This window comes from Janthinobacterium sp. GW821-FHT03C10 (genome assembly GCF_059420865.1).
In genome coordinates this window covers 227191-340811 of record NZ_JBWKUN010000005.1, presented here as the reverse complement: position 1 = coordinate 340811, position 113621 = coordinate 227191, and the positions used below count along the sequence as shown (strand labels likewise).

Sequence of the window (113621 nt, the reverse complement as noted above, 5' to 3'; positions counted from 1 at the left end):
ACAACAACATATTGACTATTTAAAAAGCAACGTTTTATAGCCGACCACTTTTAGCAACTGTTCAGCGTGGCATCGACAATGCCAGACAAACAAGGACTGAAAGCCACAGCGGGTACTCACTTTGACAAATGTCTGGCCAGGTTTGGCATGCCGCTTCGGCACGCCAAAGCGCGCACGATAAAATTATCAAGAAAACATAATTCACTGGAACTGTGCGAGAATTTGTCCTACTCTTGACTCAGGTAAAGATTACCAGCAGTCATGTCGCGCCCCCCGGCTGCATTCGTCCACTGCCGCGCACGCCTGGGCATACTTTCAAAGGTGAACAATGTGGTATCGCTAACGTCCGTCAACAATCTGCAGGCCTCGCTGGCCACGGCACAGCGCCGGGTCGAGCAAGGCCAGAACCAGGTACGGCGCGACAGCGAACAGCTGGCGCAAAGCCGCCAGTCGCTGGCGCGGGAACAGGAAACCTTGAACCAGACGCAACGCAGCAGCCAGCAAGCGCAGGCCGATGCCCCCACCGCCATCAAGGCGCCGCAGCTGGACCAGGCGATCAAGGTGGCCGTGCCGCAGCAAGCCATCCCGGCCGCGCCGAAGAGCACGCCCCAGCTGAACGGCTATGGCCAGACCCTGGGACGCCTGATCGACGTGACGGCGTAAATTACCGAAGCATTTCCTCTTCCAGCATCGCCAGCCACCATTTATCTCCCTGCTTCGGCTGCGTCAGGTCGACCGCCTCGCCCATCTGCGGCGTGGCCAGGTGCACGCCCCGCTTCGCCGCCAGCCCCGTGATGCGGTCGAACGGTTCGTGCCAGGCGTGTAAACCCAGATCGAAGGTGCCGTTGTGCACGGGCATCAGCCACTTGCCGCGCAAGTCCAGGTGCGCTTGCAGGGTTTCTTCCGGCTGCATGTGCACGTCGGGCCACAGCTTGTCGTAGGCGCCCGTCTCGATCATGGTCACGTCGAACGGGCCGTACTTGTCGCCGATCTGCCTGAAACCGTCGAAATAACCGGAGTCGCCGCTGAAAAACACGCGCACTTCGGGCGCGTCGATGACCCACGAGGCCCACAGGGTTTGATTGCCATCAAACAAGCCCCGTCCCGAGAAGTGCTGCGACGGCGTGGCGACGAGTTTCACGCCGGCAATCGTCGTGCCCTGCCACCAGTCGAACTGCTGCACCTTGTCCTTGGGCACGCCCCATTCGACCAGGGTATCGCCCACGCCCAGCGGCGTCACAAAATGTTCGGTCTTGGCGGCCAGTTGCAGCACGGCGGCATGGTCGAGGTGGTCGTAATGGTCATGCGACAGGATGATGGCCTTGATCGGCGGCAAGTCGGCGATGCTGATGGGCGGCTGGTGAAAGCGCTTCGGTCCCGCCCACTGCACCGGCGAGGCGCGCTCGGAAAACACGGGGTCCGTCAGGAAAAACTCATTGTTCAGTTTCAACAACAGGGTCGAGTGGCCGAGGCGAAACAGGCTGTTGTCGGGCGCGGCCAGCAGCTGCGCCCGGGTCAAGGCTTGCACGGGCACGGCAGCGCCCGGCACCGTGCTGTCGGGCTTGTCAAAGACAAATGTCCACAGCAGCTTGAGCGTTGCTGCCGTGCCCAGCTTGTGCATCTGCACGGGATTGCGGAACTTGCCGTCGTGGCGTTGTAAGGATTCAACCGGCGCGGCAGGCGCGGCGCGCAAGGTGCAAGAACTCATGATGATCAGGACTCCCAAGAATAAGATGCGGTACATATGCAGCCCGGTGAATAAAATACAAGGATTAAATTACACTACACAGTGTAGTTCCTATTTCTGGCAAAGTAAACCAGGAGGTGTAAAATATTGTTTTCAAAGGAGATTTTCAGCCATGGCCGCACCGCAACGCCTCACCGACCGCAAGCGCGTCGCCATCGTCGATGCCGCCATCGCCGAGTTCCGCGAGCACGGTTTCGATGCGACCAGCATGGACAAGATCGCCGCCACGGCCGCCGTGTCCAAGCGCACCGTGTACAACCATTTCCCCAGCAAGGACGAACTGTTCGCGGAAATCCTGCAGCGCATGTGGGAGAGCAGCATGGCCCAGCCCGCCGTGCCCTATGTGGCCGACCAGCCGCTGCGCCCGCAAGTGCTGGCCCTGGTCGAGCAGAAAATGGCCTTGCTGTGCGACCCGGCCTTCATCGACCTGGCGCGCGTGATCTTTGGCGAAACCATCCACTCGCCCGAGCGCGCGCAAGCGATGGTGGCGCGCCTGAATGAAAAGGAAACGGGCCTGAATATCTGGATCCGCGCGGCGCAGCAGGACGGACGCATCAAGGCGGGCGAGACGCTGGAAGTGGCGCACCTCTTGATGTCGCCTTTAAAAACCTTTGCCTTCTGGCCGCAGATCACCCTCGGTGAACCCCTGCTGAGCCCGGCACGCCAGCGCGAAGTGACGGCACTGGCCGTCGATATCTTCCTGTGCTACTACGGCGTGGCAAAACAGACGGCATAGACGGGCGGCAAATGGGCAGACAACGTCTGCCAGTGCTCGCCCTCGTCGCCCGAATACCAGGCGCCGCCCGTGGTCGACGCCATCAATAAACTGCGCCCGTCGTCGGCCAGCGCCAGCCCGTGGCGGTAGATGAGGTCGTAGCAATGCTGCTGCGGCAATCCCGCGCGCAACACCTCAAAGGTTTTGCCGCCGTCGCGCGTGCGCGTCACGGCCAGCGCGCCATCAATGGGTATGCGCAGCACGTCCGCCTGCGCGGGCACGAACCAGGCCGTGTCGCCATCGCGCGGATGCACGGCCACGGCAAAGCCGAAATGCGACAGCGGCGCCGTCGTCACTTCCTGCCAGTGCCAGCCGGCGTCAAGCGAGCGCCAGATGCCGTTATGGTGCTGGCACCACAGCGCGTCCGGCGTGCCGGCGCTGCGCACGATGCGGTGCGGGTCTTGCACGGCTTCGTTTTCATCGAGTTCGGGCGGCATGTAGTCGGCGCGCATGCCCGTCGCGCTCAGGGTCCAGCTGGCGCCGCCATCGCGCGTTTGCCACACGCCGCCGCAGGACACGCCGACCAGCACGGTATTGCTGTCGCGCGGGTCGACGCAGATGCTGTGGATGCCAGGCACGTCGTAGCCGCCGCCAAACCACTGCGCCCGCTGCGGCACGTTCCACAACGCTTCCACCAGCTGCCAGCTGTCGCCGCGGTCGCCGGAACGAAACAGGCCGCCAGGTAGCGTCCCTGCCCACAGCACGCCGGGCTGGTCCGCGCCGCCGGCCGCCAGCGACCAGATTTGCCGCAAGGTCCAGTCCAGCGTATCGCTGCTGCCCTCGGGCTTGGCGGGATAGGCGGGCACGGCGACTTCCTGCCACGCGCTACTGCCCCTGTCGAGGCGGTGCAGCTTGGCGCCGAAGTGGCCCAGGTTCAGCGCCGCGTACACGGTGCCGTCGCGGCCATCGTGCAGCAGCATGGAGACGGGGTCGCCGGCGAATTGCACCAGCGCCAGCTGCCAGGCGCCGGCCGCATCGACATCGAACTGGAACAGCCCCTTGCGGGTGCCGAGATACGCGCGCTGCGCCATGCCTGGTCCCATGATTAACCTCCGGAAAGTGCCTGCAAGATATACACCTGGCTGTCGGGCCGCAAGGCGTCGTCCAGTTCGCGCCGCTCGCGGCAACGCACGCCGTCGATGAAGACCACGACGTTCGGACGCAGCGCGCCCTGCTCGTCGAGCACGTAACCGCGCAGGCGCGGCTGCTGGGCAAAGACGCTATCCAAGGCGGCACGCAGGCGTGGCGCCGCCACCTCCACCGTGGGGACGTTCAGGAAACGCGCCAGTTGTTGGGTAAAATGCAAGTGCGCCATGCTGCCTTCGACGTCATCGGCCTGCACCCATTCTAGTCCCCTTTGCCGCCAATACAATTAAAATAGGGGCAAGCACACAAGGAGGCCAGGCATGACGATTACCCCGGAAGAACTAGCGGTGCTGATGCAGGAAGTGGAAGTGGCCGATCCCATCGATTTTGCCGACCTGCCCTTCAACGAGCAGGAATTGCGCGGCCTGATCGCCAACCACCTGTGCGAGATGGCCGACGCCATGGAAAGTTTCAGCCCGGAAGACCGCAACCTGGCCCTGCTGGCCGTGGCGGCCAAGCTGGTGCTGGAAAACCTGGTGCTGCACGTGCAGCTGCTGCGCCGCCACGGCTTGCCCGTCAGCGACGGCGTGGAAGCGCTGCTGCAGCGTTTAAAGAACCCGGGCAAGCCCTAACTACGGCGCGGCAAGCCGCTATTGCAGGTTGATGGCGGTCAACACCATGCTGCTGCCAGGTAAATCCGTGCCTTGGCGGATGTACAGCACGCCATGCCGCGACAACGCCAGGCTGCCGCCCATGCGGTAGGTCCAGACGGTCTTGCGGCTGGCCAGGTCGATCGCGTAAGTATTGTTACGCCCGCCAACAAACAGCAGATTGCCGGTGACGATCAGGTCGCCGCCAAAATACCCATCAAGGGCCGTATCCAGGGGCCAGCGCCATAGGAGCGCACCGTCAGCGAGCTGGCGCGCTTCGAGCGCCTGGCCGGCCTGGTTGCCCACGTACACGACGCCCCGCGCCACCACTGGCTGCGTGCTGAACTGCCCCTGCACCGTCCAGCGCACGGCGCGGCTATCCACGTCAACCAGGCTCAAGCTGTTATCCGCCGCCTCGCCGGCCAGCGGCCGCTGATTGAGCACCAGCACGCTGCCCGCCTCAGCCAGCACGGGCGCCTGGCGCAGGCTGCTCTTGTTCAAGCCGCCCAGCACCTGGCCCGGCACCGCCACGCTGAAGCGCGTCGTGCCATCGGCGATATTGAACGCCGTCAATGTCCCTGCCGCATGGCTGTACACCGTGCTCGCATTGACGGCGGGTGTCCACTCATCGACATTGCCCAGCTTGGACAAGCCCAGGCTGGCAGACCAGCGTGTCTGGCCCGTCGCCGCACCGATGGCGCTCACGTCGTTATTCCCGCCCAGGTAGACATTGCCGTCCAAAAAGGTAGGCGCCGTCGCCAGGGAAACGCCCAGCAGTGCGCCATTCGTATTCGGCGGACGCACGCCGAGCGGCGCGCCACCAGCGAGCGCGTCAAAGACATACGCGGTATCGCTGCCCGCCATGGCCAGCTTGCCGCCCGAAACGGCCGGCGCGCCCAGGTAACCGTCCGACGTGAGCGACTGCGTCCAGCGCGCCTGGCTGTCGCTCTCGCTCAGCGCCGTCACCGTCGACGTGGTCACATATTTGCTGCTGCCTTCCACCGGCGCGGTGGACTGCTGGCTGACATACACGAGGCCGTTGGCCGTCACCACGGGACTGCCGACGACCGCGCGCGGAGAGCTGGCGCCCAGCCAGGTCCAGCGGCGCGTGAAGCGGCGGCTGTCGAAGGTGGCCGGCACCAGGCCCGTATGCGCGGCATTGCCATTCACGCCTTCCCAGTCGCCCACGCCGGGCAGGGCTTGCAAGGCGCCCATGCTGCCGGCGAGCGGCGCGACAGTGACCTTGTAATCCATGCTTTCCGTCTTGTACAGGCCTGCCGTGGCGGGCAAGGACAGCTCGATCTTGCCCGAGTACTCGCCTGGCAGCAGGCCAGGCACCGTTTTGAACGTCAGCCGCCAGCTGCCATCGGCCTGCTTCTGGCGGTCGGCCGCCTGCAGCACGAGCGCCGTGCCGCTGGCGGGTTTTTCCTGCAGCTGGGGACGCGCATCGCTCACGCCATCGGCCAGGCGCACTGTCACGCGAATATCATCGCAGGTGGCGCCAGGCTGGGCCGTGCAGCTGCCGCTCACCTCCGCCAGCGTCATGCCGGGTTTTTCCTGCAAGCCAGGCGGCACGCCAACGGCACTGCCGGAACCGCCGCCACAGGCGGACAAGGTAGTCATGATGGCGAGCGGCAATGCGGCGGCCTGCCACAAGGAAGGGAATAATGTGCGCATGCAATGTCCATGTTGAGGTTTCATTTCCTCCCCAATGGAGGTGTGCTGGAAACCTGGACTGAATGTTATAACATGGGAAACATTGTCAAAATCTAACAGATACTCACAGCAACGCTTTACTTGCGCACGGCCCGCGCCTGCACGGTGAGGTCGCTCTCGGCCACGGCCACGCAGGGAAGAATATAGCCGTCGAGCCGTTCATCGGGGCTGATGCCGGGCCAGTCCACCGTGTAGCGTATCGTTCCTTCGGGCATATGGCACAGGCAGGTGCGGCAAGTGCCGTTGCGGCAGGAACTGAGCAGGCGGATGCCGGCCAGCTCGGCGGCGGCCAGCACGGTGGTGCCCGCTTCGGCCGGGAATTGCCAGCCTTGCGGGACGATGGTGACGGTAAAGGTGGTCAGGGGCGCGCTCATGCGCCCAGTTTAACAGTCCGCCAGGGTGGTCCAGGTACCGCCCTGCGCATGGCTGCGCAGCACGGCCTCGGCAAAGGCCAGGCCCGCCACGCCATCGGCCACCGTCGGCAGCCAGCTGGCTTCCTTGGGCACGGCAGCTCCCGCCTGCAGGGCACGAATGGCCAGGGCAGCATCGAGGTACAGCTGGGCGAACGCTTCCAGGTACCCTTCCGGATGGCCGGCCGGCACGCGCGTGGCGTGGCGCGCGGCCGCGCTGTCGACCCGGCCCGGGCGCAGCAGCTGGCGGTTGCCGCCCTGCGGCGTGAACCACAGCTCATTAGGTTGTTCTTGGTCAAAGTCCAGCTGCGCCTTGCTGCCGAACAGGCGCAAACGCACCGTGTTTTCGCAACCGGTCGCCACCTGGCTGGCCCACAGGGTGCCCTTGGCACCGTTGGCATAGCGCAGCATCACCTGCACGTGGTCGTCCAGGGTGCGATGTGGAACGAATGTCGACAGTTCCGCCAGCACGGCGTGCGGCGTCAGGCCGCTGACGAATTGCGCCAGGTGATACGCGTGCAGCCCCACGTCGAGCAGGGTACCGCCCGGTCCCGCCTTGTGCGGGTCGTTATGCCAGTTGCCCTCGTTCATGCCGCCCGCCGCGATGGCGTCCGCCAGCCAGTCCTGCGAATACTCGACTTGCACGAGGCGCAGTTCGCCGATATCGCCCGCCTCGACCATCGCTTTCGCGTGGCGCAGCAGCGGATAACCGCTGTAGGTATGCGTGAGCGCAAACAGCAGATTTTTCCGCTTGGCCAGCGCGGCCAGCGCCTGACCTTCCGCCAGAGAAATCCCCAGCGGCTTGTCGCAGATCACGTGGATGCCCGCTTCCATGAACGCCGTGGCGACGGGCGCATGCAAATGATTCGGCGTGACGATGGCCACCGCCTCGATGCCATCGGCGCGCGCGCTTTCCGCCTGCGCCATGGCGCGGTAATCGCTGTAGCAACGCTCCGGAGAAAGATGCAGCGCGGCGCCGCTGTCGCGCGCGCGCTGCGGGTCGGACGACAGGGCGCCCGCCACCAGTGCATACTGGTCGTCGATGCGCGCCGCGATGCGGTGCACGGCGCCGATGAATGCGCCCTGCCCGCCCCCTACCATGCCCAGCCGTAAGCGTCGCTGCATGTCGTTTCCTTATTTCAAGCCCAACAAATGGTTGATCTGCCCCTGGTCAACCGCGCTGCCCGCGAAATCGTCGAACGCGCGTTCGGCCACGTGGATGATGTGTTCGCGAATAAAACGCGCCCCCTCGGCCGCCCCATCCTCCGGGTGTTTCAGGCAGCACTCCCATTCCAGGACGGCCCAGCCAGGAAAGTCGTACTGCGCCATCTTCGAGAAAATCGCCTTGAAATCGATCTGCCCGTCGCCGAGCGAACGGAAGCGTCCGGCCCGGTCTTGCCAGTCGCCATAGCCGCCATACACGCCCTGGCGCCCGTTCGGCCGGAATTCCGCATCTTTCACGTGGAAGGCCTTGATGCGCGCATGATAAATGTCAATGAACGCCAGGTAATCGAGCTGCTGCAGCACGAAGTGGCTGGGATCGTACAAGATGGACGCGCGCGGGTGATCGTGGACGGCGGCCAGGAAGCGCTCGAAGGTCACGCCATCGTGCAAATCCTCGCCCGGATGCAGTTCATAGCAGAGGTCCACGCCGGCCGCGTCAAACGCGTCGAGGATGGGCAGCCAGCGTTTCGCCAGTTCGGCGAACGCCGTTTCCACCAGCCCGGCGGGGCGCTGCGGCCACGGGTACAGATACGGCCAGGCCAGGGCGCCGGAAAACGTCACGTGCGCCTGCAAACCCAGGCGCTGCGAGGCGGTGGCCGCCCACAGCAGCTGCTGCGTGGCCCAGGCCGTGCGCGCGGCAGGATCACCGCGGACTTGTTCTGGCGCAAAGCCGTCGAACAGCGCGTCGTACGCGGGATGCACGGCGATCAGCTGGCCCTGCAAATGCGTCGACAATTCCGTCACCTGCAAGCCGTGGCGCGCCAGCAGGGCGACCACGTCGTCGCAGTACTGCTGGCTGTTGGCCGCCTGTTCCAGATCGAACAGGCGCGGCGCCGTCGGCAGCTGCAAGCCCTTGTAGCCCAGGCCGGCCGCCCATTGCGCCAGGTGCTCGAGCGAGTCGAACGGCGGCTCGTCGCCGAGAAACTGGGCCAGGAAAATGGCCGGGCCCTGGATGGTTTTCATGGGTATCCTTTAGCCCCCAGGACTCTGGCCCTGGGGGAGGTTCAATTAAAAAGGCGAGTTCGGAAAGTAAAATTGCTTGGCGTTCTCGCGCGTGATCAGCACCGAGGGGATGATCGTGTTGGCCGGCAATTTATCACCTTTCAGGCGCGCTTCCGTCGTCAGCTTGATGGCGTCGTACATGAACTTCGGCGAGTACGACACGTCGGCCACGATCAGCGGGTCGGAACCGTCCATGATCTTTTTCACCGCGCCCTTGGCACCCGCGCCGCCGAACACCTGCTTGATGTCCGTGCGCTTGGCTTGCGCGATGGCCTTCTGCACGCCGATGGCCATGTCGTCATCGGCGGCCCAGACGGCGTCGATCTGTTTGAACCGGGTCAGATAATCCTGCATGACCTTGAAGGCATCGTCGCGGTTCCAGTTGCCGTACTTGGCGTCGAGCACCTTGATGTCGGGATGGCCCTTCATCACGGCGGAAAATGCGTCAAAGCGCTCGTTGTCGAGGGTGGTCGGCATGCCGCGCAGCACGACGATATTGCCCTTGCCATGTAAACTTTTCGCCAGGTATTCGGCCGGCAGCTTGCCGAAGGCCGTGTTGTCGCCCGCGATGTACGCATCCTGCGACTGCGTGTTCGTCAAGCCGCGATCGACCACGGTCACGTACACGCCCTTGTTTTTGACTTGCGCCACGGGCTGCGTCAGCGAGGCCGATTCGATGGGGAAGATCACCAGGGTGTTGATCTTGTTCACCGTCAACATATCCTGCAGCTGGTTCGCCTGCTCGGGCGCCGTGGCGGCCGTCTTGACGATGATTTTCACGCCCGGATGCGCCTTTTCCAGTTCCGCCTTGGCCTGGTTCGCCCACCACACGATGCCGGACGTGAAACTGTGCGTGGCCGTGGGAATGGCCACGCCGACGACCAGCTTGTCAGCCGCTTGCGCACTCGGCAAGGCCCACGCCTGTATCACCAGCACTGCCATCCCTGCGACCCGTATAAAGCTCTTCATGCTGCTCTCCTCCAAGGTTGTGGGCGCCCGTTGGCCGCCCTTTCAGAACGCCGCTCTTGTTTTATTTGCGGCCTCGCTGCAGGAAGGCGACGGCGATGATCACCACGCCTTGCACTGCGGCATTCAGGTAGACACTGATGATGCTGGTCAAATTCAGGATATTGCTGATCACGGAGAGCAGGATGGCGCCGATGACGGTGCCGACGATGCGCCCTTCTCCCCCTTTCAGGGCCGTGCCGCCCACGACGACGGCGGCGATGGCTTCGAGTTCCCACAGCAAGCCCGTGGTCGGCGTGGCCGAGCCCAGGCGCGGCACGTACAGCACCGTGGCGATGCCCACGCACACGCCCAGCAGCATGTAGGTGGCGATTTTGACTCTGTCGACGTTGATGGCCGCATAGCGCGCCACTTGCTCGTTGGAACCAATCGCCTGCACGTGGCGGCCGAACGTGGTGCGGTTCAATATGACGGCGCCGGCCGCCGCAACGAACAGAAAGATCCAGATCGGGATCGGCGCGCCCAGCACGCTCGTGTAGTAGACGGGGCTGTACAGCTCGGACAGGGTGGCGTCCAGGGTCAGCGCGCCGCCGTCGGCCAGGTACGTCAGCACGGCGCGGAAGATGCCCAGGGTGCCCAGAGTGACGATGAACGGTTCGATATTGCCCTTGCTGATCAACAAGCCATGCATCAGGCCGAAGCCGGCGCCCAGCACCAGCGCCATGGCGATGCCCAGCACCAGCATGGTGATCGGTGCCAGGTCGCCGCCCGCGCCTTGCGCCAGCGCATTCATGAAATAAATCATGCAGCCGGCGATCAGCGCCGCCATGGAGCCCACCGATAAATCGATGCCGCCCGAGATGATGACGAAAGTCATGCCGACGGCGATGATGCCGATGAAGGCCGTGCGTGTGAGCACGTTCATCAGATTGTCCACGGTGGCGAAGTCGCCGTTGAGCAAGGTGCCCGCGATGCACAGAGATAACAGGCCCAGCACGGGGCCAAAGCCCTTGATGCGCGCGCCAAAGCGGGCAACGGCGTTGGCAAGCGGGGATACGGTGGTGTCAGTGCGTGCCGGTTGCATGGGCAATCAACTCCTCTTCAGTCAGGTGGTCAGCAGACAGGGTGGCTTGCAAGGTGCCGGCGCGCATCACGGCGACCCGGTGGCACAGGCCGATCAATTCGATCAATTCCGATGAAATCACGATCACGGCGCGCCCTTCGGCGGCCAGGCGGTGAATCAAAAAGTAAATGTCGCGCTTGGCGCCCACGTCCACGCCACGGCTCGGTTCATCGAGCACGACGACGCGGGGGTCCGAATGCAGGTATTTGGCCAGCGCCAGCTTTTGCTGGTTGCCACCGGACAACATGCGCGCGCGGCTGTCGAGGTCGCCCGTGCGGATATTGAAGTCCAGCACGGCCCTGGCCAGCGCCGCTTTCTCGCCTGCCACATCGAGCCACGGCCGCGCATAGCGCTCCATGGTCATCATCGTGAGGTTTTCGCGCAAGCCCAGGTTCACGTGCAAGCCCTTGCCCTTGCGGTCTTCGCTCAGGTAGGTCATGCCGTGCAGCATGGCTTGCTTGGGGTTACGGATGTCCACGGGCTGGCCATTCAGATGGATCGTGCCCGCGCTGCGCGGGCGCAGACCCAGCAGCGCCTCGAACGATTCCGTGCGCCCCGCGCCCACCAGGCCCGCAAAGCCCAGCACTTCGCCCGCGCGCACCTCGAACGACAGCGCTTTTGCCCAGCCGGGCACGCTCAAGCCATCGACCTTCAGCAGGATCGGAGCATCCGGCGCCAGCGGCACTTTCGCGGGGAACATATCGGACAATTCGCGCCCCACCATCAGGTTCGCCATCTGCTGGCGCGTGAGGCTGGCCGTCGGCTCGCGCGTGACGAAACGCCCGTCGCGCATGACGATGACTTCGTCCGTGTTGCGTTCCACTTCGTCGAGCTTGTGCGAGATATACAAGATGGTGACACCATCGCTTTTGAGCTGCGCCATCACGGCGAACAAACGCTGGGTTTCCGACGACGTCAGGGTGGCCGTCGGCTCGTCCATGATCAGGAAGCGGGCGCGGCGCGACAGGGCCTTGGCGATTTCCACCAGCTGTTTCTCGGCGACGATCAGGTCGCGTATTTTGGTGTCGGGCGAGACGTCCAGGCCCACCTGCTTCAGGTAGCGCGACGCTTCCTCGCGCATGGCGGCCTCGTCGAGCAGCCAGCCGCGCGTCTTTTCGTGGCCTAAAAACATGTTTTGTGCCACCGTCAGGTGCTCGGCCAGGTTGAATTCCTGGTGGATCAGCACGATGCCGGCGGACTCCGCCGCGCGCGAACTGGCAAAGCGCCGGGGCTGGCCATCGATCAGCAGCTGGCCTTCGCTCACGCCCTCGTAGCCGGCGAGAATTTTCATCAGGGTCGACTTGCCGGCGCCATTTTCGCCCAGCAAACCATACACGCGCCCGGGCGACAGGGTAAAACTGACGCCATGCAAGACGCGCACGGGGCCGAAATCCTTGCACACCCCTTCAAAACCAACGGCAACGCTCACTATGCACTCCCTCGCAAGACCAAGTTATGTTCCAGCAGCACGCCCGGCACGCTGGCCGCAGGGTTGGCCAGCCGCTGCAGCAGCAAGCGCGCCGCCGTCTCTCCCAGCTCGCGCATCGGCTGCGCGATGGTGGTCAATCCCGGGTCGATCTGCGCGGCGATGGCGATATCGTCGAAGCCGATGACGGCCACGTCCTCGGGCACGCGCTTGTTCAGCTGGCGCAGCGCGCTCAGCACGCCGATGGCCAGGGTGTCGGAGACGGCAAAGATGGCCGTCGGCGCATCGGGCCCCGCCATCATTCGCAAGGTGGCGGCCGTGCCCGCTTCATAGTCGAGGCTTTGCACCGTGTGCACCCACTGCGGCCGCACGGGCAGGCCGGCCCCCGCCAGTGTGTCCAGATAGCCTTGCTGGCGTTGCCGCGCATACAGATAGCGTTCGTCAGAATTGATCAGGCCGATGCGCGTATGGCCGCGCGACAGCAGGTGCGCGACGGCGTCCGACGCGGCCCGGTGGTTGTCGATGCCGACATAGGGCACGGCCACGGCGGGGTCGAATTCGCAGCACGCCACCCACGGCAGGGTGACGGACTCATGCGACAGGGCATGTTGCACCGTGTCCGGGTCCAGGCAGATGGCGCCGTCGGCGCGGTGCATGCGCAGCAGGTCGAAGTAGGAACGCTCGCGGCCCGCATCGGCGCCCGTGTCGCACAGCAAGACGAAGTAGCCGTGCTCGCGCGCCACCGTATCGATGCCGCGCACGATCTGCGCATAGAAGGGGTTGCCCACGTCGGGCACCATGGTGAGCAGCATGCGGCTCTCGGCCGTGCGCAGGCTGCGCGCCAGGTGGTTCATGCGGTAGCCGAGCGCGGCCACGGACGCCAGCACCTTGTCGCGCGTGGGCGCCCGCACGCCTGCCTGCTCGTTCATCACGCGCGAGACGGTGGCCACCGACACGCCCGCATGCGCGGCGACGGCGCTGATGGAGACGGTTTCTGTCGGCAAGGAAGATGGGACGGCTGGCGGCATGGGGTTTTCACATAAAATGTAATCGATTACATTTATAGGCCAGTCGGGCGTGCGATGCAAACATTATCGATGCTGCGATGCGCAAAAGATGTGCAAAAAACGGCCCTGCACGGTCCGTTGGACGCTGCGATTTCTGGGGTGGCAAGGCGCTCTGCTGCACGGCAAAACCGGCGCCTCGCAAAGCAGCGACAACTTATTTCATCATCGCGCAAAACGTCTCGGGATTGCCGTCAAGAATGACGCCGCTGGGCAGGCGGTGGCTGCGCTGCTGGGCGCGCAGCAGCGAGGCGGCCAGGGCCGAGTCGCCATCGACGGCGTAGACGAAGACGGGCATGCTCAGACCAGCCGCATCGTCCAGCAGCCTGGGATTGGCGTCCAGGCTGCGCGCGTCCACGTGCACGCCGACGGGCATGCCGATCTGCTGCTGCACGCGCTGCAGCCAGGGCTTGTCCAGCTTGGGCGGGCGGGCATTTTTCGCGATATAGCGGCTGACCCGGTTGGTGCCGGCCGCCTGCGCATTGCGCGCGTCAAACACGAGCAGGCCCAGGTAGCCCTGCGGATCGGCGCGGCGCGCACAGGCGAGGTTGTTCGGCACGCCCGAGGTCAAAAACCAGTTGCCATGCTTGATGTTGGCGCGCAACTGCCCCACCAGGGTGGCGATGGGCGCGCACGAGGCCACGACATCCTTGATTTCCGCATTCAGGGTTTTCGCCGGAAAAGCCGTCGCCAGGTCGGCTACATCGCTGACGAAGGGCGGCGTTTCCGGCGTGGCCGCGCCGCGGTTCTTCATGCTGGCGGCGCGCCAGTCGTCGGCCGTCAACTGTTTCACGGTGCGGGGCGATCCCGTGTTGACGACCCGGCCCGTCAGCAGGTCATGGTGCACCACCCAGCTGCCGTCGCCCAGCAGCTGCAAATCCGTCTCGACGCCGTCCCAGGTGCCGAAATACGTGTTGCGCAGCGCGCTCAGCGAGTTTTCCGGCGCATTGCCGGCGCCACGGTGGGCATGCACCTTCATGCCCAGGCAGTCGGCCTGGACGGCCGTGCTGGCCATGCACAGTAGCAAGGCCAGGGCGGCCGCCTTATTTTTTTTCCGGGTGATAACCATATTCGAGTCCCTGCAAAATATTGATGCGGATCGCTTCGTTGACGGGGTAGCTGTAGCCCTGCCCCACCGCCACGACGTGCGTGATATTGGCCAGCAAGCCCTTGCCGGCGATTTGCCAGCGCGTGCTGTCGCCGTCGGCCTGGCGGTTCCAGTCCAGCATCTGGCGGAACAGTTCGCTCTTCGTGACATTGTTGTCCGACAGGCTGAAGATACCCCAGGTGCCCAGGAAGGCGCCGGCCAGCACGCCCGTGGCGATCCAGGCGGAACGCCGGCTCAGCTGGCCATCGGCGCCCGCCTGCTCGCCCCGGCGCGCCGCCAGCACCAGCAAGCCCACGGTGGCGATCAGGTACAGCAGTTTCGAAAAGTGGCCGATGGCGCCCAGCAGGGAGAAAAACAGGGCGACGGGCGGCACGATGGCCGCGCGCGCCGCTTCCTTGCCCTCCGCATAATACTTGCCATGCACTTCGAAGTCGCTGCGGCTGGCGCGGTATTCCACCAGCTTTTCCGCCGTCTGGCGCGCGGCGAACTGGTCGAACAGGCGGCTGAACTCGGCCGGGCTCGCATACGCGTCCTGCACCACGGCGCCCTTCGGCAGCCGCAAGCCCTTGCTCGCTTCGCTGCCGTCGCCGCCGTCCGGCCCGTCGCGCAGCACGGCCTGGATGCCGGGGCGCGCCACGAAGGCGGGGAAGGACAGGCCGGGCGGAATGCGGTCGCCCTTGATAGTCAACCCCTTGCCGGCCGCTTCCGACGCATAGCGGCGCTTGACGGCCAGGCGGAACGAAATCTGGTCGGCCGGATGCCAGTTGGCCGACACGGGCACCTTCTTGCGCACATTGTTGACCACGGCCGCCTTGCGCCGCGCCGGCACGGAATGCGGCTGCCAGCCGTGGCGCGACAGGCTTTGCCGGTAATCGTTCCACGCCGATTCCTGCTGCTGGCGCAAGCCCGCATCGTCGTCGGGAATGATACCCGAATACAATTTCCACTTGTCATGCACTTCGCCGATCGCCTGCTGGTACTTGTCATAGTAGCCGGCCGCGCCGCCGGCGATCTTGCGGACATTAAAATTGATCAACTGCTCCTTGGCCGGCTCCATGCGCTCGTCGAGGTGGCCCACCGATACGGCCAGAAACGGAAACAGGGCCAGGAAAGCCTTGCCTTCGGGCTTGGCAAACAGGGTGGCATCATCGACCAGGCCCTGCAATTGCAGGCTGCCGCCCACCAGCGAGCGCTGCATCAGGGTGGTGTTGAAGGCCAGGCGGCGAAATTGCGCATCGCGCGTTTCCACCAGCACCGTGACCGTCGTCTTCAGAATGCCGAACACGACCGCGGCCGTGGCGATGCAACAGAAGACGATCTTTTTCCAGCCGGGGCCGCTGCCATTGTTCTTCAGCCGACGGCGCCACATCAGTTGCAGCACCACCAGCGCGGCGGCGATGCCCGACAGGCTGCGGCCATAGAATTCCACACCCTCCACGTCGTGCGGCTTGACGTCGCCGCCCACCACATCGAGCAAACGGGCATTGAAGCCCAGCTCGCAGCACAAATAAATGATCGTCAGGACGATCAGGATCAAGGTCTGCCGGATTTGCAGACTGCGCAGACTCGCGGCCATCTTATTTCCTCAGATCGATGACGACGGGCTTGATCTCTTCAGCCTGGAAGATCATCGGCGCGGCAGGGGAAGCCGCCGCGCTGCGCGGGGCCGGCAGGCTGATGGCGGGTGCCGCCGCCCTGGCCGGGGTCTCCTGGCGGCGCGGCTTGGCGCTGGCGCGGCTGCCCGTTTTCGGCGCGGCGGCCGGGGCCGGAGCGGCGGCCGGCGGGGCGGGAATCACGCGGCCGCTGCCGTCGCCAGCCGGGAAAGTCGTAATGACGGGGCCGGTACCGCGCAAGGCGTCGTCGGCAAACGGCTGGGCGCGCGTATCGACGCCGGGCGGCACGGCCACGCTGGCGTTGAGCAGGCGGTTGTCCGTGTAGATCATGCGCGACAGGCGGTTGTAGTTGGGAAAGTCGATATTCAGCGATTTGGCGTCCGCCGCCAGTTCCACGCGGGGGCGGTCCTTGCAATTGCCCACCGTCCACTGCAACACGTCCGTGCCCTGGAACGCCAGCACTTCATAGCGGTAGGCGCAGCCGCGCTCCTGCGTTTCCACGATCACCACCGTGCGCTCGCCCACGTTCTCCACGCGCGCCACGCGGGCCGTGATCGCGTTGGCCAGCGGCACGACGCGAAACGCCTGCGACAGCTTGATCGAATACTTGCCTTGCGGATCCTTGCGCAAGGTGCCTTCCGTGCCGTCGCGCAGCACGAAAGTGGAGATTGGCGTGCCGAACAGCTCTGCCGTATCCAGGCCGACCATGACGCCGCCACGGCCGTTCGGCGTCATGGCGCAGCCCGTCAACAGCATGCCGGCGGCCACGCTCATGGCCAGTGTGCGCCAGTGCGCGGATGCAAAATTCTTATACGTTGTCATGCTCGATAACTTTCTCTTATTTCAGGATTCAGGGATTGATGACGGCCAGCGGATTGCCCGGGCCTGGCGGCGGCAAGACTTTCTGGCGGTCGCGCGACAGCACGGAGAAGGCGCCGAGCGTATCGGGACCGGCGACGATTTCCAGTTGCTCGCGCTGCAGCCAGGTGCGGATCTCCGCCTCCGTGGCGTCGGCACGGAACAGCACGCGGAAGCGCACGCCCGTCTCGACGCCGCTGCGCTGTGGAGCACCGTTGCGGAATTCCGCATTGCCGACGACAGCCTGATCTTTCGGCAGGAACAGCCACGCCGATTGCACCACCATCACGCTGGCGGCCACGGCGGTGACGATCTTCAGCCAGCGATTCGCATTGGCCGCCTTGATTGGCGTCATCTGTGGCGCGGCGGCATCGGCCGAAGCGATCTGTAACTGCTGCAAGCCCTGGCGCAGCAATTGCCGGTAGGCCACGCGGCCATCCTTGCCCAGCTCGCTCGACAGCGGCGTGCCCGTCAAGGCGTAATCGTCGCCGGGCAAGGCCACGCGGGCGATCACGCCGGGCGCCGCCGTGGCCCCATTGGCGCGGCCATGCGTTTCCAGCCAGCGCGCCGCCTGCAGGCGCTCCTGGCTGAACACGCCCAGGCAGGCGCCCAGGTCCGCCACGGCCAGGGTCACGGGCATGTCGCACAGCACCAGGCCCGCGCGGGGATCGGCGGGCGCGTCGCGCTCCTCGACCACGAGGCCGCAGGCATCCGCATACGACGCATCTGGCGTGACGAGCCAGCCGCGCCAACGCTGTTGCGCGCCGTCCCAGGCGTCGAGCAGCACGGCGCCAAAGCCGGGGCGACGCGCCAGCAGGTGGATCTGTCCGCCCGCGATGGGCCGCGCGGCCAGGGGTACCGCGTCGCTGCGGCGCGCAAAGCCTTGCATCACATGTTCCGGTACGGCGATGCCGCGCCAGTCGGGGGTGTCGCCCGCCACGTCCGCGTCCAGCAGCTCGGCGGACGACGGGGGCGATGGCAGGCGCGCGGCAACGATGGCCAGCGAGGGCGTCAATGCAGTCATGCCGGTGGCCTTTCATCAGGGTTCGGGTGGGTGGACACGGGGTCCATGTGCAGGGATAACGCGGCCACGCACAGAATATCCAAAACTATTTGCGCCGCCTGCATATCGCGCGCACCCAGGGCATCGCCCACGCGCAGCTTGAGCAGGTTCAAGACCCAGCTGCCCAGCAAGGTGGCGCGGTGGGCCGGCTCGACGATCTGCCGTCCCGCGCTGGCGGGATCGCCCTTCTGGCGGTGCACGAGACCTAATTTTCCGCCGTGGTAATGCGCGGATGCGATCTGCTCGGCCAGTTCCTTGACGGGCATGCCGCCACAGCCGCAATGGCGCAGCAGCAAGATCAAATCGCGGGGCAGGGTGGCGATGAACACGTCGGCCGCTGCGCGCACCGATGCCGGAGTCAGCTGGTAGTCGCGCAGCGGCGCCGCATAAGAGTCGGGCGCTTGCAAGTCGCAGCCCTCTTGCGCATCGGCATCCTCGTCGTCGCGCTGCTTGCGCAACTGGTCGATGATGAAGCGCTTGAAGTACAGGAACAAGGCGCCGACGTGGTGGGGCGCGGCGTCGCTGTCGCCATGCAGGACTTTTTCAATGAAGAACTGGTGGCGCAAGTCGGCCAGCGAATCGCCCAGCGACGCCGCTTCGCGCGGGCGGCACGGCGTCAGCGCGGCGATGACGCGCTGGTAAAACTCGCCCAGTTCGGCTTGTGTCAGCCGCTGGCGGCGCGTCCAGAAATCATGAATCCGTTCAAATTGTTCCGATTGCAAAGCCGGTCCGATCGTGTGTTGGGCGGCACGCGCCACTGGCCGGCGGCGATGCGCACAGGCAAACAAGCAATGCGCTGGCCAGACAAGAGAAACTTGTCAGTAAGGTAAAATGCATTTAGGCAATTTTCTCATATCACAGTAAAAATCGCTAACTTTTGTTACTTTCACGACAATCCCCGAGACCCCGATGCAACGCCTGATTCCCCTGTTTTTCAGCCTGTTCTTTTTACTGCTCAGCAACGTCGCGCACGCCGCCGCGCCGGCGGCTCCCGGCAAGCGCATCGCGCTGGTGATCGGCAACGCGGCCTATCCGCAGCCGCTATTGAATCCCGTGAACGATGCGCGCGCCATGGCCGAGCGCCTGCGCCGCCTGGGCTTTGAAGTGCTGCTGCGCACGGACATCAATGCGCAACAGCTGCAAAAGGCGTCGGCCGAGTTTTCCACGCAGGCGCGCGGTGCCGATATCGCCCTCGTGTTTTACGCGGGCCACGGCGCCCAGGCGGGCGAAGCCAATTACGTGCTGCCGCTGGGCGCCAACATGCATGCGCTGAATGCGGCGGCGATTGCCGCGCAGGGCGTGTCCGTGTCCAGCCTGGCGGGCGACCTGCAGCGCACGGGCGCGCGCGGCGCCGTGCTGATCCTCGACGCTTGCCGGCAGGAATATACGCGCGGCGGCGCCGTGATGGTGCCCGGCGGCGGCAACGCGGCCAGCCACGGCTTTGCCGACACGCAAGCGCCACGCGGCGTGGTGATCGCCTATTCGGCGGGACCGGGCGCCCTGGCGCGCGATTTCTGGTCGCCCGATTCGCGCAACAGCCCGTATACCAGCGCCCTGCTCGACGCACTCGATGCGCCGGGCTTGCCGATGAGCGACGTGTTCTCGCAAGTGGCGGCCAGGGTCGCCGCCATGACGCACGACGTGCAAAAGCCGCGCGTCTCGTTTGGCGAAACGTCGGCCCGCCTGGTGCTGAACATGGGCAGAGGCAAGGGCGTCAGTCAGGCAACACCGGGCGTGCTGGCCGGCGCGCAAGGACAGGGCGGCGTGCGCGCACCTGCGCCAGCGGTGGAAAAGCCGGCCGCACTCGGTGCCAAGGTGTGGCCAGGCAATGTGCTGCAAGACATCAACTATGAAATCCGCATGCAGATCGCGGCCCGGCCGTTTCCCCGCCAGCAGCTGGAAAAGCGCGCGCGCGGCGGCGATCTGGTGGCGCTGACGGCCCTCGGCTACGGCATCGGCGGCGGCGATGCGGGAATCAAACAGCCGAAAGCGGGCATGCAGTGGCTGGAAAAGGCGGCCGCCAAGGATTTTCCGATTGCCCAGACCTACCTGGCCGAATTGCTGATGGTCAAGGGTGACCCGGCCTCGCTGAAACGGGCGGGTATGCTGCTGGACGCCGCCTCGCAGGCCGGCTACAGCCCCGCCCACGCCTACAAATTCGACCTGGCACGGCGCACGGGCGCGCCGCCGCAGGATGCGGCCCGCCATCTGCAGGATGCCTTCATGGGCTTGATGAAGGATTACCAGGGCGCCGCCAAGGACGTATTACAGCCGCCGAAAAAATAACTCAAAATAATTTTGGATTTCCCTGAACTGCCCCCGTTATCCGTGGGTACATGCAATACAGCATGACAGTGACCAGGGAAATCTTATGCACACATCCAGCCCGGCAGCAACCATTACCACCGGCCAACGGGGCCGCATCCTCGCCTACCAAGCAAGCGGACAAGGTTCCGTCAGCGTGGCCGGCATCCAGCATGCCTTCGACGTGGCCACCCACTGGCGCTCGGACGTGGCGCCCGCCATCAACGCCGTCGTCGACGTGCGCTTCGATGATGCCGGCGACCTCGCCACCGTCACGGCCATTCCCGCCCAGCAACTGGCGCAGGAAGACATGGCCGGTGCCGCCAAGCTGGCGCGCGACAAGGGCCAGCAACTGTGGGGCCGGGCCGTCTCGGCGCTCGGCATCCAGGTGCTGGCCAGCCTTGGCGTGCTGATCGCCGGCGCCTTCATCTTCAACACCATCGGCATCCGTTTGTTCGCCTCCGTCTCGCGCACCTATTGGCAGCTGCTGGGCCTGTCCGCCGACAGCCTGGAGAGCTTTGCCCGCGATGGCGGCAGCGGTTTTACCTCCGCCCAATTTTTCTTCCTGCTGGCCATCGCCGCCTGCTGCGCCACCATGGCCAGCAGCCACCCGAAAGCGGCGCTGGGCAAGTGCGCGCCGCTGCTGTTCATCGTCCTCCACAGCAGCTTGCTGTTCATCAAGATCAAGGGCGCCGTGAGCGACGCGGGCAACGCCATGGGCGGCATCATGGGCAGCCGCGCGGCCCGCATGGCCGAACAGATGGCCAGCGAAATGCTGGGGCAAGTGTGGCAGGGACTCTCGTTCGGCATCGGCTTTTACCTGGTGCTGGCCGCTTCCATCGTCCTCGCGGCCTATGGCGTAGGCGAATACAAACGCTTGGGAGGCAAGCACTGAAAACCTACTGCGCAGCCCACTTCCGGGTCGGCGTTGCTCACCGTACATAAAGTACGGTTCCGCTACTCAACCCGGCATTGGGCTTGCTCGCTACGGTTTTCAGCGCTGCCGTGACTTTCACAACCCTAAAAATTAAAACCGTCACTACCTTTTAACTGATCTTAAAGGAAATATCATGCAACGTACCCTGCCCGCCCTGCTCGCCATCGCCATCCTGCTGTCCGCCTGCGGCAAGCCCTCCGAGAATGCAACGCCGGCGGCTTCGGCGTCCGCCACCAGCGTGGCCGACATGGCGGCCAAAGCCCAGGTAAAAGCGGCGGCCGCCAGCCTGCCGCAAGCGGACCCGGCCACCCCAAGCGCCAGCTATGTCGACATCATCAGCGGCAACCAGTTGATGTACAGCTACATCGCCCTGTCCGGCGTGCCGCCCGACTATGCGGCCGTGGCGCAGCGCATCTCGCGCGAATATGCGGGCAGCAACGACGCCTTCCGCAAGCAGGAAGTGCTGGACGCGCTGAAACCGCAGATCGACGCCAAGGTCAATGAGGCGAAGACGAAACGCTACCTGCGCTACCAGATCAACGGCCAGGGCGCGCTGTCGCCGTACGCCATGGACAAGGCCGCCTTCCCCGCCAAGTTCGCCGAAGCGGGCACGTATTACTACATGTACGACAACGGCGACTACAAGCTGGCATTTACCAACGGCGACGGCTACTCGCTGCTGAAGGTGGACCAGGACGCGGCGCGCAAGATCGAGGCGGCCCGCAGCGGCTACAAGGATTTCGCCATCATCGTGTACGCCTATGCCCAGGAAGCGGACATGGCCAGCAACCAGGTCAAGGCGCAGATCGTCAAGGTGGCGATCAAGCTGAACGGACAGGAAATTCCCGTCAGCCAGGCGCTGTAGAACGAGCTCGGTTACACTGTTCGCCACATTGCATCGGGATACTGACATGGGCGAACAGACACTGGCGGAACAACAGCTGGCCAAGGGCCGGCAACTGCAGCAGCAAGGCAAGCTGATCGAAGCGATCAACGCCTATCAGGCGGCTTTTAAACAGGACCCGGCCCTGGCCGAAGCCCAGCATTTCCAGGGCCTGGCGATGCTGGAACTGGGCCAGGGCACCATCGGCCTGGGCCTGTTGAAACTGTCGCTCAAGCAACAGCCCGACAACGCCCTGTTCCACTACAACTTCGGCAACGTGCTGCGCGGCACGGACAGCGAGGCGGCGCTGGCCAGCTACGCCACGGCGGCGCGGCTGGCGCCGCACGAGCACGATTTCGCCATCAGCCATGCGGAATTGCTGATGGGAAAACAGCGGCTGATGGAGACCATCGCCGAACTGGAACGGGCCCACGCCCTGCGCCCGCAGCGCTGGCAAACCCTGCAAGGCCTGGCCGAGCTGTATTACCGCACGGCACAGCAGGAACTGGCCTTGGCCCGCTATGCGCAAGCCCTGGCGCTGCATCCGGCGCTGGCGCAAACCTGCCGCATCGGCTTTGCCAGCCCGCAAGCGGAATACGCCGAAACTTTGACACCGATCAACGTCGCGCCATCGCTGGAGGAATTCCTGCGTGAAACGGACTTGCACATCCTCGACGATTTCCTGCCCGATCCGGCCGCCTGGCGCGCCCAGGCACTGGCGCTGCCGTTCGAGCAGCAGCGCTATGCGGGACAAAACTATCCGGGCAGCCAGACGGCGGGCCAGCCCAGCCAGGCCATCATGGAGCGCATCGCCACGGCGCTGGGCCGCCCCATCCGTTTCATCTCGCCCGACAATGGCTCGTATCGCCTCAGCTATGCGGAAGCGATGGCGCGCACGGATATCCACGTGGATAACGAGACGGGCAATAACTTCAATTTCTATGCGGGCGTGCTGTATCTGAACCCGCCCGAGCAATGCCAGGGCGGCACCACGTTCTGGCGCCACCAGCCCAGCGGCTGGTACCGGCGCTTGCCCGAGGCGGACGTGAAAGCGGGCGGCTATGCCAGCTTCAAGGATTTCCAGAAGCGCTGGCTGCCGAACAGTAAAGTGCAGAAATTCAACGACTTGCAGGAACAGCGCGACAGTTGGCAAGCCCTGCTGGAAGTGCCGATGCGCCACAACCGCCTGATCGTGTACAAGGGGCACTACTTTCACTCGATCAGCAATGTGTTTGGCGACACGCCGGAAAATGGCCGGCTGGTGCAGCTGTTTTTCTTTGAGGTGCCGGATTAGGCGTAACGGGCAATTGTCGGATTACGCCCTGCGGGCTAATCCGACCTACCTGTCACCGGACCATGCGTAGGTCGGATTAGCGGAACGCGTAATCCGACACAACCACCGCCTCGGATCAATACATGTCGGCGGCCGTGGCGCGTACCGCTTTCAACAACATATCCGCCCCCGGCGACAACAGATGATCCTGCTGGCGGATGATGCCGAAGGCATCCATCTTGCACGGCAGTTCGATGGGCAAAATGCTCAGCACGTTCAGCGATTCATAGTAATGGGCCACTTCCGTCGGCATCACGTGCAGCGAATCCGTCTGCTGCAGCAAGGACGTGATCAAGAGCAAGGCGGTCGTGTCGACCACGTCAACGGGCGGCTCCAGACTGGCGCGGCGGAACATCATGTCGAAGCGGTGGCGCAGGATGCTGCCTTGCGGCGGCAAGATCCACGGCTGGCCCGCCAGGTCCTTCAATTGCAGATTCTTGCGCGACAGCAGCGGGTGGCCATTGCGCGCCACGGCGCTGGCCGGCTCTTCCGTCAATTCCTCGTAGATGAGTCCGGCGCTGCTTTCCTTTTCCAGGATGCGCCCGATCATGAAATCCAGGGTGCCGTGCTGCAGCATGTCCATCAGCGTATTGCTGTGCTCCAGGTGCACGCCGATGCGCATCAGCGGCGCCTGCTGCTTGATGCGGGCAATCGCGCGCGGCAGCAAGGCCATGGCCGGCGTCATGATGACGCCCACTTCCACCTGGCCCGTCAGGCCTGATTTGAGCGCCACGATGTCGTCATGCGCCAGCGACAGGCTCGTCAGGGCCATGCGCGCGTGGCGTATCATGGTCTCGCCGTAGATGGTCGGCTCCATGCCGCGCGGCAACCTGTCGAACAGGCGCACGTCCAGCATCTCTTCCAGGTCCTTGATTTGCTTGGACGCGGCCGGCTGCGTCATGTGCAATTCTTCCGCCGCGCGGTGGATGTTGCGCTGCTCGTCAAGGGCGATCAACAGCAGCAATTGCCGCGTCTTCAGGCGGGCTCGCAAGAACCAGTTGGGGTTGAGGGTATCCATGAATAAATCATATCATGATCGATATCAGTTTTAACTCAATATCGATATTCCAGATATCGGTTTGTCTCCTTTTTGAGCGTCGTCAAGCAGCGATCACGATGCCTTGCATGCGGCGCTGGGATTAGGTGCCGGGCCAGCCGTTTGCTGGATGAATTCGATCGTGCCGTCCGGCTTGTATTTCAGCTCTTCCACGGCCACGGAACGCCGGTATTCTCCGCCGCCGGGCAACTTGTCGTTGTGATAGAAGATGTAGGACTTGCCGTTAAACTCGATGATGGCCTGGTGGATGGTTTTCACGACGGCATTCTTGTCCATGATGGTGCCGCGGAAATGCCACGGCCCCGTGGGCGTGGGTCCCGTCGAGTACGCCGTTTCTTCCGGGAAGTTACGCGAGTACGACAGGTAATACGTGCCCGCATGCTTGTGCATGTAAGCCGCTTCCGTGAACGCATCCATGCCGAAGGTCAGAATCGGGCCATCGAGTTCCGTCATATTGGCCTTGAGCTTGGCGTATTTCAAGACCGTGTTGCCCCAGTAAAGATAGGCCTGGCCATCCGTGTCGATGAAGACGGCCGGGTCGATGTCGTCCCACGGGATCGCCGTCTGCTTCGTCATGTCATTCGTGATCAGGGCGCTGCCGCGCGCGTCGACGAAGGGTCCCATCGGGCTGTCCGACACGGCCACGCCGATGGCCTTGCCGGGGATGGTTTTATGGTCGACGGTCGAGTAAAAATAATACTTGCTGCCGCGCTTGACGATGTCGCCCGCCCACGCATCCTTGCCGGCCCAGGCGAAGGTCGAGTAACGCACGGGCGAGCCGTGGTCGGTCCAGTTGGCCATGTCGCACGAGGAATACACGCGCCACTCGTGCATGCGGTAATCCGTATCCGTGGCGCTCGCTTCATCGTGACCCACGTACAGATACACCCGGCCATTGTCGACCAGCGCGGCCGGGTCGCCCGTGTAGATATTTTTCACGATGGGGTTGGCCGCCTGCGCGCCGCATGCCGCGCAGGCGAGCACCGCCGCCATGCCGATGGCGGCACGTGTGTGTTGCTGGAACATCAGATTAACTCCCGTTGGTATTTTTCTGGCCCATGGCCATCAGTCTTTGCACGACGCAAAAGACGAACAGCAGGCCGCCGATGACGATCTTGGTCCACCACGAACTGAGCGTGCCGTCGAAGGCGATCAGGGTCTGGATGGTGCCCAGCACGAGCACGCCGGACAGCGCGCCCGCCACGTAGCCATAGCCGCCGCTGAGCAGGGTGCCGCCGATGACGACGGCGGCAATCGCGTCCAGTTCCGTGCCTTGCGCATGCAAGCCATAGCCGGACAGCATGTAGAACGAAAACAGCACGCCGCCCAGCGACGCGCAAAAGCCGCTGAACGCATAGATCAGGACCTTGGTACGGCCGACAGGCAGCCCCATCATCAGGGCCGACTGCTCATTGCCGCCGATCGCATACACGGCGCGGCCGAACGGCGTGGCGTGCGCCAGCCAGATGGCCAAAAGTAACGTCAGCACGGCGATCACGACGCCGGGCGAGACGAAGCCGCCGAGAAAGCCCAGTTGCGTCTGCGACATGGCGACGAACAGCGGATCATCGATGGTGATGGAATTGATGCTGATCAAATAGCACAGGCCCCGCGCCAGAAACATGCCGGCCAGCGTGACGATGAAGGGCTGCAATTTGAAATAATGGATCAGCGCGCCCATGCCGGCGCCAAACACGGCGCCCAGCGCCAGCACGGTAGCGATCACCAGGAGCGGCGGCCAGTGCGCCACGTTCAGCAGCCAGGCGGCGATCATGGTCGACAGGGCCAGCACGGAACCGACGGACAAGTCGATGCCGCCGGAGACGATGACGAAGGTCATGCCGACGGCGATCACCAGCAAAAAGGCGTTATCGATCAACAGGTTAAAGATCACTTGCGTGGACAGCAGGCCCGGGTAGGCGGCGCCGCCCAGGCCCAGCATCACCAGCAGCAGCAAGACCGTGACGAGCGAAGTGAAATACGGGGTGTGCAGCAAGCCCTTCATGCTTTTCTCCGATGCAGCAATTGCTTGAATTCCGACGATTGCGACAGGCAGACGAGGAAGACGACGACGGACTTGACGACCATGTTGACTTCGGGCGGCACACCGAGCGAATAGATCGTGTAGGTCAGGGTCTGGATGATGAGGGCGCCGATCATGCTGCCGACCAAGCTGAACTTGCCGCCGGCCAAGGACGTCCCGCCCAGGGTGACGGCCAGGATGGCGTCCAGTTCCAGCATCAGGCCCGCATTGTTCGCGTCCGCGCTCTTGATGTTCGAGCTGATCATCAAGCCCGACAAGCCCGCGCAGGCGGCGCAAAAGACGTAGACGAAAAAGATCAATGTCGCCGTCCGGATGCCGGCCAGGCGCGCGGCGACGGGGTTGATGCCGACGGCCTGGATGAACAGGCCCAAAGCGGTTTTCCGCATCAGCAAGGCCGTGATGATAAACACGGCCGCCACGAGGAACAGCGAGAACGGCAAGCCGAACAGGTAGCCGCTGCCGATGAAAAAGAAGGGCTGATAGTAGACGGTGACGATCTGTCCATCCGTCAGCAATTGCGCCAGGCCGCGCCCCGCCACCATCAGGATCAGGGTGGCGACGATGGGCTGCAAACCGAGACCGGCCACCAGCACGCCATTCCAGGCGCCGCACAGCAGGGCCGCGCCCAGGGCCGCCGCCAGGGCCCAGCCCATGGGGATGTTGCTCACGTAGGTGGGCACGCCGTTCTCCATCACCATGGTGCCGCCGATCAGCATGGCCGCCACAGTGCCGGACAGGGCCACGACGGCGCCCACGGAAATGTCGATGCCGCGCGTGGCGATGACGAGGGTCATGCCCAGGGCCGCCAGCATCAGGGGCGCGGCGCGGTTGACGATGTCGATCACGCTGCCGTACAAATGGCCGTCGCGAATTTCCAGATGGAAAAAGCCGGGGATGGCGCAGAAGGCCACCAGCAACAGCAGCAACAGCGCGGCCAGGGGCCGGCTCAGGGGGTGGTGTAAAACGGTATGCACAATGGAAGAATCCGTGGTGGCAGCCGCCCGCGCCGCAGGGGCGGCGGGCGACGAAGTGGTCATGCTCATGCGGTCTCTCCGGCAATCACTTGCAGCACGGAACTGTCATCGAGCTCGCCGCGCGCATAGTCGCCGCACGCCTTGCGGTCGCGCATGACGACGATACGGTCGCTGCAGCGCAGCACTTCCGGCAGTTCGGACGAGATGAACAGGATGGCCATGCCCTTGCGGCACAGTTTGGCCACATAGCTCATGATTTCCTGCTTGGCGCGCACGTCGATGCCGCGCGTCGGTTCGTCGAGAATCAGCATGGCGGGCGAGATCACCAGCCAGCGCGCCAGCAAGGCCTTTTGCTGGTTGCCGCCCGACAGGCTGCCGATCGGCGTTTCGATGCTGGCCGTCTTGATGCCGAGCGCTTTCACGTATTCGTCGGCCAGCGCCTGCTGGCGTTTAAACGGGATGGCGCGCAGCAAGCCGGTGCGGGCTTGCAAGGCCAATATGATGTTTTCGCGCACGGAGAGCGACAAAATCGCCCCCTCGTGCTTGCGGTCTTCCGAGCAGAAACCGATGTCGCGGGCAATCGCGTCGCGCGGCACGGCGAACTGGCGCGGCTGGCCCTGCATGGTGATCGTGCCGGAGTCGGCCTTGTCGGCGCCGAACAGCAATCGCGCCAGTTCCGTGCGGCCCGAACCGAGCAAGCCGGCCAGGCCCAGCAATTCACCCTGGCGGATGTGGAAATCCATGGGCAGCAAGGCGCCCTTGCGGCCGAGGCCTGTTGCTTCCAGCACAGTCGGTCCGAAGCTGGCCGCGCCCGCTTCTTGCGCCAGGTCAAGCTCTTGCGCTTGGGTATCCGCCGCCACGCCAATCATTTTATTGACCAGCGCCAGGCGCGACAGTTCACTGCACGCGTATTCGCCCTCGCGCTCGCCATTGCGCATGACCGTGATGCGGTCGGAAATGGCGTAGGTCTGGTCGAGAAAGTGCGTCACGAACAGGATCGCCATGCCCTGCTCGCGCAGGCGGCGCAGCACGGAAAACAGCAGATGGACTTCCGCCTCGTCCAGGCTGGACGTGGGTTCGTCGAGGATCAGCACGCGGGCCGAAATATTCAGCGCGCGCGAAATGGCCACCATTTGCTGGATGGCCAAGGGAAAACTGGACAATTGCGCCGTGACATCGATATCGATCTGCAACTGTTGCAGCAAGGCACGCGCCTGTTGCTGCATGGCACGCCAGTCGATGACTCCAAAGCGGCGCGGGTAGCGGCCGATAAAGATGTTCTCCGCCACCGACAGGTTCGGACATAGATTGACTTCCTGATACACGGTGCTGATGCCGAGCGCCTGCGCGTCCGAGGTGGACGCGGGGGCGATGGGCTTGCCGTCGAGTAAAATCTGGCCGCTGTCGGGCGTATAGACGCCCGTCAGCACCTTGATCAGGGTCGATTTCCCGGCGCCGTTTTGCCCCATCAGCGTGTGCACTTCGCCCGGATACAGGCGCAGGGCAACATCGCTGAGGGCTTTGACGCCGGGAAAGGATTTGCTGATGCCGCGCAACTCCAGCAAGGGAGCTGGCGCGGCCGTGTGATGCGCTTGCGTATTCATCATGCGGCAAGCTTAGTACTTACGGTTCGGAAATTCCTTGGCGGCCACCTCGGCAGGGAACACGCCTTCCACCGTCGTGATGCGCGCCGGCACGGGCTTGCCGGCCACCACATCGCGGGCGATGGACATCAATTGCGGACCCAGCAGCGGGCTGCACTCGACGGTGACGTTCAGCTTGCCGGCGATCATGGCTTCGAACGCGCCTTTGACGCCATCGATCGAGATGATGATGATGTCCTTGCCCGGTTTCATGCCCGCTTCTTCGATGGCCTGGATGGCGCCGATGGCCATGTCGTCATTGTGTGCGTACAGCACGTTGATCTTCTTGCCTTCCGCCTTCAGGAACGCTTCCATCACTTCCTTGCCCTTGGCGCGCGTAAAGTCGCCCGTTTGCGAACGGATGATCTTCATCTTCGGATTCTTGCCCACCACTTCCAGGAAGCCGGCCTTGCGGTCGATGGCGGGCGCGGAACCGACCGTGCCCTGCAGCTCGACGATATTCAGCGTGGCATCCGGGGTTTTCTTGGCGTGCTCGAGCAGCCACTGGCCGGCGCGGCGGCCCTCTTCCACGAAGTCGGAACCGATGAAGGTCACGTACAGCGATTTATCGGCCACGTTGACGGCGCGGTCCGTCAGGATGACGGGGATCTTGGCGGCCTTGGCTTCGCGCAACACCGTATCCCAGCCCGATTCCACGACGGGCGAAAAGGCGATCACGTCGACCTTTTGCGCGATGAAGGAGCGCAGCGCCTTGACCTGGTTTTCCTGCTTTTGCTGCGCATCGGCAAATTTCAGGGTGACGCCATCTTTCTTGGCCGCCTCCTTGATGGAGACGGTATTGGCGGTGCGCCATTCGCTCTCGGCGCCCACCTGCGAAAAGCCCATGACGAGGGGCTTGGCGGCAAACGCGGAAGGCGTGGCGAAGGTGGTGGCGGAAGCGGCCAGCAGCATGGCGCTGGCGAGGAGGGTGCGGCGGCTCAAGGTCATTCTTGTCTCCAGTTTTTTTATTGGAATACCATCACAGCCGGATGCCGGATGGGCGGTTTTTTATGAACCCATGGTAGGAGAAAGCAACATAGCCATCCAATCAATTCTTTTTCGCTTGCGATACCGATTTGCGTATCGGTAGAGGGAGGCCATCCTCCCCTCCCCGTCAGCGCAGCAGACGCAGCCCGTACAGGCCGCCCGCCACGGAGTCCTTGCCGGCGACAAATTTCACGACCAGCTTGCCCTTGGCGGCCGCTACCAAAGCCGCAGGCACGGCGATATCCACCGTATGCAGCTCCTGCGGCGCATCGGCCGCCACGGCTACCGTCTGCAGCTTGACGCCGTTGAGCAGCACGTCGAACACGCGGCCCGCATCGAGGGTGGACAGGGTCAGGCGCAGGGTTGCCGCTTCGCTCTTCGGGTCGCTGAGGTCATAGCTGAACCAGCCCGTCGCATGGCGCCAGTGCCGGCCCTTGTTGATGCCGTTCTCGCCCCCTTCGGCCTGGAAAAAATGGTCGGATTCCGGCTGCTGCTGTCCCGGCGCCACCTGGTCGATGGTGAGCGCGTCGAGCGCCAGTCGCTGCGCTTCCGCCTGGCGCGTGGCGTCCTGCAGCTGCGCCAGTTTCGCGGGCGTGGAGACAGGCCAGTACAGCATGTAGCGCGAGTCGTGCAGGCGGAAGAACGGGATCAGTTTTATCGCCGCCGCATCCTTGCCCTGGATCAGCCCGGGCGCAGTAAACGTCAGCGGCTGGCCTTTCACGGGGCGGATTCTCCGCATGAAATCCTTCTGATCGCTGACGAACAGCGGCGACGATTCCAGCGGACACACTTGCCCCTGAGCGATATGGCCCATGCGCGAGTCATCGGCAAAATAGTTCAGTTGTTCATACGCGAACGGCTGCGTCCTGGCGGCCAGCACGATGGGGCCGTGCAGCACGGCATAGTAATTCGACTGGTCCGGCATCTGCTCCAGGCGCGTCGTCATCGGCAGTGTGACGTCAACCGTGTCGCCCGTTTTCCAGGCGCGCGCAATGGTCACATATTCACCGGGCGTGCCGGCCACGCGCAGGGCCTTGCCATTGAGCTTGACGCGCAGCTTGCCCTTGGCTACCCACTGCGGGTAGCGGATCTTCAGGCTGAAGGTTTTATTGCCCGTGAATTGGCCAAGCGTGATGCGCGTCGTGTCGCGGTCAGGGAACTGCGTGCTCTGGATAATCTTGACGCCCTGCTCCTGCCAGTCCAGGGTGGACGCCATGAACAGGTTCACGTACAGGACGTCGGCGTCGTGAGCGTAGATGAATTCGCCATATTTGGCCTGGCTTTCGATGCCGGAACCCACGCAGCACCACATGCCCTTGTCCACCTGCGAATACACGCGGTAGTGGTTCGGGCGCATGGGCGTGAAATACACGAAGCCGCCCGTGCCGGGCCGCTGCGACGACAGGATATGGTTGTACAGGGCGCGCTCGTAGTAATCCGCGTATTGGACCTGCTCGTCTCGGCGGAACAGCTGCTGCGTGAGCTTGAGCATATTGTAGGTATTGCAGGTTTCCGGCCCTTCCACCTCTTCCACCATCGAAGAAAAGTCGTGTTCGTCGTGGAAATGTTCCTTGACGCTGTTGCCGCCGATGGCCACCGTGCGCTTGTCGTGCACGGTTTGCCAAAAGAATTGCGCCGCCTGCTGCCAGTCGCGCCGGCCCGTCAAGGCGCCGATGCGCTCGAAGCCGATGACTTTCGGGATTTGCGTATTCGCATGCAGGCCCGTCAGCTTGTCCTGTTGCGCCGCCAAAGGTTGCAAGACCGCCTGATGCGAGAAGCGCACGGCCAGGTCCAGATATTTTTGCTCGCCCGTCATCGCATAGACGTCGGCCAGCACCTCGTTCATGCCGCCGTGCTCGGCGCGCAGCATGGCCTGCATCTGCGCGTCGGACAAGGAGGCCGAGAGTTTCACGGCCCAGTCCGACAAGGCGATCAGCATGGCCTTCGCCTCGACATTGCCGGCGTACTGGTAGGCGTCGCGCAAGCCGGCGAATACCTTGTGCAGGTTGTACCACGGCACCCATTTACCGTTGACGGAGAAGGTGTCGGCCTGCATCTCGCCCCGGGCCACGGCTTGCCAGGCGGCATCGCCGTCCGGGATGCCGCCCAGGTAGCCGTTGCCATTGGCGTCCTGGCATTGCTTCAGCTGCGCCAGCATGTAATCGAGGCGTGCGCGCGCCTGGGCGTCGCCCGTGGACGCCACCATCAAGGCCAGCGCGGACAGATAATGCCCGCCCATGTGACCGTCGAGGCCCGTCGATTCCCAGTTGCCATAGCTGGGCTGGATCTGCGGCAAGCCCGCCTCGCGGCGAAATGGCGCCAGCAGTTTGTCTGGCTCGAAGGCCAGCAGATACTGCAAGTCCGTCGTCTGCGCATCGAGAAACGGCCCCGCTCCCAGGCGCACGGACGCGAGGGGAAACAGCTGGGCCGCCTGCAAGCCAGGCGTGAGCAGTCCGCCGGCGGCCAGCGCCAGCATCAGCAAGGTTGTTTTCATGGCAGGCCCTTACGGTTTGGCAGCGGGCAATTCGCGGCTCTGATAGCGATTCAAGTCGCGCGGATCCACCTGCGGCCAGCCGTCCTTGTCCCACGTCATGGGCAATATCTTGAGCTTCTGCAAATAGTTGTCCGCCGTCTCGTAGGCGTGCAGCACCAGGTAATCCTTGCCGTCAAAGGTGTAGGCACTGTTGTGGCCCAGTCCCCGCCAATCCTTGTCGCCTTTCAAGACCACCGTGCCGCCGCCCTGCGCCATGTCGCGGCCATCCTTGTCCAGGTACGGGCCCGTCACGCTCCTGGCACGGCCCACGGCCAGGTGATACGTGCTTTTTTCCTTCTGGCAACACAAACCCCAGGAAACGAACAGGAAGTAATCGTTGCCACGCTGGAAGATGAACGGCGCCTCGATTTCCTCGGGCGCGGGCTTGAATTCGCCCGTCCGTGGCGGCAGCGGCGCGCGGCGCGCCAGCGAATGCCACTCTTGCGGTTCCGCAACGGTTTTCCAGTCGGCATTGAGCTTCACCAGCTTGATGCCGTTCCAGAACGAGCCGAAGGCCATCCACGGCGTGCCCTTGGCATCGGTGACGATGTTCGAATCGATGGCGTTCCACTCGTCGCGCTCGGGCACCGATTGCAGCAGCATGCCCTGGTCGACCCAGCGGTAATCGGGCGAGCGGGGGTTCAGGGTGGTGTTGACGGTCACGCCGATGCCGGAGGTGTTCTTGCCGAAACCGGACACCGAGTAGTACAGGTAATATTTGCCGTCATGGAATTGCACGTCGGGTGCCCAGATATGGTCGTCAAACGACGGTGCGGCCGTCTTGGCCCAGGTCGGCTGGCCCGCGAAGACGCGCCCTTCCGGCCGCCAGTCGACCATGTTTTTCGAGCTGTAGAAGGTAATGCCGGGGCCCGTGCTGTACAAATAATACGTGTCGCCTTCCCTGGCCATCACGGGGTCGTGCACGCTGACCTGGGCCGCCTGGACGGGGCTGAAGGCAAGTATGGCCGCCAAGGCCATCATTGTCGAAAATTGCATCGTGTTCTCCACATGGCCAGCCGGCCCGTCATGCGGGCCGGCTGGATACCTCAAAATCGGCAGGTTTATTCGACCGCCACCACCACGACGGCCTTGGCGGGCACCGACACGGTCAGCTTGCCGCCCTGCGCCTGGGCATTGAACGCCACCGGCTGCACGGCTTGCGGTTGCGCAAAGCTGTTGACGGCATCCATCTTGCCTGCGGTCAGCACGCGGCCGTTCACGCTGGCCACTTGCTTGCCCGCCAGTGCTACGTTGACGTCGACGGCCTTATGCGGGTTCGTGTTGACCAGGGACAAGTACACCTTGCCATCCTTGCCACGGGCGGCCGAGGCGCTCACTTCAGGAATGCTGACCTTGCCCAGGCTGTACTTGCCATTGCCCTGAATGGCGACCGGCAGCGAAGTGGCGTCCTGGAACGGCACGTACATTTCAAACGCGTGATACGTCGGCGTGAGGAAATATTTGTCCTTGTCCGTGATGATCATCGCCTGCAGCACGTTGACCATTTGCGCGATATTCGTCATGCGCACGCGGTCCGCATGGGCGTGGAAGATATTGAAGTTCAGGGCGGCGACGAGCGCGTCGCGCAAGCTGTTTTGCTGGAACAGGAAGCCCGTGTTGGTGCCCGGTTCCACGTCGTACCAGGTGCCCCATTCATCGACGTACAGGCCCGTCTTTTTCGACGGGTCGTTCTTGTCGATGGCGGCGAGATTGTTCTTGATCAAGCTATCGATGCGCAGGGTGCGGCTCAGGGTGGATATCCATTGATCTTCGCCAAAGCCCGTGGCGGCGCCCTTCTTTTCCCAGACACCGGTCGGCACCGTGTAGTAGTGGAAACTGATGGCATCCATCATGTTCGGCTTGATTTCGCGGCTCAGGGTGCTGGACCAGCTGATGTCGTCGTCATTGCCGCCGCTGGCGATGAATTTCGGGCGCGCGCGTTCCGGCGTCTTCATGAAGGTGTGATAGTGCTTGTACAGGTCGGCATAGTACTGCGGGCGCATATTGCCGCCGCAACCCCAGGCTTCATTGCCGATGCCAAAGTAATCGACTTTGTATGGCTGGGCGCGGCCATTCTTGCGACGCAGCTCGGCCAGGGTGGATTTACTGTCCGACGTCATGTATTCGAGCCATTCGGACATTTCCTGCGGCGTGCCCGAACCGAGGTTGCCGTTGATATAGGTCTGTGCGCCCAAGAGCTCGGCCAGGTCGAAGAATTCGTGCGTGCCGACGGCGTTCGACTCTTCCACGCCGCCCCAGTTGGTATTGACCTTGGTCGGGCGCTTCTCGCGCGGGCCGATGCCATCCTTCCAGTGGTATTCATCGGCAAAACAGCCGCCCGGCCAGCGCACCAGCGGCACGTGCAACTGTTTCAGCGCGCCCAGCACGTCATTGCGCCAGCCCTTGGTGTTCGGAATGCTGGACTCCGGCCCCACCCACATGCCTTCGTAGATGCCGGTGCCCAGGTGTTCGGCGAACTGGCCATACACGTTCTTGTTGATCACGGGACCGGGCTTGGCTACATCGATGGTGACCTTGACGGGCGCGGCAAAGGCGCCGCCGACGGCCATGGCCAGGCTGAGGGCCACGATGCTGGTATGGATGAATTTCATGCTGTCTCCTGTTTTTTAGTGAAAAGCAAGGGCCGGGTCAACCCCGGCAAAATCTGGATGTGGCGATGCCTCTCCTGCCGCGGGGTTGGGGCGGCAAGAGCGGTGTTGCAAAAGGGAAAGGGGTAGCTGCGGAAAAACCCGCGCCCGACAAAACGCCCAGGGCTAGGCGCAGCGTCGAAGACAGTACGCTAGTACATCAGTACGATGACTTCCGACGCTGCAACAACGCCCTGGACGTTTTGTCAAACCCAGCCGGCATCGACGATGAATTCCTGACTGGAGCACATCGCGCCATCGTCGGAGGCAAGGAACAGCACCATGGCGGCGATGTCCTGCGGCATCAGTTTATTCGGCAGGCACTGGCTTTTCTTGATTTCCGCTTCCGCCGCCTCGTCGACCCACAGCTCGATCTGGCGCTGCGTCATGACCCAGCCGGGCGTGACCGTGTTGACGCGGATATTGTGGGCGCCATAGTCGCGCGCCAGGCCCCGCGTGAGGCCCACGACGGCCGCCTTGGTGGTGGCGTACACAGGGTAGCCGCCCGACTTCATGTGCCAGGAAATCGAGCTGACGTTGATGATGGAACCGCCGCCCTTGCGCTTCATGCCTTCGAAGACGGCCTGGCAGGTGAAGAACATGGGACGTTGATTGATCGCAATGCGCTCGTTCCAGTATTCCAGGGTCACGTCCTGCGCCTGGTGGCGCTGGTCGTTGGCGGCATTGTTGACGAGGATATCGAAGTCGCCCAGCTTCTGCGCCAGTTCCGCCATGACGGCTTGCAGGGAAGCAATATCCGTGATGTCGCAATGGCGGAACAGTGGCGCCGTCAGGCCCGCTTCAGCCAGGCGGCGGCACAGGGCCTCGCTCGCTTCCACGGCGATGTCGACAAACGCCACCAGCGCGCCCTGGGCGGCAAATTCCGCCACCAGGGATTCGCCGATGCCGCTGCCGCCGCCCGTGATGAACACGCGCTTGCCCTGCAAGCTGCCATATTTCGCCAATTGCTTCATCTTGTCTCCACCTGTGTATTTTTATTTTTTATGATTAAAGTTTGCCCAGCACGCCATCGTGACGACGCCAGATACTGAGCGGATTATCATCGCGCAGCGACTCCGGCAGCAAGTCCTGCAGCAGGTTCTGGTAGGACACAGGGCGCAGGAAGCGGTTGATGGCCGCCGTGCCCACGGAGGTGCTGCGGCCGTCCGACGTGGCCGGGAACGGGCCGCCGTGCACCATCGCCGTCGACACTTCCACACCCGTCGGGAAACCGTTGGCCAGGATGCGGCCCACGCGGCGTTCCAGCACGGGCAGCAAACGGCGCGCGTCTTCCAGGTCGCCCGCATCCATCTGCAGGGTGGCCGTCAGCTGGCCTTCCAGGCTTTCCGTGATCGCCAGCAATTGCTCGATGTCGCGGCACGCCACCAGCAAGGAAGCCGGGCCGAACACTTCATCACGCAAATCGTGCTTGGCCAGGAAGGCCTCGCCCGAGGTGACGAACAGGGCGGCGGCGCCCTTGCCTTCCTCGCCCGTGTTTTGCACCAGCGGCGTCACGTCGGCGTGCTGCGCCAGCGCGGCGACGCCCTTGGCATAGCTGCTGGCGATACCGGCCGTCAACATGGTGGCGGCCGGGGCCGGCGCCAGCGCTTCGGCGGCAGCGGCGGCAAACGCCGTGAAGTCAGGGCCTTCCAGGCCCAGCACGAGGCCGGGATTGGTGCAGAACTGGCCCACGCCCATCGTCAGCGAGGCGGCAAAACCACTGGCGATCGCCGCGCCACGGGCAGCCAGGGCTTGCGGCAGCACGAACACGGGGTTGATGCTGCTCATTTCCGCATACACGGGGATCGGCTGCGGACGTTCCGCCGCCACCTTCATCAGGGCGATACCGCCCGAACGCGAACCCGTAAAACCGACAGCCTGGATGGCCGGATGCGCGACCAGCGCCTGGCCGATACCGTTGCCCGTGCCCGTCAGCAGGGCGAACACGCCCGCCGGCAGCTGGCAGAGGGCAATCGCCTTGACGATGGCGCGCGCCACCAGCTCGGACGTGCCCGGATGGGCCGAGTGGGCTTTCAGCACGACGGGGCAGCCGGCAGCCAGGGCCGAGGCCGTATCGCCGCCGGCGACGGAGAAGGCCAGCGGGAAGTTACTGGCCGCAAACACGGCGACGGGGCCCAGGCCGATCATGCGCAAACGCAAGTCAGGACGCGGCGGCACGCGGTCGGGCAAGGCCGAATCGATGCGCGCATCGGTCCACGATCCTTCGCGCAGCAAGCCGGCGAACAGTTTTAATTGACCGACGGTGCGGCCGCGTTCACCTTCCAGGCGCGCGCGCGGCAAGCCGCTTTCCGTCATGGCGCGCACGATCAAGTCATCGCCCAGTTCGCCGATTTGCGCGGCGATGGTGTCGAGGAAATCGGCGCGCTCGGCATCGCTGGTGGCGCGAAACGGGTCGAAGGCGGCTTGCGCCAGACGGCAAGCCTCGTCGATTTGCGCCACGTCAACCATGTGGAAGGCGGGCGCGATGTGCGCGCGCGCGGCCGGATCCCACGCTTCGAAGGAGCCGCCATTGCCCTTGACGGCGACGCCGCCGATCAATGCCTCACCGGTGATATTGAAACTCATAATGTGCTCACTTTCGCAAATTCGGTTGGGAAGAGGTCGAGGCGGTTGCGCAGGGCGGGGCCAAAGGCCGGCGCCTCGATTTCAAAGGTGTCGCCCGGCGCCACGCTCACGCCATCGGCAAAGCTCAAGGTGGCCGTGCCGAAGAAATGCACGTGCACGTCGCCAGGGCGCTTGAACAGCGGATACTTGAAGTGATGGTGTTCCAGGTTGGCAATCGTGTGCGACATATTGTCTTCGCCGCTGACGAACGCCTTTTCCCAGCGCACCTTGCCGGCCGCGTCGAGCACGCGCGAGGCGCCGGCTATATGCGCGGGCAATTCGCCCACCAGCAGGGCCGGGCCCACGCTGCAGACGCGCAGCTTCGAGTGGGCCAAGTACAGATAGTTCTGGCGTTCCGTCACGTGATCCGAGAATTCATTGCCGATGGCGTAGCCGACCCGGTAAGGCTGGCCGTCGTCGCCGATCACGTACAGGCCGGCGATTTCCGGCTCTTCGCCGCCGTCGAGGGCAAAGTCCGGCATGCGCAGGGGCTGGCCGCCAGCGCGCACGATGGAGCCGTCGCCTTTATAGAACCACTCGGGCTGGGCGCCAGCCGTGCCGTCAGCGGGCTTGCCGCCTTCCACGCCCAGGCGGAACATTTTCATGGAGTCGCTCAAGGAATCAGCGTCGCCGCCGATCTTCTTGTGCATGGCGTCGCGCGCGCCGGCGCTGCCCAGATGGGTCAGGCCCGTGCCCGTCACGTAGCAGTGCGCCTCGTCCGCATGGTCGAGCGGCGCCAGCAGGCGGCCGCTGGCGGCCACGTCCGCATACGCATGCGTGGTATTGCCGACGCTGGCATTGACCAGTTCCGCCAGATTGATACGCTTGCGGATGGCGTCTTGCGCCAGCGCATACGTCGTGTTGTAGCCTTCGATGACGCGGATGACGTCGTCTTGCAGCAGGCCGACGAGGCGGCCGCCGTTTTCATTCGTAAATTGCAGCAACAGCATAATGGTCTCCGCTTAATGTGAGTGGCGCGGCACGGCGGAACCGCGATTGCCGACCAGGAAGTCGAAATCGCAGCCTTCGTCGGCCTGCAACACGTGTTCGATGTACAGCTGCTGGTAGCCGCTCTTCGGTCCGGGCGCACTGCCCAGTTCGCGCTTCGCCAGGCGCTCGGCGATTTCCGCGTCGCTGATGTCGATGTTCAGGCTGCCGGCGTGGCAATCGAGGGCGATCATGTCGCCATCGCGCACAATGCCCAGCGGGCCGCCGGCCATGGCTTCCGGCGCCACGTGCAGCACGACGGTGCCGTAGGCGGTGCCGCTCATGCGCGCGTCCGAGATGCGCACCATGTCGGTAATGCCTTGCGCCAGCAGTTTCGGCGGCAAGCCCATGTTGCCCACTTCGGCCATGCCCGGATAGCCTTTCGGGCCGCAATTTTTCATCACCAGCACGGAATTAGCATCGACATCGAGATCCGGATCAAGGATGCGCGCTTTGTAATGTTCGAAATCCTCGAAGACAACGGCCTTGCCCCGGTGCTGCATCAGATGCGGCGAGGCGGCCGACGGTTTCAGCACGGCGCCGCGTGGCGCCAGGTTGCCGCGCAGCACGCAGATGCCGCCATCGGCCAGCAGCGGGTTGTCCAGGGTGCGCACCACTTCATCGTTGTAGATCGGCGCTTCGACGCAGTTGTCCCAGATCGACTTGCCGTTGACGGTCAAGGCATTCTTGTGCGGCAGCAAATCGCCCTCGCCCAGGCGGCGTATCACGGCCGGCAAGCCGCCCGCGTAGTAAAACTCTTCCATCAGGAACCGGCCCGACGGCAGCAGGTCGACGATGGTCGGCGTGCCGCGGCCCGTCTTGGTCCAGTCTTCCAGCTCCAAAGGCACGCCGATGCGCCCGGCAATCGCTTTCAAATGGATCACGGCATTGGTCGAGCCGCCGATGGCCGCGTTGACCTTGATGGCGTTTTCAAACGCCTCGCGCGTCAGCACTTTCGACAGGCGCAGGTCTTCGTGCACCATTTCAACGATGCGGATGCCCGACATGTGGGCCAGCACGTAGCGGCGCGAATCGACGGCGGGGATGGCCGCGTTGTGCGGCAGGGACGTGCCCAGCGCTTCGGCCATGCTGGCCATCGTCGAGGCCGTACCCATGGTGTTGCAGGTACCGGCCGAGCGCGACATGCCCGATTCGGCCGACATGAACTGGTGCAGGGTGATCGATCCCGCCTTCATCTGCTCGTGCAACTGCCATACGGCCGTGCCGGAACCGATGTCCTTGCCATTGAGCTTGCCGTTCAGCATGGGGCCGCCGCTGACGACGATGGTGGGGATGTCGACGCTGGCCGCGCCCATCAGCAGCGCCGGTGTCGTCTTGTCGCAGCCGACCAGCAGCACGACGGCGTCCATCGGATTGCCGCGGATCGACTCTTCCACGTCCATCGAGGCCAGGTTGCGCGTCAGCATGGCCGTCGGGCGCAGATTCGATTCGCCGTTCGAGAAGACAGGGAATTCCACGGGGAAACCACCCGCTTCCAAGATGCCGCGCTTGACGTGTTCGGCCAGCTGGCGGAAATGCGCGTTGCAGGGGGTCAGTTCGGACCAGGTATTGCAGATGCCGATGATGGGCTTGCCGTGAAATTCGTGGTCAGGTATGCCCTGGTTTTTCATCCAGCTGCGGTACATGAAGCCGTTCTTGTCCTGCGAGCCGAACCACTCGGCCGAGCGCAGGGCCACCTTCTTTTTTGTCTCAGACATGCCATTCTCCTGGTTGTGCCATGCCGGATCTAAGGTCGTCGGCCCGGGCAGCGATGTTGGAATACTAAAGAATCCTGCCATGCCTTTCCAATCAATTTTTAATGCGTTCCGATATCGAAAACGATATCGGCATGCACCAATGAAAACGCCCTGCGGGCGCGTGGCGGCAGGGCGTGGAGGTATTGGGGTTAGACGATTACTCTACGGAAAACCGGTAGACGGTTTCCGTCCGGTATTCCTCGCCCGGGCGCAAGATGGTGTTCGGGAAATGCGCCTGGTTCGGCGCATCGGGGAAATGCTGGGTTTCCAGGCACAGCGCGCTGCGGTAGCTGATGGCGCGCAGCTTGCCGTACTGGCTGCTGTCGAGGAAATTGCCGGAATAAAACTGGATGCCCGGTTCCTGCGTGTACACCTGCATCACCCGGCCCGATTGCGGATCGCGCACGGTGGCCGCCAGGTTCAGCAGCTGACCGGGTTGTTGATTCAGCACAAAGTTATGGTCGTAGCCGCGGCCGATGCGGATTTGCTCGTGCGGCAAGTCAATGCTGCTGCCGATGACCGTGCTCTGGCGCAAGTCGAATGGCGTGCCGGTGACGTCCGCCAGCTCGCCCGTGGGAATCGAACCCGCATCGACGGGCAGATAGCGGTCCGCATTGATGGACACTTCGTGGCCAAGGATATGGCCCTGCCCTGCCAGGTTGAAATAGCTGTGGTTGGTCAGGTTGACGGGCGTGGCCAGGTCCGTGATGGCATGGTAGCGCAGGCTCAGCGCATTATCGTTGTCCAGCTCATAGGTCAGCGTGACGTCGAGCTTGCCCGGGTAGCCGTCTTCGCCGTGCGGGCTGCTGCGCGTGAACGTGACGCCCACGGCGTCTTCCTTCGTGAACGGTTCGGCCTGCCACATCACCTGGTGATAGCCTTGGTTTCCGCCATGCAAGTGATTCGGTGCGTTGTTGACGGCCAGCTGGTAATCCTTGCCGTCGAGGCTGAAACGTCCCCCGGCGATGCGGTTGCCGAAACGGCCGATGACGGCGCCCAGGAAAGCGCTGTTGTGCAGATACGGCTCGATGCGCTCGAATCCGAGCACCACGTCGGCAAAGGCACCAGTGCGGTCCGGCACGTGGATTTCGCTGATGATGGCGCCAAAGTCGAGCACTTTCACCTGCATGCCCTGGCGGTTCGTCAGGGTAAACACAGTGACGTGGTCGCCGCCGGGCAGGACGCCGAACGGCGCTTGCGTCACTGAAACAGAATCAACTGGGGTCATGGCGTCGGGTCCAGGGTTTACAGGGTCGATGAGCGGCCAAACACGGGCATGCCCTGCGCATCCCAGCGCAGCGGTTTGACAAACGTGTGGCGGTCCGGGTTCCACAGCGGGTCGCCGACGATTTCCGTGTAGGTACGGGCATGGTACACCAGCAATACGCCGTCGCCATCGGCGGCCGTGGTAAAGCTGTTGTGGCCGGGGCCGTAGATACCGTGCTCGTAGCAGGTGGCAAACACGGGCGCGGGCGACTTCGTCCACGAGAACGGGTCGAGCAAGTCGGCGGACTCGTCAGCCCACAGCAGGCCCATCGCATAGTTTTCATCGGTGGCGCTGGCCGAATAGCTGATGAAGATCTTGCCATTGCGTTTCAGCACGGAGGGTCCCTCGTTGACCCAGAAGCCGCGGATTTCCCAGTCGAATTCCGGCTTGCTCAGCATCACGGGCGGGCCGGCCAGCTGCCACGGCGTAGCCATCGGCGCGATATACAGGTTCGAATTGCCTTCGATGGCGACATCCTTCTGCGCCCACAGGTAGTACAGCACGCCGTCGTGCGTAAAAGTGGTGGCATCCAGGCAGAAGGTGTCGATGCCCGTGTCGATCTGTCCCATGAATTCCCATTCGCCTTCGAGCGGGTTGGCGTTCGTGTTACGGATCGCATACATGCGGTGCTGGAACAGCTTATGCTTGATTTCGCGGCTCGGCGCGGCGGCGAAATACACATACCAGGCGCCCTGGTTGAAGTGCAGCTCGGGCGCCCACACCAGCTCGCTGTACGGCCCCGTATCCGGCTTGTGCCACACGTCGACCGTTTGCGCGTCGGCCAGGCCGGCGATGCTGGCGGCACGGCGCAGTTCGATGCGGTCGTACTGGGGCACGGACGCCGTAAAGTAATAATAGCCGTCGCTGTGGCGGTAGATATGCGGGTCGGCGCGCTGTTCGATCAGCGGTTTCAAGACGTCTGCCATGTTGCTTACTCCATTCAATTATTCTTACGCAGCCACGTAGCCGCGCTTGTGCATTTCGGTTTTCACTCCCGTGTAATAGCTGTCGCTGATGCGGTACTTGAACATCAGCAAGCCCATCAGCAAGTGGAAGAAGCCGGGGATGACCGACAGCATCAGGGCGATGCCGTTCAGGGCGAATTGCGTTTGTTCATGGTTGGGCTGGTAGTCGAAATACGCGAGCAGCACGCCCACCAGGCCGCCCGCCACCGCCATGCCCGCCTTCTGGCAGACGGAAATGCCGCCAAAGGCGAAGCCGGAGACGCGCTTGCCCGTCTTGACTTGACCATAATCGATGGTTTCCGCGATGGCCGACCAGAACACGGGCGCATGCAAGTCCACGACAAAGGAGAGCAGGAAATACAGGGCGAAAGCCAGCACGGTGTCGCTCGGCTTGACGAAGAAATAGATGGCCAGGCTGATCAGCGCGACGCCGATCTGCGTGTAGCGGAACAGTTTTACCTTGCAGTAGAACTTGGTGATCCAGGTCGAGGCGATCATGGCCAGGATGGCGGCCACCACGCCCGTGGTCAAAAAGGCGGCCACGGTTTCCGTGCTGCCGCCCAGATAGTATTTCGCGTAATAAATGGCGACGGAGCCGCGCACCACGTAGCCGATGGTGCCCGTGACGCACACGCCGCACAGCACCAGCCACTGGTCGTTCCGCAGCAGCACTTTCAATTGGTCGAGTAGCGATTGCTTTTCCACCACGTGCACGACACGCTCGGTGGTGGAAAAATAGCAGAACAGGAACAGGGCCACGCCCATGACGGCCATCACGGCCATGGCCGCCTGGTAGCCGACGGCCGGGTTGCCGCCGCCCCAGCGTTGCGACAGAATCGGCACGACGATGGTCACCATGAAGGCGCCGATCTTGGCGAAGAACAAACGGTAGCCGTTGGCCGACAGGCGGTCCTGCGGGTCGCTGGTCAAGCCGCTGATCAGGGAAATATACGGGATGCCGACACCCGCCGTCATGATGGTCATCAGGATATACGTCGAATATGCCCAGATCAGCTTGGCGTCATAGCCCCACTCCGGCGTGGTGAACACAAAAAACACGCTGACGCCGTACGGCACGGCCAGCCACAGCAGATACGGGCGGTAGCGGCCCGAGGCAAAGCTGTAGCGGTCAGTGATCTGGCCCATGACCAGGTCGGCGATGGCGCCGATGACTTTCACGGCCACGAACAGCAGGGCAAGATCCGTGGTTTTCAAGCCATAGATATCGGTATAGAAAAAGGTGATGATCAGCATCATCGACGAGATGACGACATTGAGCGCCATGTCGCCGGCGCCGAAGCCGACCTTTTCAACGGTGGATAATTTTTGCGTCTCCATGCTTTCCGTCCATTCTTTTGATGATGAATCGTGCGTGACTGCCCAACTGAAACGGGCGCTGCCGGCCGAAACCATGGCAACGCCCTTGATTTTTTACTGTGCGATCAACTTACATTTTCCAGCGTAAAGACAGGCCGACGGTGCGGTCATAACGCCGCGTATCGCGCGCATACACGCCCGGCTCGTTCCAGTAATCCTTGAACTTGGTGTCGAGCAAGTTATTGCCATCGAGGGTCACCGTGAACTGCTCGTTGATCTTGTACGACAGCGAACCGTCGAGCTGGGCCGTCGGCGCCACTTTCAAGTCCAGGCCGGGGCCGCCCTGGTTGTAGCTGTCGATGAATTTCGAGCGCCAGTTGTAGGCCAGGCGGCCCGACCACGCATCTTTTTCGTACAGCAGCACCAGGTTGTAGGCATAGCGCGACACGCCCGTGATGGCATGGCTGCCCGTCACGTCGTCGGTGGTGCCGCTCATGTAGGTGCCGTTCGCCTGCAGGCCCAGGCCATTCAGGATGCCGGGCAAGCCGTCATAAAACTGCTGGTAGCCGATTTCCAGGCCTTGCAGCTTGCCGGCGGCCGTGTTGTACGGACGGTCCACGTCGTAGGTCTTGCCACCGATGGTTTCGCTGGCAATGCGTTGCTGGATATAGCCGTCGAACTTGTGGTGGAACACGGTAGCCGTGACGGACCCGGCTGGCGCGAAATACCATTCCAGCGCGGCATCGACATTGTCGCCCGTCACCGGCTTCAAGTTCGGATTGCCGCCCGCGCCCGTCGCCTTCACCGTTTCCGTCGAGTTGACGAGGGCCACGCCCGGGTTCAGCTGGGAAAAGCCGGGGCGGCTGATGGTGCGGCCCGCGGCGAAGCGGCCGACCAGGTCGGAACGCAGCTTGATTTTCAGGGCCACGCTCGGCAGCACGTCGGTGCTGGCCGTGTCGCTGACGACGGGCGTGTACACGCCATCCTCGGAAGTATTGCCCTGCAGGCTTTGCTCCGTGCGCACGACGCGCACGCCCACGGTGCCGTCGACGGGGTAGGCGCCCAGCTTGAAGGCGACCTTCGCCTTGGTATAGATCGAATACGTCTTTTCCGTATCCTTGAAGAACGAACCCGGATCCATGGCGCGCGCCGCGCTGCTGCCCGTGACGGCCTGGCGCACGGTGCCCGTGTTATTGAGCAGGAAGCTGGCGCACGGCGTGTACCACTGCTTCAAGCCATAGTCGGGGCCGCCGCCGGACATCGATTCCGACAGGCAATTGAGGCCCGGAATCGACGTCACGCTCTGGCGGCTGAACGGAAACGCGGCGCCGGACACGTCCGGTGCTTCCGCATTGCCCTCGAAACTCTTGATCGATTCGGCTTCGCGCTTGACGCCGCGCACGCCGACGCTGATTTCCTTGAAGATGCCGCCGGCGCTCGGCGTGTACGCCAGGTCAGCGCGCAGGTCGTTCGAGCTGCCCTGGTCCTTGCCGTAACGGTCGAAAAAGCCCTTCAAATAATAATTCGACGGGTCTTGCAAATCGATGCCCGTGTAGTCGACGTGCAGGGTACCGTTCTGGTTGGTATTGATGGTGGCATTCGGCACCTGCGTGATGGCATCGAGGATGGGGTTGCGCCATGTGAACGTGCTTTTGGTGCTGGCCACTTCCGACGTGAAACGCCATTCCGGGTTGATATCCCACAAGCCGCCCACGGCAAACTGGTGCGTCTTCGTCTGGTTCTTGTTCGCCTGCGTCGACATGATGGTGTTGACGTTGGTCGAGGTCAGGGTTTGCAGTTGGTTGCTGCCGGGAATCCTGGTCGCCGACACGGGCGTGCCCCACCATGGCAAGCCGACGAAGTAATCGGACTCGGCATCGAGCAGGAAGCGCGTGGCCATGCCCTCGGCGTACAGTTCGACGTCGGCGTTCGGACGCCATTGCAGCACGGCATTGGCGGTCGTGCGGCGGCGGTCGCCCTTGATCGGCAACAAGCCCACCTGGTCCGGCGCCGTCAGGCCGGGCGAAAAATAACTCTTGTCCACGGGCGCCGTATTGAACGCGCGTTCCTCGTGGTAACGGTGTTGCTGCTGCGACAGGCCCAGCAGCGCGCCCACCTCGCCGATGCCCGTCTTCCAGCGGTTCGCCACCATGCCGCTGACGTTCGGGTCCGTGGCTTTCGATTTGTCGCTGTAGACGGCACGCGTATTCACGCTGGCCGTGAACTCCTTGAAGTCGAACGGACGGTTGGTGCGCACGTCGATGATGCCGGCCACACCGCCTTCGACCTGGTCGGCGCCCTGCGACTTGTACACGTCCACGCGCTGCAGCATGGTGGCGGGAATGTCGGCCAAGTTGACATAGCGGCCCGTGGTGGTGAACAGCTCGCGGCCGTTGAGCAGGGTCGTGACATCGCGCAAGCCGCGGATCATGACGGCGCTGGCTTCGCCCGAATCGCGGCGGATCTGGATGCCGGAAATGCGCGCCAGGGTCTCGGCCACGTTGTTATCGGGGAATTTGCCGATGTCGTCGGCGACGATGGAATCGATGACCTGGTCCGAGCGCATCTTAATCTGCTGCGAATTTTGCGCCGAGCGGCGCACGCCGCTGACGGTCACGACCGACACTTCCGCCGCAGGCTCGGCACTGGCATCGGCCGCCACCGCCTCCTGCGCCCACACCGAAGCCGTGCTCAGCAAGCCGATACCGGCCAATGCCGCAACGGCTGCCTTCAACATGAATGGACGAGGGAAAGTGGCCGCGAGCGGGCCGGTGGCGTTGCGCATCATGAATCTCCAGATATTGTATTGATATTTTTTGTGCTGCTTGCATGTCGTGCGCATGCTCGGCGTTTATCTTAGGGGCTGGGCGATAATCTCTCCAATCAATTTTTCCACTGTTTCGATATCAATTTTGATATCGATGGCTGGGTGACTTTGGAGGTTGCAAACCGACAACGGCAGGGGCGTCAGGGACATTTCAGGCGTGATCATGCCTAAAAAAACGGCAGTACACGCTCCAGGACGCGGAGGCATGTATTTAAAGGGGAGGTGGAGCGGTGGAGCGGCTATTGCCGGGTTGCTGAAGCAGACGCTAAAGCAAGGCGACCGCGGAACGCAGCAACGTGCCCAGCTGCGGCAAACCTTGCGCTTCGTAAGTGGCAATCAATTCGGTAGCGGATATGAGGGATTCAATAGATCGCGCAAGGGGGCCGGATACAACACACAGGCATCGAGGACGGCAGTGTAACGGTAGTATCCAGCCATCAGTATCCCAGTTCAAGCTCCTGCGCCTGATCTGCCAAGGCCTGCAAGGCCTGTTGCGAACGCCGTTTGCGCTCATCCTTGTACTGCACCACATCCTCAAAGCGCAGCCGCCTGTGCGTACCCACCTTATGATGAGGAATCTTCCCTGCCTCAAGCAGGCGCACCAGGTAGGGACGTGACATATTCAGGTACATGGCCGCTTCCTGTGTCGTCACGTCATGTTCCTTCGGCATGACCGTCACGGCCTTACCTTGGGCCAAGGTACCTAAGACATCGGCAAACAGGCGCAACACATTCGGCGGCAAACGCAGCAAGGGTGCATCGCCCAAGTCCTGCGCGCCCTCTTCCAGAACAGCAATCTGCACGGCACGAGAATGATCAAGCGCACTCACCAAGCAGCGCTGCGCCGCCTTCGCCAGTTCCAGGTCTTCTTTATTGTCCAGACGATCAAGCACATTCGACATGGCATCCTCCCTACTTTCCATGGAAGCTTACGAACCAAACGCAATAAACGCAACCAAAATAGTATAACAATTTGTGCAGGGACAAGCACGGCACGACGTTTTAATGGCAAGGCGAACAGATACAGGCCGACAGAAAGCCAGCGCCATCAACTGCGACATGGTGGAGAAATGATCTGCAAACGATGAGGAAAATCTTGGTGCGGCTGGCGGGGATCGAACCCACGACCCTTGGCTTCGGAGGCCAATACTCTATCCACTGAGCTACAGCCGCGTAGGGGGAATTTCTGAAGTGATGCGAAGGATACCGTTTTTCTTTACCTACGTCTACGGAAACTGTCGTATCGCTGGCAATTGCATGTCACTGCTCAATTTTTGTGCCTATAATTGTGGGTTTCATAAAGGTTTACATACAAGCATGTAAAAATGCTACCTTACACGGCCATCAGTTTCAAATCTGGACTAAGGACATCATGAGCGACGCACATAACGAACAACAATCAGCGATCAAAACGCCTAAACAATTGCTTGCCGCCGTAGCGGGCTTCTTCCTCGTCACCGTCATCGGCATCATCCTGCTGGTGCAGTTCGTCACGGCGCAAAAACTGACGGGCGCCGGCACGGACAGCCAGTCGCCCGAAGCCATCGATGCCCGCTTGAGCCCGGTGGCCAATGAAGGCTTTACCTTCAAGGATGCCAGCGGCCCGAAAGTGCTGCAAAGCGGCGAAGCCGTCTACACGGCCACCTGCGTGGCTTGCCATGGCGCCGGCGTGGCCGGTGCGCCGAAGTTTGGCGACGCGGCCGGCTGGTCGGCCCGCCTGGCCCAGGGCTACGATACGGTCCTGAAACACGCCATCGAAGGCTTGCGCGCGATGCCTGCCAAGGGCGGCAATCCCGACCTCGACGATGTGGAAGTGGCGCGCGCCGTGGTCTATATCGCCAACGCGTCGGGCGGCAAGTTCAAGGAACCGGAAGTGCCGGCACCGGCCGCAGCCGCTGACGGCGCCAGCGCACCAGCCGCCGAGCCTGCCAAGTAAGCAGCGCAGCACCCGTATCGAGGAACCGCCCCCAGGGGCGGTTTTTTTTGGCCCGACGTTTGCGTTACATCAGGCCGTAAAAAAGCCGCCCGGCTTGCGCGGGGCGGCTGGCAACTTATGCCTTGAACTAAGTAACCCCCAATAAATTATTGTGATTTCTGACTTCTATAACCGGCGCTCTGCAAGGTGGCCGACGAGGCTTGCTCGCTGCTAGCAGTGCTCGCACTGCGTCGCAGTGAGCGCCTTGCATAGCATCCGATTCTATTCGTCATAAATTCACACTAATTTCCCGAGGATTACTTAGCGTCTTACCACATGATGACGCGGTCTTTCGGCGGCAGATACATCTTGTCACCCGGTTTCACGTCAAAGGCTTGATAGAAACCTGGCTGGTTGCGCATGGTGCCGTTGGCGCGGAACTGGCCTGGCGAATGCGGGTCCGTCTTCAACAAGACCAGTTGCTGCGCTTCACGCATCTTCATGCGCCATACCTGGGCAAAGCCCGCATAGAAACGCTGCTCGCCCGTGAAACCGTCGATGACGGGAGCTTGCTTGCCGTTCAGCGACAATTTATACGCCTTGTAGGCGATCGCCACGCCGGAATTGTCGGCGATGTTCTCGCCCAGGGTCAGCTCGCCGTTGACGAAGTGGCCTTTGACGGGGCTGAAGCTGTTGTACTGCGCCACCAGCTGCTTGGTTTTCTTGGCGAAGTTTTTATGGTCGGCCTTGGTCCACCAGTCGCGCAGATTGCCGTCGCCGTCGTACTGGGCGCCCTGGTCGTCGAAACCGTGGCTGATTTCATGGCCGATCACGCCGCCGATGGCGCCGTAGTTGACGGCGTCGTCCGCCTTGGCGTCGAAGAACGGTGCCTGCAAAATGGCGGCCGGGAAGACGATTTCGTTCAGTTCCGGGTTGTAATAGGCGTTCACGGTCTGCGGCGTCATGCCCCACTCGTCGCGGTCGATAGGCTGGCCCAGCTTGTTCAATTCGCGGTTGTAATTGAGCAGGTGCGAACGCTGGATGTTGCCGATCAAATCATCGGGCGCCACCGTCAGGCCCGAGTAATCGCGCCATTTGTTCGGATAGCCGATCTTGGTGGTGAACTTGGCCAGCTTGATTTGCGCCTGTTTCTTGGTGACAGGACTCATCCAGTCGAGCTTGTCGATGCTTTGCTTGTAGGCCGTCATCAGGTTTTTCACCAGCGCTTCCATGCGCACCTTGCGCTCGGCCGGGAAATACTGCTCGACGTACAGCTGGCCCACGGCTTCGCCCAGCGCGCCTTCGACGGCGCCCACGCCGCGTTTCCAGCGCGGACGCATTTCCGTCACGCCCGTCAGGGTGGTGCCATAGAAGGCGAAGTTTTCATCGACATACGCTTTCGGCAGGTAGCCGGCGTTGGCGTGCAGCAAGTGCCACTGGAAATATGCTTTCCACGTTTCCAGCGGCGTCCTGTTGGCGATCTCGGCAAAACCTTTCAGGTAGCTGGGCTGGCTGACGATCACATAATTGACCTTGCCGGCGATGCCCGTGTCCTTCAGGTAGCGGGCCCAGTCATAGCCTGGCGCCACGCTGGCCAGTTTCGCCAGTTCCACCTTGTTGTAGGTCTTGACGGGATCGCGGTTCTGCACATTGCTCCATTGGGCCTTGGCCAGCTCCGTTTCCAGCGCGAGGATGGCTTTCGCGTTCGCGGCCGCGTTCGCATCGCCCGCCAGGCTCAGCATTTTTTCCACATGGGCCAGGTATTTGGCGCGCGTGTCGGCCTTGCCCTCTTCCAGGTAGTAATCGCGGTCAGGCAAGCCCAGGCCGCTTTGCACGATGTCGGCCACGTATTTGGTGGAATCCTTGGCGTCCTGGTGGATGCCGAAATCGTACGGCGAGGTCACGCCCAGCTTGCTGAAGTGGGCGATCACGGCTGGCAATTCCGCCTTGTCCTGCAGCGCGGCGATCTTCGCCAGTTCCGCGTTCAAGGGCGTCAGGCCCAGGCTTTCCAGCTTGGCTTCGTCCATGAAGCTGTTATAGAAATCGCCGATCTTCTGGGCGTTCGAGCCGGCCGCGCGGGCCTTGTCGGCGGCAGCGCCTTCGACGATGCCGCGCAGCTGCGTTTGCGTATCGTCGGCCAGCTTGGCAAAGCTGCCCCAGCTCGACTTGTCAGCAGGAATCACGGTTTCCGCCAGCCATTTGCCATTCAAGTGCTGGAACAGGTCGTCCTGCGCGCGCACGGCAGGGTCGACGTATTCGATGGCGATGCCGGAGGTCAGCGCGGCCGATGCGGCGGCCGTGGCGGGAGCGGCAGCAGCTTTCTTGGCCGCATCAGCGGCGCCAGCCATGCCGGACACGCCGGCCAGCAAACTCAGGGTCAATGCACTTAACAAATAACGATTCACGGTTGTCCTCTATATTGTATTGTGTGAAATATAAGGGTCAGAAGGCCCAAGGCTTCTGGCCCGGTTTTTGACTGTAGCATACCGACCGAAACGACAGAAAAAACTTTGGCAAGAATACAAAAAAGACCACGCAAGTGGTCCTTTCTGTTGTGACAAGATAACGTTTACATGACGTAGGTCGGCTCAGCCCGGAGGGCGTAAGCCGACAACATGGTGAGCGCCATCGGTATGTCGGATGACACTTACCAGATGATCACGCGGTTTTCCGGCGCGACATACATCTTGTCGCCCGGTTTCACGCCGAACGCTTCATAGAAGCCAGGCTGGTTGACCATGGTGCCGTTCGCGCGGTACTGGCCCGGCGAATGCGGGTCGGTCTTGATCTGCACGATCTGCTGCGCTTCGCGCATCTTGCTGCGCCACACCTGGCCAAAGCCCATGTAGAAGCGCTGGTCGCCCGTCAAGCCGTCCAGCACGGGCGCCGGCTTGCCGCCCAGCGAGATTTTATAGGCTTTGTAGGCAATCGCCACGCCCGAGTTGTCGGCGATGTTTTCGCCCAGGGTCAGCGCACCGTTGACGTGGTAGCCCGGCAATGGGCTGTAGCCATCGTACTGCTTGGTCAGCGCGTCGGCCTTGGCCGCGAAGTTCTTGCGGTCGGCCGGGGTCCACCAGTCGCGCAGGTTGCCGTCGCCATCGGACTGGCTGCCCTTGTCGTCGAAGCCGTGGCTGATTTCATGGCCGATGACGGCGCCGATGGCGCCATAGTTGACGGCGTCGTCCGCGTTGGCATCAAAAAACGGCGGCTGCAGGATGGAGGCGGGGAAGACGATTTCATTCATCGTCGAGCTGTAATAGGCGTTCACCGTTTGCGGCGTCATGCCCCACTCTTCGCGGTCGATCGGTTTGCCCAGCTTGGCCACCTGGCGCGCGGAACCGAAGTTGGCGGCACGCATCATGTTGCCCACCAGGTCGCCCTGGACGATTTGCAGCTTCGTGTAATCGCGCCATTTGTTCGGATACGCGATCTTCGGCGTGAACTTGGCCAGCTTGGCTTGCGCTTCCTTCTTGGTCTCCGGGCTCATCCAGTCCAGGGTGTCGATGCTGTCCTTGTAGGCAGCCAGCACGTTCTTCACCAGTTCCTGCATGTGCGCCTTGCGCTCGGCCGGGAAATATTGCGCGACATACAGCTTACCGACGGCTTCGCCCAGCACGCCTTCGACGGCGCCCACGCCACGCTTCCAGCGCGGCTGGTTTTCCGTCACGCCGCTGAGTACCGTGCCGTAGAAGGCAAAGCTCTCGTCGACGAAGTTTTTCGACAGGTAGCTGGCATAGCTGCGCAGCAACTGCCATTCGAAGTACGCTTTTAGGGTATCCAGGTCGGCGGACGCCAGCACCTTGTTGTAGCCGGCCAGGTAGCTCGGCTGGTTGACGATGACGTAATCGACCTTGTTGGCGATGCCCAGGGCGGCCAGGCCGGACTTCAGGTCGTAGCCCGGGGTCAGGTCGTTCAGTTTATTGATGTCGGTCTTGTTGTAGCGTTTCACGGGGTCGCGGTTCTCGACCTTGGTCCATTGCACTTCGGCCAGCGATGTTTCCAGGGCAACGACCGCCTTGGCGCGGGCGGCGGCGTTCTTGTCGCCCGCCATGGCCAGCATTTTTTCCACGTGCGCCTGGTATTTTTCCTTCACGCCCGCCTGCTTGGCTTCCAGGTAATAGTCGCGGTCGGGCATGCCCAGGCCGCTTTGGCTCACATACGCCGCATATTTGGTCGAGGCGCGCGCATCCTGGCCCACGTAGACGGCGTACGGGGTCGACACGCCCGTCTGGCTGAGGTGGGCGATCAGGGCGGGCACGCCCTTCTTGTCGCGCAGCGAGCGGATGCGGTTCAGTTCGCCGGCCAGCGGCTTCGTGCCCAGCGCTTCGAGCTTGGCTTCATCCATGTAGCTGGCGTACAGGTCGGCAATCTTCTGCGCTTCGGAACCGGCCTTCTTGTTCTTGTCCTGTTGCGTGGCGTCGATGATGCCGCGCAACTGTGGCGTCGTGTCGTCGCGCAGCTTGGCGAACGAACCCCAGCTCGACTTGTCGGCCGGAATCTCGGCCGTGGCCAGCCACTTGCCGTTCAAATGGGTGAAGAAGTCGTCCTGCACGCGCACGGCGGGGTCGATGTACTGCACGTCGATGCCTGAAACGACGCCAGCGGCGGCAGGCGCCACGGTCGGTGCGGCCACGGCGGATACGGGTTCGGCGGCATGGGCAAACGCAGCCAACAGGGTCAGGGTCAGACTGCTTAAGAGATAGCGATTCACGAATTGTCCTTATGGGGCATGTCAAAAAGACCGGGCAGATAGCTGCGGGCGGATAGCCCGCCGCGCCGGGCGCTACGGGAATGTAGCACGCGGCCATGCCTTTTGACCATCATGGCCCCCCCGGACTGCCCGGGATTGCCGCGCAGTTCGGCCAGGCTCAAGGGGCTTTCATTGTCCAGGCAGGCGAGCAGGCGTGGGCTGGAGCTTATCCATACAGATACAGCAGGTCGTCGATCAGCGCCCGCTCCTGGTGCGTGAACTGCGTGTCGTTGAACTGTCCGATATCTTCGAGCACACCCCGAATCGGCACTTGCCGTGACGGATCCTGAACGATGTCGATCAGCAGGCCGGCATCGGGATACCGCCCCTGCAGATACTTTTCAATCAGCGCTGTGAGCGCGGCGCGTGCCTGCAAATCAGTTAACATTTTTTATCCGCTGCCAAGGAAGAAGCACCAGTCTAAATGAGCTTGAGCCCGCGGATAAAAAAAAGCCTGCGTCCGTGGACGCAGGCAAAACCACTTCGGGTCGAGAATGCGAGTCCACTATAGGGCCGCCGCACACGCTTTTTTTCGACTCTTACAAATGCTTACTCCCCTCAAGACCAACTACACATCGCATACAAAACCGCAACATATGGCAAGCTGACAGCCTCGTTTTCGCGCGTAGACTGGCCCCAGGCACGCTTTTTCCACGGCCGGCCCACGCCGGCAGAGATTCAGGTCTATACTTTCAGGAAAGCGCCGCTCCACGGGGACTGGCGCTTGTGCAAGACACGCTAGCTGCAAAGGTGCAATGATGGGCAAACTCAAAAATACCGGCTTGATCGGCCTGGGCGTGGTGGCCGGCGTCGCCGTGTCGCTGCAATTTTCCGCCATGGCGCAAAAAACCGTCGAGCCGCCCCTGCCGCTGGAAGAGCTGCGCCAGCTGGCCGACGTGTTTGGCCTGATCAAGTCCGACTACGTCGAGCCCGTGGAAGACAAGAAACTGCTGGAAGACGCCATTGCCGGCATGGTCGCCTCGCTCGACCCCCATTCCGCCTACCTCGACAAGAAAGCCTACGCCGAGCTGCGCGAAGGTTCCGAAGGCAAGTTCGTCGGCCTGGGCATCGAAATCGGCCTGAGCGAAGACGGCTACATCAGGATCGTCTCGCCCATCGAGGATTCGCCCGCCTACCGCGCCGGCATCAAGGCCGGCGATTTAATCACCCGTCTGGATGGTCAGCCCGTGAAAGGCGTCAGCCTGGACGACAACGTCAAGCGCATGCGCGGCGAACCGGGCACCAAGGTGTCGTTGACCATTGCCCGCAAGGATGAACCGCAGCCGCTGGCGTTCACCATCACGCGCGAGGAAATCCATCAAAAGAGCGTGAAGGCGAAGATGGTCGAACCCGGCTACGCCTGGCTGCGCGTGTCGCAATTCCAGGAACCGACCGTCGACGACATGGCCGCGCAGATCACGGCGCTATACAAGCAGGACCCGAACATCAAGGGCATGGTGCTGGACCTGCGCAACGATCCGGGCGGCGTGCTGCAGGGCGCCATCGGCGTCTCGGCCGCCTTCCTGCCGAAGGACGCGGCCATCGTCTCGACCAACGGCCAGTTGCCGGACTCGAAACAGGTGTTCTACGGCCGCGCCGAATACTATACCTTCCGCTCGGAAGGCGACGCGCTGGCGAAATTGCCGGCCGCCATCAAGAAAGTGCCGCTGGTGGTGCTCGTCAACACGGGTTCGGCCTCGGCCTCGGAAATCGTCGCCGGCGCCCTGCAGGACTACAAGCGCGCCACCATCATCGGCACGCAAACCTTCGGCAAGGGTTCCGTGCAAACCATCCGCCAGCTGACGGCCGACACGGCCGTCAAGCTGACGACGGCCCGCTACTACACGCCGAACGGCCGTTCGATCCAGGCCAAGGGCATCGTGCCCGACCTGCTGGTCGACGAGAATGCAGACGGCGACGGCTTGAACGGCCTGCGCATCCGCGAAGCGGACCTGACCAAGCACCTGAGCAACGACCGCGACCAAGAAAGTGCCAAGGCCGCGCCCGTCAACGACGAGATGGAAGAGCAATTGCGCATCATCGCCCTGGAAAAGACCCGCAAGCCGCTGGAATTCGGCAGCCAGGACGATTTTCAATTGCACCAGGCGCTGAACCACCTGAAGGGCTTGCCGGTGCAACTGGCCAAGGCCGAACCGGTGGTGGTGCAGGCCGACGTCAAGAAAGAACAGCAGAAGTAAGCAGCAGCGCCAGCAGCACAGAGGGGGGCGCCATGCCCCCCGGTCACCCGTCCACGCGACAAAAATCAATCTTCCGCCACACTTCCCCCGCCCCCGCAGCACGAAACTCTCTACAGTCGAGCCCGTTTGTGTAAAATTTGCTTCACTTATCGGCGTCGCGCCGATTGCCAAATTTGAAAGTTTAACCATGAAACAAGTCGTCATCAGCGGTACCGGACTGTATACGCCGCCCTTTTCGATCTCCAACGAAGAGCTGGTCACCTGCTTCAATGCCTACGCGGAAAAGTTCAATGCCGACAACGCCGGCGCGATCGCCGCGGGCGAGGTGACGGCGCTGGAGCTGTCGAGCGTGGCCTTCATCGAAAAGGCGTCCGGCATCAAGTCGCGCTTCGTGATGGAAAAGGAAGGCATCCTCGACCCGGCCCGCATGGTCTCGCGCATTGCGGAACGGGGCGATGACGAACTGTCCCTGCAGGCGGAAATGGCCGTCGCCGCCGCCAAAGACGCCCTGGCGCGCGCGGGCCGCACGCCGGCCGACATCGACATGGTGCTGGTGGCCTGCAGCAACATGCAGCGCGCCTACCCGGCCATGGCTGTGGAAGTGCAGGATGCGCTCGGCATCGACGGTTATGGTTTCGACATGAACGTGGCATGCTCGTCCGCCACCTTCGGCATCCAGCAAGCCGTGGCCGCCGTGCAAAGCGGCCAGGCGCGCGCCGTGCTGGTGTTGAATCCCGAAATCACCAGCGGCCACCTGAACTGGCGCGACCGCGACAGCCATTTCATTTTCGGCGACGCCTGCACGGCCATCATCGTGGAAGCGAAAGACACGGCCGTCTCTACGCACCAGTTCGAGATCATCGGCACGGAACTCAAAACGCGCTTCTCTAACGCCATCCGCAACAATTTCGGCTTCCTCAACCGTTTTGACGAGTCCGGCGTGGGCAAGGCCGACAAATTGTTCCGCCAGCAAGGGCGCAAAGTTTTCAAGGAAGTGTGCCCGATGGCGGCCGAGATGATCAAGGCGACCCTGGCCAAGGCCGGCGTGGAAGTGGCGCAAGTGCGCCGCTACTGGCTGCACCAGGCTAACCTGAACATGAACCTGCTGATCGCCCGCCTGATCCTGGGCCGCGACGCGGAAGCCAATGAAGCGCCCGTGATCCTCGACACCTACGCCAACACCTCGTCGGCCGGTTCCATCATCGCCTTCCATAAATATCAGGATGACATGGCGGCAGGCAGCACCGGCGTCATCTGCTCGTTCGGCGCCGGCTATTCCATCGGCTGCGTGGTCGTGCGCAAGCTCTGAGCGCATGGGTGTAACATCGCCTGATTCCTGAATTAGGCGATGTTCGTGATGGATAGGCGGGCGTTCGCTTCCTGCTGGACGAAGATATAGCACAGGTTTTTTGCGATAAAGCCGCAGGAAATTTTCCGGCAGGGGCTTTGATGCGTTTATACTTGGTCGCTGAGCAACATCTTTTTCCATCCGCACGTCCCCATAAGGAACCCCACACGCATGCCCCATGACATCAGCCTGATCACCACCATCGCCGCCGCCCTCGGGTTCGGCCTCATCTTCGGCTTCATCGCCGCGCGCCTGAAACTGCCGGCCCTGGTCGGCTATCTGGCCGCCGGCATCATCATCGGACCGGCCACGCCCGGTTTTGTGGCGGATGCGGAAATAGCGGGACAATTGGCGGAAATCGGGGTGATGCTGATGATGTTCGGTGTCGGCCTGCACTTTTCCATCGAAGATTTGTGGGACGTGCGCAAGATTGCGCTGCCCGGCGCCATCCTGCAGATCGGCGTCGCCACGGCGATGGGCATGGGCCTGGCCCACTGGTGGGGCTGGACCCTCGGCGGCGGCCTGATCTTTGGCCTGGCCCTGTCCGTGGCCAGTACCGTGGTGCTGCTGCGCGCGCTGGAAGAACGGGGCATCCTCGACTCGCTCAATGGCCGCATCGCCGTCGGCTGGCTGGTGGTGGAAGACCTCGTCACCGTATTGGTCCTCGTGCTGCTGCCGGCGTTCGCCAGTGTGCTCGGCGGCAAGGTCGCGCCCGATGCCGAGGCCGTCAGCCTGTGGCAAACCCTCGCCGTGACCCTGGGCCAAGTAGCCGGCTTCATCATCTTCATGCTGGTCGTGGGCCGCAAGCTGTTCCCGTGGATACTGTGGCAAGTGGCGCGCACCGGTTCGCGCGAACTGTTTACCCTGTGCGTGATCGCCGCCGCCGTCGGCATCGCCTACGCCTCGACCAAGCTGTTCGGCGTGTCGTTCGCGCTGGGCGCCTTCTTCGCCGGCATGGTGCTGCGCGAATCGGAACTCAGTCACCGGGCAGCGGAAGAGTCCCTGCCCCTGCGCGACGCGTTCGCCGTGCTGTTCTTCGTGTCCGTCGGCATGCTGTTCGAGCCGACCATCCTCATCGACAAGCCCCTGCAAGTGCTGGCCGTGTGCGCCATCATTATCTTCGGCAAGTCGATCGCCGCCTTCCTGCTCGTGATGGCCCTGCGCTATCCGCCGAAGACGGCCATCATCGTCTCGGCCAGCCTGGCGCAGATCGGCGAATTCTCGTTCATCCTGGCCGCCCTGGGCCTGTCGCTGGGCCTGATGCCGCAGGAAGGGCAAAGCCTGATCCTGGCCGGCGCCATCCTGTCGATCGCCCTCAACCCGCTCGTCTTCAGCATGGCCAAGCCGCTGCTGCGCGTGATCGGCAACAGCGATTTCGCGCGCAAGTTCGAACGCACCACGGACCCGCTGGCCGAGCTGCCGATGACGGTGCCGCAGGAAAAGCTGTCGGGCCAGATCGTCCTCGTCGGCTATGGCCGCGTGGGCCGGCGCATCGCCGCCGCCCTGATGGAACGGGGCATCCACTTTGTCGTGGCCGAGGAAAACCGCGAAATCGTCGACCAGCTGCGCAAGCAGGGCATCCCGGCCGTGGCCGGCAATGCGGGCGAGCCGGCCGTGCTGATCCAGGCGCACATCACGCACGCCACCATGCTCGTCATCGCCACGCCGGACACCTTCCACGTGCGCGCCATGATCGAGACGGCGCGCGCGCTGAACCCGCACATCCTGACGGTGGTGCGCACGCACAGCGAGGAAGAGGCGGAATTGCTGCGCGCGGAAAACGCGGGCAAGGTGTTCATCGGCGAGCACGAACTGGCGAATGGCATGGCCGAGCACGTGCTGCAGAGTTTTGAGACGGCGAAGAAGGGGCATGGCGGACACTAAGCCAGCGCCAGCATCCGTTTCATCCAGCAAGCCTGCCCGCTACCCAGCCGGCAGGCTTTCTTTTTACAGGCTGGCGGCCAGCTCCGCCCCTTCCCGTATCGCCCGCTTGGCGTCGAGTTCCGCCGCCAGCGCGGCGCCGCCGATCTTGTGGAAACGGGGACCGCCCGCCACCAGCGGCTTGCCATCCTTGCCGGCTGGCGGCATGAGCTCCGTCAAGCTGTCCTGGCCCGCGCAGATGATCACGTTATCCACCGCCAGCAGGCGCTGCTCGCCGCCCACGGTGATGTGCAAGCCCTGCCCGTCGATCCTGTCGTAGGTCACGCCGGCCAGCATGGCCACGCCGTTGCGCGCCAGCGCCGCCCGGTGCACCCAGCCCGAGGTCTTGCCCAGTCCCGCGCCCACTTTCGACGTCTTGCGCTGCAGCAGGAAGATCTGCCGCACGGGATGCGGCGCGGCAGGAGGCACCAGACCGCCTCCCGTCGCCGCATTCAAGTCCACGCCCCACTCGCCCGCCCACGTCGCCACCGGTTGCGGCAGCGGGTGCGCCGGGTCATGCAGCAGATACTCTCCCACGTCGAAACCGATGCCGCCCGCGCCGATGATGGCCACGCGCGCGCCCACAGGCTTCTTCGCTTGCAGCACGTCCAGATAGGACAGCACGGTCGGGTAGTCGATGCCGGGAATGGCCGGCAGGCGCACCTTGATGCCGGTGGCGACGATGACGTCGTCGTAGCCGCCGGCCAGCAATTGCTCGCGCGTGACGCGCTGGCCCAGACGCAGCTTGACTTCCAGCAGCGCCAGCCGGCGCGCAAAATAGCGGATGGTTTCCGTGAATTCTTCCTTGCCCGGTATCTGCATGGCCACCTTGAACTGGCCGCCGACGCTGTCGCTGCTGTCGAACAGGGTCACCTCGTGCCCGCATTCGGCCGCCACGCAGGCGGCAGACAGGCCGGCCGGCCCGGCGCCGACGACGGCCACGCGGCGCGGCACGGCCTTTTTCGCGTACACGAGTTCCGTTTCATGGCAGGCGCGCGGGTTGACCAGGCAGCTGGCGCGCTTGTTGGCGAAGGTGTGGTCGAGGCAGGCCTGGTTGCAGCCGATGCAGGTGTTGATCTCGTCCGCGCGGCCCGCTGCCGCCTTGGCGACAAAATCAGGGTCGGCCAGGAAGGGGCGCGCCATCGACACCAAGTCGCAGTCGCCCCGCTCCAGGATGGCATTGGCCTCGTGCGGCATGTTGATGCGGTTCGACGCCACCACGGGAATCGTGACTTCGCGGCGCAGCCGGCCCGCCACGCTGGCAAACGCGGCGCGCGGTACCGAGGTGACGATGGTGGGGACCCTTGCCTCATGCCAGCCGAAGCCCGTATTCAGAATGGTCACGCCCGCCTGTTCCAGCGCCTTGGCCACCGTCACCACGTCGTCCCAGGTATTGCCGCCCTCGACCAGGTCGAGCAGGGAATGGCGGTACATGATGATGAAGTTGGGGCCGACGGCGGCGCGGATGCGGCGCACGATCTCCACGGGCAGGCGCATGCGGTTCTCGATCGTGCCGCCCCAGCGGTCCTGGCGCAGATTCGTGCGCGCGCACAGGAACTGGTTCAGCAGATAGCCTTCGCTGCCCATCACTTCGATGCCGTCGTAGCCCGCCTTTTGCGCCAGGCGCGCGCAGCGCACGTAGTCGCAGATGGTGCGCTCTATGCCACGCTCGCTCAAGGGACGGGGGCGGAACGGCGAGATCGGCGATTTTTTTGCCGACGCCGAGACGACGAACGGCTGGTAGCCGTAGCGGCCCGCATGCAGGATCTGCATGACGATCTTGCCGCCCTCCTCGTGCACGGCGCGCGTCACCTTGCGGTGGTTGGGCACGTCGCCAAGGAAATTCAAGGTGCCGCCGAACGGCAGCAGCCAGCCTTGCCGGTTCGGCGAGATGCCACCCGTGACGATCAGGCCCACGCCGCCGCGCGCCCGTTCGCGGTAAAACGCGGCGAGCTTGCCATAATGATAAAAACGGTCTTCCAGGCCCGTGTGCATGGATCCCATGATGACGCGGTTGCGCAAGGTGGTAAAACCCAGGTCGAGCGGGGCCAGCAGATGGGGATAGGCAGTCATGGTGATCGGTCCGGTAAGGTGGTTGCAGGCCGTACGGTAGCAAGCATTGCCGCTTGCCGCAGCGACTTTCTCTAGACCGGGAGTTCTAAATCGCCCCGCGCGCCGGCCGGCGATGCGTACAGCTTGTGCCGGGCGGTACTTTCCCGTAGGCTAGGTGGCATGAAGCGACTCCTCCTCTGCCTGCTGATGCTGTGCGCCGTCCCCGCCACCGCGCTGGCGCAGGCGATACGCCTGGACAAGCTGAAGGTCGACGTCCGGCGCATCGAGGTCGGCGGGCAGCGCATGTATGAAGTCGATGCCAGCGGCAGCGTGCAGGCGCCGCCGGCCTCCGTGTGGAAGACCCTGACCACCTACGAGCGCATGAGCGAATTCGTGCCCGACCTCAGTTCCTGCCGCGTGCTGTCGCGCAATGGCAATGAAGTCATCATCGAGCAGCAGGGCATGGCGCGCTTCCTGTTCATGAACCATGCGATCCACCTGGTGGTGCGGGCCACGGAAACGCCGTTCACGGCCATCGACATCGCCCTGATCTCGGGCGACATGCGGCATTACGAATCGCGCTGGCAACTGTCTCCCGTGCCCGAGACGGGCGGCACGCGCATCGTCTTTTCCAGCCGGCTGATGCCGGGCTTCTATGTGCCCGGCATGCTGGGCACGACCATGATACGCGGCGATATCGAGCGCATGATGGCGGCCGTGCTCACCCGCATCGACAGCCAGTACGCGGACAAGGCCGGATAACCCAGGCCAGGCGCCTTACGCCAGATAGGTATCGCGGTCGCGGATTTCCGCGAAGTTTTCCAGGCTGCCCAGCTTCACCGTGACGGGGTTTAGGCTGGCCTGCGGCTGCATCGAGCGCCAGGCGAACAGCCATTCCTGCTCGGGCGCCTCGGCGCGCGTCTTGGTGAAGGCGGCGCCCAGGGCGGCGCGCTGGCCGTATTCGACCAGGCCATCGATGCCTGCCCAGCTGGGCAAGGTGCGCTGCACGGCGCGGTGCAGGCGTTCGCCGAATTCTTCCGTATTGTGGATGATCAGACAGGCGTCGGCCGGGGCGAACAGGTCGAATAGTTGCTTGTCCCACACTTGCGAAAAGCTCAGGGTCAGGCAGTTGCCCGCCGGCGCCAGGCGGAACTGGCCCAGGCTCAGTGCCAGCTCGAGTTCGCTGCGCTGGCTGTAGCGGTGCAGGGTGGGGGGACGTTTGTAATCGTGCATGCTGGACTCGTTCTTCAATAGTAGGGTAGACCGGCGCGCCGCCTAGCGGGGCGGGCGGATATGGCGCCGGATGCGCTGGGCCGTGGCGGCCAGGTAAATTTCGCGCAGTAAATAAATAAAACAGCCGATCAGGCAAATCACGGCCAGCACAAAGAAGGCCGCGATGTATTTGTCCAGGGTCAGGTTCAGAATATCGCCCAAAAACAGCATGGCGATGATGACGCAGACGAAGAAACCGCACGCCGTGCTCAGCGAAATCGAATAATTGATCAGATGGGTGCGCCGATACAGGGTATCTAGCTCATCCATATAGAAATCGTTGTAGCCGATGTCGAGCCGGTCTTCCAGCACGCGCGTGCGGTCGATGATGCGGCCCAGGCGGTTGGTCAGCACCACCAGCATGGTGCCGATACCGGTCAGCAGGAAAACCGGCGCAATCGCCAGCTGGATGATATGGCCGATGTCGCCGATCTGTATGTTCATGGATAAAAAGTCGTGGGTTCACACCGGCGCCCGACCGTGGCGCCAGCACAGGCCATAGTGTAGCAGGTGGCGCACGCCGGCTGGCCGCTTTGCCAACCGGCGTGTTGCAAGATCATGCGAAGCCGCGCCCCGGTACGAAGCGCTCGGTGGCGCGCACCAGCGCCGAAGCGATGCCGTGCTCGAGCGCGCCATGGCCCGCGTCCGGGATCATCTCCAGCTGGGAACCAGGCCAGGCTTGCTGCAGGCGGTAGGCGGACAGCGGCGGGCAGATGGCGTCGTAGCGGCCCTGCACGATAACGGCCGGCAAATGCGCGATGCGCCCCATGTTGCGGATCAGCTGGTCTTCCTCGAAGAAGCCGAGATTGGCCATGTAATGCGATTCGAGCCGGCCCACGCCCAGGTCCAGCGCATCGTTCGGCGCATCTTCCGGCTGCGGCATCAGGTACACGCGGCGGCCCTCGAAGCGGCTCCAGGCACGCGCCGCCGGCCAGTACACGGCGGGGTCGCTGCTGAGAATGCGCTTCACATAGGCGGCCAGCAGGTCGCCCCGTTCCTCGAGCGGAATGAGGGCGGCGAATTCCGCGTACAGTTCCGGATAGAACCAGCGCACGCCTTCGATGAACCAGTCGATTTCCGCCTGCGTACACAGGAAAATGCCGCGCAGCACGAAACCGAGGCAAGCCGCCGGATGCGCCTGGCCATACGCCAGCGCCAGGGTCGAGCCCCACGAGCCGCCAAACACCAGCCATTGGGCAATACCGAACTGGGCGCGCAAGCGTTCGATGTCCTCGATCAGCAGCTGCGTCGTGTTGTTGCGCCATTCGCCCAGCGGCGTGGACTTGCCGGCGCCGCGCTGGTCGAACAGGATCACGCGGTAACGCTGCGGATCGAAGAAGCGGCGGTGCTGCGGCGACAGGCCCGCGCCGGGCCCGCCATGCAGGAACAGCACGGGAATGCCGTCGGGGTTGCCGCACTCTTCCCAATAAATGGTGTGGATGTCATCGACGGCCAGCATGCCGTGCCGGTTCGGCATCAGGGCGGGAAACAGGGGGGACAAAGAATCGGGCATGGCGGTCCTTGGAATGGCGGTCAGGGCGCCAGGCACGATTCCTGGCAACTGTTCCAATTATAGTGCGCCGCCGCCGGCTCAGGCCAACAGCAGGGGCAGGCGGTTCGACGACTTGATTTCGCGCATCGACAGGCTGGACTGGATTTCCGCCACGCCGGGCAGGCGGCGCAGCACGGTCGAGACGAATTCGCCATACGCTTCCAGGTCGCGCGCCACCACTTGCAGGAAATAATCGGCTTCGCCCGCCACATTGTGGCAGGACAAGATCTCGGGAATGGTCGCGATGGCTTGCTCGAACTGCGACGGCTGCTCGCCGCCATGGTTGGCGAACACGACCCGCACGAACGCGACCAGGCCGATACCCAGCTTCTTGCGGTTGAGCAAAGCCTGGTAGCCGGTGATAAACCCTTCCTCTTCCAGGCGGCGCAGACGGCGCCAGACGGGGGTTTCGCTCAGTTTCAAGCGCTCGGCCAGGCGCGCATTCGACAGCCGTCCTTCATCCTGCAACAGCCTGAGTATCTGCAAATCGGTGGCGTCGAGGCTAACTTCTGAAATTTTCATCTAATTTTTGTTTTTATACGAGTGGAATCTACCCAAATACTAGGGCATGCAGGGCAGGAAAAGCAAGCACATTTCATCGCGACAAGAACATAATGGGGCCCGGCGAGCAGGCTGCAGCGTGCGCATGCTCCCGCTTTCTTTTCGACTGAGCCATGTCCGATTCTACCTTCCTGATGTACCTGCTGGCACTGGCCGGCGCCTTTTTATTGCCGGGACCCGACATGGCGCTGGTGCTGGCGACGGGCGCCGCGCGCGGCGTGGCCACGGCGCTGGTGACGGCCGTGGGCATCGCCGGCGCGCGCGCCGTGCACGTGGCGCTGTCGGGCGCGGGCCTGGCGGCGTTGATGGTGACGCATCCGCAAGCCTTGCAGTGGGTCAAATGGGCGGGCGCCGCCTACCTGCTGTACCTGGCGCTGCGCCTGCTGCAATCGGCCCTGTCCACCAAAACGGTCCAAGAAACGGCCGCCCCCGCCACGGCGCACAACGCCCGCGCCAGCCTGGTGCGCGGCTTCCTGACGAATCTGCTCAATCCGAAGGCACTGCTGTTTTGCAGCATGTTCCTGCCGCAGTTCGTCGCCGGCGGCGACAGCGTCGGTCTGCAATACCTGCGCCTGGGCGCCATCCTGGTGCTGGTGGGCCTGCTGTTCGACGCCATCTACGCCGTGCTGGCCGCGCGTCTGGCGCGCCGCCTGCGCGGCAAACCTTCGCCTTACGGCAAGTTCGTGCTGCCCACCGTCTTCGTCTTGCTGGCCGGACGGCTGGTGCTGGGCTGATCTGTCAGCGGCGGCGCGCCGCCGGCAAAGAAGGCGGGGTCATCGCGCAGCAGGTTGCGTTCCAGGTCGTTGACCTTGCGAAACTGCCGCAAGGCCGGCGCCATGGCCCTCCCCGCATCCCAGCTGCGCCAGGCATTGGCCGCATCGAACTGCGCCAGCAAGGCGTCGCCCAGGTCCTGGTACACGGCCGCCATCTGCGGTTTTGCCTGCAGCACTTGCAGATACAAGGCCGTCGCTTGCGGCCACTGCCCCAGCTTGGCGCGCAAATTCCCTTCGAACAAGGCCAAGACGGGCTGCGCCAGCCCCGTTTGCTTTCTCAACTCCTGCACGCTGGCCAGCGCGGCCGCGATACCCTCCTGGTCCTTGGCCAGCAATCCCCGCGTCAAATCATGGATGGGTTCGCATTCCTGCATGGCCAGTATCTGCTGGGGCGACAGCTTGTCGACCAGTTCGCCCGTGGAAAAATGATCTTCCAGCATGGTCAAGAAAGCCTCGAAGGGCTGGTCTGCGGCAAAGAGTTTTTCCGCCTCGGCCCGCAACGCAGGGTGGGCCTGGGGTCCCGGCGGCGGCAGCAGCAGCGCCTGCGCCAGCACGCGCTCGAGCGGGGGCGCATCGGCCGCCAGCGGACGGGGCCGGTAGGCGGCCAGGGAATACGTGGAGGGCGCACCCGCCGTCATGGCGCTGATGCGGAACTGCCGCGTCAGCGTGCCGCCCACCTCCTGGTAATGCAAGGTGACGTCGGCGGGAATGCGCTTGCCATCGGCCAGCATCTTCAGCAGCAGCGGGTGGCCGCCCCAGGTGTAGCGCAGGTACTGGGCAAAGGCCGTGGCGTCGTCGCCGCTGACGGGGCTGCCGGCTATCCCCAGGCGCAGCAGGGGCTGCCCGTCAAGCGACCACAGCACCGCGCCGTCGAGCACCTGGGGCACGAGCGCGCCATGCCGCTTGCCAGCGAGCACGGACAGCGCTTGCTCTTCATACACGGACGGCGTGACGTGGGCTTGCAAGCCGCCCGCCTCAAGCACGCCAGCCATGCCCTTGCGGTGGCCGATCTCGATGCGGCGCAAGCCCGCCACGTCGAACAGCGAATACGTGTCGTAGGTGGCGGCCGCCATATCGATGACGTGGCGGCGGCGCGTGGCGAAATCGAGCACGGACAAGCGCTTGCCATCACGCACGCTCAGGTAATGGGGCCCCAGCACGACATCGCTTTCCTGAATATCGCGCGCGGGCAAGCTGGTTTTCACGCCGGGCTGGTTGACGCGCTCGGTAACCACCGTGACGTGGAATGCGACGCTGGCCTGGGCCGCGCTGGCGCCCAGGAAAAGGATGGCGGCCACGCTGGCGCGGCGCAAGGCGGGAACAAGAGTCATGGAGGATGATGCGTTGAAGAAATGCTGATTCTAAGGCAAATCCGGCGCCCCTCTTGTTTTGCTGGCAAGCATAAAAAAAGACAGCTGCAGCTGTCTTTTCTGTTGTATCTCAATACCGGTTACGACATGTGCTGGCCGCCGTTGATCGAGATATTCGCGCCCGTGACGAACGCTGCTTCATCGGAAGCCAGGTAGGCGACCAGGCCGGCCACTTCTTCCGGCTTGCCCAGGCGCGCCATCGGAATTTGCGGGATGATTTTGCTGTCGAGCACTTCCTGCGGAATCGCCATGACCATCTTGGTGCCGATGTAGCCTGGCGAAATGGTGTTGACGGTGACGTTCTTGCGCGCCACTTCCAGCGCCAGGGACTTGGTGAAGCCATGCATGCCCGCTTTCGCGGCCGCATAGTTGGTCTGGCCGAAAGCACCCTTCTGACCGTTCACGGACGAGATATTGATGATGCGGCCCCAGCCGCGTTCCACCATGCCGTCGCAGACGGGCTTGGTCATGTTGAAGACAGAATCGAGGTTGGTGCTCATCACGGCATCCCAGTTCGTCTTGTCCATCTTCTTGAACGTCATGTCGCGCGTGATGCCGGCGTTATTCACCAGCACGTCGACAGGACCGATTTCCGCTTCCACGGCCGCCACGCAGGCCGCGGCCGAATCGTAGTCGGCCACATCGCACGGATACGCCTTGAAGTCGTAGCCCATGTCCTTGGTCGTCGCCAGCCATTCCGCGACCTTCGGATTACCCGGGGAATAGGTCGTCACCACGCGATAGCCGAGCGCCGCCAGCTTGAAACACACCGCTTCGCCCAAACCGCCCATGCCACCAGTTACCAATGCAACTCTTGCCATTTTCATCCCCTCAGTGTCGTTCTATTGCTAAAAAGTTAATAATTTAGTTGAAGCGATCCATACCGCCGATCCATCCAGCGGCCGATTACATCGAACCTGACCGTAGCGAGCGGCAGCGAGTTGTAGCTAAGAAGCGCAACCGTGCTTCCAGCACGGCGAGCATCGCAGGCCGCAAATCGCGACGCGCAGTAGGTCAAGTTCGATTGTCCACCACTAGTCGCGTTCGATCGCCAGAGCCACGCCCATGCCGCCGCCGATGCACAGCGCGGCCAGGCCTTTCTTGGCGTCGCGGCGTATCATTTCGTGGATCAGGGTGACCAGGATGCGCGCGCCCGAGGCGCCGATCGGGTGGCCGATGGCGATCGCGCCGCCGTTCACGTTGATCTTGCTGGTATCCCAGCCCATTTCCTTGTTGACGGCAATCGCTTGCGCGGCAAACGCTTCGTTGATTTCCATCAAGTCCAGCTCTTCATGCGTCCAGCCGGCCTTTTTCAGGCACAGACGCGAGGCAGAGACGGGACCCATGCCCATGACGGCCGGGTCCAGGCCCGACGAGGCGTAGGCCTTGATGCGCGCCAGCGGCTTCAAGCCCAGTTCCTTCGCTTGCGAGGCCGACATCATGATCACGGCGGCGGCGCCATCGTTCAGGCCGGAAGCATTGCCGGCCGTGACGGTGCCGTCCTTGGCAAAGGCGGGGCGCAGGCCGGCCAGCGATTCCAGGGTCGAGCCGGGCTTGATGTATTCATCGCTGTCGAAGACGACGGTGCCTTTTTTGTTGGCGATTTCCAGCGGCAGGATTTCATCCTTGAACTTGCCCGCCTTTTGCGCCGCTTCCGCCTTCAGTTGCGACTGCAACGCGAATTCATCCTGCTCGGCGCGCGTCACTTCGTATTTCTTGGCGACGTTTTCCGCCGTGATGCCCATGTGGTACTGGTTGTACACGTCCCACAGGCCGTCGACGATCATGGTGTCGATCATCTTGAAGTCGCCCATGCGGAAACCGTCGCGCGAACCGTTCATCGCGTGCGGCGAGGCGCTCATGTTTTCCTGGCCGCCGGCGATGATGATGTTGGCGTCGCCGCACTTGATCGCTTGCGCCGCCAGGTGCGTGGCCTTCAGGCCGCTGCCGCACACCTTGTTGATGGTAAAAGCGGGAATGCTGCTCGGCAAGCCAGCCTTGATGACGGCCTGGCGCGCGGCGTTCTGGCCGACGGCGGCCGTCAGCACCTGGCCCAGGATCGCTTCGCCGATCAGGTTCGGGTCGATGCCGGTTTGTGCCAGCAAGCCCTTGATTACATGCGCGCCCAGTTCGGACGCAGGAATCTTGGCCAGACTGCCACCGAATTTGCCGACTGCGGTACGGCCGGCGGCCACGATTACGACATCATCCATTTATTTCTCCGATATGCAGGCCACGAGGGCCAAGGTCAAGGTGCTAATAGAATCCAATTGGAATCCAGTGAATCCGGGAAGACGCAGCAAGCTGCGTTTCATTCTAGCGCGGCATGCGCCGCAGTTCCAGCGCCGCACCGCAGGCGGCGGCGATGACGGCCTGCTTGCGGTGGCGGCGGGCAACCTGGCGCGGCGGATAGCCGCTGCCGGGCCGCAACACGCTTAGGCCTGGCGCGCAGGACGCGTGTTTTTATTTTTATCATACCCTTCATCGGCGCCGCCGAAAGTGGTTTTTAGAAAATTATTGAAGGGAATAATCAGGGGCACGGGCGTTTGCTTTACCACCTGCAACAGCTCGCCAAATTTTTGACGCGATGCAGCAAACTCACCCTTTGTCACCGTATCGAATTTCTCCTGGGTTTCTTGGGCAACATCCTTTGCCTGGCGGCCATATGCACCGATGCGTTCGATGGCCAGTTGCGACTGCGTGCGCGACAGCTGCAGCAGCGCTTGCGGATCCTTCACGGACAGCAGCTGATTGCCCGCTACCGTAGCGGCGGCCAGCGCCGCGCGGGCCGCGTCGAGCTGCAAGTCCAGTACGCTGGCGCCGCTGTCGACGGCAGCCTGGGCATACGCTTGCGCGCTGATCAATTGCGCTTCCACCACGGCCTTGCCAGCCAGTGCCCATTGTTCGGAAAATGAAAACATGTCGTTCCTCCCCAAAGAGTAGGCGACGCCATGTTGCGCCGCACAGTACTCAACTGTAAGCGGTGGTTCATTACTGAACCTTGATATTTATCAAGCTTTGCTGTTGGTTTGTTTCCAATTCAACGTTGATCAGGACAACAACTTGATACCGTCGAGCGAGGCCGCGCACTGCTCGCGTATCACGCTGACGAAATCGCGCACGTACGCCTTGTCCTGCAACGGCTCCGGCACGGACACGTACAAATCGCTCCACAAGCCATGCTCGCCCACCGGGCGCGCCACCACATAATCGTAATCGACGTAATTCTTGATGGCCCAGTTCGGCAAGGCGGCGATGCCGCGCCGGCTCGCCACCAGTTGCAGCACGGCCACCGTCAGTTCGGCCGTGCGGCGCTCGAAGACGATGCCGGCCGGCTTCAATACTTCGCGGATCAGGTCGATGCGCTCTTCCGGCACGGGATAGGTGATCAGGGTCTCGCCCGTAAAGTCGGCCGCCATCAGCCGGCGCTGCGCCTGCAGCCGGTGCTTCTGCGCCATCACCACCAGCATTTCAAAGCGGAACAGGGGAAACACGGTGAAGTCGGGGCCGTACGGCGAGCCGATCACGAGATCCGCCTCGCCCGAGCGCAGCAAGTCCGCCGGCTCGCTGTGAAAGCCGGAGACAAGATCGATCTCCACTTCCGGCCAGCGCTGGCGGAACGCATCCATCACGGGCATGAGCCAGTCGAAACAGGTATGGCACTCGAGCGCCACGCGCAGCTGCCCCTTGTCGCCCTGCGACAAACGCGCCACGTCGCGCTCGGCCAACTCGATCTCGGGCAGCAGCTTGTCGGCCAGGGCCAGGAGCCGGCTGCCCGTGGCCGTAAACGCGATCGGCATCGACTTGCGCTCGAACAAGGGTGCGTTATAGCGCTCTTCCAGCAAACGGATCTGGTGCGACAGCGCCGACTGGGTCAGATTCAGCAATTGCGCGGCGCGCACCAGGCTGCCGGAGGAGCGCAGCGCACTCAGGGTGCGCAGGTGGCGGATTTCTAGCATCGGGAAAATGAGATCAGTGCGTGAATTATTTTCATGTTATTCGGTAAAATGTTTCGTTTTGATTATAGATCAAGTTGCCGCACACTCTAGCGCATTCACATTAAATCTCGATGACATCATGCCCATTCGTACCCACATCCTTGGCTTTCCCCGTATCGGCGCCGCGCGCGAACTGAAATCGGCGCTGGAAAGCCACTGGCGCGGCGAGATGTCCGAGGCGGCCCTGGAAACGACGGCTCAACAATTGCGCGCACGCCACTGGGCGCAGCAACGCGACGCGGGCCTGGCCTACGTCACCGTGGGCGACTTCGCCTTCTACGACCAGGTGGCCAGCCATATCCAGCTGCTGGGCTGCGAGCCGGCGCGTTTTGATTTCGGCGCGGAACAATCGCCGCTGTCGCGCTATTTCACGATGGCGCGCGGCGGTACCAACCAAGCGGAGCATGCCGGCTGCAGCCACGGCCATGCGCTGGAAATGAGCAAGTGGTTTGACACCAATTACCATTATCTGGTGCCCGAATTGTCGCCGCAGACCCGCTTTTCGCTGGCGTGCGAGCGCCTGCTGGCGGAAGTGGCCGAGGCGCAGGCGCTGGGCCACCAGGTCAAGGCGGCCCTGATCGGCCCCCTCACCTTCCTGTGGCTGGGCAAGGAAAAGACGCCGGGCGAGTCGGCATTCCACCGCCTGGCCCTGCTGGAACAATTGCTGCCCGTTTACGGCGCCCTGCTCGACCGCCTGAAACAACAAGGCGTGGCCTGGGTGCAGCTCGACGAACCGATCCTGGGCCTGGACTTGCCCCATGCGTGGCGCAGTGCCTTTGAAAGCGCCTACTGGCAGCTGAACCAGGTGGGCGTCGACATCCTGCTGGCCACGTATTTCTCGCCGCTGGAAGAAAACCTCAGCCTGACGTGCCGCCTGCCCGTGGCCGGCTTGCACGTGGACGGCATCCGCGCGCCGCATGAACTGACCAGCGTGACGGACTGGCTGCCCGCGCATAAAGTCTTGTCGATCGGTATCGTCGATGGCCGCAATATCTGGCGCACCGACCTCGACGCGGCCCTGGCCGTGCTGCAGCCGCTGGCGGCCAAGCGCCACGGCCACCTGTGGCTGGCGCCGTCGTGCTCGCTGCTGCACGTGCCGTTCAGCCTGGAGGCGGAGACGGAGCTCGATGGCGACATCAAGAGCTGGTTGGCGTTTGCCACGGAAAAGCTGGCGGAACTGTCCCTGCTGAAAGGTGCGCTGGAAGGCCGTCCCGACGATACCGCGCTGGCGAGGTCCCGCCGTGCCATCGCCAGCCGCCGCGCCAGCCCCCGCGTGCACCGTGCGGCGGTCGCGCAGCGCCTGCAAGCGCTCACGCCCACCGTGGACCGCCGCGATTCCAGCTTCCCGCAGAGGCCGGCCATCCGCGCCGAAATCGCCCACGCCGTCGGGCGCCAGGAAGCGCTGGGCCTGGACGTGCTCGTACATGGCGAAGCGGAACGCAAGGACATGGTCGACTACTTCGGCGAACAGCTCGACGGGTTCGCCTTCACGCGCCATGGCTGGGTGCAATCGTACGGCTCGCACTGCGTGAAACCTCCCGTCATCTATGGCGACGTGCAGCGCCCCGCCGCCATGACTGTCAAATGGACGGTGCACGCGCAAAGCCTGACGAGCAAACCGGTGAAGGGCATGCTGACGGGCCCGGTGACGCTCTTGCAATGGTCGTTCGTGCGCGACGACCAGCCGCGCGCCGCCACGGCGCTGCAGATCGCCCTGGCCATCCGCGACGAGGTGGCAGACCTGGAAACGGCCGGCATCGGCATCATCCAGATCGACGAGCCGGCCATCCGCGAAGGCTTGCCGCTGCGCCGCGGCCAGCGGGATGCCTGCCAGGACTGGGCCGCGCGCGCCTTCCGCATCGCCGCCTCGGTGGTCGGCGACACGACGCAGATCCACACCCACATATGCCATGCGCAGTTCAACGACATCCTGCCGCAGATCGCCGCCATGGACGCCGACGTCACCACGATAGAGACGAGCCGCTCCGACATGGAACTGCTGACGGGCTCAGGCCAGTTCCAGTACCCGAACGAAATCGGCCCCGGCGTGTACGGCATCCATTCACCGCGGATTCCCTCGACCGTCGACATGGTGACATTGCTGCAAAAGGCCAGCGGCTTGAAGACGCGGGGCTGGGCGGAAACGGAGGCGGCCTTGAAAAACATGGTGGCGGCGGCACGGCAGATGCGCGCCGCTTAATCCTGGACCAGCGCCGCCAGGGCGCATTCTCGGCGGCTTGCAGGGCGGCGCAGCGGTTTTCCGGGGCGCCGCCCGTTTTTTTTGACATGAAGTAGGTGTTGCCCTGCGGAATAGCACGCGCCAGGCCCCTGATGCTGATTTTTTTGCAGTAGAATGCAAGAAATTTACTGCTCCCATTGTTGCCGTACGGAACATCTGGCCTGCCGCAGTTTCACTTTGATAAATGTTTATGTCCAAAAGCCCGTCGCAGAAGCCTATCGAAATCAAGATTTCCACCGTCGTTGCAGTCTCCGCCATTCTGCATAGCGCCGATACGCAGGCACTCGATGCCGCCTTGCGCGACATGACGGGAGGCGTGGCGGACTTTTTCGAGGACGACCTGGCCGTGCTGGACGTGGCGGCCTTGCCGCCCGGCAGCGTCCCCATCGACTGGGCCGCCCTCGTGGCCCTGCTGAAAAAATACCGTTTGAATGCCGTGGCCGTGCGCAATGCGCCGGCCGACATGCATGACGCCATCCTGGCGCAAGGCTTGAGCCTCGACAGCGGCAAGACGCGCGACGATGCGCCACCCAAGGATGGTCCCAAGGATACCCCCACGGCGGCCGCCCAGGCGGGCGCCGACGCGCAAGTGATGGTGATCGACACGCCCGTGCGGGCCGGCCAGCGCATCTATGCGCGCGGCTGCGACCTGATCATCACCGCCGTCGTCAACAATGGCGCCGAAATCATCGCCGACGGCAGCATCCACGTGTATTCCTCGCTGTACGGCCGCGCGCTGGCCGGCGCCTCGGGCAATCCCCAGGCGCGCATCTTCGCGCTGGCCATGGAACCGGAACTGGTCTCGATCGCCGGCGTGTACCGCACGTTCGAGGATGGTTTCCCCGCGGAAATGGCGCGCGGGCCCGCGCAAATTCGTTTGGCTGGAGACAGAATCGATATACACTCTGTCAATCCGGTCACTCCCGTGAACCGCTCTTAAGCTGCACAATTCAAGAGATATCTGAAAAGGATTATTTGTGGCAAGAATTATTGTTGTGACGTCCGGCAAGGGCGGTGTCGGCAAGACGACCTCTAGCGCCAGTTTTTCCACTGGCCTGGCCATGCGCGGCCACAAGACAGCCGTGCTCGACTTCGACGTGGGCCTGCGCAACCTCGACCTGATCATGGGTTGCGAACGCCGCGTCGTCTACGACCTGATCAATGTGATCAATAAAGAAGCGACCCTGAACCAGGCCCTGATCAAGGACAAGCACTGCGACAACCTGTTCATCCTGCCCGCGTCGCAGACGCGCGACAAGGATGCCTTGTCGGAAGAAGGCGTGGAACGCGTGTTGAACGACCTGATCAACATGGGTTTCGAGTTCATCATCTGCGATTCGCCGGCCGGCATCGAGCATGGCGCGCTGATGGCGCTGACGTTCGCCGACGAAGCCATCATCGTCACCAACCCGGAAGTGTCGTCGGTGCGCGATTCGGACCGCATCCTCGGTATCCTGCAAGCCAAGTCGCGCCGCGCGCAGACGGGCGGCGAACCGGTCAAGGAACATCTGCTGATCACCCGCTACTCGCCGAAACGCGTGGAATCGGATGAAATGCTGTCCTACCAGGACGTGCAGGAAATCCTGCGCATCCCGCTGGTGGGCATCATTCCGGAATCGGAACAAGTACTGGCCGCCTCGAACCAGGGCAATCCGGCCATCCATTTCACGGGCACGGACGTGGCGCAAGCCTATGAAGACGTGGTCTCGCGCTTCCTCGGCGAAGAGGTCGAGTTGCGCTTTACCAACTATGAAAAGCCTGGATTACTCCAGCGCATTTTTGGGGCGAAGTGATATGGCCTTGCTTTCTTTCCTCTTCCCCCCCAAGCCGAAGACGGCGACCGCGGCCAAGGAACGCCTGCAGATCATCATCGCCCGCGAACGCAGCGGACGCGATGGTCCGGACTTCCTGCCCGCCCTGCACAAGGAATTGATCGCCGTCATTTCCAAGTACACCAAGGTGAATGCCGACGACATCAAGATCTCGCTGGACCGCCAGGGCAACCTGGAGGTGCTCGACGTGAACGTGGTGCTGCCGGACGCGTAAGCTCTAATCCGGCCTTACTCCGGCCTGACCGTGAGCAATTCCTGCGCCACCGCGGCGCAGGCATTCACGTGCTGGTTGCCGATCTGGCGGAATACGGCGTAGCCGATGGCCGCCGCCACTGCCTGGCCGGCGAACGGCACGAAGCGCGCCACCTGCTTGGTGGCAATCTTGACGCCGCTGCGCTTGAGCAGGTGGAGGATCAGTTCGCGCGACACTAACTTTCCTACCAGCATGCCGCCCATGCCCACCGCCGCGCGGTAGGCCATCATCTTGAACTGCGGGTTCAGGCGCTCGATCTGCTCGGGCGTGAGGCCGAATTCGTGGTTGATATCGTTGATCAGCATGGAAAACAGCCCGACATCCGACATCAGGTCGATGCCGGGAATGGGTATGGCCGAGGCGCCGGCCGACATCATGGCGCGCCGCTGCACCAGGCGCCGGCAACGCTCGCGCACTTGCTCGATTTCGGCACGACTGGCCGGTATCAGGGTCCAATCGGTAGTGCTCTTGTCTGGCATGGCCGCTTCTCCGCTAGTAAGGGTAGATGAACAAGTGTAACGTAAAGGGTCAGCCCTCCGATTTCACTGGACACAGTTGCAATCTCTGTTATATTTCACTTGAGCATTCCTTAACATTACGATAAGCAGAGCAGACCGTCTGTTTGTTGCTACACACTCCAGCCCATTATGCGAATTGCCGTACTCGATAGCGACCATAGCCAGGCAGAACTGATCTGCCAGGTGCTCACCGCCGCCGGCCACGCTTGCCACGAGTTTCAGAGTGGCAAGGAAATGCTGGGGCAACTGCGCAAGGACAGTTGCGACATGCTCATCCTCGACTGGCATGTGAGCGATCTGGACGGCGCGGAAGTCTTGCGCCGTGCCCGGGAAAAACTGGCGCCGAAGGCGCCCGTGTTGTTTATGACCAACAGTTCCGGCGAAGACGACGTGGTGGCGGGCATGACGGCCGGCGCCGACGATTACATGATCAAGCCCCTGCGGCGCAGCGAACTGACCTTGCGCACCCAGGCGCTGCTGCGCGTGGCGTACCCGGCCCAGAATGGCGCCGAATACTTGCAATTCGGTCATTACACGTTTGAGACCCGTCCCGGCCGCCTGTTGCGCGATGGCGAAGTGCTGGACGTGACGCACAAGGAATTCGCCCTGGCGCTGCTGTTTTTCCGCAACCTGGGCCGTCCCCTGTCGCGCGCCTACATCCACGAAGCCGTGTGGCAGCGCGACACGGCCTTACCCTCGCGCACCATGGATACGCACGTCTCGCGCGTGCGCAACAAGCTGCAGCTGAAACCGGAACACGGCTACCGCCTCGTGCCCGTCTACAGTTATGGTTATCGGCTGGAAAAACTGGGCGGCTGAACGGCGGCAAACGGCTGACCTGCTCAAAGCGCGGGCACAAAGCGTTATAATGTCGCCATAAGTCATCCAACAGCCCTGAAATGCAACTGCTCGCCGTCGGTCTCAACCATACCACCGCCCCAGTGTCGCTCCGCGAACAGCTGGCGTTTGCGCCTGAGCACTTGGGCCAGGCGGTGATGGCGGCGCGCACCTGGTTCCAGCGCATCGACTTGCGCGACAACGACGAGGCGGCCATCCTGTCGACCTGCAATCGCACCGAGCTGTATGCGGCCAGCCATGTGCCCAATCCGCTCGACGCGGGCGCGCATTTCCTGGCCGACTACCACCAGCTCAACTACAGCGAGCTGCGCCCCCACTTGTATATGCTGCCGCAGCACGATGCCGTGCGCCACACCTTCCGCGTCGCCTCCGGGCTCGACTCGATGGTACTGGGCGAAACGCAGATCCTGGGGCAGATCAAGGACGCCATCCGCACGGCCGACGAGGCGGGCGGCCTGGGCACGTATCTGCACCAGTTGTTCCAGCGCAGCTTTTCGGTGGCCAAGGAAGTGCGCAGCAGCACGGAAATCGGCGCCCACAGCGTGTCCATGGCGGCCGCCGCCGTGCGCCTGTCGCAGCGCATCTTCGACAAGATCGCCGAGCAGAACGTGCTGTTCATCGGCGCCGGCGAAATGATCGAATTGTGCGCCACGCACTTTGCCGCGCAAAACCCGAAAAGCATCACCATTGCCAACCGCACCATGGAACGGGGCGAGGAACTGGCGCACCGTTTCAACGGCAAGGCGATCCGCCTGGCGGATTTGCCCGAGCAGTTGCACCAGTTCGACATCGTCATCTCGTGCACGGCATCGTCCTTGCCGCTGCTGGGCCTGGGCCTGGTCGAGCGCGCCATCAAGGCGCGCCGCCACAAGCCCATGTTCATGGTCGACCTGGCCGTGCCGCGCGACATCGAAGCGGAAGTGGGCCGTTTGAACGACGTCTTCCTGTACACGGTCGACGATCTGGGCAAGGTCGTGCAGACGGGCCTGGAAAGCCGGCAGGCGGCCGTGGCGCAAGCCGAAGCCATCATCGAGACGCGCGTGCAATCGTTCATGAGCTGGGTCGACGACCGCGCCATGGTGCCCGTCATCCAGCATCTGCATGAAAACAGCGAAACCTTGCGCCTGCTGGAAGTGGAACGGGCGCGCAAGATGCTGGCCAAGGGTGCCGATATCGACGCCGTGCTCGAAGCGCTGTCGAAAGGCTTGACGGCCAAGTTCCTGCACGGTCCGCAGCAGGCGCTGCACCATGCGCAGGGCGACGAGCGCAAACAGCTGGTCACCCTGCTGCCGAAACTGTTCCGCCCCCGCCGTTAGCGCAGCCCCGCTGGCCGCCCAAGGCCGCCCCCTGCCCGCCTGCCGGGCTTGCATCATCCCTATACTCTTTTACCGCGAATCGCTATGAAACCATCCATGCTGGCCAAACTCGATCAACTGGCGAACCGCCTGGTCGAACTCGACGAACTGCTGATGCACCCGGACGCCACCTCGAACATGGACAGCTACCGCAAGATGACGCGCGAACATGCCGAGCTGGGCCCGCTGGTGGCCCTGTACCGTTCCTACCAGGAAGCGGGCAACGACATCGCCACGGCGCAAGAGATGCTGGGCGATCCGGACATGAAGGAATTCGCCCAGGAAGAGATCGAGGCAGCCAAGGCCACCATGGCGCGGCTCGAGCGCGAATTGCAGACCATGCTGCTGCCGAAGGACGTCAACGATGAGCGCAATATCTTCCTGGAAATTCGCGCCGGCACGGGCGGCGACGAGTCCGCCCTGTTCGCCGGCGACCTGCTGCGCATGTACACGCGCTTTGCCGAGCGCAACCGCTGGCAGGTGGAGCTGGTGTCCTCGTCCGATTCCGACCTGGGCGGCTACCGCGAGGTGATCGTGCGCGTGGTCGGCAATGGCGCGTATTCAAAGCTGAAATTCGAGTCGGGCGGCCACCGCGTGCAGCGCGTGCCGGCCACGGAAACGCAGGGCCGTATCCACACGTCCGCCTGCACGGTGGCCGTGATGCCGGAAGCGGACGAAGTGGAAGACGTCAACATCAACCCGGCCGACCTGCGCATCGACACCTACCGCGCCTCGGGCGCGGGCGGACAGCACATCAACAAGACCGATTCGGCCGTGCGCATCACCCACTTGCCGACCGGCATCGTCGTCGAATGCCAGGATGACCGCAGCCAGCACAAGAACAAGGCGCAGGCGATGAAAGTGCTGGCCGCGCGCATCAAGGACGTGCAATTGCGCGAGCAGCAGTCGAAGGAAGCGGCCACCCGCAAGAGCCTGATCGGCTCGGGCGACCGCAGCGAGCGCATCCGCACTTATAATTTCCCGCAAGGCCGCCTGACGGACCACCGCATCAACCTGACGTTATATAAACTGGACTTCATCATGGATGGGGATTTGACAGAGCTGACGAATGCGCTGGCGGCAGAGCATCAGGCGGAGCTGCTGGCGGCGCTGGGCGACTAAACGCTGGCGCCGTTGTGTCGGCTTACGCTGCGCTAAGCCGACCTACGCCGACCTACGCCGCAATTTGTAGGTCGGCTTAGCGCGCAGCGCGTAAGCCGACAGCTTTAAGTAGCGGCTAAGCAATAAAAATCCGGCCTTGTGCGAAAATGACCAGCTCGATTCCATCCACCTCACCGTGTCGCCCATGAAAAATTCACGCACCGTCCTCCTGTCGATCGCCGCCCTGTGTTTCCTGATGCTGGGCGTGGCCATGTATTTGCAGCATGCCATGAACATGGCACCGTGCCCGCTGTGCGTGATCCAGCGCTACCTGTTCCTCGCCATCGGCATCGCCTGCCTGGCCGGCGCGGCCGCGAACAAGCCAAAGATCGGCGCCGGCGTCGGTGTGCTGGCGGCCCTGGGCGGCCTGGGCGTGGGCGCCAAGCATCTGTACGTGCTGGCCAATCCCGGCTTCTCGTGCGGCATCGACCCGGTGGAAACGGCGCTGAACAAGATTTTCACGGCCGAGCTCATGCCCTTCATGTTTGAATCGTATGGCGCCTGCGAAAACGCCGGCGAGCCGTTTTTCGGCCTGTCGATCCCGCAATGGGCGTTCGCCTGGTTCGCCATTTTTACCGTAGGCCTGCTGTGGACACTGCTGCGCCGCAAAAAATAATAGACTATTCATGCCAGAAACACTGATCCCCGCCGGCAGCACTGTCGGCGCCCTGCAAATCCGTCCGCTGCTCGACCCGCTCGACAACCGCATCCTGCTCGGCCACGCGCTGGGCCTGTCGCGCGTCAGCTTGATCACGCAATCGCAGCGAGTCCTTACTCCCGATGAAACCGAGCGTTTATCGGGCTTGCTGGCGCGCCGCCTGCAAGGCGAGCCGATCGCCTATATCGTCGGCCAGCGCGAATTCTTCGGCTTGCCGTTCGAGGTGAACGAGGCCGTGCTGATTCCCCGCCCCGACACGGAAGTGCTGGTGGAACTGGCGCTGGAGCGCCTGCCGCCAGGCGGTCGGGTGCTCGACATGGGCACGGGCAGCGGCGCCATCGCCGTCGCCCTGGCGCATACGCGGCCCGACGCCGTCGTCACGGCCCTGGACGTGAGCAGCACGGCACTGGCCGTGGCGCGCCGCAACGCCAGCGCCAACGGCGTCAACATCACCTTCATGGCCAGCGACTGGTTCGAAGCGCTGGGCACGGAAAAGTTCGACCTGATCGTCTCGAATCCCCCCTACATCGCCAGCGGCGACCGCCACCTGGCCGAAGGCGACCTGCGCTTCGAACCGGCAGGCGCGCTGACCGACCATGCGGACGGCCTGTCGGCCCTGCGCACCATCGTTGCCGGCGCCGCCCGCCACCTGGCAACGGGCGCCTGGCTGCTGATGGAACATGGCTACGACCAGGCGGCATCCGTGCGCGAGCTGCTGGCCGCTGCCGGCTACAACAAGGTGCAAAGCTGGCGCGACCTGGCCGGCATCGAACGGGTCAGCGGCGCCCGTCTGGGCTGACGTTGCCACCTGCGCAAAGCTTGACCCGGCGGCGCGCCAGATCCCCCGCAGTTTGTTAAAATATCAAGCGAATTCCTGACCGAAGCGCCGTCCCCGTTCCCCGGGGCGGACGCTGGCGACGCGGCGTTTTTTGGGCCGGCGCCGACGCATTTGCCAAAATTCGGTTAATCTCAGCACAAATTATTTATATGCTGCACAAGAAAGGAAGCTCAAATTGCCCAACCTGTTGACTCGCCGCCTGGCATTGCTGACCGAAGATGCCAACCGCGCGCTACTGGGCGGCTTGCGCGGCATCGAGCGTGAAACCCTGCGCGTCGACCATGCCGGCCATCTGGCTTCCACGCCCCACCCCGCCGCCCTGGGCTCGGCGCTGACGCACCCTGAAATCACCACCGACTACGCCGAAGCGCTGCTCGAATTCATCACCCCGGCGGAAGCCGACATCGCCGTCACGCTCGACAAGCTCGATACCGTGCACCGCCATGCCTACAGTCGCCTCGGCGACGAGTTGCTCTGGAGCCAGTCGATGCCCTGCCAGCTGCCGCCCGAGGAAGATATCGAGATCGCCAATTACGGCAGCTCGAACATGGGCATGCTCAAGCACGTCTACCGGCGCGGCCTGGCATTGCGCTACGGCAAGGCCATGCAATGCATCGCCGGCATCCATTACAACTATTCGTTGGACGAACAGCTGTGGCAAGTGCTGGCCAGCCATCCGGACACCCGCGCCAGCGCGGCGCACGCGGCCGCGACGCCGAAAGACGTGCAGTCGGAAAGCTACCTGGCGACGATCCGCAATTTCCGCCGCTACAGCTGGCTCTTGATGTACCTGTTCGGCGCTTCGCCGGCCCTGTCCGCCGGTTTCCTGCGCGGCCGCGCGCACAAGCTCGACACCTTGTCCGACGACACCCTGTTCCTGCCGTACGCGACCAGCCTGCGCATGAGTGACCTCGGCTACCAGAACGACGCCCAGTCCGGCCTGCGCCCGCACGAAAACAGTCTCGATGATTACGTCAACGCGCTCACGCACGCCGTCAACGACCCGTATCCGCCGTATGCGGCGCTGGGCACAAAGCAGGATGGCGAGTGGATTCAATTGTCCACCAACGTGCTGCAGATCGAAAATGAATACTATTCGACCATCCGCCCGAAACGCGTGATCCGCACGGGCGAGCGCCCCATCCAGGCCCTGTGCCTGCGCGGCGTGCAATACATCGAAGTGCGCTGCATGGACGTCGACCCGTTCGAACCGGTGGGCATCAGCCTGGAAACGGGCCGCTTCCTCGACGCCTTCCTGCTGTTCTGCGCGCTCGACGACAGCGCGCCGATTTCTGCCGAGCAAAGCGCCTGCTACACGCACAATTTCGCCCGCACCGTCAAGGAAGGCCGCAAGCCGGGCTTGACCCTGCGCCGCGATGGCGAGGAAATCCGCTTGCAGGCCTGGGGCGAGGAATTGCTGGCGCGTATCGCGCCTGTGGCGGCCCTGCTCGATGCGCGCCATGGCGGCACGCAGCATGCGGACAGCCTGGCGGCGCAAGCCCGTAAACTGGCCGACCCGGACGCGACACCATCGGCAAAGGTATTGGCCGAGCTGCGCGCCAACGGCGGCTCGTTTGCCGCCTTCGGCCTGCGCCAGAGCGAACGCCACGCCGCCTGGTTCCGCGCGCATCCGCCCACACCCGAGCAAAGCGCGTACTTCGACCAGCTGGCGGAAAGCTCGCTGGCCGAGCAGCGCGCCATGGAAGCGGCACCAGCCGGCAGCTTCGACGATTTCGTCGCCGCCTACCGCGCCAGCACCCTGTGCTCGCACACCTGACCTTGCGCAAAACGCCCCGATGCTGACCTTCTACAATGAATTGCACGGCCAGCACCGGGGCCGCTTCGAGATGTTTCGCGGCGCCATGGTGCCCTGCTTCGAGACACCGGAGCGGGCCGACATGGTGGTGGCCGAGCTGGGGCGGCGCAACCTGGGCCGCATCGTCACGCCGCACGGCGTGCCGCTGACGTCGCTGGAACGCATCCACACGCCCCGCTACCTGCATTTCCTGCGCCACGCCTGGCACGACTGGCTGGCGCTAGCCCCCGACAACGCCAGCAAGGACGCCTTGCCATCCGTGTGGCCCGTGCGCACCCTGCGCAGCGACATCGAACCGGACGACTTCACGGCCAAGCTGGGCCTGTATTCGATGGACAACGGCACGCCGCTGACGGCGGGCACCTGGACGGCGGCCAAGACGGGCGCCGACTGCGCCGTCAACGCGGCCCACGCGCTGCGCCTGGGCGAGCGGGCCACGTTCGCCCTGACGCGCCCGCCCGGCCATCACGCGGGCAGCGATTTCTTTGGCGGCTACTGTTTTCTGAACAACGCGGCCCTGGCCGCGCAGCACCTGCTCGACGACGGCGCCCGCAAGGTCGCCATCCTCGATATCGACTACCACCACGGCAACGGCACGCAAAGCATCTTTTACGGACGCGACGACGTGCTGTTCGCCTCCATCCACGCCGATCCGCGCAGCGAATACCCGTTTTACCTGGGTCACGCCGACGAGACGGGCAGCGGCGCGGGACTCGGCTACAACGTCAATCTGCCGCTGCCGGCCGGCACATCCACGGCCAGCTGGTTCGCCGCGCTGGAGACGGCCTGCCTGCGCATCAAGATGTATGCACCCGACGCCCTGGTGGTCTCGCTCGGCGTGGATACGTTCGCCGGCGACCCGCTGTCGCATTTCTCCCTGCAAAGCGGCGACTACCTGCGCGTGGGCGAGCGTCTGGCGCATCTGAACCTGCCCACCGCCTTCATCCTCGAAGGCGGCTATGCGGTGAAGGAAATCGGCATCAATGTGGTGAACGTGCTGGAAGGCTTCGAGACGGCAGACTAAGCGTCTGACGACGTGACTTTGTGTACAACAAGGCCGTGTGCGGCTGCTCACGGCCCAGGCTGCCGGATGCGTTTTCCGGCGCAGCGGACAAGGCGGGCTTATGCTGAAGTGTTACGGCGGCGTCCCCGCACAAGGTACATGAGCGCCAGGCCCGCGGGCAGCATCAACGCGACCGCTGGTTCAGGAACGGGCGCCGGAGAAATCGTGAAGGTCGTCTGGTCGGTCCAGTTATAACGCCGTTCCCAACTTGTGCCCCGCATAAAATCTCCTCCACCGCTGAGGAAGTGACTGCCGATAACGGCATTGCTATACCAGGACGTGGAACCTTCGTCATTGCCGCTGGTGCTGGCTTCGTAGTGAAGTTTACCCGTCAGTGTATAACTGAAATTCTTGACGTTACACCGGAGGTAAGAGGAAGTATTGCACCCATATTGGCCTGGCTGGACGGGAAAAAACAGGTAGTCCTGGGTAACGAAATAGCTCAGCTCATCCAACACAATCACGCCGTCCAGATTGCTGTCCTCCCCGACAAAACTGCCCCCGAACTCCTTGCGAGAATCGAATACGCCGGTAGCCGCATCGACAAAGCCTCGATAAGTAAAATCCCACGTCGTCGGCTGCGCATGGGCAGCGGATATTCCGGCGACAAGCAATGCGGCGCACAACAGGTTCTTTTTCATGGTTTCCTCATATTTTTGCAGAGCGTTAAAAAGCGCTTCAGGAAGACGTACCCATCACATCTGACGGCATGCCGCCATGTTAATTTTATCATAATTAAATATAAATATGATAATTATCAATGGCCAGGAAAGACATGAAAAAACAGGCGCGAGATTGTGGAAATGGCGCGCAATCATGGCTACATATTGCGGAACAACGCCATGAAAGGCTGGCTCACGGCCAGGGTTTCCGGCCGCGATTTGAGGCGCAGGGTGCCGCGTCCCACCTCGTCGCGCGTCACCGACGCCACCATCTTCATGTTGACGATGGTGGAACGGTGGACCTGTTTGAAGATGGCCGGATCGAGTACGTCGAGCAGTTCGCGGATCGGCTTGCGCAGCAGCGCCTCGCCCTCGGCCGTCATGACGGCCGTGTACTTGGTGTCGGACTGAAAATAGGCGATGTCTTCCACCATGATCAGCCGCGTATCCTTGCCGCTGCTGGCCGTCAGCCACACCAGCGGCGGCGACTTGGCGGCCGCCGGCAAGGCGCTGCTCAATTGCTGCAGCAAGCCGGCCAGCGCGCCGTCGCCCGCCCGGGTCTTGCCGGCCCGTGCCCGCACGCGCTGCAGGGTCGCCTGCAGGCGCTCGCGGACGACCGGTTTCAGCAGGTAATCGACGGCGCCCTTGTCGAAGGCGTCGATCGCGTACTGGTCGTAGGCCGTGACGAACACCACCTGCGTGGCGGGACTCGCTTCCAGCGCGCCGGCCGCCACTTCCAGCCCCGTCAGGCCCGGCATGCGGATATCGAGAAAGGCGACGTCGGGCTTGCGCGTGGCGATGGCCTCGAGCGCCGTGCCGCCGTCGTCGCAGGCGGCGACGATGCGCAGTGCCGGCCACTCTTCGGCCAGCAGGGCCACCAGCGCATCGCGCAGCAGGGTTTCATCTTCGGCGATGACGCAGGTCATTTCAGGCGGATGCATACGACACTCCTTGCGCCGTGCTGTCCGGCACCGTGATGGTGGCCGTCACGCCATCGGGGAAGTTGGCGACGATGGCAAACGCGGCGGCATTGCCGTAGGTCAGGCGCAGGCGCTCGCGCACATTGCGCAGGCCAATGCCCGTGCCGGCGCCGTCGTCGCTGAAACCCTGGCCGTCGTCGGCCACCGTGACGATCACCGTGCCATTGCCGCTGCGCGCCATGATCCAGATGGTGCCGCCGCCGCTTTTCGGCTCCAGCCCATGCTTGATGGCGTTTTCCACCAGGGTTTGCAGCATCATCGGCGGCAGCTCCACCTGGCGCAGGTATTGCGGCACCTCGATTTGCAGGTTCAGGCGCCCGCCCATGCGGATTTTCAGGATGTCGAGGTAGGCGCGCGCCCGCTCCAGCTCCGTGCCCAGGGTCGACATGGCTTGCTCCGTGCGCGGCAGCGAGTGGCGCAGATATAAAATCAGGTTGCCCAGCATTTCATCGGCGCGCACGGGGTCGCTGCGCGTGAGCAGCTGCGCGCTGGCCAGGGTGTTGTACAGGAAGTGCGGCTCGACCTGCGCATGCAGCAGGCTCAGTTTGGCCACCGTCAGTTCCTTTTCCGTCGCCGTCTGGCGCGTCTCGGCCTGCTCGCCGCGGCGGCGCTGCGCCACCCGGCGCGTGATGGCCCGCGTCACCGCTTCCGCATTTTCCAGGTTGCTGCCATGGTCGACGAGGAACCAGTCGGTCCAGGCATTGCGCGCCGGCTCGCAGATCAGGGTCACGCTGCCCGCCTCGCCATTCGGCGTGACGGTGGCGAGGATCTGGTTCGGCCGCGGTTCGAGGAAGCCCAGCAAGCGCATGCGCGGCAGGCCCGTGTGCGTGTACGGCGCCGCACGGCGCACGCGGGCCTGCACCTGCAGGCTGTCGCGCGCGCTTTCGACCACTTCGCTGCCGGGCAGTTCGCGGATGGCCGCGTCGATCATGTCGAACGCCTCGCCCGCCTCGAACGGGATCTCGATCTGGCGCCGCTGGCGGCTCGACAAGGTGCCGGCATTGACGGCGCCGGCGATCAGGCGCACGCGGCGCACATGCGAAAACGCATTCGTGATGACGGTGCAGGCCAGCAACGCGCCGACGATGACGAAGAAGCCTTCCGTATGCCCGAAGATATAACGCAGGAAGTTCTCGACCAGGAGAGCGGTGGCGATGACGTACGTGAGCATCGTGGCCAAGGTGAGGCGAAGGATAAAGAAGAGGCTGGTCATGGTTTTTCCCTGGAACGTAGAAGTGGGCCAAGAATAGCAATCGGCACCAGCGGCGGTGGCCATTATGCGATGGAAGCCCGGTAGTAGCGACAAAGGCATCAAAATAAAGCATCAATCCGCGCCACCGCGAAATAAAATCGCTTGCAATTAAATAGTGCACGATATATATTGAGCACATGGACGCCGGATTTACTTCTTCAGACGGGCATCCTGGGGCCACGGCCCGCGAAACAAGTAGTACACTATTTAGTAGTCACCTATTTATCTACCTAAAGGAAACCATCATGTCGATCAAACAAGTCCTGTACCGCGCTCAAGCCACCGCCACCGGAGGCCGCGAAGGCCGTGCCGTCTCGTCCGACAATGTGCTCGACGTCAAGCTGACCACGCCAAAAGAACTGGGCGGCAATGGCGCCGTCGGCACCAATCCGGAACAGCTGTTTGCCGCCGGCTACTCGGCCTGCTTCATCGGCGCCATGAAATTCGTCGGCGGCCGCGACAAGATCGCCGTGCCGGCGGACCTGTCGATCGAAGGCAACGTCGGCATCGGCGCCATCGACACGGGCTTCGGCATCGAAGTGGAACTGAAGATCTCGCTGCCGGGCATGGAACGCGCCGCCGCGGAAGCGCTGGTCGCCGCCGCCCACATCGTGTGCCCATACTCGAACGCCACGCGCGGCAACATCGACGTCACCCTGACGATCGTGTAATAGACGCAACACCTTGCGCATCCCCGGCCGCGCCTTGGCGCCGCCGGGGATTTTTGCTTTAGCGCAGCGCCTGCAGCAGCTTGTCCGCCAGCGCCGGTGCCGAGGCCGGATTCTGTCCCGTGATCAGTTCGCGGTCGACCACCACGTTGCTGGTCCACGGCGCCTGGTTCTGCACATATTGCGCGCCGGCCGCCTGCAAGCCCGACTGCGGATAGAACTTCATCCATCCGCCCTTCAAGGCGCCCTGCGCCGCCAGCTCTTCCTCATTGCTGATCACCGTCATGCGGTAGCCCTTGTAGATCCAGTCCGCCGGCGTGGGCGGCGTCCGGCCCGTTTCCAGCGCGGCCGTAAACTGGGCCGCCTGCGGCAGGGCCGACAGCAGGGCGATGGGACCATGGCACAGCAGCGCCGTCGGCTTGCCATCCGCGTGGAACTGGCGCAGCAGCGCGCCCAGGCTGGCATCCTTCAATAAGTCCTGCATGGGCGCATGGCCGCCCGGCACCAGCACGGCCGCGTAGTGGCCATAGCCGATCTGTTCCACCCGTTTCAGGCTGATCACGGGCGAGCGGCCCGGCACCGTCAGCGCCAGCTGGTCGAGCAAGGCCTTGTGCGCCGCGTGGGCGGCCGCGTCGCCGCCAAAATAGGCGTCCGTATCGGAGCTGGCGTCCAGGGTCGGCGCCTGGCCCTGCGGCGTGGCGAACGTCACCGTGTGGCCCGCGTCGAGCAGCTTTTTCACGGGCTGCATCAGTTCATTCAGATAAAAGCCCGTCTGGAACACCTTGCCGTCGCGCAAGTCGAGGTGATTCGCGTCCGACAGCACGACGAGCACTTCGGCCGCCTGGGCGCTGGAAAAGGCAGCGAGCAACAGGCTGCTGAGCAGTAATTTTTTCATGGTGTGGCCTTTCTGTAGAGAGGACACCAGCATATTCCGAATCAAAATGCGAAAAAATGATGAATAATGCACAGCACTGATGCGGAATACGACCGAATGGAGCCGAGATGGATAAATTACAGGCGATGCAGCTGTTTCGCCGCGTGGCCGAGCTGGGCAGCTTTCGCCGGGCGGCCGATGAACTGGACTTGTCGGCCTCGTACGTGAGCCGGCGCATCGGCCAGCTGGAGCAGGAACTGGGCGGGCGCCTGATGACGCGCACCACGCGCCAGCTGGCCCTGACGGAAACGGGCGCCGCCTACCTCGAGCACTGCCGCAAGCTGCTCGACGAGCTGGCGCAGGCGGAGGACATGGTGGCCCATTCCACGGCGCACGTGACGGGCCGCCTGCGCATCAACGCGCCGCTGACGCTGGGCGTGGGCGAGCTGGCCGAGGGCCTGGCCGATTTCATGGCCGACTGGCCCGCGCTGCGCCTCGATGTCGACCTGAAGGATGAATATGTGGACCTGGCGGCCGCCAATTACGACCTGGGCTTTCGCGTCACCACCGCCCTCACCGATTCGAGCTACGTGGCGCGCCACATCCACGACTATCGCCTGCACATCTGCTGCGCGCCCGCCTACCTGGAGCGCCACGGCCCCTTGGCCGAACCCACGGATCTGACGCGCCAGCGCTGCTTCATCTACAGCCACGCCCTGTTCGGCAGCCGCTGGCCGCTGCGCCATGCGGGTCCCCACAGCGACATCGAAGTGCCGAACTGGGTGCGCACCAACAACACGCTGTTCATGCGCAGCCTGATCCTGCGCGGCCTGGGCATCGGCATCCTGCCCACCTTTGTCTGCCGCGAAGAGCTGGCCAGCGGCGCCCTGGTCGAGCTGTTCCCCGACGTCGAGCGCCCCAGCCTGGCGCTGTTCGCCATCTACCCGTCGCGCCAGCTGGTGGCGCCCCGCGTGACGCGCTGCATCGAGCACCTGAAGCAGTGGTATGCGCAGCGCTATCCCACGCCGGCGGCGTGAAGCCGGTAAAATCATGGCCACTCTCAATCAAGGATGACCCATGATCAGCTGGCAATGGAACACGTTCGACGAACTCGGCCCCCACGATTTGTACCAGGTGCTGGCCTTGCGCCAGCGCGTGTTCGTCATCGAACAGCAGTGCATTTACCCGGACCTGGACGGCCATGACCAGCAGGCGATGCATCTGCTGGGCTGGCAAACGGACGATGGCCAGCGCCGGCTGGCCGCCTACCTGCGCGTGCTGGCGCCGGGCGCCAAGTATGTGGAAATGTCGCTGGGCCGCGTGCTGACGGCGCCCGAGGCGCGCAGCACGGGCGCCGGCAGGCAGTTGTTGCTTGAGGGCATCGCGCGGGCCGAACGCCAGCACCCTGGCCACGCCATCCGCATCGGCGCCCAGCACTACCTGGAACGCTTCTACCAGTCGTTCGGCTTTGTCACCGTCAGCGCACCGTATGACGAAGACGGCATCCAGCACGTTGACATGCTGCGCGCGGAGCCAGCGGCATGACGACGGCCCTGATTTCCTGGAGCGGCGGCAAGGATTCCTGCCTGGCCCTGTGGCGCGCGCGCAATGCCGGCCTGGCCGTGCCGCTGTTGATCACGGCCATGGATGAAGATGGCCGCAAGTCGCGCTCGCACGGCGTGCCGCCCGAGTTGCTGGCGGCGCAGGCGGCCAGCCTGGGCGCGCGCCTGCAGCGCTATCACGCCAGCTGGGCCAGCTATGAAGAGAAATTCATCGCCATGCTGCGCGCGGCGAAGGAGGACGGCATAGCCCACGCCATCTTTGGCGACATCGATCTGCAGCCGCACCGCGACTGGGAAGAAAAGGTCTGCGCCAGCGCCGGCCTGACGGCGCACCTGCCCCTGTGGGGCGAAGGGCGGCGCGCGCTGGTCGACGAATTTCTCGCCGCCGGCTTCAAGGCCATCGTCGTGTGCATCAATGGCCAGCATCTGCCGCGTGAATTTTGCGGGCGCGAGTTCGACGCCGCCTTCCTGGCCGACCTGCCGCCCGGCGTCGACGCCTGCGGCGAAAACGGCGAATTCCACACCTTCGTCTACGACGGCCCCGCCTTCAGCGCGCCCGTGGCACTGCGCCGCACGCAAGTGCTGCAATATGATGCGCCGGCCAGTCTGGGCGGCGCCACGTATTACTTCCAGGAGCTGGCGCCCGCTTAAACCGGCCAGCAAAGCAAAAAGGGCGATTCCGTGGAATCGCCCTTTTCATGTGCCTTGCGCGTGCTTACTTTTTCGTCACGGCCACCAGCTTGACCTCGAACAGCAAACCTGCGTAGCCAGGAATCTTCGGCGCGCTGCCCGCCTTGCCATAGCCAAGGTCATACGGAATGGCCAGGGTGCGCGTGCCGCCCTCCTTCATGCCGACCAGGCCGCGGTCCCAGCCCAGGATGACCTGGCCGATGCCCAGGGTGAACTTGAAACCGCTGCCGGCCAGGCTCGCATCGAACTGCACGCCCTTGTTGCCCGGCTTGCTTGCGTCATACAGCCAGCCCGTGTACGTCACCAGCAGGGTATCGCCCGCTGCCGCCGCCGTGCCGGTGCCCACCACCGTATCGGTAATGGTCAGTTCCTTCACTTGCGTATTCGGGTCCAGCACGACCGGCTTCTCCGTGTTGGCAGCGGCACCGCAGGCGGTCAGGGCCACGGCGCAAGCGAGGGTGGCGATCAATTGAAATACCGATTTCATGGTTTCCCTTTAAATATTGGAGTGTGGCTGAGGCCCGTACGGTGCGGACCGGTACGGGCTGCAGTTTAACAGGACTCACGCAGCCCATTTGTAAGCAGACGTAAGCATGGCGCGAGTTGTGTGCCGATACAACGTTGACACAATAGCCACATTATCTAGATTTCCACCTGCGTGCCCAGTTCGATCACCCGGTTGCTCGGGATCTGATAGTAGTCGGCCGCCGTGCGCGCATTGCGCGACATGGTGACGAACAGGTGCTCGCGCCACGGCATCATGCCGGCGCCCGGCGTCGAAATGATGGTCTGGCGCGCGATGAAGAACGACGTTTCCATCATCTCGAAATCGAGTCCCTGCTCGGCGCATTGCGCCAGCGCCGCCGGAATGTCCGGCTCATCCTTGAAGCCGTAATGCACGTTGACCTGGTAGCACTGGTGGCCCAGGTCCACCACGCGCACGCGCTCGGACGGCGCCACCCACGGCTCTTCATGCATGAAGACGGTGAGGAAAATGACGCGCTCATGCAACACCTTGTTATGCAGCAAGTTATGCAGCAGCGCATGCGGCACGCCATCCGTTTCGCCGCGCAGGAAGATGGCCGTGCCCGGCACGCGCAGCGGCGGCGCGATGAACAGCGACGAGAGGAAATCGGCGAGCGGAATCGCATGCTTTTCCAGGTTCTGGAACACCAGCTGGCGGCCCCGTTTCCAGGTCAGCATGACGATGAACAAAATCGAGCCCAGCAGCAGCGGGAACCAGCCGCCGTGGAACAGTTTCAATGCGGTCGCCGACACCAGGTTGACGTCGATGATCAGGAAAAAGCCCGTGGCGGCCCAGCACAGGGCCAGGTTCATCTTCCAGCGGTAGCGGATGACGAAGAAGGTCAGGATGGTGGTCGACAGCATGGTGGCCGTGACGGCGATACCGTAGGCGGCGGCCAGGTTTTCCGAAGAGCCGAAGCCGACGACGGCCAGCAGCACCACGGCCAGCTGCAGCCAGTTCACGGCGGGGATGTAGATCTGCCCGATTTCGCTTTCCGACGTGTGGCGCACGCGCATGCGCGGCAAGAAACCCAGCGCGATGGCTTGCTTGGTCATCGAGAAGGTGCCGGAAATGGTTGCCTGCGAAGCGATCACGGTGGCCATGGTCGACAAAATCACCAGCGGGTACACGCTCCACGCGCCCAGCTGCTGGTAAAACGGATTCGAGACGGCTTCCGGATGGGCCAGCAGCAGGCCGCCCTGGCCCAGGTAGTTCAGCGCCAGCGCGGGAAAGGCGATCAGGAACCAGGCCAGGCGGATCGGCTTCTTGCCGAAGTGGCCCATGTCGGCGTACAGCGCCTCGGCACCCGTCAGCGCCAGCACCACGGCGCCCAGGGCGACGAAGGCGACGAAGCCGTTATTCATCAGGAAGGTCGCCGCGTGCAGGGGATTGAGCGCGGCCAGGACGGCGGGCGACTTGATGATGTTGACCACGCCCATGCCGGCCAGCGCGGCAAACCACAGCACCATGACGGGGGCGAAATAGCGGCCGATGCCGGCCGTGCCGTGCGACTGCACCGAATACAGGCCCACCAGCACGGCGATCGTCAGCGGCACCACGTAGGGACTGAAGGCGGGCGTGGCCACTTCCAGGCCTTCGATCGCCGACAGCACGGAAATGGCCGGCGTGATCACGCTGTCGCCATAGAACAGGGTGGCGCCGAAGACGCCGATCACCATCAGCGGGAAATGCCAGCGCGACAGGCGGCTGACGGACGACAGCACCAGCGCCATCAGGGCCATGATGCCGCCCTCGCCGCGGTTGTCGGCGCGCAGCACCAGGGTCACGTACTTGAGCGAGACGATCAGGGTCAGGCCCCAGAAAATCAGCGAGACGATGCCCAGCAGGTTCTCGTGCGAGAGCGCCAGGCCGTGGGCCGGGTCGAAGACCGTCTTCAGGGTGTACAGCGGACTGGTGCCGATATCGCCGTAAACGATGCCGACGGCGGCCAGCGTCAAGCCGGCCAGGCCGCTTTTTTTATGTTCCGACGTCAAGATTGCACCCGTTTTTGTTTTGTTGCATCGCACAATATGATAGGTATTAGCAAATAGCAAGAGTATTTTTGCATGGTTCCGGGCTGCCCCAATGTCGTGGTTTTGTGCCGCTCCGCCTTGCTGCGCGGGCTTGCGGCCATTGATTTGTTGCCATTCTACGCCTCGCCAGCGGCGCCGGGCAGCCCCCGATGTTTTCGGACATAATGACAGACTGTCTACTCTCCAGCGAAGCCCATCATGAATCCAGGCATGCTCTACGCCTCCCTCGCCTTCCTGTGCTGGGGCCTGTTCCCCCTGTATTTCCATGCCATCGGCGAGATCGCGCCGCAGGAAATCCTGGCGCACCGCATGGTCTGGTCGCTGTTGTTCCTGGGCATCGTGCTGACCGTGCGCCGCCAATGGAGCTGGCTGGCTGCCCTGAAAGGCCAGCCGCAGGTGGTGGTCAGCTTCGTCGCCAGCGCGTTCTTGCTGTCCGCCAACTGGTTCATCTATATCTGGGCCGTCAACAACGGCCACGTGGTCGACGCCAGCCTCGGCTACTTCATTACGCCCCTGATCAATGTCATGCTGGGTTTCCTGCTGCTGCACGAGCGCCTGCGCCGCCTGCAGTGGCTGGCCATCGGTCTGGCCGCCTGCGGCGTGGCCTGGCTCACTTGGCAGGCGGGGCAGGTGCCGTGGATCGCCCTGCTGCTGGCGGCTACCTTCGGCGGCTATGGCTTGCTGCGCAAGACGGCCGCGCTGGGCGCGCTGGAAGGCTTGTCGTTCGAAACCTTGATTCTGTTTCCCCTGGCGCTGGCCTATATGCTGTGGCTGGCCTGGCATGGCCAGAGCGGCTTCGTCAATACGGACTCCACCGCCACGCGCGCGCTGCTGCTGGCGTCCGGCCCCATCACGGCCATTCCCCTGCTGCTGTTCGCGGCCGGCGCGCGCCGCCTGCCGCTGGCCGTGCTGGGGCTGTTGCAATACATCGCCCCCACGGGCCAGCTCCTGATCGGCGTATGGGTCTTCCACGAATCGTTCACGCCCGAGCGCATGCTGGGCTTCCTCGTCATCTGGACGGCGCTGGGCCTGTATGCGGCCGAAGGGCTGTGGAGCAGCCGCCGCGCGCGCCTGGCCGCCTGATCGGTCCGTTCCGGCAGCGCACAGCGCTGGCCGGAAGCGGGCGTTTACCGTATCCTGTCCGTCTTTGTATATCACCCGAGATTTCTAATGGCAAATTACGTCTACACCATGAATCGCGTGGGCAAAATCGTCCCGCCCAAGCGCCAGATTCTGAAAGATATTTCCCTCTCCTTCTTCCCAGGCGCGAAGATCGGCGTGCTGGGCCTGAACGGCTCCGGCAAATCGACCCTGCTGAAAATCATGGCAGGCATCGACACCGACATCCAGGGCGAAGCCGTGCCGATGCCGGGCCTGAACATCGGCTACCTGCCGCAGGAACCGCAGCTGGCCCCGGCAAAAACCGTGCGCCAGGAAGTCGAATCGGGCCTGGGCGAAGTGTTTGAAGCGCAAGCCAAGCTGGAAGCCGTGTACGCCGCATATGCCGAGGAAGACGCCGATTTCGACGCCCTGGCCACGGAACAGGCGCGCCTGGAAGCGATCATCTCGACCTCCGACGGCGGCAATCTGAATCTGCAGCTGGAAATGGCCGCCGACGCGCTGCGCCTGCCGCCATGGGACGCCACCATCGGCGTGCTGTCCGGCGGTGAAAAGCGCCGCGTGGCGCTGTGCAAGCTGCTGCTGTCCAAGCCCGACATGCTGCTGCTCGACGAACCGACCAACCATCTGGATGCGGAATCGGTGGACTGGCTGGAACAATTCCTGCTGCGCTTCCCCGGCACCGTGGTGGCCATCACCCATGACCGCTACTTCCTCGACAACGCGGCCGAGTGGATCCTGGAGCTGGACCGCGGCCACGGCATTCCATGGAAGGGCAACTACTCGACCTGGCTGGACCAGAAGCAAGCCCGCCTGAAACAGGAAGAAGCGACGGAATCGGCGCGCCAGAAGGCGCTGCAGAAGGAATTGGAATGGTCGCGCCAGAACCCGAAAGCGCGCCAGGCCAAGTCGAAAGCCCGCCTGGCCCGCTTCAACGAGCTGTCCGAGCACGAATACCAGAAGCGCAACGAAACGCAGGAAATCTTCATTCCCGTGGCAGAGCGCCTGGGCAATGAAGTCATCGAGTTCAAGAACGTGTCGAAAGCGTTCGGCGACCGCCTGCTGATCGACAACCTGAGCTTTACCGTGCCGCCAGGCGCCATCGTCGGCATCATCGGCCCCAACGGCGCCGGTAAATCGACCCTGTTCAAGATGATCACCGGCAAGGAAACGCCGGACAGCGGCGAAGTGGCCATCGGCCAGACGGCGCGCGTGTCCATCGTCGACCAGAACCGCGATAGTCTCGCCGACAACAAATCCGTGTTCGAAGACGTCTCCGGCGGCGCCGACATGCTGACGGTCGGCCGCTTCGAAATGCCGTCGCGCGCCTACCTGGGCCGCTTCAACTTCAAGGGCTCGGACCAGCAGAAGCAAGTGGGCAACCTGTCCGGCGGTGAGCGTGGCCGTCTGCACCTGGCGAAAACCTTGCTGATGGGCGGCAACGTCCTGCTGCTCGATGAACCGTCGAACGATCTGGACGTGGAAACCCTGCGCGCGCTGGAAGACGCCCTGCTGGAATTTGCCGGCAGCGTCATGGTCATCTCCCATGACCGCTGGTTCCTCGATCGTATCGCCACGCACATCCTGGCGTTCGAAGGCAATTCGCAGGTCACCTTCTTTGACGGCAACTATCAGGAATATGAAGCCGACAAGAAGAAACGCCTGGGCGAAGAAGGCGCGAAACCGAAGCGTATCCGCTACAAGCCTTTGACCACGTAATTTCGGTCCGGCAATGCAAAAAGGCAGTTACCTCGCGGTAACTGCCTTTTTTTTCAGCAAACTTCCGGTAAATTAGAAGTTGTAGCGTGCGCCTAAAGCGAGCCCGGTGGCCTTGCGGCCCTGGTCGGCGCTCTTGCCGAAGTGTTCCACTTCCGCCGTCAGCGAGACTTTCTCGTTGATCGCGTACTGGGCGCCGACGGAAGCGTACACGCCCGTCTTGTCGTTGCCGCTGATGCCGGTCGACAGGCCCGTGCCGCTCAAGCTGTTCTTGACCTTGGCCACGCCCAGCTTGCCGAACACGCCGACTTTGTCGCTCACGGGCATGGTGGCCTTGCCGGCCAGGTAATAGCCATGCGAATCGCTTTTCACGGAACCGTTGCCGGCGCCCGTGACATAGCTGTAATCCTTGCTGCCGAAATCGGCGTAGCCGCCCTCGACCGCCCAGGTTTTATCGAAATCGTAACCGGCGAAGATCTTGGCGCCGGCCTTGTAGCCGCTGTGATTGTCGGCGCTGGTGGCGCCAGGAATATCGAAGTTGTAGCGGTTACCCGTGACGCCGGCACCCACATAGGCGCCTTCGGCGTGCGCGGCGCTCATGCCGGTGAATGCGGTAACGGAAGCGATCATTGCAAACAGGATTTTCTTCTTCATCATGTTCTCTCTCTCAATTAGTGAATGGTGCCTGGATTCGCAGTTCAGCGAAGTGCGATGAGTACACAATAACAGCCGAAAAAAGCTACGTCTTTCTCCATTCCGTAAGAACTGTGACAAGATGTAAGCGGACATTGCAAACTGACAATAACCGTAAAATGCGCACCGTTGAGCGAACTTAAGATAGACTTAAGGACATTAGCGATTTTCAGTGAAGAGGAGAAGTGCATGCATAAACGCCAGTTTCTCGCCGCCGCCATGGCTGGTGCGGCCCTGCCCGCCATCGCCCGGGCGGCGCCCGCCGGCCTGCGCGGTCCTGCCCTGCTGACCGTCACGGGCAGCATCGACAAGCCGAACCGGGGACCGTTCGACGCCGTGCGCGACCAGATGATGCACAAGCAAAAAATCAGTTTTGAGCGGGCGCGGGCATTCGACTTTGCGGCGCTGGCGAACTTGCCTGCGCGCACTATCCACCCCACCCTGGAATACGACGGCAAGGCGCACGCCCTGCGCGGGCCGCTGCTGGCCGATGTCTTGAAGGCGGCGGGCGCGCCCGAGGAAGATGCCGTACGGCTGCTGCTGCGCGCCGTGGATGGCTATGCGGCGGCGCTGACCATGGCGCAGGCGCGCGCACAGCGTTTTATCGTCGCCACCCACCTCGATGGACAGCCGATGGCGCTGGGCGGCCTGGGCCCGCTATGGGCGATCCATGACGCCGACCGCATCGCGGCCGTGGCGGCACTGCCCCTGGCCGAACGGTTCGCCAGCTGCCCGTGGGCGCTGTATCACATCGGCGTGGAGGCGGGTTGAACTATCTAAATAAAACGCCAGACAAAACCGTAGCGAGCGGAAGGGAGAGGTGGCTGAGAAGCGGAGCTGTGCTAATGCACGGGGCCGCCGAGGCAGTGAGCATCGCAGGCCGCCTATACCGACGCGCAGCAGGTTTTGACAGGCGTTTAGGCGTAGGCTTCCGCCATCGACATGACGCGTGGGGCGATAGCAATGCCATGCTCCTCGAACAGGGCCGTGATGGCCGCCAGGTTGTGCGTGCACTCTTCGGTTTTCCAGCCCTTGAAGATATCCGTGCCATCCTTCTGGAAATGCAGGTCCAGCACCTTGCCTGAATCCTTGTGCAGGTAGGGCGAACTATAGGTGTTCTCGAAACCGAGCGCCTTCAATTGCCCCAGCAAGGCCAGCGGCGGATGGTCGGGATCGGTGGCGAGAAAAATGCCGAAGGTCTTGCCGGGCGGCTTGGCCGCGATGTCGACCTCGTAGATGCCGGGGGCCTTGCTGACGGACGTACTCTTTAAAAATAACATGCAACACTCCCTGCGCGGAATGTCCCGCGCCTGAAACGGGCGACAAGACAGGGGCGGTGCGCAATGATTCCCCTCGTCAAATCTTATTGCTAATTTGCATCTTTGTCGACAAATCGGCACTTTTATTTGGTAAGTCGTGGTTATCTTGTCGCGTTCGCCAGCTTAAATTATCAAGAAAACCAGTTATCATTGCGCCAATATCCGCCCTGTTGCATACTTTTAGCTTGCCTCACGATGGCCTTCCCGCCTGCCACTACCTCGTCTCCATGCGTCTTCTGTCGATCAAGTACCGCCTGCTCATCCTCCTGACCCTGATCCTGGGGGCGGGCTTCATGGCGACCAGCCTGGCCAGCTACCTGGCTTCGCGCCAGACCATCGAGCACGGCATCGCCGACCAGACCTTGCCGCTGACGGGCGACAACATTTACTCGGAAATCCAGAAGGACATGCTGCGCCCCGTCTTCATCTCTTCGCTGATGGCGCACGACACCTTCGTGCGCGACTGGATACTCGCCGGCGAAAACAAGCCGGAACAGATCGTGCGCTACCTGGCCGAGGTCAAGAAGAAATACGGCGCCATCACCAGCTTTCTCGTGTCGGACAAGAGCAGCAAATATTATTATGCGGAAGGCACCTTGAAATCCGTCAGCCCGCAAGCGACGCGCGACATCTGGTATTACCGCGTGCGCGCCATGGACAAGACCGACTATGAAACGAATGTCGACGTGGACATGGCCAACCGCGACAGCATGACCATCTTCATCAACCACCGCGTCTACGATTACAACGGCCAGTTCATCGGCGCCACCGGCATCGGCCTGACCCTGGCCACCATGAGCCACATCATCGACCGCTACCAGGCGCGCTTCCACCGCAACATCTATTTTGTCGATGCCGCCGGCACCCTGGTGCTGGCTGGCAAGACCATGCGCAACGGGCATGGCAACATCCGCAGCTTGCCCGGCGTGAACGCCATTGCCGGGCAAATCATCAATCACCGCAGCGAACCGACGCATCTGTCGTACCAGCTGGGCCGCGCGCAAATCCTCGTCAACTCGCGCTTCATTCCCGAACTGGGCTGGTATCTGGTGGTCGAGCAGAACGTCAGCGACGAAGTCCAGTCGCTGCAGCGCGTGTTCATCTTCAACCTGGCCATCAGCTTCGGCGTCACCCTGCTGGTGCTCGTGCTGACCCTGCTGACGGTGAACCGCTACCAGCGCCGCATCGAGCGCATCGCCTCGACGGATGCGCTGACCGGGCTATTGAACCGCCAGTCGCTGGAATTGCTGTTCCAGCGCGCGATGTTATTGTCCAAACGCAACGAGCAGCCGATGTCGGCCATCCTCTTCGACATCGATTTCTTCAAGCGCGTCAACGATACCCACGGCCACCTGTGGGGCGACAAGGTCATCCGTGGCGTGGCGGACGTGGCGCGCGCCACCGTGCGCGAAAGCGATGTCATCACGCGCTGGGGCGGCGAGGAATACCTGGTGCTGCTGAATGACTGCAGCCTGGCCAAGGCGGCGGAAGTGGCGGAAAGCCTGCGCGCGGCCATCGAACGCCACGATTTCGGCCTGCCCGAACCGCGCGTCCCCGTGACGATCAGCCTGGGCGTGACCGAGTACCGGCCAGAGGAAAGCGAATCGGCCTTCTTTTCGCGCGCCGACAGCGCCTTGTACCAGGCCAAGGAGCAGGGCCGCAACCGCCTGCACGCCGCCTAAAGCGCGGACTTGCGCCGGGCCAGATCCTGCGTGGGCGCCACCAGCGCCCGGTACAACTCGCCCGTGGCGGCATCCCAGCTTTGCACGGCCAGCTGCTGGCGTTGCACGGTGGCCGAATCGCCGCGCGCGATGGGACCGGACAGCGCGGGCGCGGCGCCCAGGCGGAACACGTTCGCCACCGCTTCCGTCACCAGCGGCTGCGCCAGTTCGCGCGCCACCGGTTCGGGAATGCCGGCCGCCTGGTAGGCGCGCAAGGCCGCGTCGAGCACCGTCACCAGGTAATTGCTGGCGAAGACGGCAGCGGCGTGATACAGGGTCTTGGCGGCCGGATCGATGGGCACGGGGCGCGCGCCGATGGCGATCAAGGCCGGCGTGAGGAAAACCAGCGCCAGCGGGTCGCCTTCGACGCCGCAAAACGTGCCGTCGAAGGTGGCGGCCACCTGCCGCGGGTCGGCAAAGCTGCGGATCGGGTGGGCGCTGGCGACAAAGGCGCCGGCCTGCGTGGCCGCCAGCAGCACGTTCGAGGCCAGCGCGCCGCTGCAGTGAAACACGATGGCGCCCGCCTGGCGTCCCTCGGCCACCAGCGCCGCGCAGGCCGGGCCGATCTGGTCGTCCGACACGGCCAGCAGGGTGACGTCGGCGCGCCGCAAGGCCGCATAGCTGTCGACGGGAGTGCCGGCGCCGATGAAGTCCACGGCCGCCTGCGCCGACGCCATCGAGCGCGTCAGCACATCCTGCAGCGCGATCCCGTCCACGCCGGCGAACAGCCGGCCCAGCACCTTGCCCACGTGGCCGGCGCCGATGATATTCAATGTCACGTTCATGATGATTGTCTAAAAGCTCGATCCCGGCTGGCGCAGGAATTCCACTTCTTCGGGCGTGGAGGGGCGGCCGAGGATGGCGTTGCGGTGCGGGAAGCGGCCGAAGCGGGCGATCACTTCCTGGTGGCGCCCGGCGTAGTCGAGCATGCTCTCAAAACCGGGCTGCGCCTGCGACAGGCGCTGGAACAGCTCGACGGCGTGCGCCTGCATGGCCAGGTCTTCCGCATGTTCGAACGGTAAATACACGAAGGCGCGCAGCATCGGCGGCAGCTGCTGGTCGAGTCCCTGCTGCGTCATGGCGACGGCCAGCGCCAGCGCCTGGGCGTCGCCGGCAAAGGCGCGCGGCGTGCCGCGGTACACATTGCGCGTAAACTGATCGAGCACGATGAGGCGCGCCAGCGCGCCATGCGGCGTGGCATCCCAATCGCGCAAGCCGCCGGCTATGGCGGCATCGATCAGCGCGCCGAAACGCGCGCGTATCTGCGCATCGAAACCGTCGTCCTTGCGGAACCATTCCATGCGCGCCTGGCCGTGGCCGGGGTGATCCGGCGGCAGGAACCAGAAATCGAGTACTTTTTGAGCCTGGGCGTCCATGTCCATCCTTTTCAGTTGCGTGCATGCGACAGCTGGAAGCCGGCGATGCCTTCGAAGGCCGCCAGTTCGGCCGACATGGCCGACAGGCTGGCGCCCGTGTTCTTGCCATGCGCGATGGCGACAAAGCGCCATTCCTGCATGCCGTCGTTGCTGCCGATGGTCAGCGAGCCGCCCGCGATGTCGTAGCCGCGCTTGGCGGCCATGCGCCGCAGCGCATCCTCGCGTGGAATGAAGCCTTGCTTGAAGCGCATGGTGATGGCCACCGCGTGGCGCGACGGCAGCCAGTTCTCCAATTTTGACAGGAAAATCATCGCCATCGCGCACAGGAAGGCCAGGCCCATGGCCGACAGATAAAAGCCGATGCCGACCATGATGCCGATCACGGACGAGGCCCAGATCGAGGCGGCCGTCGTCAGGCCGCTGATATTGAAGCCCTCGCGCATGATGACGCCGGCGCCCAGAAAGCCCACGCCCGTGACGATGCCCTGGATGACGCGCGTGGGATCGCTGCCGACGATGGCGCCATGGCCGCCGTACCAGAACTCGGGATAGCCGCCCAGCACCGTCAGCGCGGCCGAGGCCATGCAGACGAGGCTGTAGGTGCGCATGCCGGCCGCGCGCCCGTGATACGAACGTTCATAACCCACCAGCAAGCCCAGCAGCAGCGCGCCCAGCAGATTCAGCAGGATCACGCCGTTCGTCGCCAGCTCGGCCGGCGACCAGTAGGCGCGCAGGAAGTCGATGGTCGGCATCTAGAGCTTTTTGGTCAGCTGCTTTTCAAACGCCACGTCGAGCTTGCTGACGCGGCGCGCCTTTTGCGGCCCCAGGCCATTCACGAAGGCGACAAAGGCGTCCAGTTCCAACGGCGGGCACAGGGGCGGCAAGCCGGGGCCTTCCGTGAGGAAGAACAGTTCATCGCCCGTGCGCGCCATCGTGTAGAGGCGGTTGCCGGTGCGTTCCTTGAGCCGCTCGATGGCGGACGTGGCGCGGGTCGAGCGCATCAGATGGCTCCCGTGCGCTGTTCCAGCCACGCCAGCGCAGGCGCATCGGCCGGCGCCGCCAGGTGCGGCGCCAGGCGCGCGCGCACGGTGGCGTGGTAGTCGTTGAGCCAGGCCGCCTCGTCGTCGCGCAACAGCGAGCGTTCCACGCAGCGCGTGTCGATCGGGCACAGGGTCAATGTCTCGAAGCGCAGGAATTCCCCGAACTGCGTCGTATCGGCCGGCACGTTGAGCACCAGGTTCTCGATGCGGATGCCCCACTGGCCGGGTCGGTAGATGCCCGGCTCGATGGAGGTGATCATGCCCGGTTCCATCGCCGTCTGCGGCTCCGGCATGGCGGACTGCGAAATCGATTGCGGCCCTTCGTGCACGTTGAGGAAAAAGCCCACGCCATGGCCCGTGCCGTGGCCAAAGTCGATGCCTTCGGCCCACAGGGGCGCGCGGGCAATCGAGTCGAGCATGGGCGACTTCACGCCGCGCGGGAACTGCGCGCGCGACAGGGCGATCATGCTGCGCAAGACGAGGGTGAAATCGCGCCGGTGTTCTGCCGTGATCGTGCCGACGGGGACCACGCGCGTGATATCCGTGGTGCCGCCCCAGTACTGGCCGCCCGAGTCGATCAGCAGCAGGCCATCGCCTTCGATGGTGGCGGCCGAATCCGCATGCGCGTGGTAATGCATGATGGCGCCATGCGCATTGAAGCCGGCGATGGTGCCGAAACTGGGGCTGACAAAACCGGCGCGGCGGGCACGCGCGGCCGTCAGGTGCGCGTCGACGCCGATTTCCGTCAACGGCGCGCGCTGCGGGTCGGCCAGGGTGGCGTCCAACCAGCTGAAGAATTCGCACAGGGCGGCGCCGTCCTGCTCCATGGCGGCGCGCACGTGCTCCGCTTCGCTGTCCGTCTTGCGCGACTTGGCCAGGGTGGTGGGGTTGATCGATTCGACCACCCGCACGCCCTCGGCCACGGCCTGGCGCGTGCCGAACGTGACGCGGCGCGGGTCCAGCAGCAGGGTGGCGCCGGCCGGCAGGGCGGCCAGCGCGGCGGCCGCGCGGTCATACGCGGCCACGTCCACGCCTTCGCTCTCCAGGATGGCGCGCAGGGCGGCGGGCAGCTTGCCGTCGGCGACGAACAGGGTGGCGCGCTCAGGGCCCACCAGCGCATGGGCGAGGAAGACGGGGTTGTAGTTGACGTCGGCGCCGCGCAGGTTGAACAAATACGCGATATCGTCAAGCGTGGAAATGACGTGGTGGCTGGCGCCGTGCGCCGCCATGCCGGCGCGCAGGGCCGCCAGTTTCTCGCTACGCGACAGGGCCGGATACGCGGCCGCATGCTCGTACACCGGCGCGGCAGGCATGGCCGGGCGATCCGGCCAGACGGCTTGCAGCACGTCGGTATCCGTGCGCAGGGCCACTTGCGCGCCCAGCGCCTGCTGCAGCAGGCGCGCATTGGCCAGGCCCAGCACGGCGCCATCGACGGCCACCGTCTGCCCCGGCTGCATGGTCTCGCCCAGCCAGTCGATATACAGCACGCTGGCGCCGGACGGGATTTTCTTCAGGACGATGCCGCTGCCGGCCAGTTCGTCTTCCGCCTGCTCCCAGTAGCGGCCATCGGTCCACACGCCGGCGAAATCCTGCGTCACGACCAGGGTACCGACCGACCCCGTGAAGCCCGACAGCCACTCGCGGCCCTGCCAGCGGGCCGGCAGGTATTCGGACAAATGCGGGTCGGCGGATGGCACGATCAGGGCATCGATGTGCTGCGCGCGCATGGCGTCGCGCAGCTGCGATAAACGGGAAGCGGGAGTGGATTGGTCTGGTGTCTGCATGGGAGCGAAAATGGAGCGGTACCGGGAAGCGTCTATGATACCGCGATTAGCGGCCGGACTGCACTCGGTGCTGCGCCAGCAGCGCCCCGGCGGCGGCGGCGATTTTTTCCAGCAGCGCCTCGTCGTAGGGCAGCCACGGCACGGCGCCCAGCTTGCTCCCCATCGCTACCACCTCGATCACCGCCTCGGCGCCATCCTTCGTGGCCCTGCCGGTGCTCAGGTGGATCGCATGCCCGCCCACCATCAGGTGGCGCGCTTCGAACGCCATGCGGCCGTCCTCGATCTGGTCCGCGAATACCTGTTCCAGCACGGCGCGCCGCATGCCGGCCATCGGCCCCGGTGCCAGGTTGGACAGGTAAAACAGGCGCTGTTCGCGCTCCACGCTTTGCTCGTCCTCGACCAGCGCCAGCGCGCTGGCGCTGACCAGCAGGTCCACCGCGCGGCACGCTTCCGAATAGGCCACCGGCGTCATCGGCATCATCTGCGCGGGCGCCAGCCCGTTTGACGTGCAGGCGCCGCCCGCCCCCGGATACACGTGCCCCTCGAGGCGAAGCAATACGCGCCAGGCGCCGAACTGGCGCGACAGGCCTTCATCGTAGTCCAGGCGCCAGCCTTCGCGGCGCGCCAGTCCCAGCAAGGTGCGCAGCGACAGCTGGTAGCCGGCAAATGCGGCACTGCCGTCGCCGGGCGGCGCATATATTTCGCGATAGACCTGGCGCAGCGGCTGGCGCAGGCGCCGCTGCGCGACCAGCGCTTGCCAGGCGGCGCGCTCCTCCCCGCTGCCATGCAAGGGGTGCCACAGGCCGATCTCGCCTTGCGCAGGCAAATCCACTGGCTGCCCCTGCGCATCGATGGCGCCTTTCCCGTCGAGCATGAAGGCCAGCCCATCGCCCGTGCGCCAGACCAGCGCGCGCGCCACCGCGTCGATATCGGCATCGTCGCGCAGGGCACGCCATTGGTCCAGGCCAAACCACACCTCGCTGGCGTAGCCCGCTTCCAGGCGGCGCGCCAGCATGGCCTGGCGCCGTTTGCCCATGGGGCCCGGCATGCCGATCCTCCAGGCGATATCGGACCGTTCGGCCAGCGCCCGCTCGGCCGGTTTCAGATTGCGTTCCAGTTTCTTGCGGATGCCCGCATGGCGTACCTGGGCCAGCGCCGCGCGCAGGGCCTGCAGGCTTTCGGGCGTGGGAATGGTTTCCACCGCATGGCCCAGCGCCATCGCCAGCGACTGCGACGGCGCGCTCTTGGCCGCGCCGGGCGCCACGCATGCCAACGGTAGCAAGACGGTAATCACGGGCCTGAACCAGGCATCATCGCGATAGGACGCCACCCGCGCGGCGCGCGCCAGCACCGGAGAATCTGCCGTGGCAAAGGCGGCATCGGCCGCATACGGCACGCTGCCGTCATGGATGGCGGCGATATGGCGCGCCGCCTGTTCCAGTATCGTGCGGGAAAAATCCACATACGCCGCATCGTCGGCCAGCACGTCGGCGGGATCGGCCTCGCCGATGCTGTCGCGGTTCCAGTGGCCGCTGTAGCGCGAGCCGGCCAGCGCCAGCAGGGATGCTCGCGCCAGTTGCGGCAGTACGGTGAGTTCCTGCAAGGTCAAGGGCATCGGGTAGCGCGCATGGCGCTCCTCCATCATCTGCCCGAACTGGGCCGGGGCGTCGCCGCCGGCCAGCTGCGCCAGCAGCCAGGCGGCAAAATGCTGTTCGCCCCAGTGCTTCGGTTCATCCAGGATGCGCAGCGCCAGCTGCGCGCTGCCTTCCGGTGGCGCGCCGCGCAGACAATCCAGGCAGCCGATTGCGTAGTCCCAGTCGTGCACGCGGGCCGCATCCAGCGCGTCGAGGAACACATCGCCTGCCAGCGCCGGTGCCAGCTTCATGCTGCTCGCTTGTGCCAATAGCGCCATCGCCAGTTCGCGCCGCGCAGGATCGTCATGGCCAAAGCGCGCCGCGCGGTGCAGCGCCCCCCAGACAGCGCCCAGTTCTTCGGGAGTCCAGTCGCTGAAATCGACCGGCGGCCCCGTGAAACGCGCATGCTCGACAAAGCCGCCATCGAGGCGCGCGCGCAGCGCCGCGGCGCGAGTGGACTCAGATGGCATCATCGGCCTCGTAGCGGCGCAAGCCTTCCAGGTCCAGCACGCGGATGCCGCCGTAATCGAGGCGCAACAAACCCTTTTTTTCCAGCACCTGCAAGGCCTGGTTGGCACGCTGGCGCGAGGAGCCCGACAGCAGGCCGATCTCTTCCTGCGACAGCTGCACCAGGGTTTCCACGCCCGGGTACAGATGCGAGTTGAACATCGACGCCAGGCAGCGCGCCACGCGCGTATTCAGATCCAGCAGGCGCTCGTTTTCCACCATGCCGATGAACTGGCCCAGGCGCTCGTTGAGCTGCATCAGCAAAAAGCGCGTGAATGGCAGGCTCGTTTCCAGCAGCCAGTGGAAAGTGGCGCCGGGCAGGCGCGCCACGCGCGTGTCGCGCAGGGCCATGGTGTCGTATTTGCGGATCTCGTTCTTCAGCAATGAACCTTCGCCGAACCAGCTGCCGGGGGGCACGCCGATGAAGGTCATGGCCTTGCCGGAGGCGGAAAAATTATTCATCTTGACCATGCCGCTGATGACGCCGATCCAGTTGTCCACCGGTTCGCCCTTGCGGCAGACAAAGCCGCCTTTCGGCACGAAAGTCTCGAACACATCCGCCTCGACCCGGGCCATTTGCTGGGGATCGAGCAGCTGCGCCCAGTTGGCCGCGCGCACGGCATCCTTGAGGCTGATATCAGGGTTGGTCATTGTGCGATGCACCATCGAAAAGTGGGTAAATGTCCCCGAAAAGACAACTCGGCAAACTAACGCAAGCTACTATCATTGCACAAACGCCTTACACATAAAAAATACAGAGCGCCATCCGACGAGGTGGGGCCTGAGACAAGCAACAGGGAGACACTGGTGCAAACGCATACCACAGCAGCAATGCCGACTTTTCCGCGGCGCTTATTGCAACACGGGACAGTACGATCCGACAAGCCCGCCTTTCGCGAAAAACACCTGGGCATCTGGCAGACCTGGACCTGGGCCGAGGTCAACGAGGAGGTGCGCGCGCTGGCCTGCGGCCTGGCCGCCATCGGCTTCCAGCGCGGCATGAACCTGGCCATCATCGGCGACAACCGTCCCCGCCTGTACTGGGCCATGCTGGCCGCGCAAAGCCTGGGCGGCGTGCCCGTGCCCCTGTACCAGGACGCGCCGGCCGCCGACATGGCGTACGTGCTGCAGGATGCGGAAATCCGCTACGCCATCGTCGAAGACCAGGAGCAGGTCGACAAGCTGCTCGAACTCAAGGCCCTGTATCCGCACGTCGCCCACATCGCCTATGATGATGAGCGGGGCATGCGCCATTACCGCCAGCCGGAGCTGACGTCCTTTGCCGCCCTGCAGACGCTGGGCCGGGCCTACGACCGCGAGCATCCCGGCTTCTTCGACGCCGCCGTGGCAGCGGGCCAGGGCAGCGACTCGGCCGTGATCCTGTACACCTCGGGCACCACGGGCAAACCGAAGGGCGTGTGCCAGAGCCATACGGCGCTGCTGGCGGCCGGCGAAGGCGGCGTGGCCTTCGACCAGCTCACCGACGAGGAAGACATCCTGTCCTACCTGCCCATGGCGTGGGTGGGCGACTGCCTGTTCTCGCTGGCGCAGGCCATGGTGGCCGGCTTTACCGTCAACTGCCCCGAATCGGGCGACACGGTGATGATCGACATGCGCGAAATCGGCCCCACCTGCTACTTTGCGCCGCCGCGCGTGTTCGAGAACATGCTCACCAGCGTGATGATACGCATGGAAGACGCCAGCAGCATCAAGCGCCGCATGTTCAGTCATTTCATGGACGTGGCCAAGCGCTGCGGCGCGCAGATCCTGGATGGCAAGCCCGTTTCGCTGGCGGACCGCCTCGGCTACAAGCTGGGCGAGCTGCTCGTCTACGGCCCCCTGAAAAACGTGCTGGGGCTGTCGCGCGTGCGCGTCGCCTACACGGCCGGCGCCGCCATCGGCCCCGACCTGTTCCGCTTCTACCGCTCGATCGGCGTCAACCTCAAGCAGCTGTACGGCTCCACCGAAACCTGCGCCTACGTTTGCTTGCAACCGGACGGCAATATCAAGTTCGACAGCGTCGGACTGCCGGCGCCAGGCGTGGAAGTCAAGCTGGCGGCCAATGGCGAAGTGCTGGTCAAGTCGCCCGCCACCATGAGCGGCTACTTCAAGCGCCCTGACGCCACCGCCGAAGTGATCGACAACGACGGCTACTTCCATACGGGCGACGCGGGCGTGTTCGACAGCGAAGGCCATCTGAAAATCATCGACCGCGCCGCCGACGTGGGCAAGATGAATTGCGGCGCCATGTTCGCTCCCAACTACATCGAAAACAAGCTCAAGTTCTTCCCCTTCATCAAGGAAGTAGTGGCCTTCGGCAATGCGCGCGACCAGGTCTGCGCTTTCATCAACATCGACATCGAGGCGGTGGGCAACTGGTCGGAGCGGCGCGGCATCGCCTATTCCGGCTACACGGACCTGGCGGCGCGCGCCGAAACCTATGGCCTGATCCGCGACTGCATCGAGCAGGTCAACGCGGAACTGGCGGCCGACCCCTTGATGGACCGCACGCAGGTGCACCGCTTCCTGGTGCTGCACAAGGAACTCGACCCGGACGACGACGAGCTGACGCGCACGCGCAAGGTGCGCCGCAAATTCATCGCCGAAAAGTACGCGGTGCTCATTTCCGCCCTGTACGAGGGCAAGGCAACGCAATACATCGAGACCCAGGTGAAATTCGAGGATGGCCGCCTTGGCTCGACCAGCGCCGACCTGCAGATCTGGGACAGCAAAACGTACCGGCCCCAGGGCCTGGCCGCATGATGGAGCACAGCACGATGCAAATGAACGAACCCGACGCCCATTTCGGCACGGCCCGCAAGACCGGTCCCGTGATCCTCGACCTGAAGAACATCTCGCTGTCGTTCGGCGGCGTGAAAGCGCTGACCGACATCTCGTTCGACGTGAAACAGCATGAAATCCGCGCCATCATCGGCCCGAACGGCGCCGGCAAGAGCTCGATGCTCAACGTGATCAATGGCGTGTACCGCCCGCAGCAGGGCGAGATCATCTACCGGGGCGAACACCGGCGCGGCATGGACTGCTACGCGGCCGCCAAGTCCGGCATCGCGCGCACCTTCCAGAACATCGCCCTGTTCAAGGGCATGACGGTGCTGGACAACATCATGACGGGGCGCAACCTCAAAATGAAGTCGAATTTCCTGCTGCAGGCCCTGTACTGGGGGCCGGCGCGGCGCGAGGAAATCGAGCACCGCAAGAAGGCCGAGGAAATCATCGACTTCCTGGAAATCCAGGCCATCCGCAAGACGCCCGTCGGGCGCCTGCCCTACGGCTTGCAAAAGCGCGTGGAACTGGGCCGCGCGCTGGTGGCCGAACCGGAGATTCTGCTGCTGGACGAACCGATGGCCGGCATGAACGTGGAGGAAAAGCAGGACATGTGCCGCTTCATCCTCGACGTCAACGACCAGCTGGGCACGACCATCGTGCTGATCGAGCACGACATGGGCGTGGTGATGGATATCTCCGACCGCGTGGTGGTGCTCGACTACGGCAAGAAGATCGGCGACGGCACGCCCGACGAGGTGCGCAGCAACCAGGACGTGATCAATGCCTATCTCGGCGTGGCGCACTAGACAAGGAATAGCAATGAATATCAATTTTTTCTTTGAAGTGCTGATCGGCGGCCTGCTGTCGGGCGTCATGTACGCGCTGGTGGCGATCGGTTTCGTCCTGATCTACAAGGCCTCGGGCGTATTCAATTTCGCGCAGGGCGCGATGGTGTTCTTCGCCGCCCTCACCTGCGTCGGCATCATGGACAAGTTCGGCCTGTCCTTGTGGCTGGCCATCCCGCTGACGATGGTGACGATGATCGTGCTGGGCATGGCGATTGAAAGGGTGGTCTTGCGCCCGCTCGTCAACCAGCCCGAAATCACGCTCTTCATGGCCACCATCGGCCTGACCTTTTTCATCGAGGGCCTGGCGCAGCTGATGTGGGGCTCGCAGGTGCACAAGCTGGACCTGCCCATCGAAGACGTGCCGATGCCCTTCCTGATGGACCATTTCAATATCATCATCTCGCAGTTCGACATGGTGGCGGCCGGCATCTGCGCGCTGCTGGTGATTTGCCTGGCCTTGCTGTTCTCGAAGACCAAGGTGGGCCGCGCCCTGCGCGCCGTCGCCGACGATCACCAGGCGGCGCTGGCCGTGGGTATTCCGCTGCAGCGCATCTGGGCCGTGGTGTGGGGCGTGGCGGGCCTGGTGGCGATGGTGGCCGGCTTGCTGTGGGGCGCGCGCAACGGGGTGCAGTTCGCCCTCACCTTCATCGCCCTGAAAGCGCTGCCCGTGCTGATCCTCGGCGGCTTTACGTCGGTGCCGGGCGCCATCGTCGGCGGCCTGATCATCGGCGCGTCGGAAAAGCTGGCCGAAGTCTACCTCGGCCCCATGGTGGGCGGCGGCATCGAAGGCTGGTTCCCGTATGTGCTGGCCCTGCTGTTCCTGCTGGTGCGCCCGGAAGGCCTGTTCGGCGAGAAGATCATCCGGCGCATATAACACCACCGAAACAGCATCGTAGGTCGGGTTAGCGCATGGCGCGTAACCCGGCAACAGCCAAAACAGCCCGTAAAGGACCACCCCATGATTTACCGTGAAGCAGGACAATTCAAGACCAGCTACCAGGCTGACAACCAGATTTTCCCGATCCGGCAAGACCGCCTGGCGCTGACGGCCACACTGCTCGTCGCCGTCTTCCTCCTGCCGTATTTCGCCTCGCCCTACATGCTGTCGGCGATCCTGATCCCCTTCCTGATCTTCGCCCTGGCGGCATTGGGCCTGAACATCCTGACCGGTTACGCGGGCCAGCTGTCGCTGGGCACGGCCGCCTTCATGGCCGTGGGCGCGTTTGCCTCGTATAACTTCATGGCGCGCCTGCCCGGATTGCCGCTGCTCGTGTCGTTCATCCTGGGCGGCCTGTGCGCGGCCATGGTGGGCATCGCCTTCGGCCTGCCCTCCCTGCGCATCCGCGGCTTTTACCTGGCCGCCTCCACCCTGGCGACGCAGTTCTTCGTCGTCTGGTGCCTGACCAAGATACCGTATCTGACCAACTACAGCTCCTCGGGCGTGATCACGGTGCAGAAGATGACCATCCTCGGCTACCAGTTCGACACGCCGCAAAGCAAATACCTGCTGGTGCTGGCCATCGTTGCCGGCATGGCGCTGCTGGCCAAGAACATGATCCGCTCGAACGTGGGCCGCTCGTGGATGGCCGTGCGCGACATGGACATGGCGGCCGAAGTGATCGGTTTTCGCCTGATGCGCACCAAGCTGCTGGCGTTTGCCGTCAGCTCGTTCTACTGCGGCGTGGCCGGCGCCCTGTATGCGTACGCCTACCTGGGCACGGTGGAGCCGGAAGCGTACAACCTGGACCTGTCCTTCCGCATCCTGTTCATGATCATCATCGGCGGTGTCGGTTCGATCCTCGGCTCCTTCCTCGGCGCGGCCTTCATCGTGCTGCTGCCCGTCTTCCTGAACACCATCGCGCATGGCCTGGCATTGCCGACCAGCGTGGCCTCGAACCTGGAACTGATGGTGTTCGGCGCGCTGATCATCTTCTTCCTGATCGTCGAGCCGCACGGCCTGGCCAGGCTGTGGCAGATTGCGAAGGAAAAGTTGCGACTCTGGCCCTTCCCCCATTAAGTTTTTGCAGTCGATGTCGGTTCACTTGAATACCAAATAAAACAAGAGGAGACACACAATGAAACACATCAAATCGCTCATGCTGGCCGCCGCCATCGCCAGTGCCGCACTCACCATGGCCGGCAGCGCCCAGGCGCAGGACAAGGAACAGTACATCGCCCTGCCGTCCTACCGCGTGGGTCCGTACGCGGCCGGCGGTTCCGGTTTCTACGGCGGCATCATCGATTACTTCAACCTGGTCAACCAGGCCGGCGGCGTCAATGGCGTGAAAATCAGCTGGGAAGAATGCGAAACCGAATACAACCCGTCGCGCGGCGTCGAATGCTATGAACGCCTGAAAACCAAGCAGGGCGGCGCCACCCTGGTCGAAACCCTGTCCACGGGCGTCGCCTACGGCATCCTCGACCGCGTGGCGCAGGACAAGATCCCCATGACGATGATCGGCTACGGCCGCTCGGATGCCGCCAACGGCAAGGTCTTCCCCTACGTGTATCCGCTGATCTCCAGCTACTGGAGCCAGGCCGCCGCCATGATCAAGTATTTGGGCGACAAGGATGGCGGCATGGACAAGCTGAAAGGCAAGAAGATCGTCCACCTGTACCACGATTCGGCCTTCGGCAAGGAGCCGCTGCCCGTGCTCGAAGCGCTGTCGAAACAGTACGGCTTCGAGCTGATCAAGATTCCCGTCGCGCCGCCCGGCAGCGAACAGCAATCGCAATGGCTGCAAATCCGCCAGGCCAAGCCGGACCACGTGATCCTGTGGGGCTGGGGCGTGATGAACTCCGTGGCCATCAAGACGGCGCAGCGCAACGGCTTCCCGCGCGACAAAATGCTGGGCGTCTGGTGGGCCGGCTCCGAGGAAGACACGATTCCATCGGGCGACGCGGCCAAGGGCTACACGGCGATGACGTTCAATACGCCGGGCAACTACCCCGTGCTCGACGACATCCGCAAGAAACTCTACGCCACCGGCAAGGGCAACCTGTCCGACCAGTCGCGCATCGGCTCCGTCTACCACATGCGCGGCGTGACGGCCGGCATCCTGTGGGTCGAAGCGATCCGCGTGGCGCAGGAAAAATTCGGCAAGGGCAAGCCGATCACGGGCGAGCAGATGCGCTGGGGCCTGGAAAACCTGAACGTCGACGATGCGCGCCAGAAGGCCGTGGGGGCACTGGGCATGTTCCCCACCGTGAAAACCAGCTGCGACGACCATGAAGGCTCGGGCGCCGTGAAGGTGCAGCAGTGGGATGGCAAGAAGTGGACCGCCATCACGCCGAAATGGATCGTCGGCGACAAGGCCCTGGTGCGCAAGCTGGTCGAGGAATCCTCGAACAAGTACGCCGAAGAGAAGAAGATCACGCCGGCGTGCATGAAGTAAATCGCTGCCGATGGTGGTGTCGGATTACGGCCTGCGGCCTAATCCGACCTACGCCGCATTCACGTAGGTCGGATTAGCGTAGCGTAATCCGACAGCATCGCCAACACATATGAAAACGAAGCAGCCATGACACCCACTGCCACGCAAACACCAGACGCCGCACCGCCGCCCTACCTGTCGGTGAACAATATCGAAGTCATCTACGACCACGTGATCCTGGTCCTGAAGGGCGTGTCGCTGCAAGTGCCGCAAGGCAAGATCGTGGCGCTATTGGGCGCCAACGGCGCCGGCAAGTCGACCACCCTGAAAACCATCTCGACCCTGCTGCGCGGCGAACGGGGCGACGTCACCAAGGGCGAAGTCCAGTTCAAGGGCGAGCGCGTGGACCAATTGACGCCGAATGAACTGGTCAAGCGCGGCCTGTCGCAAGTGATGGAAGGGCGGCACTGTTTCGGCCACCTCACCATCGAGGAGAACCTGCTGACGGGCGCCTACACGCGCAGCCTGTCGCGCGGCGAACTGAAAGACGCGCTGGACAAGGTGTATCACTACTTTCCGCGCCTGAAAACGCGGCGCAGCAGCCAGGCCGGCTATACCTCCGGCGGCGAGCAGCAGATGTGCGCCATCGGCCGCGCGCTGATGGCCAAGCCGTCGATGATCTTACTGGACGAGCCCTCGATGGGCATCGCGCCGCAGATCGTCGAAGAGATCTTCGGCATCGTCAAGGATTTGAATCACAAGGAAAACGTGTCTTTCCTGCTGGCCGAACAGAACACCAACGTGGCGCTGCGCTACGCCGACTTCGGCTACATCCTGGAAAACGGCCGCGTCGTGATGGAAGGACAAGCCCAGGAACTGGCCAGCAACGAAGACGTCAAAGAGTTTTACCTGGGCGTGTCCAGCGCCGGGCGCAAGAGCTTCCGCGACATGAAGTTCTACCGCCGCCGCAAGCGCTGGCTGGCCTGATCCATCAAAAACCTTGGCTGCAACGCGCCCGGCGGTCCTGATGGCCAGGCGTGCGAATCAATATGCACTGACAATTGGAGAATGACTGACATGACCGATACGCTCGACAGTCTGGAAGCACGCGCCCCCGAAGCGCGCGAACGCGAATTGATGGCCGGCCTGCCGCAGCTGATCGCGCGCGCGCAACAGGCGCCGGGCTGGGCCCGCATCCTCGACGGCGTCAACGCGGCCGGCATCACCAGCCGAGCCG

Annotated in this window: 102 protein-coding genes and 1 tRNA gene (1 of these 103 running past the window's edge); 39 read left to right on the top strand and 64 right to left on the bottom strand. The window is 63.5% G+C overall.

Going from position 1 to position 113621, the window contains the following annotated elements:
• Positions 1-330 precede the first annotated feature (330 nt).
• Positions 331-663 carry a hypothetical protein gene (locus AC07VH_RS18605; RefSeq protein WP_489629212.1) on the top strand — a complete coding sequence of 111 codons (333 nt, stop codon included), beginning with the start codon at positions 331-333 and terminating at the stop codon, positions 661-663.
• Position 664: 1 nt separating this feature from the next.
• Here AC07VH_RS18605 and AC07VH_RS18600 read toward each other — a convergent pair whose 3' ends face one another.
• Positions 665-1708: an MBL fold metallo-hydrolase gene (locus AC07VH_RS18600; RefSeq protein WP_494787524.1), complete on the bottom strand. Its 1044-nt coding sequence runs from the start codon at positions 1706-1708 to the stop codon at positions 665-667.
• A gap of 151 nt (positions 1709-1859) precedes the next feature.
• On the opposite strand from AC07VH_RS18600, the gene AC07VH_RS18595 reads away from it, so the two are divergent.
• Positions 1860-2483 carry a TetR/AcrR family transcriptional regulator gene (locus AC07VH_RS18595; RefSeq protein ID WP_475417057.1) on the top strand — a complete coding sequence of 208 codons (624 nt, stop codon included), beginning with the start codon at positions 1860-1862 and terminating at the stop codon, positions 2481-2483.
• On the opposite strand, the gene AC07VH_RS18590 is transcribed toward AC07VH_RS18595, so the two are convergent.
• Both AC07VH_RS18590 and AC07VH_RS18585 read right to left on the bottom strand, forming a co-directional pair.
• Positions 2456-3553, bottom strand: a complete 1098-nt coding sequence (locus tag AC07VH_RS18590) for a WD40/YVTN/BNR-like repeat-containing protein (RefSeq protein ID WP_494787680.1) — start codon at positions 3551-3553, stop codon at positions 2456-2458. The two genes, AC07VH_RS18595 and AC07VH_RS18590, sit on opposite strands and share 28 nt — an antisense overlap.
• A gap of 14 nt (positions 3554-3567) precedes the next feature.
• A complete protein-coding gene (locus tag AC07VH_RS18585; protein WP_489630727.1) occupies positions 3568-3837 on the bottom strand; it encodes a MoaD/ThiS family protein in 270 nt (89 codons plus the stop codon).
• A gap of 91 nt (positions 3838-3928) precedes the next feature.
• Between AC07VH_RS18585 and AC07VH_RS18580 the strand changes: the two genes are divergently transcribed.
• Entirely contained in the window at positions 3929-4240 is a 312-nt protein-coding gene (locus AC07VH_RS18580; protein ID WP_070219056.1) for a hypothetical protein, read from the top strand.
• Between the two features lie 18 nt (positions 4241-4258).
• Here AC07VH_RS18580 and AC07VH_RS18575 read toward each other — a convergent pair whose 3' ends face one another.
• The 13 genes from AC07VH_RS18575 to AC07VH_RS18515 all read right to left on the bottom strand — a co-directional run bounded on the left by AC07VH_RS18575 (position 4259) and on the right by AC07VH_RS18515 (position 18553).
• On the bottom strand, positions 4259-5935 hold the full coding sequence (locus AC07VH_RS18575) for an outer membrane protein assembly factor BamB family protein (RefSeq protein ID WP_494787525.1): 1677 nt from the start codon (positions 5933-5935) through the stop codon (positions 4259-4261).
• A gap of 116 nt (positions 5936-6051) precedes the next feature.
• A complete protein-coding gene (locus AC07VH_RS18570) occupies positions 6052-6348 on the bottom strand; it encodes a 2Fe-2S iron-sulfur cluster-binding protein (RefSeq protein WP_494787526.1) in 297 nt (98 codons plus the stop codon).
• 9 nt (positions 6349-6357) lie between these two features.
• The gene (locus AC07VH_RS18565; RefSeq protein ID WP_494787527.1) at positions 6358-7509 is read right to left on the bottom strand and encodes a Gfo/Idh/MocA family protein; all 1152 of its coding nucleotides are present in this window, start codon (positions 7507-7509) and stop codon (positions 6358-6360) included.
• Between the two features lie 9 nt (positions 7510-7518).
• Complete coding sequence (locus AC07VH_RS18560; RefSeq protein ID WP_494787528.1) at positions 7519-8571, bottom strand: sugar phosphate isomerase/epimerase family protein; 1053 nt, start codon at positions 8569-8571, stop codon at positions 7519-7521.
• Positions 8572-8616: 45 nt separating this feature from the next.
• Entirely contained in the window at positions 8617-9579 is a 963-nt protein-coding gene (locus AC07VH_RS18555; RefSeq protein ID WP_494787529.1) for a substrate-binding domain-containing protein, read from the bottom strand.
• A gap of 61 nt (positions 9580-9640) precedes the next feature.
• A complete protein-coding gene (locus AC07VH_RS18550) occupies positions 9641-10660 on the bottom strand; it encodes an ABC transporter permease (RefSeq protein WP_494787530.1) in 1020 nt (339 codons plus the stop codon).
• Positions 10641-12128 (bottom strand): sugar ABC transporter ATP-binding protein, encoded by a 1488-nt coding sequence (locus AC07VH_RS18545; protein WP_494787531.1) that lies wholly within the window; start codon positions 12126-12128, stop codon positions 10641-10643. The genes AC07VH_RS18550 and AC07VH_RS18545 overlap by 20 nt, the downstream gene beginning before the upstream one ends.
• A complete protein-coding gene (locus AC07VH_RS18540; RefSeq protein WP_494787532.1) occupies positions 12128-13153 on the bottom strand; it encodes a LacI family DNA-binding transcriptional regulator in 1026 nt (341 codons plus the stop codon). Before AC07VH_RS18540 ends, AC07VH_RS18545 begins: the two co-directional genes overlap by 1 nt.
• A gap of 193 nt (positions 13154-13346) precedes the next feature.
• Positions 13347-14258 (bottom strand): glycerophosphodiester phosphodiesterase, encoded by a 912-nt coding sequence (locus tag AC07VH_RS18535; protein WP_494787533.1) that lies wholly within the window; start codon positions 14256-14258, stop codon positions 13347-13349.
• The gene (locus tag AC07VH_RS18530) at positions 14233-15873 is read right to left on the bottom strand and encodes a hypothetical protein (RefSeq protein WP_494787534.1); all 1641 of its coding nucleotides are present in this window, start codon (positions 15871-15873) and stop codon (positions 14233-14235) included. Before AC07VH_RS18530 ends, AC07VH_RS18535 begins: the two co-directional genes overlap by 26 nt.
• Before the next feature lies 1 nt (position 15874).
• Positions 15875-16732 carry a hypothetical protein gene (locus AC07VH_RS18525; protein WP_494787535.1) on the bottom strand — a complete coding sequence of 286 codons (858 nt, stop codon included), beginning with the start codon at positions 16730-16732 and terminating at the stop codon, positions 15875-15877.
• A 28-nt stretch (positions 16733-16760) separates the two neighbouring features.
• Positions 16761-17792 carry a hypothetical protein gene (locus AC07VH_RS18520; protein ID WP_494787536.1) on the bottom strand — a complete coding sequence of 344 codons (1032 nt, stop codon included), beginning with the start codon at positions 17790-17792 and terminating at the stop codon, positions 16761-16763.
• Positions 17789-18553, bottom strand: coding sequence for a hypothetical protein (locus tag AC07VH_RS18515; RefSeq protein ID WP_494787537.1), 765 nt, complete (start codon positions 18551-18553; stop codon positions 17789-17791). Before AC07VH_RS18515 ends, AC07VH_RS18520 begins: the two co-directional genes overlap by 4 nt.
• A 187-nt stretch (positions 18554-18740) precedes the next feature.
• Here AC07VH_RS18515 and AC07VH_RS18510 point away from each other — a divergent pair, with 187 nt between their 5' ends.
• The 4 genes from AC07VH_RS18510 (at position 18741) to AC07VH_RS18495 (ending at position 23249) form a co-directional block, all read left to right on the top strand.
• Positions 18741-20117 carry a caspase family protein gene (locus tag AC07VH_RS18510; RefSeq protein ID WP_494787538.1) on the top strand — a complete coding sequence of 459 codons (1377 nt, stop codon included), beginning with the start codon at positions 18741-18743 and terminating at the stop codon, positions 20115-20117.
• An 85-nt stretch (positions 20118-20202) separates the two neighbouring features.
• Positions 20203-21030 (top strand): hypothetical protein, encoded by an 828-nt coding sequence (locus tag AC07VH_RS18505; RefSeq protein WP_494787539.1) that lies wholly within the window; start codon positions 20203-20205, stop codon positions 21028-21030.
• Positions 21031-21205: 175 nt separating this feature from the next.
• On the top strand, positions 21206-21937 hold the full coding sequence (locus tag AC07VH_RS18500; protein WP_494787540.1) for a hypothetical protein: 732 nt from the start codon (positions 21206-21208) through the stop codon (positions 21935-21937).
• A gap of 46 nt (positions 21938-21983) precedes the next feature.
• Entirely contained in the window at positions 21984-23249 is a 1266-nt protein-coding gene (locus AC07VH_RS18495) for a DUF6445 family protein (RefSeq protein ID WP_494787541.1), read from the top strand.
• 115 nt (positions 23250-23364) lie between these two features.
• Here AC07VH_RS18495 and AC07VH_RS18490 read toward each other — a convergent pair whose 3' ends face one another.
• From AC07VH_RS18490 to AC07VH_RS18400, 19 genes are all read right to left on the bottom strand, one after another.
• Entirely contained in the window at positions 23365-24306 is a 942-nt protein-coding gene (locus AC07VH_RS18490) for a LysR family transcriptional regulator (RefSeq protein ID WP_035823672.1), read from the bottom strand.
• A 93-nt stretch (positions 24307-24399) separates the two neighbouring features.
• Positions 24400-25371: a glycoside hydrolase family 43 protein gene (locus AC07VH_RS18485; RefSeq protein ID WP_494787542.1), complete on the bottom strand. Its 972-nt coding sequence runs from the start codon at positions 25369-25371 to the stop codon at positions 24400-24402.
• A 4-nt stretch (positions 25372-25375) separates the two neighbouring features.
• Positions 25376-26350 carry a galactofuranose ABC transporter, permease protein YjfF gene (gene yjfF / locus AC07VH_RS18480; RefSeq protein WP_494787543.1) on the bottom strand — a complete coding sequence of 325 codons (975 nt, stop codon included), beginning with the start codon at positions 26348-26350 and terminating at the stop codon, positions 25376-25378.
• Positions 26347-27432, bottom strand: a complete 1086-nt coding sequence (locus tag AC07VH_RS18475) for an ABC transporter permease (protein WP_475417079.1) — start codon at positions 27430-27432, stop codon at positions 26347-26349. The genes yjfF and AC07VH_RS18475 overlap by 4 nt, the downstream gene beginning before the upstream one ends.
• A complete protein-coding gene (locus AC07VH_RS18470; protein ID WP_494787544.1) occupies positions 27429-28970 on the bottom strand; it encodes a sugar ABC transporter ATP-binding protein in 1542 nt (513 codons plus the stop codon). The genes AC07VH_RS18475 and AC07VH_RS18470 overlap by 4 nt, the downstream gene beginning before the upstream one ends.
• A gap of 9 nt (positions 28971-28979) precedes the next feature.
• Complete coding sequence (locus AC07VH_RS18465) at positions 28980-29954, bottom strand: ABC transporter substrate-binding protein (protein WP_475417081.1); 975 nt, start codon at positions 29952-29954, stop codon at positions 28980-28982.
• 166 nt (positions 29955-30120) lie between these two features.
• Entirely contained in the window at positions 30121-32487 is a 2367-nt protein-coding gene (locus AC07VH_RS18460; RefSeq protein WP_494787545.1) for a beta-L-arabinofuranosidase domain-containing protein, read from the bottom strand.
• A gap of 9 nt (positions 32488-32496) precedes the next feature.
• A complete protein-coding gene (locus tag AC07VH_RS18455; RefSeq protein ID WP_494787546.1) occupies positions 32497-33522 on the bottom strand; it encodes an arabinan endo-1,5-alpha-L-arabinosidase in 1026 nt (341 codons plus the stop codon).
• 65 nt (positions 33523-33587) lie between these two features.
• Entirely contained in the window at positions 33588-35138 is a 1551-nt protein-coding gene (locus tag AC07VH_RS18450; protein WP_494787547.1) for an alpha-N-arabinofuranosidase, read from the bottom strand.
• A gap of 242 nt (positions 35139-35380) precedes the next feature.
• On the bottom strand, positions 35381-36148 hold the full coding sequence (locus tag AC07VH_RS18445; RefSeq protein ID WP_494787548.1) for an SDR family NAD(P)-dependent oxidoreductase: 768 nt from the start codon (positions 36146-36148) through the stop codon (positions 35381-35383).
• Positions 36149-36182: 34 nt separating this feature from the next.
• Positions 36183-37760: an aldehyde dehydrogenase (NADP(+)) gene (locus AC07VH_RS18440; protein ID WP_494787549.1), complete on the bottom strand. Its 1578-nt coding sequence runs from the start codon at positions 37758-37760 to the stop codon at positions 36183-36185.
• Positions 37757-38749: an AraD1 family protein gene (araD1, locus tag AC07VH_RS18435; protein ID WP_494787550.1), complete on the bottom strand. Its 993-nt coding sequence runs from the start codon at positions 38747-38749 to the stop codon at positions 37757-37759. Before araD1 ends, AC07VH_RS18440 begins: the two co-directional genes overlap by 4 nt.
• 12 nt (positions 38750-38761) lie before the next feature.
• Positions 38762-40504: an IlvD/Edd family dehydratase gene (locus tag AC07VH_RS18430; protein ID WP_493044402.1), complete on the bottom strand. Its 1743-nt coding sequence runs from the start codon at positions 40502-40504 to the stop codon at positions 38762-38764.
• A 196-nt stretch (positions 40505-40700) separates the two neighbouring features.
• Positions 40701-41771 (bottom strand): aldose epimerase family protein, encoded by a 1071-nt coding sequence (locus AC07VH_RS18425; protein ID WP_494787551.1) that lies wholly within the window; start codon positions 41769-41771, stop codon positions 40701-40703.
• A gap of 17 nt (positions 41772-41788) precedes the next feature.
• Positions 41789-42736: a glycoside hydrolase family 43 protein gene (locus tag AC07VH_RS18420; RefSeq protein WP_494787552.1), complete on the bottom strand. Its 948-nt coding sequence runs from the start codon at positions 42734-42736 to the stop codon at positions 41789-41791.
• Positions 42737-42760: 24 nt separating this feature from the next.
• Positions 42761-44113, bottom strand: a complete 1353-nt coding sequence (locus tag AC07VH_RS18415; RefSeq protein ID WP_494787553.1) for an MFS transporter — start codon at positions 44111-44113, stop codon at positions 42761-42763.
• 109 nt (positions 44114-44222) lie between these two features.
• Positions 44223-46880 carry a TonB-dependent receptor gene (locus AC07VH_RS18410; RefSeq protein ID WP_494787554.1) on the bottom strand — a complete coding sequence of 886 codons (2658 nt, stop codon included), beginning with the start codon at positions 46878-46880 and terminating at the stop codon, positions 44223-44225.
• Positions 46881-47356: 476 nt separating this feature from the next.
• The gene (locus AC07VH_RS18405; protein ID WP_083287649.1) at positions 47357-47821 is read right to left on the bottom strand and encodes a helix-turn-helix domain-containing protein; all 465 of its coding nucleotides are present in this window, start codon (positions 47819-47821) and stop codon (positions 47357-47359) included.
• A gap of 195 nt (positions 47822-48016) precedes the next feature.
• Positions 48017-48092: transfer RNA gene (locus tag AC07VH_RS18400), tRNA-Arg, on the bottom strand.
• Positions 48093-48291: 199 nt separating this feature from the next.
• Here AC07VH_RS18400 and AC07VH_RS18395 point away from each other — a divergent pair.
• Positions 48292-48855 carry a c-type cytochrome gene (locus tag AC07VH_RS18395; RefSeq protein ID WP_475418172.1) on the top strand — a complete coding sequence of 188 codons (564 nt, stop codon included), beginning with the start codon at positions 48292-48294 and terminating at the stop codon, positions 48853-48855.
• Positions 48856-49163: 308 nt separating this feature from the next.
• On the opposite strand, the gene AC07VH_RS18390 is transcribed toward AC07VH_RS18395, so the two are convergent.
• The 3 genes from AC07VH_RS18390 to AC07VH_RS18380 all read right to left on the bottom strand — a co-directional run bounded on the left by AC07VH_RS18390 (position 49164) and on the right by AC07VH_RS18380 (position 53972).
• The gene (locus AC07VH_RS18390; RefSeq protein ID WP_475416968.1) at positions 49164-51239 is read right to left on the bottom strand and encodes a M13 family metallopeptidase; all 2076 of its coding nucleotides are present in this window, start codon (positions 51237-51239) and stop codon (positions 49164-49166) included.
• A 242-nt stretch (positions 51240-51481) separates the two neighbouring features.
• Positions 51482-53545, bottom strand: coding sequence for a M13 family metallopeptidase (locus tag AC07VH_RS18385; protein ID WP_475416967.1), 2064 nt, complete (start codon positions 53543-53545; stop codon positions 51482-51484).
• 205 nt (positions 53546-53750) lie between these two features.
• A complete protein-coding gene (locus tag AC07VH_RS18380) occupies positions 53751-53972 on the bottom strand; it encodes a hypothetical protein (RefSeq protein WP_494787555.1) in 222 nt (73 codons plus the stop codon).
• A 367-nt stretch (positions 53973-54339) separates the two neighbouring features.
• On the opposite strand from AC07VH_RS18380, the gene AC07VH_RS18375 reads away from it, so the two are divergent.
• From AC07VH_RS18375 to AC07VH_RS18365, 3 genes are all read left to right on the top strand, one after another.
• Positions 54340-55782, top strand: coding sequence for a S41 family peptidase (locus tag AC07VH_RS18375; protein WP_489629251.1), 1443 nt, complete (start codon positions 54340-54342; stop codon positions 55780-55782).
• A 187-nt stretch (positions 55783-55969) separates the two neighbouring features.
• Positions 55970-57091, top strand: a complete 1122-nt coding sequence (locus AC07VH_RS18370) for a beta-ketoacyl-ACP synthase III (protein WP_494787556.1) — start codon at positions 55970-55972, stop codon at positions 57089-57091.
• 210 nt (positions 57092-57301) lie between these two features.
• The gene (locus AC07VH_RS18365; RefSeq protein WP_489629253.1) at positions 57302-59014 is read left to right on the top strand and encodes a cation:proton antiporter domain-containing protein; all 1713 of its coding nucleotides are present in this window, start codon (positions 57302-57304) and stop codon (positions 59012-59014) included.
• Positions 59015-59077: 63 nt separating this feature from the next.
• Here the strand turns inward: AC07VH_RS18365 and AC07VH_RS18360 are convergent, their stop codons facing one another.
• Entirely contained in the window at positions 59078-61123 is a 2046-nt protein-coding gene (locus AC07VH_RS18360; protein ID WP_494787557.1) for an oxidoreductase, read from the bottom strand.
• Positions 61124-61282: 159 nt separating this feature from the next.
• On the opposite strand from AC07VH_RS18360, the gene AC07VH_RS18355 reads away from it, so the two are divergent.
• Positions 61283-61864: an SRPBCC family protein gene (locus tag AC07VH_RS18355; RefSeq protein WP_494787558.1), complete on the top strand. Its 582-nt coding sequence runs from the start codon at positions 61283-61285 to the stop codon at positions 61862-61864.
• A 15-nt stretch (positions 61865-61879) separates the two neighbouring features.
• On the opposite strand, the gene AC07VH_RS18350 is transcribed toward AC07VH_RS18355, so the two are convergent.
• From AC07VH_RS18350 to AC07VH_RS18335, 4 genes are all read right to left on the bottom strand, one after another.
• A complete protein-coding gene (locus AC07VH_RS18350) occupies positions 61880-62335 on the bottom strand; it encodes a hypothetical protein (RefSeq protein ID WP_494787559.1) in 456 nt (151 codons plus the stop codon).
• Between the two features lie 42 nt (positions 62336-62377).
• The gene (locus AC07VH_RS18345) at positions 62378-62818 is read right to left on the bottom strand and encodes a DUF2721 domain-containing protein (RefSeq protein ID WP_034783716.1); all 441 of its coding nucleotides are present in this window, start codon (positions 62816-62818) and stop codon (positions 62378-62380) included.
• Between the two features lie 112 nt (positions 62819-62930).
• A complete protein-coding gene (pip, locus tag AC07VH_RS18340; RefSeq protein ID WP_475416960.1) occupies positions 62931-63887 on the bottom strand; it encodes a prolyl aminopeptidase in 957 nt (318 codons plus the stop codon).
• 78 nt (positions 63888-63965) lie between these two features.
• Positions 63966-64448 (bottom strand): Lrp/AsnC family transcriptional regulator, encoded by a 483-nt coding sequence (locus AC07VH_RS18335; protein ID WP_034752896.1) that lies wholly within the window; start codon positions 64446-64448, stop codon positions 63966-63968.
• A gap of 152 nt (positions 64449-64600) precedes the next feature.
• Between AC07VH_RS18335 and AC07VH_RS18330 the strand changes: the two genes are divergently transcribed.
• Positions 64601-65221, top strand: a complete 621-nt coding sequence (locus AC07VH_RS18330; protein ID WP_475416959.1) for a LysE family translocator — start codon at positions 64601-64603, stop codon at positions 65219-65221.
• Here the strand turns inward: AC07VH_RS18330 and AC07VH_RS18325 are convergent.
• From AC07VH_RS18325 to AC07VH_RS18305, 5 genes are all read right to left on the bottom strand, one after another.
• Positions 65158-66591, bottom strand: coding sequence for a hypothetical protein (locus AC07VH_RS18325; protein ID WP_494787560.1), 1434 nt, complete (start codon positions 66589-66591; stop codon positions 65158-65160). The genes AC07VH_RS18330 and AC07VH_RS18325 overlap by 64 nt on opposite strands.
• A gap of 119 nt (positions 66592-66710) precedes the next feature.
• A complete protein-coding gene (gene phbB / locus AC07VH_RS18320; RefSeq protein WP_086137253.1) occupies positions 66711-67451 on the bottom strand; it encodes an acetoacetyl-CoA reductase in 741 nt (246 codons plus the stop codon).
• A 213-nt stretch (positions 67452-67664) separates the two neighbouring features.
• Positions 67665-68843, bottom strand: a complete 1179-nt coding sequence (locus AC07VH_RS18315; RefSeq protein ID WP_034783723.1) for an acetyl-CoA C-acetyltransferase — start codon at positions 68841-68843, stop codon at positions 67665-67667.
• A gap of 222 nt (positions 68844-69065) precedes the next feature.
• Complete coding sequence (locus AC07VH_RS18310) at positions 69066-69551, bottom strand: phasin family protein (protein ID WP_489629257.1); 486 nt, start codon at positions 69549-69551, stop codon at positions 69066-69068.
• Between the two features lie 129 nt (positions 69552-69680).
• A complete protein-coding gene (locus tag AC07VH_RS18305; RefSeq protein WP_475416956.1) occupies positions 69681-70589 on the bottom strand; it encodes a LysR family transcriptional regulator in 909 nt (302 codons plus the stop codon).
• A gap of 118 nt (positions 70590-70707) precedes the next feature.
• Here AC07VH_RS18305 and AC07VH_RS18300 point away from each other — a divergent pair, with 118 nt between their 5' ends.
• The 4 genes from AC07VH_RS18300 (at position 70708) to minE (ending at position 74913) form a co-directional block, all read left to right on the top strand.
• The gene (locus AC07VH_RS18300; protein ID WP_494787561.1) at positions 70708-72828 is read left to right on the top strand and encodes a 5-methyltetrahydropteroyltriglutamate--homocysteine S-methyltransferase; all 2121 of its coding nucleotides are present in this window, start codon (positions 70708-70710) and stop codon (positions 72826-72828) included.
• Positions 72829-73057: 229 nt separating this feature from the next.
• A complete protein-coding gene (minC, locus tag AC07VH_RS18295) occupies positions 73058-73807 on the top strand; it encodes a septum site-determining protein MinC (RefSeq protein WP_489629259.1) in 750 nt (249 codons plus the stop codon).
• A gap of 37 nt (positions 73808-73844) precedes the next feature.
• The gene (gene minD / locus AC07VH_RS18290; RefSeq protein WP_034752889.1) at positions 73845-74660 is read left to right on the top strand and encodes a septum site-determining protein MinD; all 816 of its coding nucleotides are present in this window, start codon (positions 73845-73847) and stop codon (positions 74658-74660) included.
• A 1-nt stretch (position 74661) separates the two neighbouring features.
• Positions 74662-74913, top strand: a complete 252-nt coding sequence (gene minE / locus AC07VH_RS18285; RefSeq protein WP_034752886.1) for a cell division topological specificity factor MinE — start codon at positions 74662-74664, stop codon at positions 74911-74913.
• A 14-nt stretch (positions 74914-74927) separates the two neighbouring features.
• Here the strand turns inward: minE and AC07VH_RS18280 are convergent, their stop codons facing one another.
• The gene (locus AC07VH_RS18280) at positions 74928-75431 is read right to left on the bottom strand and encodes a hypothetical protein (protein WP_070313088.1); all 504 of its coding nucleotides are present in this window, start codon (positions 75429-75431) and stop codon (positions 74928-74930) included.
• Positions 75432-75599: 168 nt separating this feature from the next.
• Here AC07VH_RS18280 and AC07VH_RS18275 point away from each other — a divergent pair, with 168 nt between their 5' ends.
• From AC07VH_RS18275 to AC07VH_RS18245, 7 genes are all read left to right on the top strand, one after another.
• Positions 75600-76289 carry a response regulator transcription factor gene (locus tag AC07VH_RS18275; RefSeq protein WP_046681910.1) on the top strand — a complete coding sequence of 230 codons (690 nt, stop codon included), beginning with the start codon at positions 75600-75602 and terminating at the stop codon, positions 76287-76289.
• 80 nt (positions 76290-76369) lie between these two features.
• Positions 76370-77644 carry a glutamyl-tRNA reductase gene (gene hemA / locus AC07VH_RS18270; protein WP_070313089.1) on the top strand — a complete coding sequence of 425 codons (1275 nt, stop codon included), beginning with the start codon at positions 76370-76372 and terminating at the stop codon, positions 77642-77644.
• Between the two features lie 84 nt (positions 77645-77728).
• Positions 77729-78805: a peptide chain release factor 1 gene (gene prfA / locus AC07VH_RS18265; protein ID WP_475416953.1), complete on the top strand. Its 1077-nt coding sequence runs from the start codon at positions 77729-77731 to the stop codon at positions 78803-78805.
• A gap of 184 nt (positions 78806-78989) precedes the next feature.
• Positions 78990-79460 (top strand): disulfide bond formation protein B, encoded by a 471-nt coding sequence (locus AC07VH_RS18260; RefSeq protein ID WP_494787562.1) that lies wholly within the window; start codon positions 78990-78992, stop codon positions 79458-79460.
• 10 nt (positions 79461-79470) lie between these two features.
• Positions 79471-80301 (top strand): peptide chain release factor N(5)-glutamine methyltransferase, encoded by an 831-nt coding sequence (gene prmC, locus AC07VH_RS18255; protein WP_494787563.1) that lies wholly within the window; start codon positions 79471-79473, stop codon positions 80299-80301.
• Between the two features lie 214 nt (positions 80302-80515).
• Complete coding sequence (gene gshA, locus AC07VH_RS18250) at positions 80516-82117, top strand: glutamate--cysteine ligase (RefSeq protein WP_475416951.1); 1602 nt, start codon at positions 80516-80518, stop codon at positions 82115-82117.
• 19 nt (positions 82118-82136) lie between these two features.
• Complete coding sequence (locus AC07VH_RS18245; RefSeq protein WP_475416950.1) at positions 82137-83180, top strand: histone deacetylase family protein; 1044 nt, start codon at positions 82137-82139, stop codon at positions 83178-83180.
• A 98-nt stretch (positions 83181-83278) separates the two neighbouring features.
• Here the strand turns inward: AC07VH_RS18245 and AC07VH_RS18240 are convergent, their stop codons facing one another.
• The 3 genes from AC07VH_RS18240 to AC07VH_RS18230 form a co-directional block, all read right to left on the bottom strand.
• The gene (locus tag AC07VH_RS18240; protein WP_489629262.1) at positions 83279-83860 is read right to left on the bottom strand and encodes a PEP-CTERM sorting domain-containing protein; all 582 of its coding nucleotides are present in this window, start codon (positions 83858-83860) and stop codon (positions 83279-83281) included.
• Positions 83861-84039: 179 nt separating this feature from the next.
• The gene (locus AC07VH_RS18235) at positions 84040-84822 is read right to left on the bottom strand and encodes a LytR/AlgR family response regulator transcription factor (protein WP_475415721.1); all 783 of its coding nucleotides are present in this window, start codon (positions 84820-84822) and stop codon (positions 84040-84042) included.
• Positions 84809-86074 carry a histidine kinase gene (locus AC07VH_RS18230; protein ID WP_494787564.1) on the bottom strand — a complete coding sequence of 422 codons (1266 nt, stop codon included), beginning with the start codon at positions 86072-86074 and terminating at the stop codon, positions 84809-84811. Before AC07VH_RS18230 ends, AC07VH_RS18235 begins: the two co-directional genes overlap by 14 nt.
• 284 nt (positions 86075-86358) lie before the next feature.
• Between AC07VH_RS18230 and AC07VH_RS18225 the strand changes: the two genes are divergently transcribed.
• Positions 86359-86784 (top strand): organic hydroperoxide resistance protein, encoded by a 426-nt coding sequence (locus tag AC07VH_RS18225; protein ID WP_099377761.1) that lies wholly within the window; start codon positions 86359-86361, stop codon positions 86782-86784.
• A gap of 58 nt (positions 86785-86842) precedes the next feature.
• On the opposite strand, the gene AC07VH_RS18220 is transcribed toward AC07VH_RS18225, so the two are convergent.
• Entirely contained in the window at positions 86843-87676 is an 834-nt protein-coding gene (locus AC07VH_RS18220; RefSeq protein WP_494787565.1) for a type 1 glutamine amidotransferase domain-containing protein, read from the bottom strand.
• A 107-nt stretch (positions 87677-87783) separates the two neighbouring features.
• Between AC07VH_RS18220 and AC07VH_RS18215 the strand changes: the two genes are divergently transcribed.
• Genes AC07VH_RS18215 through AC07VH_RS18205 form a run of 3 tightly spaced genes read left to right on the top strand, consistent with a single transcriptional unit; the run spans position 87784 to position 89868 of the window.
• A complete protein-coding gene (locus AC07VH_RS18215) occupies positions 87784-88692 on the top strand; it encodes a LysR family transcriptional regulator (RefSeq protein WP_475415724.1) in 909 nt (302 codons plus the stop codon).
• Between the two features lie 40 nt (positions 88693-88732).
• Positions 88733-89200: a GNAT family N-acetyltransferase gene (locus AC07VH_RS18210; protein ID WP_475415725.1), complete on the top strand. Its 468-nt coding sequence runs from the start codon at positions 88733-88735 to the stop codon at positions 89198-89200.
• The gene (locus AC07VH_RS18205; RefSeq protein ID WP_489629265.1) at positions 89197-89868 is read left to right on the top strand and encodes a Dph6-related ATP pyrophosphatase; all 672 of its coding nucleotides are present in this window, start codon (positions 89197-89199) and stop codon (positions 89866-89868) included. The genes AC07VH_RS18210 and AC07VH_RS18205 overlap by 4 nt, the downstream gene beginning before the upstream one ends.
• A gap of 64 nt (positions 89869-89932) precedes the next feature.
• Here AC07VH_RS18205 and AC07VH_RS18200 read toward each other — a convergent pair whose 3' ends face one another.
• Together AC07VH_RS18200 and AC07VH_RS18195 are read right to left on the bottom strand one after the other, a co-directional pair.
• A complete protein-coding gene (locus tag AC07VH_RS18200) occupies positions 89933-90394 on the bottom strand; it encodes an FKBP-type peptidyl-prolyl cis-trans isomerase (protein WP_489629266.1) in 462 nt (153 codons plus the stop codon).
• Between the two features lie 155 nt (positions 90395-90549).
• Positions 90550-92427: a potassium transporter Kup gene (locus AC07VH_RS18195; RefSeq protein ID WP_475415728.1), complete on the bottom strand. Its 1878-nt coding sequence runs from the start codon at positions 92425-92427 to the stop codon at positions 90550-90552.
• A 237-nt stretch (positions 92428-92664) separates the two neighbouring features.
• Here AC07VH_RS18195 and rarD point away from each other — a divergent pair, with 237 nt between their 5' ends.
• Complete coding sequence (gene rarD, locus AC07VH_RS18190) at positions 92665-93549, top strand: EamA family transporter RarD (RefSeq protein WP_494787566.1); 885 nt, start codon at positions 92665-92667, stop codon at positions 93547-93549.
• Between the two features lie 87 nt (positions 93550-93636).
• Positions 93637-95304 carry an energy-dependent translational throttle protein EttA gene (ettA, locus tag AC07VH_RS18185; protein WP_494787567.1) on the top strand — a complete coding sequence of 556 codons (1668 nt, stop codon included), beginning with the start codon at positions 93637-93639 and terminating at the stop codon, positions 95302-95304.
• A gap of 72 nt (positions 95305-95376) precedes the next feature.
• On the opposite strand, the gene AC07VH_RS18180 is transcribed toward ettA, so the two are convergent.
• Positions 95377-95958 carry a porin family protein gene (locus AC07VH_RS18180; protein WP_326457003.1) on the bottom strand — a complete coding sequence of 194 codons (582 nt, stop codon included), beginning with the start codon at positions 95956-95958 and terminating at the stop codon, positions 95377-95379.
• A 225-nt stretch (positions 95959-96183) separates the two neighbouring features.
• Here AC07VH_RS18180 and AC07VH_RS18175 point away from each other — a divergent pair, with 225 nt between their 5' ends.
• Positions 96184-96765 carry a putative pterin-binding protein gene (locus AC07VH_RS18175; RefSeq protein WP_475415730.1) on the top strand — a complete coding sequence of 194 codons (582 nt, stop codon included), beginning with the start codon at positions 96184-96186 and terminating at the stop codon, positions 96763-96765.
• A gap of 146 nt (positions 96766-96911) precedes the next feature.
• Here AC07VH_RS18175 and AC07VH_RS18170 read toward each other — a convergent pair whose 3' ends face one another.
• Entirely contained in the window at positions 96912-97274 is a 363-nt protein-coding gene (locus AC07VH_RS18170; RefSeq protein WP_494787568.1) for a hypothetical protein, read from the bottom strand.
• A gap of 224 nt (positions 97275-97498) precedes the next feature.
• Here AC07VH_RS18170 and AC07VH_RS18165 point away from each other — a divergent pair, with 224 nt between their 5' ends.
• Positions 97499-98995 (top strand): sensor domain-containing diguanylate cyclase, encoded by a 1497-nt coding sequence (locus tag AC07VH_RS18165; protein WP_494787569.1) that lies wholly within the window; start codon positions 97499-97501, stop codon positions 98993-98995.
• Here AC07VH_RS18165 and AC07VH_RS18160 read toward each other — a convergent pair.
• The 7 genes from AC07VH_RS18160 to AC07VH_RS18130 are packed head-to-tail and all read right to left on the bottom strand — an operon-like array spanning position 98992 to position 106026.
• On the bottom strand, positions 98992-99819 hold the full coding sequence (locus tag AC07VH_RS18160) for a Rossmann-like and DUF2520 domain-containing protein (protein WP_494787570.1): 828 nt from the start codon (positions 99817-99819) through the stop codon (positions 98992-98994). The two genes, AC07VH_RS18165 and AC07VH_RS18160, sit on opposite strands and share 4 nt — an antisense overlap.
• Positions 99820-99828: 9 nt before the next feature.
• The gene (locus AC07VH_RS18155) at positions 99829-100416 is read right to left on the bottom strand and encodes a DUF924 family protein (RefSeq protein ID WP_494787571.1); all 588 of its coding nucleotides are present in this window, start codon (positions 100414-100416) and stop codon (positions 99829-99831) included.
• A gap of 5 nt (positions 100417-100421) precedes the next feature.
• Positions 100422-101162, bottom strand: a complete 741-nt coding sequence (locus tag AC07VH_RS18150; protein WP_092713279.1) for an MgtC/SapB family protein — start codon at positions 101160-101162, stop codon at positions 100422-100424.
• A complete protein-coding gene (locus tag AC07VH_RS18145; protein WP_475415735.1) occupies positions 101163-101411 on the bottom strand; it encodes a hypothetical protein in 249 nt (82 codons plus the stop codon).
• Positions 101411-103234 carry an aminopeptidase P family protein gene (locus tag AC07VH_RS18140; RefSeq protein ID WP_494787572.1) on the bottom strand — a complete coding sequence of 608 codons (1824 nt, stop codon included), beginning with the start codon at positions 103232-103234 and terminating at the stop codon, positions 101411-101413. Before AC07VH_RS18140 ends, AC07VH_RS18145 begins: the two co-directional genes overlap by 1 nt.
• A 46-nt stretch (positions 103235-103280) precedes the next feature.
• Entirely contained in the window at positions 103281-105341 is a 2061-nt protein-coding gene (locus tag AC07VH_RS18135; protein WP_494787573.1) for a DUF4132 domain-containing protein, read from the bottom strand.
• Positions 105328-106026 carry a Crp/Fnr family transcriptional regulator gene (locus tag AC07VH_RS18130; protein ID WP_475415738.1) on the bottom strand — a complete coding sequence of 233 codons (699 nt, stop codon included), beginning with the start codon at positions 106024-106026 and terminating at the stop codon, positions 105328-105330. Before AC07VH_RS18130 ends, AC07VH_RS18135 begins: the two co-directional genes overlap by 14 nt.
• 180 nt (positions 106027-106206) lie before the next feature.
• On the opposite strand from AC07VH_RS18130, the gene AC07VH_RS18125 reads away from it, so the two are divergent.
• The 7 genes from AC07VH_RS18125 to AC07VH_RS18095 all read left to right on the top strand — a co-directional run.
• The gene (locus AC07VH_RS18125) at positions 106207-108138 is read left to right on the top strand and encodes an AMP-binding protein (RefSeq protein ID WP_489630728.1); all 1932 of its coding nucleotides are present in this window, start codon (positions 106207-106209) and stop codon (positions 108136-108138) included.
• Between the two features lie 14 nt (positions 108139-108152).
• Positions 108153-108968, top strand: a complete 816-nt coding sequence (locus AC07VH_RS18120) for an ABC transporter ATP-binding protein (RefSeq protein ID WP_029496076.1) — start codon at positions 108153-108155, stop codon at positions 108966-108968.
• A 19-nt stretch (positions 108969-108987) separates the two neighbouring features.
• Positions 108988-109884, top strand: a complete 897-nt coding sequence (locus AC07VH_RS18115) for a branched-chain amino acid ABC transporter permease (RefSeq protein ID WP_230504509.1) — start codon at positions 108988-108990, stop codon at positions 109882-109884.
• A gap of 84 nt (positions 109885-109968) precedes the next feature.
• Complete coding sequence (locus AC07VH_RS18110) at positions 109969-111027, top strand: branched-chain amino acid ABC transporter permease (RefSeq protein WP_034752817.1); 1059 nt, start codon at positions 109969-109971, stop codon at positions 111025-111027.
• Between the two features lie 58 nt (positions 111028-111085).
• The gene (locus tag AC07VH_RS18105) at positions 111086-112405 is read left to right on the top strand and encodes an ABC transporter substrate-binding protein (RefSeq protein ID WP_489629273.1); all 1320 of its coding nucleotides are present in this window, start codon (positions 111086-111088) and stop codon (positions 112403-112405) included.
• Between the two features lie 126 nt (positions 112406-112531).
• Entirely contained in the window at positions 112532-113371 is an 840-nt protein-coding gene (locus AC07VH_RS18100) for an ABC transporter ATP-binding protein (protein WP_494787574.1), read from the top strand.
• 90 nt (positions 113372-113461) lie between these two features.
• On the top strand, positions 113462-113621 hold the beginning of the coding sequence (locus AC07VH_RS18095; RefSeq protein WP_494787575.1) for a phenylacetate--CoA ligase family protein. It continues 1097 nt past the right edge of the window; 160 of the gene's 1257 nt are visible here — the first part of the coding sequence; it begins with the start codon at positions 113462-113464; its stop codon lies off the right edge, out of view.

What these genes read in the sequence shown, in the direction of transcription:
- AC07VH_RS18600 (WP_494787524.1), bottom strand. Translation starts at nt 1,708, where the DNA reads ATGAGTTCTTGCACCTTGCGCGCCGCGCCTGCCGCGCCGGTTGAATCC.
- AC07VH_RS18595 (WP_475417057.1), top strand. Translation starts at nt 1,860, where the DNA reads ATGGCCGCACCGCAACGCCTCACCGACCGCAAGCGCGTCGCCATCGTC.
- AC07VH_RS18590 (WP_494787680.1), bottom strand. Translation starts at nt 3,553, where the DNA reads ATGGCGCAGCGCGCGTATCTCGGCACCCGCAAGGGGCTGTTCCAGTTC.
- AC07VH_RS18585 (WP_489630727.1), bottom strand. Translation starts at nt 3,837, where the DNA reads ATGGCGCACTTGCATTTTACCCAACAACTGGCGCGTTTCCTGAACGTC.
- AC07VH_RS18580 (WP_070219056.1), top strand. Translation starts at nt 3,929, where the DNA reads ATGACGATTACCCCGGAAGAACTAGCGGTGCTGATGCAGGAAGTGGAA.
- AC07VH_RS18575 (WP_494787525.1), bottom strand. Translation starts at nt 5,935, where the DNA reads ATGCGCACATTATTCCCTTCCTTGTGGCAGGCCGCCGCATTGCCGCTC.
- AC07VH_RS18570 (WP_494787526.1), bottom strand. Translation starts at nt 6,348, where the DNA reads ATGAGCGCGCCCCTGACCACCTTTACCGTCACCATCGTCCCGCAAGGC.
- AC07VH_RS18565 (WP_494787527.1), bottom strand. Translation starts at nt 7,509, where the DNA reads ATGCAGCGACGCTTACGGCTGGGCATGGTAGGGGGCGGGCAGGGCGCA.
- AC07VH_RS18560 (WP_494787528.1), bottom strand. Translation starts at nt 8,571, where the DNA reads ATGAAAACCATCCAGGGCCCGGCCATTTTCCTGGCCCAGTTTCTCGGC.
- AC07VH_RS18555 (WP_494787529.1), bottom strand. Translation starts at nt 9,579, where the DNA reads ATGAAGAGCTTTATACGGGTCGCAGGGATGGCAGTGCTGGTGATACAG.
- AC07VH_RS18550 (WP_494787530.1), bottom strand. Translation starts at nt 10,660, where the DNA reads ATGCAACCGGCACGCACTGACACCACCGTATCCCCGCTTGCCAACGCC.
- AC07VH_RS18540 (WP_494787532.1), bottom strand. Translation starts at nt 13,153, where the DNA reads ATGCCGCCAGCCGTCCCATCTTCCTTGCCGACAGAAACCGTCTCCATC.
- AC07VH_RS18535 (WP_494787533.1), bottom strand. Translation starts at nt 14,258, where the DNA reads ATGGTTATCACCCGGAAAAAAAATAAGGCGGCCGCCCTGGCCTTGCTA.
- AC07VH_RS18530 (WP_494787534.1), bottom strand. Translation starts at nt 15,873, where the DNA reads ATGGCCGCGAGTCTGCGCAGTCTGCAAATCCGGCAGACCTTGATCCTG.
- AC07VH_RS18525 (WP_494787535.1), bottom strand. Translation starts at nt 16,732, where the DNA reads ATGACAACGTATAAGAATTTTGCATCCGCGCACTGGCGCACACTGGCC.
- AC07VH_RS18520 (WP_494787536.1), bottom strand. Translation starts at nt 17,792, where the DNA reads ATGACTGCATTGACGCCCTCGCTGGCCATCGTTGCCGCGCGCCTGCCA.
- AC07VH_RS18510 (WP_494787538.1), top strand. Translation starts at nt 18,741, where the DNA reads ATGCAACGCCTGATTCCCCTGTTTTTCAGCCTGTTCTTTTTACTGCTC.
- AC07VH_RS18505 (WP_494787539.1), top strand. Translation starts at nt 20,203, where the DNA reads ATGCACACATCCAGCCCGGCAGCAACCATTACCACCGGCCAACGGGGC.
- AC07VH_RS18500 (WP_494787540.1), top strand. Translation starts at nt 21,206, where the DNA reads ATGCAACGTACCCTGCCCGCCCTGCTCGCCATCGCCATCCTGCTGTCC.
- AC07VH_RS18495 (WP_494787541.1), top strand. Translation starts at nt 21,984, where the DNA reads ATGGGCGAACAGACACTGGCGGAACAACAGCTGGCCAAGGGCCGGCAA.
- AC07VH_RS18490 (WP_035823672.1), bottom strand. Translation starts at nt 24,306, where the DNA reads ATGGATACCCTCAACCCCAACTGGTTCTTGCGAGCCCGCCTGAAGACG.
- AC07VH_RS18485 (WP_494787542.1), bottom strand. Translation starts at nt 25,371, where the DNA reads ATGTTCCAGCAACACACACGTGCCGCCATCGGCATGGCGGCGGTGCTC.
- yjfF (WP_494787543.1), bottom strand. Translation starts at nt 26,350, where the DNA reads ATGAAGGGCTTGCTGCACACCCCGTATTTCACTTCGCTCGTCACGGTC.
- AC07VH_RS18475 (WP_475417079.1), bottom strand. Translation starts at nt 27,432, where the DNA reads ATGAGCATGACCACTTCGTCGCCCGCCGCCCCTGCGGCGCGGGCGGCT.
- AC07VH_RS18470 (WP_494787544.1), bottom strand. Translation starts at nt 28,970, where the DNA reads ATGATGAATACGCAAGCGCATCACACGGCCGCGCCAGCTCCCTTGCTG.
- AC07VH_RS18465 (WP_475417081.1), bottom strand. Translation starts at nt 29,954, where the DNA reads ATGACCTTGAGCCGCCGCACCCTCCTCGCCAGCGCCATGCTGCTGGCC.
- AC07VH_RS18460 (WP_494787545.1), bottom strand. Translation starts at nt 32,487, where the DNA reads ATGAAAACAACCTTGCTGATGCTGGCGCTGGCCGCCGGCGGACTGCTC.
- AC07VH_RS18455 (WP_494787546.1), bottom strand. Translation starts at nt 33,522, where the DNA reads ATGCAATTTTCGACAATGATGGCCTTGGCGGCCATACTTGCCTTCAGC.
- AC07VH_RS18450 (WP_494787547.1), bottom strand. Translation starts at nt 35,138, where the DNA reads ATGAAATTCATCCATACCAGCATCGTGGCCCTCAGCCTGGCCATGGCC.
- AC07VH_RS18445 (WP_494787548.1), bottom strand. Translation starts at nt 36,148, where the DNA reads ATGAAGCAATTGGCGAAATATGGCAGCTTGCAGGGCAAGCGCGTGTTC.
- AC07VH_RS18440 (WP_494787549.1), bottom strand. Translation starts at nt 37,760, where the DNA reads ATGAGTTTCAATATCACCGGTGAGGCATTGATCGGCGGCGTCGCCGTC.
- araD1 (WP_494787550.1), bottom strand. Translation starts at nt 38,749, where the DNA reads ATGCTGTTGCTGCAATTTACGAATGAAAACGGCGGCCGCCTCGTCGGC.
- AC07VH_RS18430 (WP_493044402.1), bottom strand. Translation starts at nt 40,504, where the DNA reads ATGTCTGAGACAAAAAAGAAGGTGGCCCTGCGCTCGGCCGAGTGGTTC.
- AC07VH_RS18425 (WP_494787551.1), bottom strand. Translation starts at nt 41,771, where the DNA reads ATGACCCCAGTTGATTCTGTTTCAGTGACGCAAGCGCCGTTCGGCGTC.
- AC07VH_RS18420 (WP_494787552.1), bottom strand. Translation starts at nt 42,736, where the DNA reads ATGGCAGACGTCTTGAAACCGCTGATCGAACAGCGCGCCGACCCGCAT.
- AC07VH_RS18415 (WP_494787553.1), bottom strand. Translation starts at nt 44,113, where the DNA reads ATGGAGACGCAAAAATTATCCACCGTTGAAAAGGTCGGCTTCGGCGCC.
- AC07VH_RS18410 (WP_494787554.1), bottom strand. Translation starts at nt 46,880, where the DNA reads ATGATGCGCAACGCCACCGGCCCGCTCGCGGCCACTTTCCCTCGTCCA.
- AC07VH_RS18405 (WP_083287649.1), bottom strand. Translation starts at nt 47,821, where the DNA reads ATGTCGAATGTGCTTGATCGTCTGGACAATAAAGAAGACCTGGAACTG.
- AC07VH_RS18395 (WP_475418172.1), top strand. Translation starts at nt 48,292, where the DNA reads ATGAGCGACGCACATAACGAACAACAATCAGCGATCAAAACGCCTAAA.
- AC07VH_RS18380 (WP_494787555.1), bottom strand. Translation starts at nt 53,972, where the DNA reads ATGTTAACTGATTTGCAGGCACGCGCCGCGCTCACAGCGCTGATTGAA.
- AC07VH_RS18375 (WP_489629251.1), top strand. Translation starts at nt 54,340, where the DNA reads ATGATGGGCAAACTCAAAAATACCGGCTTGATCGGCCTGGGCGTGGTG.
- AC07VH_RS18370 (WP_494787556.1), top strand. Translation starts at nt 55,970, where the DNA reads ATGAAACAAGTCGTCATCAGCGGTACCGGACTGTATACGCCGCCCTTT.
- AC07VH_RS18365 (WP_489629253.1), top strand. Translation starts at nt 57,302, where the DNA reads ATGCCCCATGACATCAGCCTGATCACCACCATCGCCGCCGCCCTCGGG.
- AC07VH_RS18360 (WP_494787557.1), bottom strand. Translation starts at nt 61,123, where the DNA reads ATGACTGCCTATCCCCATCTGCTGGCCCCGCTCGACCTGGGTTTTACC.
- AC07VH_RS18355 (WP_494787558.1), top strand. Translation starts at nt 61,283, where the DNA reads ATGAAGCGACTCCTCCTCTGCCTGCTGATGCTGTGCGCCGTCCCCGCC.
- AC07VH_RS18350 (WP_494787559.1), bottom strand. Translation starts at nt 62,335, where the DNA reads ATGCACGATTACAAACGTCCCCCCACCCTGCACCGCTACAGCCAGCGC.
- AC07VH_RS18345 (WP_034783716.1), bottom strand. Translation starts at nt 62,818, where the DNA reads ATGAACATACAGATCGGCGACATCGGCCATATCATCCAGCTGGCGATT.
- pip (WP_475416960.1), bottom strand. Translation starts at nt 63,887, where the DNA reads ATGCCCGATTCTTTGTCCCCCCTGTTTCCCGCCCTGATGCCGAACCGG.
- AC07VH_RS18335 (WP_034752896.1), bottom strand. Translation starts at nt 64,448, where the DNA reads ATGAAAATTTCAGAAGTTAGCCTCGACGCCACCGATTTGCAGATACTC.
- AC07VH_RS18330 (WP_475416959.1), top strand. Translation starts at nt 64,601, where the DNA reads ATGTCCGATTCTACCTTCCTGATGTACCTGCTGGCACTGGCCGGCGCC.
- AC07VH_RS18325 (WP_494787560.1), bottom strand. Translation starts at nt 66,591, where the DNA reads ATGACTCTTGTTCCCGCCTTGCGCCGCGCCAGCGTGGCCGCCATCCTT.
- phbB (WP_086137253.1), bottom strand. Translation starts at nt 67,451, where the DNA reads ATGGCAAGAGTTGCATTGGTAACTGGTGGCATGGGCGGTTTGGGCGAA.
- AC07VH_RS18315 (WP_034783723.1), bottom strand. Translation starts at nt 68,843, where the DNA reads ATGGATGATGTCGTAATCGTGGCCGCCGGCCGTACCGCAGTCGGCAAA.
- AC07VH_RS18310 (WP_489629257.1), bottom strand. Translation starts at nt 69,551, where the DNA reads ATGTTTTCATTTTCCGAACAATGGGCACTGGCTGGCAAGGCCGTGGTG.
- AC07VH_RS18305 (WP_475416956.1), bottom strand. Translation starts at nt 70,589, where the DNA reads ATGCTAGAAATCCGCCACCTGCGCACCCTGAGTGCGCTGCGCTCCTCC.
- AC07VH_RS18300 (WP_494787561.1), top strand. Translation starts at nt 70,708, where the DNA reads ATGCCCATTCGTACCCACATCCTTGGCTTTCCCCGTATCGGCGCCGCG.
- minC (WP_489629259.1), top strand. Translation starts at nt 73,058, where the DNA reads ATGTCCAAAAGCCCGTCGCAGAAGCCTATCGAAATCAAGATTTCCACC.
- minE (WP_034752886.1), top strand. Translation starts at nt 74,662, where the DNA reads ATGGCCTTGCTTTCTTTCCTCTTCCCCCCCAAGCCGAAGACGGCGACC.
- AC07VH_RS18280 (WP_070313088.1), bottom strand. Translation starts at nt 75,431, where the DNA reads ATGCCAGACAAGAGCACTACCGATTGGACCCTGATACCGGCCAGTCGT.
- AC07VH_RS18275 (WP_046681910.1), top strand. Translation starts at nt 75,600, where the DNA reads ATGCGAATTGCCGTACTCGATAGCGACCATAGCCAGGCAGAACTGATC.
- hemA (WP_070313089.1), top strand. Translation starts at nt 76,370, where the DNA reads ATGCAACTGCTCGCCGTCGGTCTCAACCATACCACCGCCCCAGTGTCG.
- prfA (WP_475416953.1), top strand. Translation starts at nt 77,729, where the DNA reads ATGAAACCATCCATGCTGGCCAAACTCGATCAACTGGCGAACCGCCTG.
- AC07VH_RS18260 (WP_494787562.1), top strand. Translation starts at nt 78,990, where the DNA reads ATGAAAAATTCACGCACCGTCCTCCTGTCGATCGCCGCCCTGTGTTTC.
- prmC (WP_494787563.1), top strand. Translation starts at nt 79,471, where the DNA reads ATGCCAGAAACACTGATCCCCGCCGGCAGCACTGTCGGCGCCCTGCAA.
- AC07VH_RS18245 (WP_475416950.1), top strand. Translation starts at nt 82,137, where the DNA reads ATGCTGACCTTCTACAATGAATTGCACGGCCAGCACCGGGGCCGCTTC.
- AC07VH_RS18240 (WP_489629262.1), bottom strand. Translation starts at nt 83,860, where the DNA reads ATGAAAAAGAACCTGTTGTGCGCCGCATTGCTTGTCGCCGGAATATCC.
- AC07VH_RS18235 (WP_475415721.1), bottom strand. Translation starts at nt 84,822, where the DNA reads ATGCATCCGCCTGAAATGACCTGCGTCATCGCCGAAGATGAAACCCTG.
- AC07VH_RS18230 (WP_494787564.1), bottom strand. Translation starts at nt 86,074, where the DNA reads ATGACCAGCCTCTTCTTTATCCTTCGCCTCACCTTGGCCACGATGCTC.
- AC07VH_RS18225 (WP_099377761.1), top strand. Translation starts at nt 86,359, where the DNA reads ATGTCGATCAAACAAGTCCTGTACCGCGCTCAAGCCACCGCCACCGGA.
- AC07VH_RS18220 (WP_494787565.1), bottom strand. Translation starts at nt 87,676, where the DNA reads ATGAAAAAATTACTGCTCAGCAGCCTGTTGCTCGCTGCCTTTTCCAGC.
- AC07VH_RS18215 (WP_475415724.1), top strand. Translation starts at nt 87,784, where the DNA reads ATGGATAAATTACAGGCGATGCAGCTGTTTCGCCGCGTGGCCGAGCTG.
- AC07VH_RS18210 (WP_475415725.1), top strand. Translation starts at nt 88,733, where the DNA reads ATGATCAGCTGGCAATGGAACACGTTCGACGAACTCGGCCCCCACGAT.
- AC07VH_RS18205 (WP_489629265.1), top strand. Translation starts at nt 89,197, where the DNA reads ATGACGACGGCCCTGATTTCCTGGAGCGGCGGCAAGGATTCCTGCCTG.
- AC07VH_RS18200 (WP_489629266.1), bottom strand. Translation starts at nt 90,394, where the DNA reads ATGAAATCGGTATTTCAATTGATCGCCACCCTCGCTTGCGCCGTGGCC.
- rarD (WP_494787566.1), top strand. Translation starts at nt 92,665, where the DNA reads ATGAATCCAGGCATGCTCTACGCCTCCCTCGCCTTCCTGTGCTGGGGC.
- ettA (WP_494787567.1), top strand. Translation starts at nt 93,637, where the DNA reads ATGGCAAATTACGTCTACACCATGAATCGCGTGGGCAAAATCGTCCCG.
- AC07VH_RS18180 (WP_326457003.1), bottom strand. Translation starts at nt 95,958, where the DNA reads ATGATGAAGAAGAAAATCCTGTTTGCAATGATCGCTTCCGTTACCGCA.
- AC07VH_RS18175 (WP_475415730.1), top strand. Translation starts at nt 96,184, where the DNA reads ATGCATAAACGCCAGTTTCTCGCCGCCGCCATGGCTGGTGCGGCCCTG.
- AC07VH_RS18170 (WP_494787568.1), bottom strand. Translation starts at nt 97,274, where the DNA reads ATGTTATTTTTAAAGAGTACGTCCGTCAGCAAGGCCCCCGGCATCTAC.
- AC07VH_RS18160 (WP_494787570.1), bottom strand. Translation starts at nt 99,819, where the DNA reads ATGAACGTGACATTGAATATCATCGGCGCCGGCCACGTGGGCAAGGTG.
- AC07VH_RS18155 (WP_494787571.1), bottom strand. Translation starts at nt 100,416, where the DNA reads ATGGACATGGACGCCCAGGCTCAAAAAGTACTCGATTTCTGGTTCCTG.
- AC07VH_RS18150 (WP_092713279.1), bottom strand. Translation starts at nt 101,162, where the DNA reads ATGCCGACCATCGACTTCCTGCGCGCCTACTGGTCGCCGGCCGAGCTG.
- AC07VH_RS18145 (WP_475415735.1), bottom strand. Translation starts at nt 101,411, where the DNA reads ATGCGCTCGACCCGCGCCACGTCCGCCATCGAGCGGCTCAAGGAACGC.
- AC07VH_RS18140 (WP_494787572.1), bottom strand. Translation starts at nt 103,234, where the DNA reads ATGCAGACACCAGACCAATCCACTCCCGCTTCCCGTTTATCGCAGCTG.
- AC07VH_RS18135 (WP_494787573.1), bottom strand. Translation starts at nt 105,341, where the DNA reads ATGATGCCATCTGAGTCCACTCGCGCCGCGGCGCTGCGCGCGCGCCTC.
- AC07VH_RS18130 (WP_475415738.1), bottom strand. Translation starts at nt 106,026, where the DNA reads ATGACCAACCCTGATATCAGCCTCAAGGATGCCGTGCGCGCGGCCAAC.
- AC07VH_RS18125 (WP_489630728.1), top strand. Translation starts at nt 106,207, where the DNA reads ATGCCGACTTTTCCGCGGCGCTTATTGCAACACGGGACAGTACGATCC.
- AC07VH_RS18120 (WP_029496076.1), top strand. Translation starts at nt 108,153, where the DNA reads ATGCAAATGAACGAACCCGACGCCCATTTCGGCACGGCCCGCAAGACC.
- AC07VH_RS18110 (WP_034752817.1), top strand. Translation starts at nt 109,969, where the DNA reads ATGATTTACCGTGAAGCAGGACAATTCAAGACCAGCTACCAGGCTGAC.
- AC07VH_RS18105 (WP_489629273.1), top strand. Translation starts at nt 111,086, where the DNA reads ATGAAACACATCAAATCGCTCATGCTGGCCGCCGCCATCGCCAGTGCC.
- AC07VH_RS18100 (WP_494787574.1), top strand. Translation starts at nt 112,532, where the DNA reads ATGACACCCACTGCCACGCAAACACCAGACGCCGCACCGCCGCCCTAC.